This is a genomic window from Neisseria flavescens, assembly GCF_001618065.1.
In the GTDB taxonomy this organism is placed as follows: Bacteria; Pseudomonadota; Gammaproteobacteria; order Burkholderiales; family Neisseriaceae; genus Neisseria; species Neisseria flavescens_A.
In genome coordinates, this window is record NZ_LAEI01000002.1 from 1 (window position 1) to 115,343 (window position 115,343).

102 protein-coding genes, 3 tRNA genes, 1 other RNA gene and 6 pseudogenes (1 of these 112 running past the window's edge) are annotated in these 115,343 nt (G+C 51.2%); 71 read left to right on the forward strand and 41 right to left on the reverse strand.

The features are described from left to right. The 6 genes and pseudogenes from TW89_RS00645 to pilM all read right to left on the reverse strand — a co-directional run. Positions 1–420: pseudogene (locus TW89_RS00645) on the reverse strand (shikimate kinase); the annotation flags it as partial. A 130-nt stretch (positions 421–550) separates the two neighbouring features. Further along, positions 551–2,683, reverse strand: a complete 2,133-nt coding sequence (gene pilQ / locus TW89_RS00650; protein ID WP_128580216.1) for a type IV pilus secretin PilQ — start codon at positions 2,681–2,683, stop codon at positions 551–553. A gap of 20 nt (positions 2,684–2,703) precedes the next feature. Next, the gene (locus tag TW89_RS00655; protein WP_049344277.1) at positions 2,704–3,246 is read right to left on the reverse strand and encodes a pilus assembly protein PilP; all 543 of its coding nucleotides are present in this window, start codon (positions 3,244–3,246) and stop codon (positions 2,704–2,706) included. A gap of 15 nt (positions 3,247–3,261) precedes the next feature. Then, positions 3,262–3,933 carry a type 4a pilus biogenesis protein PilO gene (locus tag TW89_RS00660; protein ID WP_128580217.1) on the reverse strand — a complete coding sequence of 224 codons (672 nt, stop codon included), beginning with the start codon at positions 3,931–3,933 and terminating at the stop codon, positions 3,262–3,264. Beyond that, the gene (locus TW89_RS00665; protein ID WP_128580218.1) at positions 3,933–4,556 is read right to left on the reverse strand and encodes a PilN domain-containing protein; all 624 of its coding nucleotides are present in this window, start codon (positions 4,554–4,556) and stop codon (positions 3,933–3,935) included. The genes TW89_RS00660 and TW89_RS00665 overlap by 1 nt, the downstream gene beginning before the upstream one ends. Positions 4,557–4,560: 4 nt before the next feature. Beyond that, positions 4,561–5,652, reverse strand: a complete 1,092-nt coding sequence (gene pilM / locus TW89_RS00670; protein ID WP_164836676.1) for a type IV pilus assembly protein PilM — start codon at positions 5,650–5,652, stop codon at positions 4,561–4,563. Positions 5,653–5,805: 153 nt separating this feature from the next. On the opposite strand from pilM, the gene TW89_RS00675 reads away from it, so the two are divergent. From TW89_RS00675 to murU, 30 genes and pseudogenes are all read left to right on the forward strand, one after another. Beyond that, positions 5,806–8,199 (forward strand): penicillin-binding protein 1A, encoded by a 2,394-nt coding sequence (locus tag TW89_RS00675; protein ID WP_128580220.1) that lies wholly within the window; start codon positions 5,806–5,808, stop codon positions 8,197–8,199. A gap of 65 nt (positions 8,200–8,264) precedes the next feature. After that, positions 8,265–9,101: a PHP domain-containing protein gene (locus TW89_RS00680; RefSeq protein WP_128580221.1), complete on the forward strand. Its 837-nt coding sequence runs from the start codon at positions 8,265–8,267 to the stop codon at positions 9,099–9,101. 136 nt (positions 9,102–9,237) lie between these two features. Beyond that, entirely contained in the window at positions 9,238–10,080 is an 843-nt protein-coding gene (locus TW89_RS00685) for a class II glutamine amidotransferase (protein ID WP_128580222.1), read from the forward strand. A gap of 198 nt (positions 10,081–10,278) precedes the next feature. Next, entirely contained in the window at positions 10,279–10,731 is a 453-nt protein-coding gene (nrdR, locus tag TW89_RS00690; RefSeq protein ID WP_049333541.1) for a transcriptional regulator NrdR, read from the forward strand. A 14-nt stretch (positions 10,732–10,745) separates the two neighbouring features. After that, on the forward strand, positions 10,746–11,849 hold the full coding sequence (gene ribD / locus TW89_RS00695) for a bifunctional diaminohydroxyphosphoribosylaminopyrimidine deaminase/5-amino-6-(5-phosphoribosylamino)uracil reductase RibD (RefSeq protein WP_128580223.1): 1,104 nt from the start codon (positions 10,746–10,748) through the stop codon (positions 11,847–11,849). Positions 11,850–12,423: 574 nt separating this feature from the next. Then, entirely contained in the window at positions 12,424–13,731 is a 1,308-nt protein-coding gene (locus TW89_RS00700; RefSeq protein WP_128580224.1) for a nucleotide sugar dehydrogenase, read from the forward strand. A 169-nt stretch (positions 13,732–13,900) separates the two neighbouring features. Beyond that, the gene (locus tag TW89_RS00705) at positions 13,901–15,328 is read left to right on the forward strand and encodes an oligosaccharide flippase family protein (protein WP_128580225.1); all 1,428 of its coding nucleotides are present in this window, start codon (positions 13,901–13,903) and stop codon (positions 15,326–15,328) included. 42 nt (positions 15,329–15,370) lie between these two features. Continuing rightward, positions 15,371–16,681, forward strand: coding sequence for an O-antigen ligase family protein (locus TW89_RS00710; protein ID WP_128580226.1), 1,311 nt, complete (start codon positions 15,371–15,373; stop codon positions 16,679–16,681). Then, on the forward strand, positions 16,678–17,748 hold the full coding sequence (locus TW89_RS00715) for a glycosyltransferase family 4 protein (RefSeq protein WP_128580227.1): 1,071 nt from the start codon (positions 16,678–16,680) through the stop codon (positions 17,746–17,748). Before TW89_RS00710 ends, TW89_RS00715 begins: the two co-directional genes overlap by 4 nt. A 13-nt stretch (positions 17,749–17,761) precedes the next feature. Further along, a complete protein-coding gene (locus TW89_RS00720) occupies positions 17,762–18,934 on the forward strand; it encodes a glycosyltransferase (RefSeq protein WP_128580228.1) in 1,173 nt (390 codons plus the stop codon). After that, a complete protein-coding gene (locus TW89_RS00725; RefSeq protein WP_049333552.1) occupies positions 18,927–19,544 on the forward strand; it encodes a sugar transferase in 618 nt (205 codons plus the stop codon). The genes TW89_RS00720 and TW89_RS00725 overlap by 8 nt, the downstream gene beginning before the upstream one ends. Then, positions 19,531–20,504 (forward strand): annotated as a pseudogene (locus tag TW89_RS00730) (ATP-grasp domain-containing protein). The gene TW89_RS00725 and the pseudogene TW89_RS00730 overlap by 14 nt, the downstream one beginning before the upstream one ends. Continuing rightward, positions 20,497–21,189: an HAD family hydrolase gene (locus TW89_RS00735; protein ID WP_049336949.1), complete on the forward strand. Its 693-nt coding sequence runs from the start codon at positions 20,497–20,499 to the stop codon at positions 21,187–21,189. Before TW89_RS00730 ends, TW89_RS00735 begins: the two are co-directional and overlap by 8 nt. Before the next feature lie 13 nt (positions 21,190–21,202). Further along, positions 21,203–21,982, forward strand: a complete 780-nt coding sequence (locus TW89_RS00740; protein WP_128580229.1) for a methionyl-tRNA formyltransferase — start codon at positions 21,203–21,205, stop codon at positions 21,980–21,982. After that, positions 21,975–23,150 carry a DegT/DnrJ/EryC1/StrS family aminotransferase gene (locus tag TW89_RS00745; protein ID WP_128580230.1) on the forward strand — a complete coding sequence of 392 codons (1,176 nt, stop codon included), beginning with the start codon at positions 21,975–21,977 and terminating at the stop codon, positions 23,148–23,150. Before TW89_RS00740 ends, TW89_RS00745 begins: the two co-directional genes overlap by 8 nt. Before the next feature lie 108 nt (positions 23,151–23,258). Beyond that, a complete protein-coding gene (locus TW89_RS00750) occupies positions 23,259–25,160 on the forward strand; it encodes a polysaccharide biosynthesis protein (RefSeq protein WP_128580231.1) in 1,902 nt (633 codons plus the stop codon). 43 nt (positions 25,161–25,203) lie between these two features. Next, entirely contained in the window at positions 25,204–26,331 is a 1,128-nt protein-coding gene (locus tag TW89_RS00755; RefSeq protein ID WP_128580232.1) for a polysaccharide export protein, read from the forward strand. Positions 26,332–26,501: 170 nt separating this feature from the next. Further along, positions 26,502–26,951, forward strand: a complete 450-nt coding sequence (locus TW89_RS00760; protein WP_049333562.1) for a low molecular weight protein-tyrosine-phosphatase — start codon at positions 26,502–26,504, stop codon at positions 26,949–26,951. Between the two features lie 26 nt (positions 26,952–26,977). Next, complete coding sequence (locus tag TW89_RS00765) at positions 26,978–29,137, forward strand: polysaccharide biosynthesis tyrosine autokinase (RefSeq protein WP_128580233.1); 2,160 nt, start codon at positions 26,978–26,980, stop codon at positions 29,135–29,137. Between the two features lie 135 nt (positions 29,138–29,272). Next, on the forward strand, positions 29,273–30,262 hold the full coding sequence (locus TW89_RS00770; RefSeq protein ID WP_070822759.1) for an NAD(P)H-dependent glycerol-3-phosphate dehydrogenase: 990 nt from the start codon (positions 29,273–29,275) through the stop codon (positions 30,260–30,262). Positions 30,263–30,336: 74 nt separating this feature from the next. Then, the gene (locus TW89_RS00775; RefSeq protein ID WP_036494022.1) at positions 30,337–30,660 is read left to right on the forward strand and encodes a hypothetical protein; all 324 of its coding nucleotides are present in this window, start codon (positions 30,337–30,339) and stop codon (positions 30,658–30,660) included. Between the two features lie 11 nt (positions 30,661–30,671). Next, positions 30,672–30,974: a cell division protein ZapA gene (locus TW89_RS00780; RefSeq protein ID WP_003681511.1), complete on the forward strand. Its 303-nt coding sequence runs from the start codon at positions 30,672–30,674 to the stop codon at positions 30,972–30,974. Positions 30,975–30,981: 7 nt separating this feature from the next. Then, positions 30,982–31,162, forward strand: a non-coding RNA gene (gene ssrS, locus TW89_RS00785) — 6S RNA. A gap of 178 nt (positions 31,163–31,340) precedes the next feature. Continuing rightward, positions 31,341–31,772 (forward strand): 50S ribosomal protein L13, encoded by a 432-nt coding sequence (rplM, locus tag TW89_RS00790; protein WP_003684605.1) that lies wholly within the window; start codon positions 31,341–31,343, stop codon positions 31,770–31,772. Positions 31,773–31,784: 12 nt separating this feature from the next. Then, positions 31,785–32,177, forward strand: a complete 393-nt coding sequence (rpsI, locus tag TW89_RS00795; protein ID WP_049347880.1) for a 30S ribosomal protein S9 — start codon at positions 31,785–31,787, stop codon at positions 32,175–32,177. 85 nt (positions 32,178–32,262) lie between these two features. Beyond that, positions 32,263–32,643, forward strand: coding sequence for a redoxin domain-containing protein (locus TW89_RS00800; protein WP_283114173.1), 381 nt, complete (start codon positions 32,263–32,265; stop codon positions 32,641–32,643). A gap of 468 nt (positions 32,644–33,111) precedes the next feature. Continuing rightward, on the forward strand, positions 33,112–33,549 hold the full coding sequence (hpaR, locus tag TW89_RS00805) for a homoprotocatechuate degradation operon regulator HpaR (RefSeq protein ID WP_004520883.1): 438 nt from the start codon (positions 33,112–33,114) through the stop codon (positions 33,547–33,549). A 10-nt stretch (positions 33,550–33,559) separates the two neighbouring features. After that, positions 33,560–34,060: a 4-hydroxyphenylacetate 3-monooxygenase, reductase component gene (hpaC, locus tag TW89_RS00810; protein WP_225522166.1), complete on the forward strand. Its 501-nt coding sequence runs from the start codon at positions 33,560–33,562 to the stop codon at positions 34,058–34,060. A gap of 18 nt (positions 34,061–34,078) precedes the next feature. Beyond that, complete coding sequence (locus tag TW89_RS00815; protein ID WP_128580234.1) at positions 34,079–35,029, forward strand: ketopantoate reductase family protein; 951 nt, start codon at positions 34,079–34,081, stop codon at positions 35,027–35,029. Between the two features lie 92 nt (positions 35,030–35,121). Next, on the forward strand, positions 35,122–35,817 hold the full coding sequence (gene murU, locus TW89_RS00820; RefSeq protein ID WP_128580235.1) for an N-acetylmuramate alpha-1-phosphate uridylyltransferase MurU: 696 nt from the start codon (positions 35,122–35,124) through the stop codon (positions 35,815–35,817). A 94-nt stretch (positions 35,818–35,911) separates the two neighbouring features. Here the strand turns inward: murU and rarD are convergent, their stop codons facing one another. The 5 genes from rarD to TW89_RS00845 all read right to left on the reverse strand — a co-directional run bounded on the left by rarD (position 35,912) and on the right by TW89_RS00845 (position 42,180). Beyond that, a complete protein-coding gene (gene rarD, locus TW89_RS00825; RefSeq protein ID WP_128580236.1) occupies positions 35,912–36,814 on the reverse strand; it encodes an EamA family transporter RarD in 903 nt (300 codons plus the stop codon). A gap of 173 nt (positions 36,815–36,987) precedes the next feature. Then, on the reverse strand, positions 36,988–38,058 hold the full coding sequence (tsaD, locus tag TW89_RS00830; protein WP_128580237.1) for a tRNA (adenosine(37)-N6)-threonylcarbamoyltransferase complex transferase subunit TsaD: 1,071 nt from the start codon (positions 38,056–38,058) through the stop codon (positions 36,988–36,990). A 100-nt stretch (positions 38,059–38,158) separates the two neighbouring features. Next, the gene (gene ccsB / locus TW89_RS00835; protein WP_128580238.1) at positions 38,159–39,346 is read right to left on the reverse strand and encodes a c-type cytochrome biogenesis protein CcsB; all 1,188 of its coding nucleotides are present in this window, start codon (positions 39,344–39,346) and stop codon (positions 38,159–38,161) included. Further along, the gene (locus tag TW89_RS00840) at positions 39,339–41,291 is read right to left on the reverse strand and encodes a cytochrome c biogenesis protein ResB (RefSeq protein ID WP_164836679.1); all 1,953 of its coding nucleotides are present in this window, start codon (positions 41,289–41,291) and stop codon (positions 39,339–39,341) included. The genes ccsB and TW89_RS00840 overlap by 8 nt, the downstream gene beginning before the upstream one ends. A 265-nt stretch (positions 41,292–41,556) precedes the next feature. Continuing rightward, positions 41,557–42,180 (reverse strand): c-type cytochrome, encoded by a 624-nt coding sequence (locus tag TW89_RS00845; protein WP_003684518.1) that lies wholly within the window; start codon positions 42,178–42,180, stop codon positions 41,557–41,559. A gap of 215 nt (positions 42,181–42,395) precedes the next feature. Here TW89_RS00845 and yihA point away from each other — a divergent pair. Further along, positions 42,396–43,036: pseudogene (gene yihA, locus TW89_RS00850) on the forward strand (ribosome biogenesis GTP-binding protein YihA/YsxC). A 212-nt stretch (positions 43,037–43,248) separates the two neighbouring features. Here yihA and TW89_RS00855 read toward each other — a convergent pair. Continuing rightward, positions 43,249–43,467: a hypothetical protein gene (locus TW89_RS00855; protein WP_128580240.1), complete on the reverse strand. Its 219-nt coding sequence runs from the start codon at positions 43,465–43,467 to the stop codon at positions 43,249–43,251. Then, complete coding sequence (locus TW89_RS00860; RefSeq protein ID WP_002221492.1) at positions 43,445–43,678, reverse strand: RNA-binding S4 domain-containing protein; 234 nt, start codon at positions 43,676–43,678, stop codon at positions 43,445–43,447. The genes TW89_RS00855 and TW89_RS00860 overlap by 23 nt, the downstream gene beginning before the upstream one ends. Before the next feature lie 165 nt (positions 43,679–43,843). Between TW89_RS00860 and dnaE the strand changes: the two genes are divergently transcribed. Then, positions 43,844–47,278, forward strand: a complete 3,435-nt coding sequence (gene dnaE / locus TW89_RS00865; RefSeq protein WP_128580241.1) for a DNA polymerase III subunit alpha — start codon at positions 43,844–43,846, stop codon at positions 47,276–47,278. A 127-nt stretch (positions 47,279–47,405) separates the two neighbouring features. On the opposite strand, the gene TW89_RS00870 is transcribed toward dnaE, so the two are convergent. Together TW89_RS00870 and TW89_RS00875 are read right to left on the reverse strand one after the other, a co-directional pair. Next, the gene (locus tag TW89_RS00870; RefSeq protein WP_128580242.1) at positions 47,406–47,762 is read right to left on the reverse strand and encodes a hypothetical protein; all 357 of its coding nucleotides are present in this window, start codon (positions 47,760–47,762) and stop codon (positions 47,406–47,408) included. Positions 47,763–47,871: 109 nt separating this feature from the next. Beyond that, positions 47,872–48,207 (reverse strand): hypothetical protein, encoded by a 336-nt coding sequence (locus TW89_RS00875; RefSeq protein ID WP_128580243.1) that lies wholly within the window; start codon positions 48,205–48,207, stop codon positions 47,872–47,874. Between the two features lie 288 nt (positions 48,208–48,495). On the opposite strand from TW89_RS00875, the gene TW89_RS00880 reads away from it, so the two are divergent. The 4 genes from TW89_RS00880 (at position 48,496) to TW89_RS00895 (ending at position 52,971) form a co-directional block, all read left to right on the forward strand. Next, positions 48,496–48,990, forward strand: a complete 495-nt coding sequence (locus TW89_RS00880; RefSeq protein WP_107724011.1) for a restriction endonuclease — start codon at positions 48,496–48,498, stop codon at positions 48,988–48,990. Positions 48,991–49,011: 21 nt separating this feature from the next. Further along, entirely contained in the window at positions 49,012–49,875 is an 864-nt protein-coding gene (locus tag TW89_RS00885; protein ID WP_107724010.1) for a mechanosensitive ion channel family protein, read from the forward strand. A gap of 71 nt (positions 49,876–49,946) precedes the next feature. Next, the gene (locus TW89_RS00890) at positions 49,947–50,813 is read left to right on the forward strand and encodes a hypothetical protein (protein WP_128580244.1); all 867 of its coding nucleotides are present in this window, start codon (positions 49,947–49,949) and stop codon (positions 50,811–50,813) included. A gap of 121 nt (positions 50,814–50,934) precedes the next feature. Continuing rightward, on the forward strand, positions 50,935–52,971 hold the full coding sequence (locus TW89_RS00895) for a M3 family metallopeptidase (RefSeq protein ID WP_128580245.1): 2,037 nt from the start codon (positions 50,935–50,937) through the stop codon (positions 52,969–52,971). Positions 52,972–53,327: 356 nt separating this feature from the next. On the opposite strand, the gene TW89_RS00900 is transcribed toward TW89_RS00895, so the two are convergent. Beyond that, positions 53,328–53,591: a hypothetical protein gene (locus TW89_RS00900; protein WP_128580246.1), complete on the reverse strand. Its 264-nt coding sequence runs from the start codon at positions 53,589–53,591 to the stop codon at positions 53,328–53,330. Between the two features lie 234 nt (positions 53,592–53,825). On the opposite strand from TW89_RS00900, the gene TW89_RS00905 reads away from it, so the two are divergent. Together TW89_RS00905 and TW89_RS00910 are read left to right on the forward strand one after the other, a co-directional pair. Next, positions 53,826–54,245, forward strand: a complete 420-nt coding sequence (locus tag TW89_RS00905; RefSeq protein WP_128580247.1) for a CopD family protein — start codon at positions 53,826–53,828, stop codon at positions 54,243–54,245. 38 nt (positions 54,246–54,283) lie between these two features. Continuing rightward, positions 54,284–54,754: a CYTH domain-containing protein gene (locus TW89_RS00910; protein ID WP_128580248.1), complete on the forward strand. Its 471-nt coding sequence runs from the start codon at positions 54,284–54,286 to the stop codon at positions 54,752–54,754. A gap of 151 nt (positions 54,755–54,905) precedes the next feature. Here the strand turns inward: TW89_RS00910 and ubiG are convergent, their stop codons facing one another. From ubiG to TW89_RS00930, 4 genes are all read right to left on the reverse strand, one after another. Beyond that, positions 54,906–55,619, reverse strand: coding sequence for a bifunctional 2-polyprenyl-6-hydroxyphenol methylase/3-demethylubiquinol 3-O-methyltransferase UbiG (gene ubiG, locus TW89_RS00915; RefSeq protein WP_225522167.1), 714 nt, complete (start codon positions 55,617–55,619; stop codon positions 54,906–54,908). Between the two features lie 162 nt (positions 55,620–55,781). Then, entirely contained in the window at positions 55,782–56,315 is a 534-nt protein-coding gene (locus tag TW89_RS00920) for a c-type cytochrome (RefSeq protein WP_128580250.1), read from the reverse strand. A gap of 468 nt (positions 56,316–56,783) precedes the next feature. Then, positions 56,784–57,056: a GIY-YIG nuclease family protein gene (locus tag TW89_RS00925; RefSeq protein WP_128580251.1), complete on the reverse strand. Its 273-nt coding sequence runs from the start codon at positions 57,054–57,056 to the stop codon at positions 56,784–56,786. Next, on the reverse strand, positions 57,053–57,943 hold the full coding sequence (locus TW89_RS00930) for a LysR family transcriptional regulator (protein ID WP_070584648.1): 891 nt from the start codon (positions 57,941–57,943) through the stop codon (positions 57,053–57,055). The genes TW89_RS00925 and TW89_RS00930 overlap by 4 nt, the downstream gene beginning before the upstream one ends. A gap of 119 nt (positions 57,944–58,062) precedes the next feature. Between TW89_RS00930 and TW89_RS00935 the strand changes: the two genes are divergently transcribed. From TW89_RS00935 to TW89_RS00955, 5 genes are all read left to right on the forward strand, one after another. Beyond that, positions 58,063–58,719, forward strand: coding sequence for an NAD(P)-dependent oxidoreductase (locus TW89_RS00935; RefSeq protein WP_128580252.1), 657 nt, complete (start codon positions 58,063–58,065; stop codon positions 58,717–58,719). Positions 58,720–59,151: 432 nt separating this feature from the next. Beyond that, positions 59,152–59,691 carry a DUF924 family protein gene (locus TW89_RS00940; RefSeq protein WP_070584642.1) on the forward strand — a complete coding sequence of 180 codons (540 nt, stop codon included), beginning with the start codon at positions 59,152–59,154 and terminating at the stop codon, positions 59,689–59,691. A gap of 112 nt (positions 59,692–59,803) precedes the next feature. Further along, positions 59,804–61,168 (forward strand): tRNA uridine-5-carboxymethylaminomethyl(34) synthesis GTPase MnmE, encoded by a 1,365-nt coding sequence (gene mnmE, locus TW89_RS00945; RefSeq protein ID WP_128580253.1) that lies wholly within the window; start codon positions 59,804–59,806, stop codon positions 61,166–61,168. 1,027 nt (positions 61,169–62,195) lie between these two features. Next, the gene (gene rmuC / locus TW89_RS00950) at positions 62,196–63,998 is read left to right on the forward strand and encodes a DNA recombination protein RmuC (protein WP_128580254.1); all 1,803 of its coding nucleotides are present in this window, start codon (positions 62,196–62,198) and stop codon (positions 63,996–63,998) included. Positions 63,999–64,036: 38 nt separating this feature from the next. Beyond that, entirely contained in the window at positions 64,037–64,831 is a 795-nt protein-coding gene (locus TW89_RS00955; protein WP_128580255.1) for a glycosyltransferase family 8 protein, read from the forward strand. Between the two features lie 190 nt (positions 64,832–65,021). Here TW89_RS00955 and dapD read toward each other — a convergent pair whose 3' ends face one another. The 3 genes from dapD to fur form a co-directional block, all read right to left on the reverse strand. Continuing rightward, positions 65,022–65,843, reverse strand: coding sequence for a 2,3,4,5-tetrahydropyridine-2,6-dicarboxylate N-succinyltransferase (dapD, locus tag TW89_RS00960; protein WP_128580256.1), 822 nt, complete (start codon positions 65,841–65,843; stop codon positions 65,022–65,024). Positions 65,844–66,107: 264 nt separating this feature from the next. Beyond that, complete coding sequence (aat, locus tag TW89_RS00965) at positions 66,108–66,851, reverse strand: leucyl/phenylalanyl-tRNA--protein transferase (RefSeq protein WP_128580257.1); 744 nt, start codon at positions 66,849–66,851, stop codon at positions 66,108–66,110. 77 nt (positions 66,852–66,928) lie between these two features. After that, on the reverse strand, positions 66,929–67,426 hold the full coding sequence (fur, locus tag TW89_RS00970) for a ferric iron uptake transcriptional regulator (protein ID WP_003682812.1): 498 nt from the start codon (positions 67,424–67,426) through the stop codon (positions 66,929–66,931). A 150-nt stretch (positions 67,427–67,576) separates the two neighbouring features. Here fur and TW89_RS00975 point away from each other — a divergent pair, with 150 nt between their 5' ends. From TW89_RS00975 to gyrB, 4 genes are all read left to right on the forward strand, one after another. Then, positions 67,577–67,972, forward strand: a complete 396-nt coding sequence (locus tag TW89_RS00975; protein WP_039862532.1) for an outer membrane protein assembly factor BamE — start codon at positions 67,577–67,579, stop codon at positions 67,970–67,972. Positions 67,973–67,981: 9 nt separating this feature from the next. Then, positions 67,982–68,791 carry a 4-hydroxy-tetrahydrodipicolinate reductase gene (gene dapB / locus TW89_RS00980; RefSeq protein WP_070504004.1) on the forward strand — a complete coding sequence of 270 codons (810 nt, stop codon included), beginning with the start codon at positions 67,982–67,984 and terminating at the stop codon, positions 68,789–68,791. A gap of 90 nt (positions 68,792–68,881) precedes the next feature. After that, the gene (gene prmA, locus TW89_RS00985; RefSeq protein ID WP_128580258.1) at positions 68,882–69,769 is read left to right on the forward strand and encodes a 50S ribosomal protein L11 methyltransferase; all 888 of its coding nucleotides are present in this window, start codon (positions 68,882–68,884) and stop codon (positions 69,767–69,769) included. Positions 69,770–69,963: 194 nt separating this feature from the next. Continuing rightward, positions 69,964–72,354 carry a DNA topoisomerase (ATP-hydrolyzing) subunit B gene (gene gyrB, locus TW89_RS00990; protein WP_128580259.1) on the forward strand — a complete coding sequence of 797 codons (2,391 nt, stop codon included), beginning with the start codon at positions 69,964–69,966 and terminating at the stop codon, positions 72,352–72,354. Positions 72,355–72,432: 78 nt separating this feature from the next. Here gyrB and TW89_RS00995 read toward each other — a convergent pair whose 3' ends face one another. After that, positions 72,433–73,062 (reverse strand): hypothetical protein, encoded by a 630-nt coding sequence (locus tag TW89_RS00995; RefSeq protein WP_128580260.1) that lies wholly within the window; start codon positions 73,060–73,062, stop codon positions 72,433–72,435. 116 nt (positions 73,063–73,178) lie between these two features. Beyond that, positions 73,179–74,207, reverse strand: coding sequence for a tRNA preQ1(34) S-adenosylmethionine ribosyltransferase-isomerase QueA (queA, locus tag TW89_RS01000; protein ID WP_070633218.1), 1,029 nt, complete (start codon positions 74,205–74,207; stop codon positions 73,179–73,181). 355 nt (positions 74,208–74,562) lie between these two features. Between queA and accB the strand changes: the two genes are divergently transcribed. The 9 genes and pseudogenes from accB to katA all read left to right on the forward strand — a co-directional run bounded on the left by accB (position 74,563) and on the right by katA (position 85,702). Next, positions 74,563–75,015, forward strand: a complete 453-nt coding sequence (accB, locus tag TW89_RS01005; RefSeq protein ID WP_101756189.1) for an acetyl-CoA carboxylase biotin carboxyl carrier protein — start codon at positions 74,563–74,565, stop codon at positions 75,013–75,015. A 71-nt stretch (positions 75,016–75,086) separates the two neighbouring features. Next, the gene (locus TW89_RS01010) at positions 75,087–75,278 is read left to right on the forward strand and encodes a YqaE/Pmp3 family membrane protein (RefSeq protein ID WP_003680299.1); all 192 of its coding nucleotides are present in this window, start codon (positions 75,087–75,089) and stop codon (positions 75,276–75,278) included. Positions 75,279–75,307: 29 nt separating this feature from the next. Beyond that, positions 75,308–76,669, forward strand: a complete 1,362-nt coding sequence (gene accC, locus TW89_RS01015; RefSeq protein WP_128580261.1) for an acetyl-CoA carboxylase biotin carboxylase subunit — start codon at positions 75,308–75,310, stop codon at positions 76,667–76,669. A 67-nt stretch (positions 76,670–76,736) separates the two neighbouring features. After that, positions 76,737–77,528 (forward strand): annotated as a pseudogene (locus tag TW89_RS01020) (aminotransferase class I/II-fold pyridoxal phosphate-dependent enzyme); the annotation flags it as partial. A 138-nt stretch (positions 77,529–77,666) separates the two neighbouring features. Further along, on the forward strand, positions 77,667–79,889 hold the full coding sequence (locus tag TW89_RS01025; RefSeq protein WP_128580262.1) for a TonB-dependent receptor: 2,223 nt from the start codon (positions 77,667–77,669) through the stop codon (positions 79,887–79,889). Between the two features lie 215 nt (positions 79,890–80,104). Further along, positions 80,105–80,869, forward strand: coding sequence for an ABC transporter ATP-binding protein (locus tag TW89_RS01030; protein WP_128580263.1), 765 nt, complete (start codon positions 80,105–80,107; stop codon positions 80,867–80,869). Positions 80,870–81,019: 150 nt separating this feature from the next. Further along, positions 81,020–81,931 (forward strand): ABC transporter substrate-binding protein, encoded by a 912-nt coding sequence (locus TW89_RS01035; RefSeq protein ID WP_283114190.1) that lies wholly within the window; start codon positions 81,020–81,022, stop codon positions 81,929–81,931. Continuing rightward, complete coding sequence (gene fhuB / locus TW89_RS01040; protein ID WP_128580265.1) at positions 81,925–83,889, forward strand: Fe(3+)-hydroxamate ABC transporter permease FhuB; 1,965 nt, start codon at positions 81,925–81,927, stop codon at positions 83,887–83,889. Before TW89_RS01035 ends, fhuB begins: the two co-directional genes overlap by 7 nt. Before the next feature lie 298 nt (positions 83,890–84,187). After that, positions 84,188–85,702: a catalase KatA gene (katA, locus tag TW89_RS01045; protein WP_128580266.1), complete on the forward strand. Its 1,515-nt coding sequence runs from the start codon at positions 84,188–84,190 to the stop codon at positions 85,700–85,702. A 294-nt stretch (positions 85,703–85,996) separates the two neighbouring features. On the opposite strand, the gene groL is transcribed toward katA, so the two are convergent. Genes groL through groES form a run of 3 tightly spaced genes read right to left on the reverse strand, consistent with a single transcriptional unit; the run spans position 85,997 to position 88,384 of the window. Beyond that, a complete protein-coding gene (gene groL, locus TW89_RS01050; protein ID WP_128580267.1) occupies positions 85,997–87,631 on the reverse strand; it encodes a chaperonin GroEL in 1,635 nt (544 codons plus the stop codon). 60 nt (positions 87,632–87,691) lie between these two features. Further along, complete coding sequence (locus TW89_RS01055; protein ID WP_128580268.1) at positions 87,692–88,057, reverse strand: Imm51 family immunity protein; 366 nt, start codon at positions 88,055–88,057, stop codon at positions 87,692–87,694. 39 nt (positions 88,058–88,096) lie between these two features. After that, positions 88,097–88,384: a co-chaperone GroES gene (gene groES / locus TW89_RS01060; protein ID WP_003744509.1), complete on the reverse strand. Its 288-nt coding sequence runs from the start codon at positions 88,382–88,384 to the stop codon at positions 88,097–88,099. A gap of 415 nt (positions 88,385–88,799) precedes the next feature. On the opposite strand from groES, the gene TW89_RS01065 reads away from it, so the two are divergent. The 7 genes from TW89_RS01065 (at position 88,800) to TW89_RS01095 (ending at position 97,657) form a co-directional block, all read left to right on the forward strand. Next, positions 88,800–90,815 (forward strand): TonB-dependent receptor domain-containing protein, encoded by a 2,016-nt coding sequence (locus TW89_RS01065; protein WP_128580269.1) that lies wholly within the window; start codon positions 88,800–88,802, stop codon positions 90,813–90,815. A gap of 115 nt (positions 90,816–90,930) precedes the next feature. Continuing rightward, entirely contained in the window at positions 90,931–91,893 is a 963-nt protein-coding gene (locus TW89_RS01070; protein ID WP_128580270.1) for a siderophore ABC transporter substrate-binding protein, read from the forward strand. A gap of 230 nt (positions 91,894–92,123) precedes the next feature. Beyond that, positions 92,124–93,092, forward strand: a complete 969-nt coding sequence (locus TW89_RS01075) for an ABC transporter permease (protein ID WP_128580271.1) — start codon at positions 92,124–92,126, stop codon at positions 93,090–93,092. After that, positions 93,082–94,053 (forward strand): iron chelate uptake ABC transporter family permease subunit, encoded by a 972-nt coding sequence (locus TW89_RS01080; RefSeq protein ID WP_063068312.1) that lies wholly within the window; start codon positions 93,082–93,084, stop codon positions 94,051–94,053. The genes TW89_RS01075 and TW89_RS01080 overlap by 11 nt, the downstream gene beginning before the upstream one ends. A 129-nt stretch (positions 94,054–94,182) precedes the next feature. Further along, complete coding sequence (locus TW89_RS01085; protein WP_128580272.1) at positions 94,183–96,048, forward strand: acyltransferase family protein; 1,866 nt, start codon at positions 94,183–94,185, stop codon at positions 96,046–96,048. Between the two features lie 140 nt (positions 96,049–96,188). After that, a complete protein-coding gene (locus tag TW89_RS01090) occupies positions 96,189–96,815 on the forward strand; it encodes an FmdE family protein (RefSeq protein WP_128580273.1) in 627 nt (208 codons plus the stop codon). Between the two features lie 83 nt (positions 96,816–96,898). Continuing rightward, positions 96,899–97,657 carry an iron ABC transporter ATP-binding protein gene (locus tag TW89_RS01095; RefSeq protein ID WP_049328943.1) on the forward strand — a complete coding sequence of 253 codons (759 nt, stop codon included), beginning with the start codon at positions 96,899–96,901 and terminating at the stop codon, positions 97,655–97,657. 68 nt (positions 97,658–97,725) lie between these two features. Here TW89_RS01095 and TW89_RS01100 read toward each other — a convergent pair whose 3' ends face one another. The 4 genes from TW89_RS01100 to TW89_RS01115 form a co-directional block, all read right to left on the reverse strand. After that, entirely contained in the window at positions 97,726–99,018 is a 1,293-nt protein-coding gene (locus TW89_RS01100) for a valine--pyruvate transaminase (protein WP_128580274.1), read from the reverse strand. Positions 99,019–99,161: 143 nt separating this feature from the next. Continuing rightward, positions 99,162–99,320, reverse strand: a complete 159-nt coding sequence (locus tag TW89_RS01105; RefSeq protein ID WP_039862543.1) for a DUF1328 domain-containing protein — start codon at positions 99,318–99,320, stop codon at positions 99,162–99,164. A gap of 71 nt (positions 99,321–99,391) precedes the next feature. Next, positions 99,392–99,586, reverse strand: a complete 195-nt coding sequence (locus TW89_RS01110) for a CsbD family protein (protein ID WP_063068317.1) — start codon at positions 99,584–99,586, stop codon at positions 99,392–99,394. Positions 99,587–99,888: 302 nt separating this feature from the next. After that, entirely contained in the window at positions 99,889–100,188 is a 300-nt protein-coding gene (locus TW89_RS01115) for a porin (protein ID WP_128580275.1), read from the reverse strand. 93 nt (positions 100,189–100,281) lie between these two features. Here TW89_RS01115 and TW89_RS01120 point away from each other — a divergent pair, with 93 nt between their 5' ends. The 4 genes from TW89_RS01120 to TW89_RS01135 all read left to right on the forward strand — a co-directional run bounded on the left by TW89_RS01120 (position 100,282) and on the right by TW89_RS01135 (position 104,195). Further along, a complete protein-coding gene (locus TW89_RS01120) occupies positions 100,282–101,112 on the forward strand; it encodes a carbon-nitrogen hydrolase family protein (protein ID WP_128580276.1) in 831 nt (276 codons plus the stop codon). Positions 101,113–101,121: 9 nt separating this feature from the next. Next, complete coding sequence (ruvC, locus tag TW89_RS01125; protein ID WP_003684216.1) at positions 101,122–101,667, forward strand: crossover junction endodeoxyribonuclease RuvC; 546 nt, start codon at positions 101,122–101,124, stop codon at positions 101,665–101,667. A 78-nt stretch (positions 101,668–101,745) separates the two neighbouring features. Then, positions 101,746–102,630: a lipid A biosynthesis lauroyl acyltransferase gene (locus TW89_RS01130; RefSeq protein WP_283114208.1), complete on the forward strand. Its 885-nt coding sequence runs from the start codon at positions 101,746–101,748 to the stop codon at positions 102,628–102,630. Positions 102,631–103,400: 770 nt separating this feature from the next. After that, a complete protein-coding gene (locus tag TW89_RS01135; protein WP_039863832.1) occupies positions 103,401–104,195 on the forward strand; it encodes a 3'-5' exonuclease in 795 nt (264 codons plus the stop codon). Between the two features lie 86 nt (positions 104,196–104,281). Here the strand turns inward: TW89_RS01135 and prmC are convergent, their stop codons facing one another. The 3 genes and pseudogenes from prmC to tldD all read right to left on the reverse strand — a co-directional run bounded on the left by prmC (position 104,282) and on the right by tldD (position 107,042). Next, positions 104,282–105,094, reverse strand: a complete 813-nt coding sequence (gene prmC / locus TW89_RS01140; protein WP_128580278.1) for a peptide chain release factor N(5)-glutamine methyltransferase — start codon at positions 105,092–105,094, stop codon at positions 104,282–104,284. After that, positions 105,084–105,545, reverse strand: a complete 462-nt coding sequence (locus tag TW89_RS01145) for a hypothetical protein (RefSeq protein ID WP_128580279.1) — start codon at positions 105,543–105,545, stop codon at positions 105,084–105,086. Before TW89_RS01145 ends, prmC begins: the two co-directional genes overlap by 11 nt. Positions 105,546–105,598: 53 nt before the next feature. Further along, positions 105,599–107,042 (reverse strand): annotated as a pseudogene (gene tldD / locus TW89_RS01150) (metalloprotease TldD). Positions 107,043–107,298: 256 nt separating this feature from the next. On the opposite strand from tldD, the gene TW89_RS01155 reads away from it, so the two are divergent. Further along, positions 107,299–107,826, forward strand: a complete 528-nt coding sequence (locus TW89_RS01155; protein WP_128580280.1) for a DUF4189 domain-containing protein — start codon at positions 107,299–107,301, stop codon at positions 107,824–107,826. Positions 107,827–108,217: 391 nt separating this feature from the next. Here TW89_RS01155 and TW89_RS12205 read toward each other — a convergent pair. The 6 genes and pseudogenes from TW89_RS12205 to TW89_RS01190 form a co-directional block, all read right to left on the reverse strand. Continuing rightward, positions 108,218–109,059: pseudogene (locus tag TW89_RS12205) on the reverse strand (cell division protein). A 15-nt stretch (positions 109,060–109,074) separates the two neighbouring features. Continuing rightward, complete coding sequence (locus TW89_RS01165) at positions 109,075–110,835, reverse strand: bifunctional biotin--[acetyl-CoA-carboxylase] ligase/type III pantothenate kinase (RefSeq protein ID WP_128580281.1); 1,761 nt, start codon at positions 110,833–110,835, stop codon at positions 109,075–109,077. Beyond that, the gene (locus TW89_RS01170; protein ID WP_128580282.1) at positions 110,832–111,338 is read right to left on the reverse strand and encodes an adenylyltransferase/cytidyltransferase family protein; all 507 of its coding nucleotides are present in this window, start codon (positions 111,336–111,338) and stop codon (positions 110,832–110,834) included. The genes TW89_RS01165 and TW89_RS01170 overlap by 4 nt, the downstream gene beginning before the upstream one ends. A 260-nt stretch (positions 111,339–111,598) precedes the next feature. Further along, positions 111,599–111,674 (reverse strand) — tRNA-His (locus TW89_RS01180). A 9-nt stretch (positions 111,675–111,683) separates the two neighbouring features. Then, positions 111,684–111,760: transfer RNA gene (locus TW89_RS01185), tRNA-Arg, on the reverse strand. A 27-nt stretch (positions 111,761–111,787) separates the two neighbouring features. Then, positions 111,788–111,865: transfer RNA gene (locus tag TW89_RS01190), tRNA-Pro, on the reverse strand. A 201-nt stretch (positions 111,866–112,066) separates the two neighbouring features. On the opposite strand from TW89_RS01190, the gene folD reads away from it, so the two are divergent. The 3 genes from folD to TW89_RS01205 all read left to right on the forward strand — a co-directional run. After that, a complete protein-coding gene (gene folD / locus TW89_RS01195; RefSeq protein WP_128580283.1) occupies positions 112,067–112,918 on the forward strand; it encodes a bifunctional methylenetetrahydrofolate dehydrogenase/methenyltetrahydrofolate cyclohydrolase FolD in 852 nt (283 codons plus the stop codon). A gap of 84 nt (positions 112,919–113,002) precedes the next feature. Continuing rightward, the gene (locus TW89_RS01200) at positions 113,003–114,076 is read left to right on the forward strand and encodes an AI-2E family transporter (RefSeq protein WP_128580284.1); all 1,074 of its coding nucleotides are present in this window, start codon (positions 113,003–113,005) and stop codon (positions 114,074–114,076) included. A gap of 129 nt (positions 114,077–114,205) precedes the next feature. After that, positions 114,206–115,343: the 5' portion of an aromatic amino acid transporter gene (locus TW89_RS01205; RefSeq protein ID WP_128580285.1), read on the forward strand. The gene runs 104 nt beyond the window's last position; the window shows 1,138 of its 1,242 coding nt (coding positions 1–1,138); its start codon is at positions 114,206–114,208; its stop codon lies beyond the right edge, outside the window.

The following is a 115,343-nucleotide window of genomic DNA, read 5'->3' on the forward strand; positions in this document are numbered from 1 at the left end:
CGTTGGTCATACAGCTCTTGCAGTTTGGTCAAAAGGGTCGGCAACTTGCAACAGCGGCCGGTTGCTGTCGTAACGGGTACGCTCCAGCAAGGTTTCGGGGATGGCATGCAGATAAACAACCGTGCCGTTTTGGCGCAAAATCTGTCTGTTTTCACTGCGTAATACGGAGCCGCCACCGGTCGATAAAACGATATTGCGCCGGGAAGCGAGCTTCTTCAACATATTGGTTTCGCGGTTTCGGAAGCCTTCCTCCCCTTCCATCTCAAAAATGGTCGGAATGGATACGCCCGAAGAAGTGCAGATTTCGTAGTCGCTGTCGTAAAACGGGCATTCAAACATTTGGGCAAGCTGCTTGCCCAAAGTGGTTTTGCCCGCGCCCATCAGCCCGATTAAAATTAAATTGCCGTTGATTTTTTCCATGAGGGTCATTTTATACGATATGGTGGTTTCGTGGAAAAGTTCGTGGTTTTTCAGACGGCCTGAAACGAAAGGCTGTCTGAAAACGAAAACAGGCATACCTTTGCAGATATGCCTTTTTGTCATTCTAAAATCAATAACGCAGATTGTTACCCACATTATCCATAATGCGCGGCGTGATAAAAATCAACAGCTCACGGCGGTTTTCACGTTTGCCGCGTGATTTGAACAGATTGCCGACAACAGGAATATCGCCCAAAACAGGTACTTTGTTCACCGCATTGGTGCTTTCTTCCTCGTAAATACCGCCGACAATCAGCGTACCGCCATCTTCAACCATGGCTTGGGTATTCAAGTGTTTGGTGTTGATACACTTGGTTGTCAGAGAATCCACGGTACAGTCGATCGGGGTATCGCGATTAATCTTCACAGTCATGATGATTTGACCGTCAGGCGTAATGTTCGGCGTTACGGTCAAGCCCAAAACGGCTTTCTTGAAGGTAATCGAAGTCGCACCGCTGGAAGAAGCCTCTTGGTAAGGAATTTCCGTACCGGATTCAATTTTGGCTTCTTTGCGGTCTTGCGTCAGCACGCGCGGATTGGAAATGGTTTTGCTCTTACCTTGTTCTTCAGACGCGCTGATTTCCAAACCCAATGCGCCGGACGAGAACGCACGCACCAGCGCAATACTGTTGACTGCGGCTGCGGTCGGCAGGCTGACGTTTGGATCCAAAGTCCATGTGCGGTAGCCTACGTCACCACGGTTAAACGAAGCATTGGTATTGTAGTTGGTTTGTGCATTGCTCCAGTTGCTGCCCCATGCGTTACGGCCGCTCGCACCACCGGAACCGAATTTAACGCCCAAATTACGGAAGAAGGTATCTTCTGCTTCGACAATGCGCGCTTCAACCATCACTTGACGGGTTGGAACGTCCAATTCATCAATCAGTTTGCGGAATTTCTCAATCACGCCGCGGTTGTCGGTCACGATCAGCGTATTGGTAGCCGGATCGATTAAGGCGCTGCCTCGGTTGCTCAACAGAGTATTGCGGGTATTGGAATTATTGCTGTCGTATTCTTCCAAGCGCAGAATTTTGCGGAATTCTTCCACGTTTTTGTATTTCAACTGGAAGGTTTGAGAATACAGCGGACCCAGTTCGGCAATCTCTTTTTCAGCCTGCAAGAAGGCTTTGTCTTTTGCCAACAATTCATCGCGAGGTGCGATATTGATGATGTTGCCTTGACGGCGCATATCCAAATTGCGCGCCTGCATAACCAAGTCTAAAGCCTGATCCCAAGGTACATCTTTCAAGGACAGGGTCATGGTGCCTTTGACGGTATCGCTGGCAACAATATTCACACCGGATTCTTTTGCCAAAATCTGCAAGATGGTACGAACTTCTACATCTTGGAAATCCAAAGAAATTTTACGGCCTTTGAACGATTTGTTTGCATTTTGATTCAAACCGCCGGATTCGGTATTGGCGGCTTTAGGCGATACTTCAAATACAAAACGGCCGGAAGAGGCTTTGGTATTGATGTCCCAATTCGCATTATTGTTGCGGATAATGAGCTGGGTAGAATTACCGATACGTTTGAGCGTAACGTTTTGTACAGGCGTATTGAAGTCAGCCACATCCAAACTGCGTTGCGCTTGTGTCGGCAGCGTATGGTTTTTCAATGTCACAACCACGCGGTCGCGCTGCTGTTTAATGTCCGGCTGTCCGCTGAAACCCGGGGCAGACAATTCAATAATGCCGGAATTGCGTGCGCCTTTGCGGAAATCGATATTGGCTGCTGAAACAGCTTGATAAGTCTGAGCAGCACGCGCAGTAGACGGCGTAGCCACACGTTCATTTGCAACGGCCGCATTGGTTTGGTCAGTAGATTCGTTTACAAACACCCAAACTTCGTTGCCGCGAATCTCAGTATTGTATTGGCTGATTTTGTTCAAACCCAAAACCACGCGTGCGCGGTCATTGTTTTGCGCCGCAGTAATTTGATTCAACAATGGGTCGGCATATTCCAAAACAGGCTGAGGCAAACGGATATTAGTGTTGGTAAAATCCAATGCGATACGTGCCGGAGTAGATGTTACAAAACCATGGGGTGTAGTGACGTCTTTGTCGAAACGGATTTTGATAATTTTTTGGTTGTCAGGCAAAGTGGAAACGTTGATATCGGTAATATTGCCTGCAAAGGCCGTCTGAACAGCGAGGGCAACGCTGAAGCCGGCAAATAATTTTGTCATGTGCTTGGTTTTCATAATTGAGTGAGACCCCTAAATTAATTTGAATTCGAACTATCTGAGCTATTGGAAGAATCCGCCTCTTTACTGCTCAATGGCAATTCGGCCTTCCGGTACACCCAGTTGCCGTAGCTGTCTTCAACTTGCTCGGTCAAGATAATTTTATCTTCGGTAATACTTTGGATTCTGCCGTAATTCTGACCGATGTAGTTTCCGGGATAAACGGTATAAACATGGTCGTTGACCTTGATAAATCCGGAAACTTTGCCGCCACTTTGCAGCGTTCCGACAAAGGCCATATTTTCCAAACTGAAGGCTTCCAATGTTTCTTTCGGACGGTTCACATCCGGCGCATTGCCGCCTTTAGGGGCAGTGTCCAAACGGCGTGAATCAAACGCATTCATGCCTTTAAAGTTCGGCGGGTTATACGGCTTAGGCAATGTAACCGTCGGCTCTTCAAACGGAATAATCTTGGATTTTGCTTCCTGACGGGTTTGCGTCATCCATTGAGTCAAATCTTCATAGCTTTGCGTACAGGCTGCCAAGGGAAGAAGACTTAAGAGTAAGATGATTTTTTTCATGATTTCCCTATTCTTTTATTTTTGCTCATTCTCGGCAGGTTTGCCTTCTTCTTGTGCCTGTTGCGCAGCCAATTCGGCAGCAATCTCTTCGGCCGGACGTGCTTTATAAGTCGTCGCAATCGCGCTCAATGTCAATTCGCCTTTATTGCCTTTGCCTTCTTTATCCTCGCTTGCGTTCACGAGTTTCAAAGAATCTAAAGTAATAATGCGCGACAAATCGCCTACATCACGGGTAAATTGGCTGATCTGAGAGTATTTGCCTGTGATGGAAATCTGATACGGCAGTTTTTGAATCGGACCATCGTTTTCAGGTTGGAGCGGTGCAACACTGTCCAAACGCAATCCGTTGGTTGAACCTGCCTGATGCAGCTCTTGAATCAGGTTCGGAATTTCCGCATCGGTCGGTAATTGTTTCAACAAAACATCAAATGCAGAACGGATCGAAGCCAATTCAGCCTTCAAATTGTTCAAGCTTGCCGCCTGAATGCTTTTACGCGTAAAGGTTTCCTTCAGCTCTGCTTCTTTAGCTTCCTGCGTATTCAAGGTTTCAATCTGATCTTTAAATACGCCGACATAGCCCAAAGCCAGCATACCGACAATCAACAAACCTGCCAGCAAAAGTTTTGAAGGCATATTGAGAAGGTACAGGTTTTGCACGTCCAATTGTTTCAGGTTTTTAGATGCCATTATTGAGCCTCCGGAGCAGGTTCTGCCACAGGTTCGGCCGTTTCACCGCTGCTTTGGGCAGTCGGTGCAGGAGCCGGCGTATTCACTTGGTTGATTGAAGATTTCAAAGTAAATTCTTGGTAGTTATCTACTTTTTTAATGCTCAACAATTCAGGCTGCAAGAAAATACCTGTACTTGGCAGGGAGCGCATCATAACGGCGATTTTATTGTCGCTGACGGCATGGCCGCTGATTTTATAGCTGGTCGGGCTTTCTGCTTCCAACGCAGTCAAATAAGTATTATCGGGCGTAAGCGCATTCAAAGAATCAAGGATATAAGCCGCTTGATAGCGTTTTTCCTGCAACTCTTCCACTTTCAGCTTCTTGGCCAAGAAGGCTTCTTTTTCTTGCTGAAGTTTATCGATTTCGCCCAATTCCCTATCAAGTCTGTCGATTTCGGTTTGCAGGAAGTTGTTGCGGCCTTCTTGATTGCTGATGGCGCTGTCAATACCGAGATAGGTAGCGGCCGCCAAGCCCAAACCCACTGCAAAAGCGCCAAGCATCAATACTTTGAATTGCTGCTGCTTGCGCTGTTTAATCTCTTCCCGATACGGAAGAAGGTTGATTCTGGTTAATTCGATCATGTTCTCAAAGTCCCCTTAATGCCAATCCGAACGCCAAAGTCAGTGACGGCGCATCAATTTGAAACTGCGGCAATTCTACTTTTGCACTGCGTTCCACATATGAAATCGGATGCAGATATTCTGTTGCCGTATTGGTTTGCGAGAAAATGCTTTCCGCCAAACCTGCCTGCTGCGCGGTAAAGCCGGTCAGCAGGATGTGTTTGATATTGGCGAAAGAATCAGTGGCCTGCGTGGTATAGTAAAATTGCAAAACACGCTGAACTTCTTGCGCAACCTGTACGTTAAAACGGTCGGCAATCTGAGATTGGTAGTCGGAAGGCTTGTTTTGGGAAGCCATCATTTGCGCGGCTTTTTCTTCAGTTACCTGATAAGTACGCTGAATAAGCTGATTGAGCTGCTCTGTGCTGACCGGCGTTTCTTGTTTGTAAAGGATACGGCCGTTTTGCAGAATCAGGGCATACATTTGCGTCGCATGAATGCCGAACACGGCAACTTTTTCCTCTGCCATTTCGGGAGCATGCGTATTCATCCAATGAACAAAGGCATTGCGTTGCGCCAGCAAGTCTAAATCCAAAGCGGACAAAGGCAGACCGGCATTTTCAAACATTTCAATGCGTGGCTCGACATCGTCTTTTTTGGCGGCAACAGCTAAAACATGCTGGCCTGAACCGACTTCTTCGGCTTGAAAGTCGTAGTTCATTTCTTCAATAGGCGCAAATTGGCCGACTTCCGCTTCGACAAACTCTTCCAAATCCAAATCGGTATCACGCGGGTTGTAAATAATTTGCTCGACTGTCGCCAAATTTTGTGGCACAGCCGCAACAATATTTTTGCAAGAACTGCGTAATTGTGTGTAAGTATGTTGGATGTAAGTAGCAAGCTGATCGTAGTCTTGAATTTTGTTGCCTTTGACAATATTTTTAGGCAATTTGGTAATAACGTATTTTTCCAGCTGAATTTGGTTTAAACTACGGCCTGTCAGTTGTACCATCTTAATGGCATGTTGGCTGATGTCGACGCCGATGGCAGAGCGGTTGTTCAATCCGCTAGAAGCCTTGCCTGTTTTGGTATCTTTCGTGCTTTTAAATAAGCGCATGATTTGACTTCCCTGTATCATTTAGGAGTGAGTAACTGTTTCGTTATCCGTAAAGGACTTCTTATTCTTTACACAGTATTGACTGCGGCTGATAGAAATCGTTTCCCATTTTACTTTATTTATCGCCATTAATGGCAAAATTATTACTTAGTCATGATTAAAAAGATTATAACGACCTGCCTGGGTCTCTTATTGGGACTGGCTCTTTTCGGTGTGGGGCTGATTGCGATTGCAATTTTGGTTACCTATCCGAAGCTGCCGTCTTTGGACACTTTACAACACTACAAACCCAAAATGCCGCTGACGATTTATTCTTCAGATGGCCAAGTGATTGGCGTTTACGGCGAGCAACGGCGTGAATTCACCAAAATCGGTGACTTTCCCAAAGTTTTGAAAAATGCCGTGATTGCCGCCGAAGACAAACGCTTCTACGACCACTGGGGTGTGGACGTTTGGGGTGTGGCGCGCGCCGCGATCGGCAACGTTATGGCCGGCGGCGTCCAATCCGGTGCCAGTACGATTACGCAACAGGTTGCCAAAAACTTCTACCTGAGCAGCGAGCGTTCGTTCACCCGTAAATTCAACGAAGCCCTGTTGGCCTACAAAATCGAGCAGTCTTTAAGCAAAGACAAGATTTTGGAGCTGTACTTCAACCAAATCTATTTGGGTCAACGTGCTTATGGTTTCGCCTCCGCCGCCCAAATTTATTTCAATAAAAATGTTAATGAATTAACATTGGCGGAAGCCGCCATGCTGGCCGGCTTGCCTAAAGCACCTTCTGCCTACAATCCGATTGTGAACCCTGAGCGTGCCAAACTGCGTCAGGCTTATATTCTGAACAATATGCTGGAAGAAGGCATGATTACCCTGCAGCAACGCGATCAGGCTTTGAAAGAAGAGTTGCATTACGAGCGTTTTGTACAAAACATCGATCAAAGCGCCCTGTACGTTGCTGAAATGGTGCGTCAAGAGCTGTTTGAGAAATACGGTGAAGATGCCTACACTCAAGGCTTCAAGGTATATACCACCGTCGACACCGCACACCAGCGCGTGGCCACCGAAGCCCTGCGTAAAGTTCTGCGCAACTTCGACCGCGGCAGCAGCTACCGCGGTGCAGAAAACTACATTGACCTAAGCAAAAGCGACAACGTAGAAGAAACCGTCAGCCAATACCTTTCTACACTTTACACCGTCGATAAAATGATTCCGGCGGTTGTATTAGAAGCCTCCCGCAAAGGTGTACAGATTCAGTTGCCGAGCGGTCGTAAAGTCACGCTGAACAGCCACGCTTTAGGCTTTGCCGCCCGTGCCGTCAACAACGAAAAAATGGGCGAAGACCGCATCCGCCGCGGCTCCGTCATTCGTGTTAAAGGCAGTGGCGATATCTTTACCGTCGTTCAAGAGCCTTTGTTGCAAGGCGCATTGGTGTCTTTAGATGCGAAAACCGGTGCAGTCCGTGCATTGGTCGGTGGCTACGACTACCACAGCAAAACCTTCAACCGCGCAACTCAAGCCATGCGCCAACCCGGCTCGACGTTCAAACCGTTCGTTTATTCCGCCGCTTTGGCAAAAGGCATGACTGCCTCCACCATGATTAACGATGCGCCGATTTCCCTGCCAGGCAAAGGTGCAAACGGCAAAGCGTGGAACCCGAAAAATTCAGACGGCCGATATTCCGGTTACATCACGCTGCGCCAGGCTTTGACCGCTTCGAAAAACATGGTGTCCATCCGCATTCTGATGTCTATCGGTATCGGTTACGCACAACAATACATCCAACGCTTCGGCTTCAAGCCGTCTGAAATTCCTGCCAGCCTGTCTATGGCTTTGGGTACAGGAGAAACCACGCCGTTGCGTATTGCAGAAGGTTACAGCGTCTTTGCCAACGGCGGTTACAAAGTATCTGCCCACGTCATCGACAAAATCTACGACAGCCAAGGCCGTCTGAGAGCGCAAATGCAACCTTTGGTAGCCGGTGAAAACGCACCTCAGGCCATTGACCCGCGCAACGCCTACATCATGTACAAAATCATGCAGGACGTTGTCCGTGTCGGTACCGCACGCGGTGCAGCCGCACTCGGCCGCTCCGACATCGCCGGTAAAACCGGTACCACTAACGACAACAAAGATGCATGGTTTGTCGGCTTCAACCCTAGCGTTGTGACTGCCGTCTATATCGGCTTTGACAAACCGCGCAGCATGGGTCGTGCAGGTTACGGTGGTACAATCGCCGTACCGGTTTGGCTGGAATACATGCGCTTCGCCCTGAAAGGCACCAGCGTCAAACCGATGAAAGCGCCTGAAGGCGTGGTTTCGAACGGCGGCGAAGTGTATATGCGCGAACGCATGACCACCAGCTCCGACCTGGCCTTGGACAACAGCGGCGTTGCACCGCGTCCCGCTCAACCTGCCCGTCGCGCGGTTCCGAATGAAAACCGCCGCACCGAGAGCGGCAATGCGCCAGCCCGTGAAGAATCAGACGAAACCCCAGTTCTACCAAGCAATACCGGCAACAATAACAGACAACAACTGGACTCTCTGTTCTAATGTTCTAAAGCAAGGCCGTCTGAAACGTTCAGACGGCCTTTTTCAAGAAAATTCAAAGCAAAACCATGATTGATTTACACTGCCATTCGACCGTTTCAGACGGCATGCTCTCCCCAACCGAAGTTGTCCGACTCGCCCGTCAAAACGGTTGCACCCTACTCGCCCTGACCGACCACGACCACACCGGCGGACTTGCCGAAGCGCGCGCCGAAGCCAATACCCTCGGCCTCCCCTTCGTCAACGGCGTGGAAATATCCGTCACTTGGCGCGGCCGCACCATCCACGTTGTCGGCTTGGACTTTGACGAACACAACGAAACCCTGCAAAGCCTGCTTGCCGAAGTCCGCAAAGGCCGTCTGAAACGATTGGAAGTCATCGCCGCCAAATTGGAGAAAAAAGGCATAACAGGCACGTATGAAGGCGCGCTGGCATTAGCTGCCAACAAAGAAATGGCCAGCCGCACCCACATTGCCGAATTCCTCATCCGCGAAGGCCATGTCAAAAACAAACAGCAGGCATTTACCAAATATCTGGGCGACGGCAAATCCTGTTCCGTCAGACACGAATGGGCCACACTGGAAGACTGCGTAGCCGCGATTACAGGCGCAGGCGGCATGGCCATTATCGCCCACCCGATGCGCTATGAATTATCCGCCACCGCCAAACGAAACCTGTTTCAAGAATTTAAAAATCTCGGCGGCGCAGGGATTGAAGTACACAGCGGCAACTGCTGCAAAAACGACCGCCTCAACTATGCCCTGCTTGCCGACCGCTTCGACTTTCTCGCCAGTGCAGGCAGCGACTTCCACCGCCCCAACGACTTCAGCGGCGGCATACTCGGCGCCTGCCCCGACTTACCCGAACAATGCCGCCCGGTCTGGGAACACTTTAAGGCCGTCTGAATTTTTGACAGCAATTTTTCAGGACGGCCCGCCAAGTATGAGACAGTTATAAACATATCACACTCTACATATTGAAACTGCCTGCCCGATACACCATAATAACCCTATAAATACCCCAAAAATAAAGGTTAACGCCATGTGCCAACTGCTCGGCATGAATTGCAACACTCCCACAGACATCATGTTTTCTTTTGAAGGCTTCCGCCGTCGTGGCGGCATTACCGACCACCATGCCGACGGCTTCGGTATCGGTTTTTTTGAAGGCAAAGGCGTGCGCTTGTTTCACGACGACAAGCCCAGCGCCAACTCTCCCGTTGCCGACTTGGTGCGCGCCTACCAAATCAAATCTGAAAACGTTATCGCCCATATCCGCAAGGCCTCACAAGGCCAGACCTCATTGGCGAACACTCATCCCTTTATGCGTGAGATGTGGGGCGAATATTGGTTGTTTGCACACAACGGCCATTTGATTGATTTTTTTCCCGAGCAGGGCGAGTACTACCATGCCGTCGGTTCAACCGATTCCGAACGCGCATTCTGCTTTATCCTCAACCGCCTGCGCAGCCGCTTTGCCACCAAACCCGAACCTGAAGTTTTGTTTGATGCCATTGCCGGCCTGACTCATGAAATTCGCCGCTATGGCTTGTTTAATTTCGTGATGTCCAACGGCGACTGCCTGTTTGCCCACGCCAGCACCTTGCTGCACTACATCGTGCGCAAAGCCCCGTTTGGCAAAGCGCGTTTGCTGGACGATGATGTCATGGTCGATTTTTCAGAAGTGACCACCCCGAACGATAAAGTTTCCGTCATCGCCACCCTGCCCCTGACGCGAGATGAAACCTGGTCACAATTGGCAGTCAATGAATTGGTGATGTTTCAAGACGGCGACATTGTCCTCAGTGACCGCCCCGAAAATCCGGTTTATATGAGTACGGAAGAAGGTTTGGAAATCGCCCGTGCCGTCGGCGTATCGGTTTGACGGTTGATTGGCTGAAAAACTCAAGGCCGTCTGAAAAGCCCAACTTCGCCAAAGTTGCCCTTTCAGACGGCCTTTTTATACTTAATCCAGCGAAAAGCCTTTACTATACGAAAATAACGCAATCCGCTACAATAATAGTTCACAAACAATAAATTCAATTGCTTAGCGACCTTGCCGAGCGTATGACAAGGAAACCCGATGAAGTGCCCGTTTTGCCAACACCCCAACACACAAGTAGCCGACTCGCGATGGCTGGAAGACACCAACAGCATCCGTCGCCGTCGCAAATGCTTGGAATGCGGACAACGCTTCAGTACCTTTGAAACCGTTGAAATGCGGATGCCGCAAGTCATCAAATCCAACGGTACACGGGTTCCCTTCAATGCACACAAACTGCAGACCAGCCTTGAGCGCGCGCTGCACAAACGCCCTGTTACACAAGAACAAATCGATGAAACCGTTGCCCTTATCGAGCAACGCCTCTACCGTTTGGGCAAAAAAGAAGTCGCTTCGCGCATCGTCGGCGAAATGGCGATGGAAGAGCTGGCAAAAATCGACCAAGTTGCTTATGTCCGCTTCGCGTCTGTCTATAAAAGCTTTAAAGACGTTTCCGAATTCACCCAAGTCATCGCCGAATGCAAAGCCAAATAAGGCCGTCTGAAACCATGTTTTCCGCACTTGATACCCAAATGATGCAAACCGCCCTCGAGCTGGCCAAGCTTGGGCGGTTTTCTACTTCCCCCAATCCCCGCGTCGGTTGCGTGATTGCACACGGCGCCCAAATCATCGGACAAGGTTTCCACGTCAAAGCAGGCGAGCCGCACGCTGAAGTTCACGCATTAAGGCAGGCCGGAGCGGCGGCCAAAGGCGCAACAGCCTATGTCACGCTGGAACCTTGCAGCCATTACGGCCGCACACCGCCATGCGCCGAAGCGCTGGTTCATTCCGGTGTAACGCGCGTGGTCGCCGCCATGACCGACCCTAATCCATTGGTCGCAGGCAAAGGCTTATCCATGCTGGAAGCCGCCGGAATCCGTACCGAAAGCGGTTTGTTGGAAGCTCAGGCACGCGAGCTCAACCGCGGTTTCCTGTCGCGTATCGAACGTGGCAGACCGTTTATCCGCCTCAAATGCGCCGCCAGTTTGGACGGCAAAACCGCCCTTTCAGACGGCCGCAGCTTTTGGATTACCGGCGAAGCGGCGCGCGAAGACGTACAAATTCTCCGTGCCGAAAGTTGCGCTGTTCTGACCAGTATCGGTACCGTACTTGCCGACAACCCAAAACTCAACGTCCGCAGTTTCCCCACCCTGCGCCAACCTGCGCGTATCGTCTTGGACAGCCAACTGCAAATCCCTTTGGACTGCCACCTCGTTACCAATACCGACAGCCCGACCGTTATCGTTACCCTTTCCTCAGACGAACAACGTTTGCAGGCTCTAAGTGCATTTGAACATATCCGCATCATCAGGCCGTCTGAACACATCAACGGCCGCATCAATCTTCTTTCACTCATGCCGCAACTGGCAGAACTTGGCTTTGGCGAAGTTCTGGTAGAAGCCGGCTCAACACTTGCTTCAGCCTTCCTGAAGGATGACTTGGTGGATGAAATCGTCCTCTACCAAGCGCCAAAACTATTGGGCGCAGGCAAACCTCTTTTCTCCCTCCCTGAAAATCCGGCCGCCCTACTTTCAGACGGCCCTTGGCAAAGTCAATCAGTAGAAATCATCGGACAGGACATTAAATGGGTTCTCCGGAAAAAATCCGTCTAATTGCCTCAACTTAATAATCAAACCACTTTTAATAGTATATATCTATCATTTACATAGCAATAAATGTAATTTTTTCGTCAATATATTATAATGACTTTAGCGTATTCCAATTTAAAACTTTGACTTAAGTTAACTATCCTCAAGCCGATTGTCGACAAATTTTCCTTTTTTTCATCACGAAATAATGGATTATTAAGATAAGTTAAGCCACGAAAATTTATTAAAAGTTTTTATTCTAGAAGGGTTTTAAACGGCATAAACGGTAGTTTCATTTCATGAATCATACATTTGACAAAACAATATCTAAAATCAAAACATGTGGTTGAATGTAATTTCTAAAAATTAAGCATTCAAAAATACCGTTTCCATACCATAGAGGCCGCCTGAACGACCGTTAAACTTTTTTGATTGAGACGAATCAGATAAGTGCTTATGATTTTGTCTAATGTAATTATAAGTATGGTTTTAAGGCTTCACACGATACGGCAGCCGGCTATGGCTATGCGGTTGCAGCAAACAACTCAGGCATCGGGCAAACACTCCCGATTTACTCATTCATTACACGAAAGACATCATGAAAAACATTACGATACAAAAATTTGCCGATAAGACCGCAAAAATCGGCATCGTTGGCTTAGGCTACGTCGGTTTACCACTGATGTTGCGCTATGTGGATATCGGTTACCAAGTTTTGGGTTTCGACATTGACACCAACAAAGTCAACAAGCTCAACAAAGGCGAAAGCTACATTGAGCATATCCCTTCCGACAAAATTGCCGCTGCTTCCAACAGCCTGTTTGAAGCAACGACCGACTTCTCCCGCATCGGCGAAGTAGAAGCCGTCATTTTGTGCGTACCGACTCCGCTGAACAAATACCGCGAGCCGGACATGAGCTTTGTGATCGACACTACCGATGCGGTAAAACCTTACCTGCGCGCCGGTCAAGTGCTGTCTTTGGAATCTACCACCTATCCCGGCACTACCGAAGAAGAATTACTGCCGCGCATGGAAGAAGGCGGCTTGAAAGTCGGTCAAGACGTGTTCTTGGTTTACTCTCCTGAGCGTGAAGACCCGGGTAACCCTAACTTTGAAACCCGTACCATTCCAAAAGTCATCGGCGGCCATACCCCTGCTTGTTTGGAAGTCGGCCTTGCGCTGTACCAACCTGCCATCGATAAAGTTGTTCCAGTAAGCTCCACCAAAGCGGCCGAGCTGACCAAACTTCTGGAAAACATCCACCGCGCCGTAAACATCGGCTTGGTGAACGAGATGAAAATCGTTGCCGACAAAATGGGCATCGATATTCACGAAGTCATCAATGCCGCTGCAACCAAACCGTTCGGCTTCGTTGCTTATTACCCAGGCCCTGGCTTGGGCGGCCACTGTATCCCTATCGACCCGTTCTACCTGACTTGGAAAGCACGCGAATACGGCGTAAACACCCGTTTCATCGAATTGGCCGGTGAAGTAAACTCCCACATGCCCGACTACGTTATCGAAAAAGTCGGCTTGGCTTTGAATGACCACAACCGTTCTATCAAAGACAGCAAAATCTTGGTATTGGGTATCGCCTACAAGAAAAACGTGGACGATATGCGTGAAAGCCCGTCTGTGGAAGTTATGGACCGTCTGCACAAACTGGGCGCAGTGGTTTCCTACTCTGACCCGCACGTTCCAGAGTTTCCGCACATCCCCGGCCACCACTACTTCGACCTGAAGAGCGAAGCGCTGACTCCTGAAACTGTCGCCCAATACGATTGCGTGGTTCTGACCACCGATCACGACAAATTCGACTATGACATGATCACCGAACATGCCAAGCTGATTGTCGATACTCGCGGCAAATTCCCAGTGAAAAATCCTAAAGTCATCAAAGCATAATCTTGATTCAGACGCATCCGGCTGCCTCCGGTTTCTCCGACCGGGACGGCGGCCGGTTTCTCAAGGCCATTTGTTTTTTCAGACGGCCTTGGGAAACCGGCAACGGTAACAACGCATCTCTTACAAAAAACGCTCAGCTCGAACTTCCGGCCGTCTGAAAACAAATAATATGAACGCGAAAAAAATCCTCGGCTACGCATTGGGCCCGGTAGGAAGCGCCGCCTTCGGCCTGCTTTCCCTGCCGCTCATCTCATGGTACTTCCCTGCGGAAGACATCGGCCGTATCGTACTCTTGCAGACCATTGCCGGACTGAGCATCCTGTTGCTGGGCTTGGGGCTGGACCAATCCTATATTCGCGACTATTACGCAGTTAAAGACAAGGCCGCGCTGTTCAAATCCGTTTTTTTATCGCCATTGATTCTGACTGTGGCGATTGTGGTTTTAGTGTTATTGATAAACGCATCATGGCCGTCTGAAATCATTTTCGACATCCCCAGTGCAAATTTGGGGATTCTCTTCCTGATTTTCTTGGCCACCACGCTGATTATCCGTTTTTTAGCCTTGATTTTGCGGATGAAAGAGCAGGCACTGGCTTTTTCCGTCAGTCAGCTTGCGCCGAAATTTTTGATTTTGGTGTTGGTTTTTGCCGTGATCGCTTCCGGCCTGCCCGCCAATACCACTTCGCTGGTTTTTGCCTACACCGCCGCCCAAGTGCTGACCGTTGCGCTGTTGATCTATCAGCTGCGCCGAGACCTGCAAGCTGTTTCCCATGCGAAATGGTCGTCCGAGCTGCATCGAGACGGCCTGCGCTACGGTCTGCCGCTGGCATTCGGCAACTTGGCCTATTGGGGTTTGACTTCGATTGACCGCTTTGTCCTCAAAAACATCTCTGGTTTGGACGAATTGGGCATTTACTCGATGGCGGTCAGTTTCGGCGCCGTCGCCCTAATTTTCCAAAGCGTGTTTTCCACCATTTGGGCGCCTTTGGTGTTCAAATGGGTAGAAGAAAACACCAATCTGGACAAAATCGGCGACATCACGCTTTCCATGACCGTCCTCATCAGCGCAATGATTTGCCTCATCGGGATTTTCTCGCCGATGGCGACTTGGATACTGCCGGAAAAATACACGCAGGTTCAATTTATCCTGCTCTCGTGTATGCTCTTCCCCCTGTTTTACACGCTGACCGAAGTCAGCGGCATCGGTTTGAACGTCGTCCGCTCGACTTGGCTGATTACCGTCATCAACATCGTTGCCTTTATCGCCAATACCGCCCTGCTCTATCTGCTGGTACCGAAATTCGGTGCAAAAGGTGCGGCTATGGCCAGCGCAACGGCTTTTTGGCTGTTTTTCATCTTGAAAACCGAATTCTCTTCACGCCTATGGCAACCTTTGCCGCGCCTGAAGATTTATACCAACTCAACGCTCTGCCTGATGATCTGCCTTGCCTACACTTGGCTGGGTACGCGCGACAACTACATTTGGTTTGCGCTGGCATGGGCAGTCGGACTGGGTTTCCTGTTCCTAAAATACAAACACGCATTATTTGCCGCGACCGAAAAAATCAAAGCCAAATTAAACCGTTCGGCAAAATAGCCAACCTGAGATTCACGTCTCTACGATAACAACAGAACGACTATGAAAATAAAACGTCTGAACTTATACACTTACATCCTATACATCATGCTCGCAGCCTATATGCTGGGGCCCGCGCTGTCCTTTAAGGTCGGCGTGCCGCGTATCGACAACCCGCTGACCCTGATATTTGTACTGCTTGGTTTTGTCGTATTTTTTCTGGAAAGCAAGCATATTCCGCGCAAGATTTTTGCCATGCTCTGCGCCCTGACCGCCATGTGCATCTGGCCTGCCATCCACATGGGCATTACATCGCTGACGCCGACGCAGTACATGGATATTTTGTTTTTTATGGCGGTTCCGGCTTTCTTCTACTTGTTTTACCAAGTATTGAAGCGCGCCGACGACCCTTTGGGAACGATTCAGAAGTTCCTCATCGTATTTACGCTGTTTATCGCCGTGCCGCCGTTTGCAGAACTGGCCACCGGTATTCAGTTTGTGAGTGCCAGCGATGAGTTGGCTATTGATGAAGGCTCGCTCAAAGGCTTGTTCTTTAACCCGAACAACCTTGCCGCCACTGCAGTCTGCCTTGCGCCTGCCATTTTGTTTTTCTTCCAACTCCAAGGACGGAAACACAAAGAAAAACTGCTGGGCTGGGGCTTGTTCCTGCTGTTGGGCATGGCCATTTTCGCCAGCGTATCGCGTACCGCCATCGGCTGTTACCTGTTGATTTTGCTGGTTTATACCGCCTATCGCAAAAACGGTTTTATTACGGTCGGCGTAGCTGGTTTGCTGGCGTTGGTGTTATCGATGATTCCGTCACGCGCTATTGCGGAATTTTTGCTGTCACTCAACGGCAACCAGTTTTTGGAACGCTTTTCCAGCCGCGTGTACCTCTTCCTGTACGACTTGGGCAGCGACAACTCCGTGTCCTACCGTCAGGAGATTTACAACTACTTCTGGAATAATCCGCCCCTGCTGCTGACCGGCTACGGTCCTAAAAACTTCCGCGAATATTTCGGCGGCCATTTGAGCGGCAGCTTAGGCTTTGAAAATCCGCACAGCTTCATCATCGAGCTGTATCTGGGTTTCGGCATGATTTCCTTACTCGGCTTTATTGCCTTTGTGGCGTGTTATTTCCTCTACATCGCCTCAAACCGCGCAGTAACCGGCAAATCACGCGTTTTGGCTTGGGTTGCCTTGGGCATTTTCCTGTTGGCCGGTTTTATTCCGTCCACCATTTTGCGTATGCCGTTTATCTGGCTGCCCTGCCTGCTGATTTTTATTTACAGCGTATTTGTTGCGCCCAAGCTGAAAGATATGGCCGCTTACGCATACAACGAAACACTATACGATACGAAGAAATCATCATGAAAATCATCCTGACTACCTCCATGTCCGGCCTCGGTGGCACTGAAAACGCCACTTTCCGCCTCGGCCGCCTGCTCAAACAACGCGGACACGATATCGTATTGGCCTCTTCAGACGGCCCTTTGATTCAGGAAGCACAAGCATTGGGCATTCGTTGGCAGCCGATTGATTTTTACCAAGGCGGTCTTTTGGGTTACGTCAAAGGCATGTTTGCCTATATGAAACTGCTGAAAAAAGAGAAACCTGATGTGATTCACTGCCAAATGGCGCGTATCGTTCCGGCCTGCGCCATTGCGGCCAAGTTTGCCTCGCCGAAAACCAAAGTGTTCTACCACGCGCGCGGCCTTGATCCGGAAACTTATCCGAAAATTGCCAAGCTTTTCGACAAGCTGGGCGTGTACATCATCGGCAACTGCAAACACGAACGCGAAAAACTCATCCGTTACGGTTTCCCTGCCAACCGCATCACCTACACTTACAACGCCCTGCACAAAGCAGATTTCGTTCCTGAAAAAACGGTTAAGGACTATGTCCAACTGGGTACGCTTTCCCGTTTGGACACCGTCCGCGCCGTGCATCTGATGTTGGATATTTTAAAGAAAATGGTTGACCGCGGCATGCCTGTACGCCTCAACGTTGCAGGTATCGGCGAAGAAATGGACAACCTCAAAGCCCAAGCCAAACGTTTGGGTATTGAAGACAAAGTTACCTTCCTCGGCGGCGTCCGCGACTTGACCGGCTACTTCAAAGAAGTCGATATTTTGGTGAACACGCCGCATTGCGTAGGCGACCACGGCGCAGGTGTCGGTAACAATATTTTGGAAGCCGGCCTTTACGACACACCTGTCGTGACCTACAACATGGCGGGCATTTCCGAAATGGTCATCACCGGCCAAACCGGCTACTGCATTCCTTTCGGCGATGACGAAGCGTTTATCGAAGCCGTCGATACACTCATCAAGCATCCTGAGTTGCGCGGTCAAATGGGCAAAGCCCTGCACAAACACGTTGAGACCTTATGCTCCGACGACGAAATCTACCGCACCACCATGGCTGCGTACGAAATGTAAGGCCGTCTGAAACATGAACATTATCATCGTCGCCCCTTATTGCTCGCTACCGTCCGAGCCGCATTTCAACCGCTTCTGGTATCTTGCCGAACTGTTGTCGCAATCGCATGACGTGTTGCTGATTACCAGCAACTTCAAGCACTACGACAAATCTTTCAGACGGCCTGAAGATGCCGAGGCCGCCTCGCAAGGCCGTCTGAAAGTCATGCTGTTGGAAGAAAGCGGATACAGCAAAAACGTGTCTTTGGGACGCGTGACCAGCCATCACCGCTTCGTCAAACATTTTGAAAAATGGTTGGAAAACTGCCGTCCTGGCGAACAAGACGTCGTCTTTTCCGCCTATCCGCTGATTGCCACCAACCTACTGTTGGGCAAACACAAAACGCGTTTGGGCTACAAACTGATTGTCGATGTACAGGACGTATGGCCGGAGTCTTTCTCCTCAGTCATACCGTTTTTGAAAAAAGTACCGCACAACCTGCTGCCCTTTGCTTCACGTGCCAACCAAGCCTACCGCTACGCCGATGCGCTGGTTGCCGTATCGCAGACTTATCTCGACCGCGCCAAAGAAGCCAATCCGAACGTACCCGGCGAAGTCGTCTATATCGGCGCGGATTTTCCCAAACTTGATGCTGCGCCTGCCAAAGATTTTGGCGACGACAAAACCCGCTTTTTCTACTTGGGCACGCTCAGTTACAGCTATGACGTGGAAACCGTGTGCAAAGGCATTCGTAAGCTGTTGGACGCCGGCGAAAACGTCGAGTTGCACATCATGGGCGGCGGCCCCGATTTGGACAGGCTCAAACAATATGCCTGCGACGGCATCAAGTTTTACGGCTACATTCCTTACGCCGAAATGATGTCGGTCGCCAAAGGCTGCGACATCTCCGTCAACGCCATCCACTCTTACGCCATGCAGTCGATTACCAACAAACTGTCCGACTATATGGCTTTGCAAAAACCGATTCTGAACAGCCAGGTTAACGACGAAGTTGCCGAAGTCCTTACCCTGCTGCCGCATGCGAACTACCGTTCCGGCGATGTGGACGGTTTCGTTCAAGCCGCCAAAGATATTCTGAAGCGCAAAAATGATCCTGTTCAGTCCGAAGAAATCGTCCGCCGTTTCAAGCGCGACGTTGCCTATCAAAAAATCGTCAACCTGATTGAAAGATTAGCTCATGAATAAATTTTTCAAACGCCTGTTTGACATTGTTGCCTCCGCTTCAGGGCTGATTATCCTGTCGCCTGTGTTTTTGATTTTGGTGTACCTCATCCGCAAAAACTTAGGCTCGCCCGTGTTCTTCATCCAAGAGCGGCCGGGCAAGGATGGCAAACCGTTTAAAATGATTAAATTCCGCTCCATGCGCGATGCAATCGATAAAGACGGCAACCCACTACCGGACAGCGAACGCCTGACCGATTTCGGCAAAAAATTACGTGCCACCAGTTTGGACGAACTTCCTGAATTATGGAATGTCTTAAAAGGCGAGATGAGTCTAGTTGGCCCTCGTCCGCTGCTGATGCACTACCTGCCGTTGTACAACGACTTCCAAAACCGCCGCCACGAAATGAAACCGGGCGTAACCGGTTGGGCGCAAGTCAATGGCCGCAACGCCATTTCATGGGACGAAAAGTTCGCCCACGATGTTTGGTACATCGACAACTTCAGCTTTTGGCTGGATATCAAAATTTTGTTCCTGACGGTTAAAAAAGTCTTCGTCAAAGAAGGCATCTCAGCCGAAGGAGAAGCCACCATGCCTTATTTCACGGGTAATAAAACTGATGAAAAAAAATAACATACTGATTCTGTCGGCAGGTCGCCGCGTCGAATTGGTGCAGGACTTCCAAACCGAAGCCGCACGTTTTTCAGACGGCATCGGCGTATTTGCCACTGACCTCAATCCCCACATGTCTTCAGCCTGCCATGTTGCCGACCGCGCTTTCAGCGTGCCGCGCATCGACGCAGCCGAATACATCGACAGCATTTTCGAACTGGCCAAACAAAACAACATCGGCCTGATTGTGCCGACCATCGATACTGAACTGCTCAAGCTGGCCGAAGCACGTGACCGTTTTGAAGCCGAAGGAATACATATCGTCATTTCCGACGCCAAACTGATTACCCTGTGCCGCGACAAGCGCTTGACCGCAGGCTTGTTTGCACAATACGGCATCCGTTCGCCTGAAATTTACGAACGGGACAGCCTAGTCTTCCCATGTTTTGCCAAGCCTTACGACGGCAGCCGCGCCATCGGTGCGAAAAAAATCAACACACAGGCCGATCTGACCGCCAACATTGCCGAAGACCCGAAAATGATGTTCGCCCAATATATCGATATTGAAAATGCTTTTTCCGAGTTTACCGTCGATATGTATTACGACCGTCAAGGCCGTCTGAAATGCGCCATTCCTCGCGAACGTTTGGAAGTGCGCACCGGCGAAGTCAGCAAAGGCGCAACCCGACGCAATGCCCTGTATGAAGAGCTGGTTGAAAAAATGGTCGTATTGGAAGGCGCACGCGGCTGCATTACCGCGCAATTTTTCGTCAGCAAAACCGACAACACGACCTACGGCGTGGAAATCAACCCGCGTTTCGGCGGCGGTTTCCCACTGACTTACGCCGCAGGCGGCAACTATCCCGGCTGGCTGATTCAAGAATATATCAGCGGCCAAGATGTCCCTTTCTCCGACGACTGGGAAAACATTTAATCATGCTTCGTTACGATGCTAAGGTTTTGGTAAGAGAACATGATTAAGCCGGAAGAATCCGTCATCGTCTTCGATCTTGACGATACGCTTTACTCTGAGTACGACTACAAATGCTCCGGAATACAGGCAGTTGTAGGGATAATTACGTCGCTTTACCCACAATACGATGCTGACGTACTAAATGAAATTGCCGACAATAAAAGTAAAGACTGGCTCGACAATTTGTGTCATCATTGCAAATTAAACGAACTAGAGAAACAATCACTTTTGTGGCAATATCGACTACATAGGCCTGTTATCCGACCCTATGTCGAACCGTCTTTTTTACGGAAGCTGATGCGCCCCTTTGCCGCACGCGCCCTGATTACAGACGGCCGCAGTCTGACACAGCGTTTGAAAATACAGGCCTTGGGTTTGACCGATTTGTTTGACGACATTTTGATTTCGGAAGCCATGCAATCGGAAAAACCCGACGACAAGCGTTTTGTCTTCCTGCAAAACAAATATCCGGCTGCAAAACGTTTCATCTACATCGGCGACAACATCAAAAAAGATTTTGTCGCACCCAACAAACTGGGTTGGCTCTCCATAGGCATCATGCCTAAGCCGCACAATATTCATCAAGCCGAGCCCGAGCAATACGGTCGTGAATACCAGCCTACCCTTTGGATAAACACCCTGGAAGAATTGACTACACTGACAACTTCCGCCACCGAAAAAGCAAATGCATAAGGGACATTTCTCCATGAAAATCTTATTTATGGGTCGCAAACAGGTTTCCGCCAACCTGCTTCGTTTTTTGACCAAACAAGACCATATCGAAATCGTCGGTGTCTTGACCGACAGCCATCTGCAAGGCTCGCCGACCATGGCCGCCGCGCAGGAATTGGGCTTGCCCCTGTACACCTTCGATACGGCTTTGGAAGCAATGCGAGAAGGCCGTCTGAAATACGATTTGGGCTTGTCCGTCCTTTACTGGCGCAAGCTGCGTGATGAATTCCTGAGCATTCCGATTTTAGGCACGATAAACTTCCATCCTGCGCTGTTGCCCGAATACAAAGGCACGGGCGGCTACAACCTGGCCATCATGGATGAGCTAAACGAATGGGGCAATACCGCCCACTACGTCGATGCTTCCATCGATACCGGCGAAATCATCGAGGTGGACCGTTTCCCTATCGACGCTGAAACAGAAACCGCCCAATCGCTCGAACGCAAAACCATGCAGGCATTGGAAGATTTCGCACGACGCATCATCACCCGCGCCATCGAGTCGAAAACCAAATTGCCGACCACGCCAAACATCGGTGGCCGCTACGTCAGCCGTGACGAAATGGAAGCCATGAAGCAAATCCGCGACGGCGACGATGTGGAGAAAAAAATCCGCGCCTTCTGGTTCCCTCCTTACGACGGCGCATACGTCGAAATCAACGGTCAGAAATACACCCTGATCAACCGCCAACTGCTGGAAGAAATCGCCCCCAAAGGCTCAACCAGTCTTTTCGCAGGAAAAACAAATGCTTAATACATCACTCTCCCCATGGCCAAGCTTTACTCAAGAAGAAGCCGATGCCGTTTCCAAAGTCCTACTGTCCAACAAAGTCAACTACTGGACAGGTACGGAATGTCGCGAATTTGAAAAAGAATTTGCTGCTTTTGTCGGCACGCAATACGCCGTCGCCCTTTCCAACGGTACGTTGGCTTTGGACGTAGCCCTCAAAGCAATGGGCATCGGCCAAGGCGACGATGTGATTGTCACTTCGCGCACTTTCTTGGCTTCCGCATCCTGCATCGTGACCGCCGGCGCAAATCCGGTTTTCGCCGATGTCGATTTGAACAGCCAAAACATCAGCGCCGAAACCATCAAAGCTGCTTTGACGCCAAACACTAAAGCCATCATCGTGGTTCACCTTGCCGGTATGCCTGCCGAAATGGACGACATCATGGCTTTGGCAAAAGAACATAACTTGTGGGTTATCGAAGACTGCGCCCAAGCGCACGGCGCGAAATACAAAGGCAAATCCGTCGGCTCTATCGGCCATGTCGGCGCATGGTCGTTCTGCCAAGACAAAATCATGACCACCGGCGGCGAAGGCGGCATGGTGACCACCAACGACAAAGAGCTGTGGAGCAAAATGTGGTCGTACAAAGACCACGGCAAAAGCTATGACGCCGTGTACCACCGCGAACACGCACCCGGTTTCCGCTGGCTGCACGAAAGCTTCGGTACCAACTGGCGCATGTTGGAAATGCAGGCGGTCATCGGCCGCATCCAGCTCAAACGTATGCCCGAATGGACGGCGCGCCGCCAAGAAAACGCCGCCAAACTGGCTGAAAGCTTGTGCAAATTCGCCAGCATCCGTTTGGTTGAAGTGGCCGACTACATCGAACACGCGCAATACAAGTTCTACGTTTTCGTCAAACCCGAACACCTGAAAGACGGCTGGACGCGCGACCGCATCGTCAGCGAACTGAACGCGCGCAAAGTCCCCTGCTATCAAGGCAGCTGCTCCGAAGTGTATTTGGAAAAAGCCTTCGACAACACGCCTTGGCGTCCGAAAGAGCGGCTGAAAAACGCTGTCGAGTTGGGCAACACCAGCCTGATGTTCTTGGTGCACCCAACCCTGACCGATGAAGAAATTGCGTTCTGCAAAGAAAACATCGAAGCCGTATTGACTGAAGCCACGGCATAATCATTTTCAGACGGCCTGCAACTTCAGGCCGTCTGAAAAAATAAAACAGCCTGCTTCAAACAATCCGTACCAAGCCACATTACAACACTCAGACACAAGAAATATAAAATGAACTTGGAAACCCTGCTGGCTCTGCCGCGCAATCTAAAAAAAACCTTCTTCGTCATCCACGATATCTTGATGATATTCGTGGCGTTTTGGTTTGCCCAAAGCCTCAAAGTGCAATATTCCGACGAATGGTTGAGTATCGCCAACTGGCTGGCTTTCGGCAGCACCGCTGTGCTGACCATCATCCTTTTCATCCGTATCGGCCTCTATCGCGCTGTCACGCGCTTCGTCAGCATCCGCGTCCTGACTGCCGCCGCATTCGGCAGCATTATTTCAGCGGTCTTGTTCTGCCTGACCACCCTGATTTTTGAACAAAAACTACACCTTGCCCTGCCCATCGTCTATTTCTTAGTCTTGGTGGTCGGCGTAACCAGCTCGCGCATGATCCTGCGTGCGATTCTGACCGACCATCACCGCAAACAGATGACCCCCGTCATCATCTACGGCGCAGGCCAATCCGGCCGCCAGTTGCTGGAAGCCATCAAACAGGTTAACGAATACTCGGCCATTGCCTTTGTCGATGACAACCCGAAAATCCAACGCACCGTCATCTATGACCTTGCCGTCTACAACCCCAACGAAATCCCGATGCTGATCAGCCGCTACGGCGTACGCAAAATTCTGCTGGCGATTCCAAGTTCTACGCCTGAAGAACGCAAAGACATCATCCGCCGCCTCGAAGCATACAAATGCGAAGTCCTGACCATTCCGGGCATGAAAGATTTGGTCGACGGCAAAATCAACGTCAGCTCATTGAAAAAAATCTCTGTGGTCGATTTGCTCGGCCGCGCACCTGTGGCACCGCGCCCTGAATTGATGAGCGCCGACATCAGCGACAAAGTCGTGATGGTAACCGGCGCAGGCGGCTCTATCGGCTCCGAACTTTGCCGTCAGATTCTCAACTGCCGTCCGACCAAACTGCTGTTGTTTGAATTGTCCGAATTTGCCCTGTACAGCATAGACAAAGAATTGCGCGAAACCCAAGCCGCGCAAGGCAGCCAAGTCGAAATCGTACCGCTTTTGGGTTCGGTTCAAAACAAAGAACGCCTTAGCAGCATCATGAAGGCCTATCACGTCGACACCGTTTATCATGCCGCAGCCTATAAACACGTCCCTATGGTAGAGTTCAACACCATCGAAGGCATTCAAAACAACGTGTTCGGCACACTCTGCTGCGCACAGGCTGCCGTAGATGCAGGCGTTTCCACCTTTGTTTTGATTTCCACCGACAAAGCCGTCCGTCCGACCAACACCATGGGCGCCAGCAAACGCATGGCCGAACTCTGCCTGCAAGCGCTTGCCGCCGAACCGGAACAAAAAACACGCTTCTGCATGGTGCGTTTCGGCAATGTATTGGGTTCGTCCGGCTCCGTTGTCCCGGTATTTGAAAAACAAATTGCCGAAGGCGGTCCGATTACCCTGACCCACCAAGACATTACCCGCTACTTCATGACCATTCCCGAAGCAGCGCAACTGGTTATCCAAGCCGGCGCAATGGGTAAAGGTGGCGACGTATTCGTCCTCGACATGGGTGAATCTGTCAAAATCATCGACCTTGCCCGTCAAATGATTGTCCTCAGCGGACTCAAAGTCAAAGACGAGCAACACCCGCACGGCGACATCGAAATCAAGATTACCGGCCTGCGCCCGGGCGAGAAACTTTATGAAGAACTGCTCATCGGTGATGAGGTGCAAAAAACCACTCATCCCCGTATTATGACCGCCAGTGAAGTAATGCTTCCATGGACGCAATTATCTGACATACTGTCGGAACTCCAAACCGCTTGTCTCCAAAGCGACCAAAACAGCCTGCGCCAGCTTTTGTTGCGCGCACCGACAGGCTTTGTACCTAAAGACGGCATCTGCGACTTGGTTTGGCAACAAAACAACAAGGCCGTCTGAACATTTTCAGACGGCCCGGACACCATACTGCAAGGACTACTACATGAAAAAAACGCTCTCCCTGCTTACTCTATTCGCACTGGCTGCCTGTAACAGCACGACAGTCATTCCCGGTTCGACCATCAAAACCCGAACCAAAACCATTGTTTACACCGATACCGACACCGCAGCCGATACCAACCTCGACAGCCGCGTTGCCGTTTACCCCATCACACCCAACCTGATTGAAAAAATGCGCAAGTCGCCTGTACTTTCCCAAAACAACCAAGGTTTGGAGCAAAGAAAAAGTGCTTACCGCTACCGCATCGGCAGCGGCGACGTCCTCAATATCATGGTTTGGGCGCACTCCGACCTCAACTCCCCTATCCAGCAAAGCAACCCGCAAACCAACCAAGTCAGCCGCGGTGCCTGGGTAGATGAGGGCGGTTACATCACTTACCCATTGGCAGGCAAAATTCAAGCCAAAGGCAAAACTTTGGACGAATTGCAAAATACCCTGACCAACCTTCTGAAACGCTACATCAAAAACCCTCAAGTCGCCATCAACGTTACCGAATTCCGTTCGCAACGCATTTCAGTATCCGGTGCCATCAACCAAGCAGGTCAGCTGCCGATTACCAATATCCCGATGACCATTTTGGACGCCATCAACCAGGCTGGCGGCGTTACCCAAAGTGCCGATACCCAGCACATCAAATGGACGCACAACGGCATCGACCGCACCATCTCCCTGCAAAACATGCTGCAATACGGCGATATGTCGCAAAACCACCTCCTCAGCCATGGCGACATCGTTTACGTTCCTAACAGCAGCAACAACAAAATCTACATCATGGGTGAAGTCGGCAAACAAGCCACCCTGCCGATCGGCAATCACGGCCTCAACCTGACCCAAGCGCTCGGCGAAGTGGGCGGCATGAACCAAGCCTATGCGGATGCAACCGGCGTATTCGTGATCCGTCGCGCACCAGAAGATGCGGCCAAACCTATCCACATCTACCAGCTCAACCTGAAAGATGCGACCTCTTACGCACTGGGCAGCGAATTCAAACTGCGCTCCGAAGACACCGTTTACGTTACCGCCGCCCCGGTTACCCGTTGGAACCGCGTAATGTCACAAATTACCAACTCCATCAGCAACGTCAACACCCTCGACAATACGTTTAAATAAGCAGTGGTTCCTGCTGTCAGACCCTTGTTTGACAGCAGGATACAAAATCACGCACAATCCGACCAAATTACATAAACGGCATATAAAAGCCGTACACACCGCACAAACGGAAAAGCAGTACCTTATAGTCTGACTCACGCTTTTTTCAGACCATAAACCGAAACAATATCATGTACCACAACATACTCATCGTCTGCCTAGGCAACATCTGCCGCTCCCCCACCGCAGAGCGGATCATGCAGAAAAAACTACCCGGCCACCGCATCAGCAGCGCCGGCATAAAAGCACTGGCAGGTAAGGATGCCGATTTCCAAGCCATCAAAACCGCACTCAAACACGGCGTTATCGTTGCAGGCCATACGGCACGCCAACTGACCGCCCCGATGTGCGAACAGGCCGATTTGATTCTCGTCATGGAGCCCAGTCAAATCGACATGGTGGCTGACATCCATCCTCCGGCACGCAGCAAAACCATGCTGTTTGCCCAATGGCTGCCTAAAAAAACCGTACCTGACCCATACAAACAAAGCAGCGAAATGTTTGAAGCCGTTTTTGAACAGCTCAATGCTGCCGCAGACACTTGGAAAACCAAACTAAACGGAAAAACTCAACCGGTATAAAACCGGCATGAACAAGAAAGCAAGCAATGAAAAAAACGACCTACACACCTTATAGCGCAGACAACGACGAAATCGACTTCGGCCAACAGTTGCGCGTAATTTGGACAAATAAATACAAAATCCTCGCCGCCCTGCTTGCAGGCGGCATTCTTGGCGCAGCCTTCAGCCTGGCATCCACTCCGCAATACCGTGCCGATGCCATGCTGGAAATTGAAACGCGACAAAACCAAATCCTGACCGAAATCAACAGCATCTTCAACAACCAAACCACGCCGTCTGAAGCAGAAGTCGAGTTGGTTCAATCACGCTTGGTGCTGGGTAAAACCGTTGACGACCTTCAGCTTGACCAAGAAGTCAAAGCCAAATACACACCCGTTATCGGCAGCCTGATGCACAACATCAGCGGCGACCCCGATCCCAAACTGACCGTCGGCAGCTTTACCGTACAAGACGAATGGTTCAACAAAACCTTCACGCTGACCGCTAAGAGCAACAAAGCCTATACCCTTACCCTGCCTGACAAACGCGTTGTCGAAGGTAAGGTCGGCGTACCTCTGAAAATCAACAATCACACCACCCTCAAAATCGATCAAATACTGGCCAATCCGGGTCAAGAATTTGCGTTGACCAAGTTCTCCCGCATCAGCGCCATCGAAAACATCCAAAACAAACTGGCTGTTATCAGCAAAGGTAAAACCAGCCCCATCATCAACCTTGCCTTTACCGGCACCGACCCTAAACGTACCAGCGTCATCCTCAACAGCATTGCCGACAACTACGTTGCGCAAAACCGTGAACGCGACGTCCAAGTTGCATCCAGCGGTTTGGCTTTCATCAGCGAAGAATTACCACGCTTAAAAGAAACCTTGCAAGACGCTGAAAACAAACTCAATGCCTACCGCCAACAATCAGGCTCCCTCGACATTCCGCTCGAGTCTAAAGGCGCATTGGAAAGCCTGACCGGCATCGAAACCCAAATTACCCTGCTCAAAACCGAAGAAGCAGGTTTGGCCGAGCTGTACACGCCGGAACACCCTTCCTATAAAGCCGTATTGGACAAACTTGCCGTCCTCGAGCGCGCTAAAAACAAAATCAACCAACAAATCGCCGAGTTGCCGAACACCCAACAAGAAGTTATCCGCCTGACCCGAGACGTAGAAACCAACCAGGCTACCTACGTCCAACTGTTGAGCAAACAACAAGAACTCAACATCATGAAAGCCAGTGCGCAAGGTAATGTCCGCATCGTCGATTATGCCTATGTCCCTGAAAACCCCGTTGCACCGCGCAAAGCCGTCATCACGCTCCTGAGTGCACTTGCCGCAGGCTCATTGACCGCTTTGTGGCTGATAATTCGCAACCGCATGAAAAACGGCATTACTTCATCCGGAGAAATCGAAAACCTCAATTTAGAAGTCGTCGCTCTTGTTCCGCACTCCAAAACCCAGCAAAAACGCGACTTCTTCAAAAGCAAATTCAAGAAAACCGGCGGCCGTTCCAACTATCTGCTGGCCAGCGAAGACCGTACCGATACGGCCGTCGAAGCCATCCGCGCCCTGCGCACCAATATCTACTTCTCCATGCTGGACGCGCCCAACAACGTCCTCATGATTACCGGCGCCGCGCCTGAAGCAGGCAAGTCCTTTATCTCCGCCAACCTTGCCGCCGTAATGGCGCAGTCGGGCAAACGCGTTCTGCTTATCGATACCGATATGCGCAAAGGCTATCTTGACCGACTCTTCGGCCTTACCCCTGAGTTCGGCCTGTCCGACATCCTAAGCGGCAAGGCGGCTCCGGCCAAAGCCGTACAAGAGACCGGCATTGAAAACCTCCACCTCATCAGCAGCGGCAGCTATCCCAGCAATCCGTCCGAGCTTTTGATGGACAACCGCTTCAACGAGTTGCTCGCCCACGCGCGCCAACGCTACGATTACGTCATCTTGGACACGCCGCCCGTATTGGCCGTGACCGACGCCGTCATCATCGGCCAACATGCCGGCACCGTCCTGATGATCAGCCGTTATGCGCACACCCGTGCACGAGAGCTTGAAGCCAGCGTCGAACGCCTCAAACAAAACCACATCAATATCAAAGGTGTCGTCCTCAATGGCATGAAGCGCGAAGCCAACAACAGCTACGACTACTACGCCTACGATGCCTACCATTCCGGCAACAATAAATCATAAACCGAAGCAGGCCGTCTGAACTTTCAGACGGCCTAAGGCTTTTTAAACGGCACAAAATATTTTTCACAAACGCCGCCCTTGCACCCCAAAGCCGTTTGTTTTAAAGTAAGCCCCGTTCCCATATGGAAGAGAAACATGAATATTACCGTCATCGGCGCAGGTTCGTGGGGTACAGCTCTCGCGTTGCACTTTGCGCACCACAACAATGAAGTTGCCCTTTGGACACGCAATCCCGACCAAATCCGCACCCTGCAAGCAGATCGCGAAAACAAACGCGGCCTGCCCGGCTTCCCTTTCCCTGAGTCCCTGACCGTTCACGCCGATTTGGGCGAAGCGCTGAAAGACAGCCAACTTGCCCTGATCGTTACCTCCGTAGCCGGCCTCAGAAGCAGCGCCGAGCTGCTCAAACAGCATAACGCCGCCGATATTCCCGTTCTCGCCGCCTGCAAAGGTTTTGAACAAGATACTGGCCTCCTGACTTTCCAAGTACTGAAAGAAGTCCTGCCTAACAATAAAAAAATCGGCGTTCTCTCAGGCCCGAGCTTTGCCCAAGAACTTGCAGCCCAACTGCCTTGCGCCGTCGTTCTTGCTTCCGAAAACAAAGACTGGGTGGAAGAAACCACCGCCCAACTGAACACCAACGTAATGCGCCTATACGGCAGCACCGACGTCATCGGCGTTGCTGTGGGCGGTGCCGTTAAAAACGTCATGGCGATTGCCACCGGCCTTTCAGACGGCCTCGAATACGGTCTCAATGCACGTGCAGCCTTAGTAACACGCGGCCTTGCCGAAATCACACGCCTTGCCATCGCCATGGGCGCGCAACCCAAAACCATGATGGGCTTGGCAGGCATCGGCGACCTTATCCTGACCTGTACCGGCGCACTCTCGCGCAACCGCCGCGTCGGCCTCGGCCTCGCAGAAGGCAAAGAGTTGCATCAAGTGCTTGTCGAAATCGGCCACGTTTCCGAAGGCGTCAGCACCATTGAAGAAGTCTTCAACACCGCCGCCAAATACCAAATCGATATGCCCATCACTCAAACCCTGCTGCAACTCATCCGCAAAGAAATGACCCCGCAGCAAGTCGTTGAACGACTGATGGAACGAAGCGCGCGCTTCGAATAAATGGTCGCGCCGTCTGCCATTCAGACGGCCTGACGCACAATATGACGACCATAAGGCCGTCTGAAGGGAAACACATGAACCAATCACTGAACAATCTGGAAATCAACGTTTACCAACTTGTCCAAAAATTTGAAACGCTGGTTTCAGAAAACCGCCGTCTCAACGAAGAAATCGACAGACTCAAACTCGAGCAAGAGCAACAAAAACGCCAACACGACGCGGCCATTGACGAACTCAGCGAAGCCTTGCTGGTTCAAGTCGGCAAACTCAAAGAAGACCTGCAAAGCAAAATTGACAACCTGACTGCCGAAAAAGAAAACTACCGCAACGCGCTGGCCCAAAGTGCAGACCAAATCCGCAGCCTCATTGCCCGATTGCCCCAAGAAACACAACAATAAAAGGACGCCCCGTGAGTATCGAACAAGTCAATCTCGACATCATGAATGTCAACTTCACCATCAACACACCGAGTGAAGAAAAAGCCACCCTTCTGCAAGCCGTTGAAATGCTCAACAAGAAAAGCGATGCGATTAAAGAAAGCGGCCGCATCGTCGGCACGGACAAAATCGTCGTCATGGCAGCCCTCAACGTCGTACACGACCTCTTGAAAACCACCCTCAACGACGATTTGGCAATCGGTGAATTTGAGCGTAAAATAACCGACATGAACAACGCGTGCCAAAAAGCACTGGCGCGCTTGGAGCAAAACTAATTTCCCCTTTTCCCTGCGGTGTTCGCGAAGGCATATATTCCTTTGAACCAATACGTTCGCTTTAGGTTGCCGGGAGTTGTAGTGGGCGCGAGCGTCCGTTTGCCGGACGCACCCGAAACTACCCGAGGTGACCGCCTTGTCAGCAAGGTTCAAGCGGATTCAGCCCAAACGGCACTCGTGGGGATTCCCTAAAAAAGCCATACCGAAAGGTGTGGCTTTCCCCTTTCCGAGCAAAGACTTTCGTAAAGATTTCCGGCCGTCTGAAAAAACCGCATATTCATGTATCAAACACGCTCAATTAAGATTGACAAAAACCAATCTCCTCTTTAAAATCCATAACTTTCTATATATATCTGGATTCCAACCATGAAAACCTTCTCTGCAAAACCCCATGAGGTGAAGCGCGAATGGTTCGTCATTGACGCAGAAGACAAAGTTCTGGGTCGTGTCGCAGCCGAAGTCGCACACCGTCTGCGCGGCAAACACAAACCCGAATACACTCCTCACGTTGATACCGGCGATTACATCATCGTCATCAATGCAGACAAACTGCGCGTGACCGGTGCTAAATTCGAAGACAAAAAATACTTCCGTCACTCTGGTTTCCCAGGTGGCATCTACGAGCGTACTTTCCGCGAAATGCAAGAGCAATTCCCAGGCCGCGCTTTGGAACAAGCCGTAAAAGGCATGTTGCCTAAAGGTCCTCTGGGCTACGCCATGATCAAAAAACTGAAAGTGTACGCCGGCGCCGAACACGGCCACGCTGCACAACAACCTAAAGTTTTGGAACTGAAATAATAAGGACACGACATGAACGGTAAATACTACTACGGCACAGGCCGCCGCAAAAGTTCAGTGGCTCGTGTATTCTTGACTAAAGGTACCGGCCAAATCATCGTAAACGGCCGCCCCGTTGACGAATTCTTCGCACGTGAAACCAGCCGCATGGTTGTACGTCAACCTCTGGTTCTGACTGAAAATGCCGAATCTTTCGACATCAAAGTTAACGTAACCGGTGGCGGCGAAACCGGTCAATCCGGCGCCATCCGTCACGGCATTACCCGCGCCCTGATCGACTTCAACGCAGCCCTGAAACCAGCCCTGTCTCAAGCAGGCTTCGTTACTCGCGATGCTCGTGAAGTTGAACGTAAAAAACCTGGTTTGCGCAAAGCACGTCGCGCAAAACAATTCTCCAAACGTTAATACGTTTTCAGAATCGAATCAAAAAGCCTTGCCCTGCAAGGCTTTTTTCATTTATAAAATAATAATCCAATATCCCCCGCAATATATGATGAAAACCCTGCTCCACTACGCCAAATCATTGCTTCAGGCTGTGATTATCTTCATCTTCTTATCCCTGATTGTCGACTGGGTGCGCAAGCCTGACCAACCCTTACAATCAGCAGCGCAAACCCTCACTCTAACCAATGGCCAAACCACTTCCCTCCAATACTTCAGTCAGAACCGTGTTGCTGTTGTTTACTTTTGGGGTAGCTGGTGCGGTATTTGCTCGTACACATCGCCGACTATAGAAAAGCTGCACCAAGACAATATCCCAACACTGGGCGTAGCCTTGCGCTCCGGAAGCGACGCAGACATCGCCCACCATATGCAACAAAACAATCTATCCTTTCCAAACTTCAATGATTCAGACGGCCTGATGGCTTAAAAATGGAACATAGCCGTCACACCAACCATTATCATATTAAAAGATGGGAAAATGATTCATCACACATCCGGACTTTCCAGCTACATCGGCTTAAAAATCAGAATTTACTTAGCAGACATCTTCGGTTAAATTCATTGAAAATCCACCAAAAATAGAAAATCCAAAGAATCATCTCCGCCGAATATATTTACCCTATTCCACTTCATAAATAAATAAACTATCTCTTTCCCAATAACATATGATTTTGTTGAGATTATAAAGAAAATAGACTAAGATATAACCATAAGAACAATTGGAAACATTATTATCAAAACAAACTGTTAGAGATCTTCATCTAATATTGTGGCAGTGATGCTTTTGTTCCCATGACCCGGCTGCCGACGGCAGCCTTAAAACAGCAATATTCGCCTTTATCAATCTACCTAACGCTTCAACGGTTTGATTTTTGATAACACCGGAGACTTAGTAATGCCCAACCAATCTAAACATGCATCTATCAATATCGGTCTGATTCAGGCACGGGAAGCATTGATGACCCAATTCCGCCCTATTCTGAACCAAGCCAATATTACTGACCAGCAATGGCGTATCATCCGGCTCTTAGCGGAAAACGGCACTCTCGACTTCCAAGACTTGGCCAATCAGGCCTGCATCCTCCGTCCCAGCCTGACCGGCATTCTGACCCGCTTGGAAAAAGCAGGTTTGGCCGTGCGCCTGAAGCCTTCCAACGACCAACGCCGCGTTTATCTGAAACTGACGCCCGAAGGCGAGAAACTCTATGAATCCACCGGCGCATTGGTTGACGAGCGCTATGACGCAATTGAAAAAGTCCTTACCAAAGAAAAAATGGCACAACTCAAAGAACTCTTGGCAGAGCTGGCAAAAATCGAACAGGCATTAAAATAAAGCGAGCCGGATGACAGATTCAACACACACACTCAAGAGATCCTTCCGAGATGCCATGGCCTCCTGTGCCGCCGGCGTGCACGTTATCACGACAGACGGCGAAGCGGGACGCTATGGCATTACCATGACTGCCGTAACTGCCGTTACCGACGAGCCGCCGACGGTCATGCTGTGCATCAACCGCCAATCCACCATCATTCCCATCCTGCAAGGCAACCGTGATTTGTGCATCAACACACTCAACGACAGCCAACAGGATGTTGCTGAACACTTTGCCGGATTGACCGACCTCTCGCCCGAAGAACGCTTTGAATACCATATTTGGCATAGAGGACAAACCGGACAGCTAGAAGTCGAAGGCGCGCTGGCGCACCTGCACGGCAGCATTGTCGATCAACACGAAATCGGCACGCATTACGTCTTTTTCGTTCAGATCAACGAAATCCGCAATACCGACGCGCAAGCACCGGCATTGCTGTATTTCCGTAGGCAATTCAAATCTTTGGCATAAAAAGGAATTAATTTTTAGGTGAAAATAGCAATCCTAGGACTCGGAGTTATCGGAACGACTTATGCCTATGCTTTTCAAAAAGCAGGTCATCAAGTAAAACACATACTTAGAAACAGTAGGCGGAACAATGCTCCAAAATCTATCTCGGTTAATTTGCTAGATGGTCGCTGTAATTCCAAAGGGGAAAGCAAACATGATACCTATGAGGTTCAAGTGGCTGAAGCTCATTCAGAATATGATTTTATTTTTCTGAGTGTGCGTTATGGTTTTGTTAAAGAAGCCGTGAAAACCTTGCGAGAAAATAATATCAAAGGAACTCTAGTTTTCTTCTGCAATTTCTGGAATACTCGAAAAGAGATCCAGGAGTGGGCAGGAGAGTACGACTATATTTTAGCTTTTCCGACAGCTGGTGGGCATATGAACGAGGATCATTTGGACGGTGTTCTGTTCGACCATTTAATGCTAGAAGGTGAGCAAAAAGCAAAAATTCTTAATTATGTCAATCTGACGACTTTACTGACCTCTGTAGATTTGCAGTGGAAAGTTCCTCATGATATGGTCGAGTGGATTTGGATTCATATGGCGATTAATGCGGGTGTTACTTCAACAGCTGCACGTTCGGGAAAACTGGAAAACCCGGAAGAATTAGCCCTAAACTTGATGAATAGTTCTTCGGAATTATCATTAGCTATCAAAGCCATTCGAGAGGCTTTGAAAGTCGTTGAAGCACGTGGCGTAAATTTGAAGCTTTATAAAGCTGAGCTCTTACCTTACAAAATTCCCGCTTGGCTTGCCGGAAAAGCTATGAAAGTCATGTTTGCTAAAAATGAAATGACCCGAAAAATTATGACATTACACAATGACAAACAAGATATCTTCTATTGTTGTCAAAGTGTCTTTCAGACAGGTCAAGAGTTAGGTATTGAGATGCCCATTCTGGAAGCAAATATGAAGGGGATTTCGATCTAGGAGGTTTTAAGGGTCTCAGGCCGTCTGAAACATCGGTTTCATTTTTCAGACGGCCTGAGACTTTTTCTGTTTCACACATTATAGGCACACCCATGAAAGCAATGATATTGGCCGCCGGTCGCGGCGAACGCATGCGCCCGCTGACCGACCACACGCCCAAACCCTTACTCAAAGTGGCAGGCACGCCGCTTATCGGCTGGCACTTACGCCGCCTGCGGAAGGCCGGCTTTACTGAAATCGTCATCAACCATGCCTGGCTTGGCCAGCAAATCGAAGACACCTTGAAAGACGGTTCATCCTACGGCGTACACATTGCCTATTCTCCCGAGCGCGCCGGAGGCCTGGAAACTGCCGGAGGCATTGCCACCGCCCTGCCGCTTTTGGGCAACGAGCCGTTTTTGGTCGTCAATGGCGACGTGTTGACCGACATTGATTTCCAAGCTGCACGACTGGCTGCCCAGCGCATGCAGGAACACAACCTTCTCGCCCATTTGTGGCTGGTGGACAATCCACCCCATCATCCCGAAGGCGACTTCGGCCTGCTTTCAGACAGCCTGGTATCCGCATCATCCTCAGACGGCCAGGCCCTGACTTTCAGCGGCGTGGGCGTTTATCATCCCGCGCTTTTCAAAGATACCCCGGCGCACCAGGCTGCCAAACTTGCCCCTCTGTTGCGTCAGGCCATGAGTAAAAGCCAAATCAGCGGCGAACACCACAACGGCCTTTGGTTGGACGTCGGCACAGTCGAACGCCTGCAAGAAGCTGACCGTATCGCCCAAAGCTGGTAAAACAAAAGGGACGTATCGGATACGTCCCTTTTAATATTCAAGGCCGTCTGAAAATATTGATCAACCCATTTTTCAGACGGCCTTAATCCATCAATCAAGCTTTAGCCAATTTCTTTTCTTTCTTCATTCCCAACAAGCCATTGACAATCATCACGCACAACCCCGACCAAATCAGGCCATAGCCGATCAATGCGCCTTTTTGCACCGGCTCGCCCAGCCATACAATCGACACAATAAAAAGCAATACAGGCTCCAAATAGCTCAACATACCGAACACCGCCACCGGCAGCAACTGATTTGCCTTCAAATTCAAATGCATGGATATTGCACTATTAAAACCCAGCAACACAATAAAAAAGATTAAAACCGGTTTGGCCGCAATCATCGCCGGCGTATCCGTTGCAAATATAATATACGCCAACGCAAACGGCGTAATCATCATTAAATCAAAGGTCAGACCGATTAAAGAAGGCACGCCCAGTTTTCGGCGCAGCAGATAATAAAACGGATAGGTACCGAACACCCATACAGTCGTCCACGAAAACGCGCCCGACCGCACCAATTCACATGCCACGCCTGCACACGCCAAGATTACCGCCACCCTCTGCAACCGGTTCAAACGCTCTTTAAACCAAATCCGTCCACCCAACATCATTGCCAAAGGAAACAGGAAATAACCCATGGCAATGTTTACCCCTTCCCCATTGACCGGCCCCCAGACAAACAGCCACAACTGGCTGGCAAATATCGGCGTCGGCAATACAATCAGCAGCCATCGTTTCCAATCCCGGCCGACGCCATAAGCAAAACGCGTTGCCGCCTGCCAACCGTTGACCATCGTCATCAGCACGCACAAAGCCGACAGCATGGCGACCATGCGCCAGGCAAACACCTCCGTCCCCATCATCGGCCGCATCCACATACCGTACAGAAACAGCATGGAAAACAACAAATTGGACGCTATCGCAGCCAGCAAACCTTTGGATAAATTCGTCATTTCAGACGGCCTTTTGCAATCAAAGTTGATATTGTAGAAAAAACGGATGGAAAAATTACTCATCTTTTTTGAATGAAGTTTTACCGCAAACATCCGTTTCATTAAAGGCCGTCTGAAAACCATGTTTTCAGGTTTTCAGACGGCCTTTCATTGCATCGAAGCGGTCTAATACATCAGCCCTGCTTCACAATATCCGACAACGGCCAACGCGGTTTAACATTGAATGCGCCGACAGCCTGACGCTCGGCAAGACGCATCGCACCGGCAAAGGCAATCATTGCGCCGTTGTCGGTACAGTATGCCATCGGCGGAAAATAAACATTGATTTTTTCTTCCTGAGGTTTGGGTTTGCCTTTTTCAGGCGGCATTTTGACGGTTAAGCGCGAAAATTCATCACGCAGTTTCCAGTTTGCACCTACACCGCCGGCAACCACCAAAGTTCTGAAGCCGGTATCCAACAACGCTTTTTTGGCTTTGGCCGCCAATACGTCAACCACCGCATCTTGGAAAGCGCGGCAAATATCGTTACGCGTCTGTTCGGGAATTTCATCGCTGCCGGTTTCGGTGCGGACTTTTTCGACAGCGGTCAAAACGGCTGTTTTCAAACCGGAAAAGCTCATCTGCAAATCGTGCGAATGGAGCATAGGACGTGGGAATGTGAAGGCATCAGGCGTGCCGAGTTTGGCCAGCTCGGATAATTTGGCACCGCCGGGATAAGGCAAGCCTAAAAGCTTGGCCGTTTTATCGAACGCTTCGCCTGCCGCATCGTCCACACTTTCACCCAGCAAGGTGTAATTGCCGATACCGCGTACAGCCATAAATTGTGTATGTCCGCCCGACACCAGCAAAGCAATAAATGGAAATTCAGGCTTGTCGTCTGCTAACAAGGGCGAGAGCAAATGGCCTTCAAGATGGTGAACGGGGATAACAGGCTTGCCGATGGCAAATGCCAAGGCGTTGGCAAAGCCTGAACCGGCCAGCAATGCGCCGCCCAAGCCCGGACCTTGCGTAAAGGCAACTGCGTCAATATCGGCATAGCCTACGCCTGCTTCCTTCAAGCAACCTTGCGTCAACGGCACGACACGACGGATATGGTCGCGGCTGGCCAATTCGGGGACAACGCCGCCGTATTCGGCGTGCATCGCCATTTGTGTGTGCAAATGATGCGCCAACAGGCCGCGCTCGGTATCGTAGAGCGCAACGCCGGTTTCGTCGCAAGATGATTCAATTCCTAATACCAACATGGTTTGAGGCCGTCTGAAAAAAATGATTAAAAACGATTCAGACGGCGTTTTCTCCGAAAACGGAAAAAGGCCGTCTGAAATAAAGTGCGGGATAAGCTACTTACAAAGTGCCGTAAGAATGCAGGCCGCTCAAGAACATATTCACGCCGATAAAGGCAAAGGCGGTAATGACCAGGCCGATGACCGCCCACCAAGCCAACACTTTGCCGCGCCAGCCTGCCACCAGCCGCAAATGCAACCAGATAGCGTAATTCAACCAAACGATGAATGCCCAAGTTTCTTTCGGGTCCCAGCTCCAATAGCGGCCCCACGCATCGGCCGCCCACAATGCGCCGAGAATGGTGGCAATCGTGAAGAACAGGAAACCGACGGCAATCGCTTTGTACATGACTTCTTCAATGACTTGCGAGTGCGGCAGCCATGATTTTTGGCCCGCATCTTCTTTTCTGAGCACCAGCAGTTCGGCAATACCCAGCATGGCGGCGATACAGAATGCGCCGTAGCCGATAAAGTTGGCCGGAACGTGGATTTTCATCCACCAAGACTGCAAAGCAGGAATCAGCGGCTGAATGGCATGAGCCTCGCGTGAAACGCTGTACCACAAGACAAATCCGACCACAATCGCCATAAAGCTGAAGACAAAGCCACCCAGTTTTTGTACGGCAAAGCGGCCTTCGTAATAGAGGTACATCAGCGCCGTAATGACCAAGAACAAGATGAATACTTCGTAAAGGTTGGAAACCGGAATATGGCCGGCATCGGGACGCAGCAGATAGCTTTCATGCCAGCGCACCAGCAAACCGACAAAGCCCGCCATCGCGGAAACCCACGCAAACACGGTACCCATACCCAAAAGCGTATTGGACGGCACATTTTTGCGCACCGCCGCTATCGCGCCGACGATATAGGCAAACAAGGCAAAGAACACAAACGCGCATTGCCACATAATCGCCGACTGGCTGCTTAACAGGTATTTGAGCAGGAAGCCGTCTGCGCGTTTGATGTCGCCCCCATACAAATCAACGGCCAAATACGCCAAGCACACGCCCAAAGGGATAAACCAGCGCATCGGTTTGAAAAACCAACCCAGAAAAACGGCAATACCGGCACTCACCCACAAAATTACCATTTCGTAGATGTCCATATGCAGACCAGCCTGGGTTTGGGCAATAAACGCACCGACTGCAATCAGCAGCACGAATACCCAGTCGAAAAGGTTGAGGTTTCGGATAAATGATTTGTGTGTCAGAAGCTCATGCTCGGGCAAGGCCTGATGTTTGTTATTCATGGTTCAAATCCTTGGCAAGCTGCTGCAATTGCCGTGTGTGTTGCGGAAATTCTTTCTGCAAGTCGCGTTCGTTGCGGCTGGAAGACATGGCAAAACGGATACGGCCGTCTGAAAACAGCAGCCAAGCACGTTTTTCACGGATATAGAACATAAATACCGTGCCCAACACCAGCAATACCGAACCCAAATACACCAAGAATTCCCCCGGAGAACGGGTCATCTGCAGGCCGGAAGAGCGCACTTCGGAATAGCCGTCCAATTGCAGCAACATCGGCGCAGGATACTCGGTCAAACCGGTGTACGCGTCCATTGCATGCAGCAGGAAGCGGTTGCGCTTTTCGTCTTGCGGCCAAGCCGGCAGATTGTATGTGCTGATCGTATCTTCCAAAGCGGCATTCATCACGCCATAGAGCATCTCGTAGAAATAGCCCTGCATTTTTTCCTGCTGATCTTTGGGAATGTTGGTGGTAACAAACTCGTCCAAAGCTAAATAGCCGCCTTTGGCAAAAATCGACAAAGTGTTTTCCGCCGCTGCCATGAATTGCTCACGGATTTCGGCAGGCGCGCCTTTGACGGCGTTGGCAACGGTTTTACGGCGTGCCGCGTCGTCTTTCAAATATTGGCGCAAAGCCATAAAGGTGTCGATTTGGCCGTTTTTATCCATCGGAATGCGCAACCAGCGGTATTGCTGCGCCAAACCGCTGCGTGTGCCGGTAATGAAGAAATAGTCTTCATCTTGTTTTACCGGCAGCATATAGTTTTTATATTCGACCGCCTGCCCTGCTTTGTCGCGGATGCGGTAAACGATAGACGGGCCGATATTGGTGTATTTTTTGCCTTCCTGACGAACGGAGCGAACATCATTGATGGCGGATTTCAAGTTCTGCTCTTTTTCAGACGGCTCGCTCATGTCTTCGACGTTCATCGAGGTAAACTGGTCGAATTCCAGTTTATAAGAGGTCTTGCCCAAATCCAGCGGAAACTCGCGCATGGAAGTTGCTTTGAGTTTGACCGGAGTGCGGTCGGCATCAGCCAGATTCCACGCTTTAAACGTCAAGTCTGATCCGCCGTCGGCAAAACTTGCCTGATAAACCGTAATACCGTGCAACGTCAAAGGATGATTGACACGGATGGTGTGTTCGCTGACTTTGCCGGTCGCCTTGTCCGTTACTTCCAAGTCGCTGGCGAAATCGCGCGGCATACCGGTATCGTAAAAATCAATATGGAATTTCTTCAATTTGACGGAAAACGGCAAGTCTTGCACGAGCATGCCGTTATCCGCATTCAGAAATACTACGTCCGCGCTCTGACCTTCCGAAATATTGACATTGCCCCTAAACGACAAATTGGACGTACCCAACACGCTTTCGGGCTTAAAGTCTTTGGCGTAAACCGAAGTATTGTCCGGCACGACTTGGCCGGTGAGCATACCGATTTTCAGCAGGATATTGCTGTCTATCAAACCGCCCAAACAAATCACAATCAGCGCGGCATGGGCAAAGATATAGCCCCATTTGTTCATCGCGCCTTTTTTCGCCGCCACCAAAACCGAACCATCTTCACGCGTAACGGTTTTGCAGCCGTAGCCCTGCACTTCCAAATACCGTTGTGCGACTTCGGGCGTCACCTGTCCGTCTAAAACGATGGAATGGCGCATTGCCGCCAGTGATTTTTCCTTGGCGTTTTCACGGAAGGAACGAATCTCGCGCAAAAACGGCGGAACATTGCGAATCAGGCACAATCCGGTGGAAATCACCAAAAACATCATGATGACAACGAACCACGCCGAGGCGTACACGTCGTACAGGCCCAAAAAGCCGAAAATCTGCGACCAAAACGGGCCGAATTTCACCAAATAATCGACTTGTGGCTGGTTTTGCTGCAAGACCGTACCGATAATCGAAGCCACGCCCAACAGGCTAAGCAGGGCGACGGCAAAACGCATGGAGCTGAAAAAGGCAAACCACGGTCTGCGGATGAGTGGGACGGATGATAAAGATTTACTCATGTTTCAACTGTCGGCTTTGAACAACCCAATCAATCGGGCTGCGATGGACGTTATGATGCGAAAGGAAGAATACTGCATATTGTAGTAAAAATCTTGCTGTCGCTATTTGAAAAAAACAATCAGGCTTATCGGCCTATATTGGCTAAGGCCGTCTGAAGGGTTTTCAGACGGCCTGTATCAATAAGCTCGTTTCAAAACGAAATTAGTGCAAACCTTGGATGAAGTTGGCTACTGCGTTCAACTCTTCTTCGCTCAGGCGGTTGGCAATATCGGCCATGATGGCGTTTTTGCGTTGGCCGGATTGGTAAGCTTTCATTTGCTCGACAACGTATGCCTTGTGTTGGCCGCCCAGACGAGGATAGGCTTGGATTTCAGTACCGCCGCCAGGGATACCTGCGCCGCTAGGACCGTGGCAAGACATACATGCCGGCAGTTTTTTAGCGCTCAGGCCGCCGCGATAGATTTTCGCGCCCAGCTCTGGGTTTTCTTTAGGATTGGCTTCGCCCGGTTTGCCTTGCTGTTTGGCGTAGTAGGCGGCAGCGTCGCGGATGTCTTGTTCGGACAAGTTCATCACCATCGGTTTCATCACGCCGGCAGCACCGTGGGTACGGGTACCGTCTTTGATGGCCATGGTTTGACCGTAGGTGTAGGCCGCGGCCTGACCTGCCAGTTTAGGATAAGTTGCGATACCGCTGTTACCATCGGCTGCGTGACACGCCGCACAGATAGTAGTCGCTACCTGTTTGCCTTTTTCAGCATCTGCTTTAGGGGCAGCGGAAACCGCACCGGCAGCCAATACCAAGGCCAATAAAGTCAATCGTTTCATGGAGTGCTCCTGATTACAGCATTGCGTACCGCGTCAATGCCTTTTTTATACTCAAATACCGGGGAATTTTCCCGATTAAAACCGATAATTCTATAAACGTGCTATTCTATACCAAGTTTACATTAAATTACTACTCAAATTACCAAACTGCTGCAACATAAATGCCCGATACAAATTATGATGTTGCAGTTTTGTTTCCATGCAAGGAAATACTGATGAACCTTTTTCAAAACGCCAAATTCTTTACAACGGTCAACCATCTGAAAGACCTGCCCGACACGCCGGCCGAGATTGCCTTTGTCGGCCGAAGCAATGCCGGTAAATCCAGCGCCATCAATACTTTAACCAATCATGTGCGCCTTGCCTACGTTTCCAAAACACCGGGCCGCACCCAACACATCAATTTCTTTGAGCTGGAAAACGGCAATTTCATGGTCGACTTGCCCGGCTACGGCTACGCGCAAGTACCGGAGGCCATTCGTGCGCACTGGGTCAAACTCTTGGGCGACTACCTGCAACAACGCCGCCAACTGATCGGCCTGATTTTGATTATGGACTCGCGCCATCCGCTTAAGGCTTTGGACATTCAAATGCTGGACTTTTTCCACATCACTGGTCGCCCTGTGCATATCCTGCTGTCAAAAGCAGACAAGCTGTCTAAAAACGACCAGATTAAAACTTTGGCGGCGGTAAAAAATCACTCAAACCCTACACCGAGCGTCAAAAAATCAGCGTTCAACTGTTCTCCAGCCTGAAAAAACAAGGCATGGACGAAGTCAATCAAGTGGTCGGTTCATGGTTTGACGCGCATCGCGAAGAAATCGAAAATCTTGCAGGCGAAGCATCGCCTGAGTGATTGTAAAACAAGGCGGAATAAGATGAATTGACCAACCGCAAATCTTATTCCGTCATTTGTTTTTCTATAATGCCGTTTTCTATCTCTCTTCCAAAGGGTATGTATGCACATGCCTTTTTTATTGCGCCTTTTATTTTCTTATCGCAAACTCAAAACAACGGAGTGTCAGTAAAAATTCTTAAAAAGCATGGTTTTATTCGACTAAACCTTTTTCAGACGGCCTTTGCACTATCTTCGCCGTCTACCCAACCTGCTTCTTTCAACTTCCGCTGTTGCGCATCATAGCGTGCTTTTTCCACCCAATACATTGTCTGAATACAGGCATCGCCGCACTCGCTGCCGCAACATTCCCACGACTCGGGGCGGACAGGTTCGTCTAACAACGGCTCGCCCAAGATGGCTTCGGCTTTATTCTTCAGGGTCGTATCCATCGGCGATTTCCAAGCGCGCACCGTCAAACTCAATCACTTCGCCGCCGCGTATTTTGGCGGTTTTACGGGTTTCGGTTTCGCCGTTGCGCAACACCAGCCCTTCGGCGATAAACGCTTTTGCCTGTCCGCCGCTTTCGGCAAGACCGGCCAATTTCAATAAGTCGCACAACGCGATGTATTCGTTGTCTTCAAGATAGACAGTTGCTTCCATCATTTAATCCTTTTCAATAATGGCGATATTTTAACATGGCCGTCTGAAAGAAAGCCCACTTCTGTTTTATTTGCTTTATCCAACCTCATTACATTTGGTTTTCAGACGGCCTTTCGCTGCCAACCCTGCTACAATACGCCTTTTATTGTTCACGCCGATTTTGCCATGACCGAGCCGACCTACATCCCCCTGCGCCTGCATACCGAATTCTCGATTACCGACGGTATGGTGCGGATTAAAAAACTGATTGCCAAAGCGCAGGAATACGGTTTGCCTGCTTTGGGCATCAGCGATTTGATGAACGAATTCGGCTTGGTGAAATTCTATAAAGCCTGCCGCGGCGCAGGGATTAAGCCCATCGGCGCGGCGGATGTGTGGATAGGCAATCCGAATGCGCCTGACAAGCCGTTTCGCGCTATGCTGATTATCCGCAACGATGCGGGCTATCTGCGCTTGAGCGAGCTTTTGACGGAGGCCTATGTCGGCAAAGACCGCAATATCCATCACGCGGAACTCAATCCCGAATGGCTGGAAAACGGCGACAACAGCGGCTTGATTTGTTTGAGTGGCGCGCATTACGGCGAAGTGGGCGTGAATCTCTTAAACGGCAATGAAGACGCGGCGCGTGCGGCGGCGTTGAAATATGCGGAGTGGTTTCCCGATGCGTTTTATTTAGAGCTGCAACGCCTGCCCGAACGCCCTGAATGGGAGGCTTGCGTTTCAGGCAGCGTGAAACTGGCGGAAGAATTGGGCTTGCCGGTGGTGGCAACGCATCCGACCCAGTTTATGAGCAGCGATGATTTCAATGCACATGAGGCACGGGTATGTATCGCTGGCGGCTGGGTATTGACGGACAAAAAACGTCCGCGCGATTTTACGCCGAGCCAGTTTTTCATTCCGCCGGAAACCATGGCCGAACGTTTCTCCGATTTACCTGAAGCCTTGGAAAACACGGTAGAAATTGCCAAACGCTGTAATCTGCACATCACATTGGGCAAAAACTTCCTGCCGCTCTTCCCTACCCCGGACGGCCTGTCGCTGGACGATTATTTGGTGAAGCTGTCCAACGAGGGCTTGCAGGAACGTATGGTTCAGCTTTATCCCGACGAGGCGGAGCGTGCGGCAAAAATGCCGGAATATCAGGAACGTTTGGATTTTGAGCTGAACATCATTATCCAGATGAAATTCCCCGGCTATTTCCTTATCGTACAAGACTTTATCAACTGGGCAAAAACACACGGCTGTCCGGTAGGACCGGGCCGTGGTTCGGGTGCAGGCTCATTGGTGGCGTATTCATTGAAGATTACCGACCTCGACCCGCTGAAATACGCGCTGCTGTTCGAACGTTTCTTGAACCCCGAACGCGTCTCCATGCCTGACTTTGACGTTGACTTCTGTCAGGCAAACCGCGGCCGCGTGATTGAATATGTGCGCGAGAAATACGGCGCGGATGCGGTAAGCCAGATTGTTACCTTCGGCACGATGTCGTCCAAAGCGGTGATTCGCGACGTGGGGCGTGTGCTGGAACTGCCGTTTATGCTGTGCGACAAACTGTCCAAGCTGATTCCGTTGGAAGCCAATAAACCCCTGAGTTTGGAAAAAGCCATGGAGACCGAGCCGCAGATTCAGGAATTGATTGAAGCAGAAGAAGCGGACGAACTGATTACGCTGGCGAAAAAGCTGGAAGACTTGACGCGTGGTTTGGGTATGCACGCAGGCGGCGTATTGATTGCGCCGGGCAAGATTTCCGATTACAGCCCCGTGTATCAGGCGGACGAATCCGCCTCGCCCGTATCTATGTACGACAAGGGCGACGTAGAAGACGTGGGTTTGGTGAAGTTCGACTTTTTGGGTCTGCGCAACCTGACCATTATCGAAATGGCGCAGAACAACATCAAAAACACCACCGGCGATATCGTCGATGTTGGCAAGATTCCGCTTGACGACCAAGCCGCCTACCAAATCTTCCGCGATGCGAACACCACCGCCGTCTTCCAGTTCGAGTCGACCGGCATGAAAAAAATGCTGAAAACGGCGCACACCACCAAGTTTGAAGAACTCATCGCCTTCGTATCGCTCTACCGCCCAGGCCCGATGGACAACATCCCCGACTTCGTCGCGCGCATGAAGGGTCAGGAATTCCAATATATTCACCCGCTGCTCGAAGGCATCCTCGCGCCGACCTACGGCATTATGGTGTATCAGGAACAAGTGATGCAGGCGGCGCAGATTATCGGCGGCTACTCGCTCGGCGGCGCGGACTTGCTGCGGCGCGCCATGGGTAAGAAAAAACCCGAAGAAATGGTAAAACACCGCGAAATCTTCGCCGAAGGCGCGGCAAAACAAGGCATTTCGCGCGAAAAATCCGACGAAATCTTCAACTACATGGAAAAATTCGCCGGCTACGGTTTCAACAAATCCCACGCCGCCGCCTACGCCCTGATTTCCTACCAGACCGCATGGCTCAAAGCCCATTATCCCGCCGAATTTATGGCGGCAACCATGTCGTCTGAATTGGACAATACCGACCAGCTCAAGCATTTCTACGACGACTGCCGCGCCAACGGCATCGAGTTCCTGCCGCCCGACATCAACGAATCCGACTACCGCTTCACGCCGTATCCGAACATGAAAATCCGCTACGCACTCGGCGCGATTAAAGGCACGGGCGAAGCCGCCGTCGAATCCATCATCGCCGCGCGGCAAAGCGGCGGCAAGTTTACCGGCCTCTTGGACTTCTGCGAGCGCGTCGGCAAAGAACACATGAACCGCCGCACCCTCGAAGCTCTAATCCGCGGCGGCGCGTTCGACAGCATCGAACCCAACCGCGCCATGCTCTTGGCGAACATCGACCTTGCCATGAACAACGCCGACCAAAAAGCCGCCAACGCCAATCAGGGCGGACTTTTCGACATGATGGAAGACGCCATCGAACCGGTGCAGCTCGTTGACGCGCCCATGTGGAGCGAGTCGGAAAAACTCGCCGAAGAAAAAACCGTCATCGGCTTTTATCTGTCCGGACACCCGTTCGGCCCATATGCCCAAGAAGTCCGCCAAATCGCCCCGACCAAGTTAGGCCGTCTGAAACCGCAAGACAGCGTGCGCCTCGCCGGGTTCGTGACCGCCGTGCGCACCATGATGGGCAAACGCGGCAAAATCGCCTTCGTCAGCCTCGAAGATTTGAGCGGGCAGATTGAAATCATGGTCAGCGGCCACACGCTGGAAAACTGCGCCGACTACCTCAAATCCGACCAAGTGCTGATTATCGAGTCCAAAGTCAGCCGTGACGACTACGGAGGCGGCGACGGGCTGCGCATCATGGCCAACCAAGTCATGACCCTGCAAATGGCGCGCGAACGCTACGCCCGCAGCCTCAGCCTCGCCCTAGCTCCCGGCCACGACATCACGCGCCTTGCCACCATCCTCACCGCCCACCACCTGCCCGACACGTCACACATCCCACTGCAACTGTCGTACAGCAACGGCAAAGCATCAGGCAAATTGAAAATTGCACCCAAATGGATGGTAACGCCAAGCACCGCCTTGTTTGACGAACTGGAAACATTGCTCGGCAGCAGGGCTGTCCGCGTGAATTGGTAAAACTAAAGGCCGTCTGAAACCATACGTTCAGACGGCCTTTAATTTAAAAAGCGCTTTTAAAACATAAGTCGGATAAAGATTTAGGCTTTCAGACGACCTTATTGGATAGAGTGGTTATCTGAAAAGTTTATTGTACAAAGCCTTTGGCCAATAGGGAAAGGTAGCCCACAATAAAGGGGAACGACAATGCCGAAACAATACCCAGCACCCAGTAAATACATTGGTTCAGTACAGTTTTTGAGGTGGTAAGCCGCAACAGTTTGAAATACAGAGAGAACCAGGCGGATGACAAGGCAATAATCAGCAAAAAGCTGACTAGGGAGAAGGAACCGGAGAAAGCGTATCCCAGCATTGTCCCTATCGCGGCATAAAGCATGCCTGCGCCTAGCGCCCATTTCCAGATGGGATAAAGCCTATCGGGGAAATTCAGTGTTCCGGAGGCTTGGAGCCTGCCGAATACCAATACAAATATGATGTCAAACATAATAATGGCTGTTTTAGTGTAGGGTACGACAATATATATGAAAAGGGGGTGAAAATACACCCCCTTTCCCTACAGATGCCCCATATTAAAGGCCGTCTGAAAAACAGTTTTATTTAACGATTTCAACCGGACCGTGGTCGTCGCAGTGGTCGCCGTGTTGGTGATGCAGACGGCCGTTGACGATGTAGTCGACGTGATCGCCGTGCGGTACGGCTTCGTGGCCGCAACCTTCGCCGTGAACGTGGCCGTGGCAGGTGTCAACCGGATGGCAGCCGTCAGGGTTGGTTTCATTGACGTTCAGGGCATGCTCGTCGTAGTGGCCGTTGTGCTCATGGTGCAGGTGGCCGTCGTGCAGATAATCGACGTGGCCTTCGTGTTTGATGGCAGTGTGGCCGCAGTTTGCGCCGTGGACGTGGTCATGATGTTCGTGGGTTTTACAGGTCATTTTTTCTCTCCTAATGTTCAGTGAATAGCAATCTTTCGCGATTGATTTTTTATCTTATCTTTTTTTGATGCAAACGTAAAAAATTTTACAGTTATTAATATATTGTTACGATATATCATCTATTGATATATCAGACTATTTTGTTTTTCAGACGGCCTTTTATTCATCATTCATTTATTTTCAGCGAGAACTTAAAACCCTTCCGATAATTCAAAATATCGAATTTTTCAGCCGTAACGGGTAACATGGAAACAAAGGGATGGGTTCTTCAAACAAACAGGTACTGCAATGGGAAAACAAGCTAGACTTTATATGGTTCGCAGCACGCAAGGTGCGCTTTATGATGTATTTTTTGAACGCGGTGTGGCGGCGTTGGCCTGGCCTATGCTGGCCGAAGCGGCGGCCAAGGGTTTTGGCCGTGAGGAACTGACGGATATTTACCGTTCAGCCGTGCCGGATGTGAAATTGAGAACGGCGCAATCGGGTGCGGCTCAGATGTGGCGGTTTGTCAACGAGTTGGCCGATGGAGATGCCGTATTGACCTACTCGCCTACCCTGCGCCGTTATCGGGTTGGCAGGATTACGGGCGGTGCGGTACATTGTCCGCAATGGGACGATGAAAAAATGTCGCTGGTGCGGCCGGTTGAGTGGCTGGGCGAAGTGTGCCGCGATGATTTGAGCGTGGTAGCGCAACGGGCTTTGGGCAGCGTGGCAACTTTGTTTGCGGTATCGGAAGCGTGTGCGGCAGAAATTTTTGAACGCGTGGGTTTTCAGACGGCCTAAGAAGGGAAAGGAAACAGGATTATGTGGAACACCATGCATGAATGGCTGAACGCTTTGCCTGTCAGTGAAGAAATTATTAAATCGGCGTTGATGTCGATGTTGATGATTGTGGCCGTCATTGCCGGGCGCAGCATTTTGCTCTCGGCGCATTTTCGCAGCCATCCGGATTTGAGCATTGAAAACAAACGCCGCTCGCTGGTGTTCAGCCGCAACGTGACCATGTTGCTGATCCTGCTCGGGCTGGCGATGATTTGGGCGGCGCAGATTCAAACTTTGGCGTTGTCGATGTTTGCGGTAGCCGCAGCGATTGTGGTGGCGACCAAAGAGCTGATTATGTGTTTGTCCGGCAGCATCCTGCGCTCAGTAACCAAACAATATTCCATCGGCGACTACATCGAAATCAACGGCCTGCGCGGACGGGTGGTCGATATCAATATGCTGAACACGCTGATGATGCAAATCGGCCCTAATCCGTTGATCGGCCAACTTTCCGGCAAAACGCTCTCGTTTCCCAACAGCCTGCTTTTGAGCCATACCGTACGCCGCGACAATATTTTGGGCAATTATGTGATTCATACGGTGGAAATCCCCGTGCCGATTCATTTGGATTCGGACGAAATCATAGGCTGTCTGAAAGCCGTTCTTGAGCCGTCGTGCGCAGCCTATGTTCCCGTTATCCAACAATATTTGGAAAACGTTCAAGCGCAAAAACTCTTTATTACCCCCGCCGCCCAGCCGCGCGTGTCCCGCGTGCCGCATGATGACAAGGTGTACCACATCATCGTACGCTTCGCCTCCCCCGTTTCCAAACGGCTGGAAATACAACAGGCCGTCTTAGACGAATTTTTGCGCACGCAATACCGACTGATCAACCAAACAAAATAGTACGGTTTGTTTATTGATACAATCAAATCCCTTACAATAATAAAGTTCACAATCAACAATAAGGAAAAGTCATGTTGCCCGAATCAGCCCTTGCCGAAATGTACCCCGTCATTATGACCCCCAGCCATGACGGCAAATATTTCCACAACTACACCCTCTCGCTTCTGAACATCGTCCACACCAACGCCTCCCTCGGCCTGCCGCTGCAAGTAATGATGCAGCGCGGCGAAAGCCTGATTACGCGCGCGCGCAACAACTGCGTGGCCAGATTTTTGGAAAACAAAGAATGGACGCATTTATTTTGGATTGACTCCGACATCGGCTTCTCTCCCGATTCATTCTACCGCCTGCTCTTGGCCGATAAAGACGTTGTGGCCGGCGTTTATCCGCTCAAACGCGAAAACTGGCCCCAAGCAGGCCTTCCTGCCGGCATGACCCAAGCCGATTTCGAACGTATGTACACTTCTTACACCGTCAACACCAACGACAAAAATGAAAACGGCGAAATCGTCCTGAAAGTCGATGAAGAAGGCTTTATGAAGGTTCATGACGCGCCAACCGGCTTCATGGTCATCAAGCGCAGCGTATTTGAAAAAATGATAGAGGCCTATCCCGAGTTGAACTACGTCTCCGACAGCGACTACAGCCCGGAAAACAAAGGCCTGCACTACCGTTTCTTCGACTGCATGGTCGATCCCGAAAGCAAACGCTACCTGTCCGAAGACTACACCTTCTGCCACCTCTGGCGACAAATCGGCGGCGAAGTGTACGTCGATGTACAATCCAACCTGACCCACCAAGGCGCAAAAGTGTATCACGGCTCGTTTGCCGAATCCTTGCAAACCAATGTTGCCAATGCGGTTTACGCCCCCGAAGGCACCACCATGCGCCTCGAACTGGCCGCCCCGTTGCACGCCAATCCGCGCGGTCCGGAATAAGGCTGACCGACAGGCAGGCAAAACACTTTAATTCTGCCTGTCTGCCACCATATAACGCCTATCGTTTTCTTTTCAGACGGCCCAAAGGCCGTCTGAAACCATCTTATTCAGGAGAAACCATATGAGCGACAACGTCCTGCTCCACTTGGGCGAAGAACCCCATTTCGACCAAATCAAAACCGAAGACATCAAACCCGCCCTGCAAACTGCCATTGCCGAAGCGCGCGAACAAATCGCCGCCATCAAAGCACAAACGCACACCGACTGGGCCAACACTGTCGAAAAACTGACCGACATTACCGAACGCGTCGGCCGCATTTGGAGCGTGGTTTCCCATCTCAACTCCGTGGTCGATACGCCCGAATTGCGTGCCGTATACAACGAATTGATGCCAGAAATCACCATCTTCTTCACCGAAATCGGTCAAGACATCGAGTTGTACAACCGCTTCAAAATCATCAAAAACTCTGCCGAATTCAACACACTCTCCCCGGCGCAGCAAACCAAGCTCAACCACGACTTGCGCGATTTCGTCCTCAGCGGTGCCGAATTACCGCCCGAACAACAGGCAGAATTGGCGCAACTGCAAACCGAAGGTGCGCAACTGGGTGCCAAATTCGCACAAAACATCCAAGACGCGACCGACGCTTTCGGCATTTACTTTGACGATGCCGCGCCACTTGCCGGCATCCCCGAAGACTCCATCGCCATGTTTGCCGCCGCCGCGCAAAGCGAAGGCAAAACAGGCTACAAAATCGGCCTGCAAATTCCGCACTACCTCGCCGTTATCCAATACGCCGACAACCGCGAACTGCGCGAACAAATCTACCGCGCCTACGTTACCCGTGCCAGCGAATTGTCTGACGAAGGCAAATTCGACAACACGGCCAACGTCGAACAAACGCTTGCAAACGCGCTGAAAACCGCCAAACTGCTCGGCTTCAAAAACTACGCCGAGCTGTCGCTGGCAACCAAAATGGCGGATACGCCCGAACAGGTTCTAAACTTCCTGCACGACCTTGCCCGCCGCGCCAAACCGTTTGCCGAAAAAGACTTTGCCGAAATCAAAGCCTTTGCACGGGAAACCCTGAATATCGAAGATCCGCAATCTTGGGATTTGAGCTACGCCGCCGAAAAACTGCGCCAAGCCAAATACGCCTTCAGCGAAACTGAAGTAAAAAAATACTTCCCTATCAGCAAAGTATTGGCAGGCCTGTTTGCCCAAATCAAAAAACTCTACGGCATCGAGCTGGCTGAAAAAACCGTCCCCGTTTGGCACAAAGACGTGCGCTATTTCGAGCTGAAACAAGACGGCCAAACCATCGGCGGCGTTTACATGGACTTGTACGCACGCGAAGGCAAACGTGGCGGCGCATGGATGGACGGCTACAAAAGCCGCCGTCGTTTCGCCGACGGTACGCTGCAACTGCCGACCGCCTACCTCGTCTGCAACTTCACCCCGCCTGTTGGCGACAAAGAAGCGCGTTTGAGCCACGACGAAATCATCACCCTCTTCCACGAAACTGGCCACGGCCTGCACCACTTGTTGACCCAAGTTGACGAAGTGGGCGTATCCGGCATCAACGGCGTCGAATGGGACGCGGTCGAGCTGCCTAGCCAATTCATGGAAAACTTCGTTTGGGAATACGACGTATTGGCGCAAATGTCCTCGCACGAAGAAACCGGCGCGGTATTGCCGAAAGAGCTGTTCGACAAAATGCACGCGGCTAAAAACTTCCAACGCGGTATGTTCCTCGTCCGTCAAATGGAATTTGCCCTCTTCGACATGGAAATCTACCATCAGGAAGATGAAGGCCGTCTGAAAGAATGGCCGCAAATCTTGGACAAAGTGCGTCAAGAAGTCGCCGTGACCCAACCGCCGGCATACAACCGCTTTGCCTTGAGCTTCAGCCACATCTTCGCCGGCGGCTACTCCGCAGGCTATTACAGCTACGCATGGGCGGAAGTTTTGAGTGCAGACGCTTACGCCGCTTTTGAAGAAAGCGACGATGTGGCCGAAACCGGCCGCCGCTTCTGGGAAGAAATACTGGCCGTCGGCGGTTCACGCAGCGCAGCCGAATCCTTCAAAGCCTTCCGCGGCCGTGAACCAAGCCTGGAAGCCCTGCTCCGCCACAGCGGTTTCGACAACGCAGCTTGATTTGAAAATCCGCCGTTTTAATTGCTGATTCAACGCTAAAGGCCGTCTGAAATGTTTCAGACGGCCTTTTTATAATCCATTCAATATGTTCAGCAAAACAAATATAAAACCATTCAGCCGATAAAACCACCCGGCGCAGAACGCCGTAACGGTTGCCAAGCTCAATATTTTCCCAATGCGGACAAGCAGCCCATAAAACAGGGCATGTTCCCATGCCCTATCATTTGAATTTCAGACGACCTTTCGGTTGTCAAAACTTATTAGGAACAATGAGCAAGCACTGTCCCTAACAAGACTTCGAGAAAAATAGAAGTCCGTATTTCAAACTCCTATCTTCCTCCTACCCATCGCTAAAATTAGTTTTTGCCCTTTTTATCGCCGGCATTCAAGCGCATATTGATAAACTCCATCATCAAATCTTTTTTCGTCCAGAAAAAGGTTTTCATTTTTTCCAAAGAATAGATTTTCCGAATCATCGCCGGCAATCCTGCGTGAACGATGGCCGCGACTTCGCCATTGGTTGTTTCATTGTCCATGGCGGCTTTGAGGTTTAGATTGCGCGTATTCAGGTAGTCGCAAAGCGCTTTCCTGACGCTGTTGCTGATTTCAAATTGTTTCATGTTTTCCGTCCATAATGATTTTATAGTTAAATAGCATAGGATTCTAGCAAGTTTTTTGCATTGTGCATATCTCAACTTGCATATTATTTCGGAATTTACAATTTGGCTTTTGGGTAAAATCATGCCTACAACACATTGTTGCGGCGCACCCTGTCGGATTGTTTTGACTATTTTGTTTCGGCTTGGGTCGCATTGCGGATAAAATAACGGTTTTAGGTGTTGAGGCTGTCTGAAATGTATTTGTGGTTTAAGCTGTTACACATATTTTTTGTGATTTCTTGGTTTGCCGGACTGTTTTATCTGCCGCGGATTTATGTGAATCTGGCGCAATTGGAACCCGGCAGCGTGGAATATGTACGGCTGACGGATATGTCGCGGCGGCTGTACCGCTTTATGTCGCCTTTGGGCTGGGGAACGCTGATATTTGGCGCGGCCATCGGATTTATAAACAATTGGTGGGGCAACGGCTGGCTGGCGGTTAAATTATTGTGCGGCCTGCTACTCTTGGCCTACCAGCTTTATTGCGGCCTGCTGCTGCGCCGTTTTCAAAACGGCAGCAATGTGTATTCGCACCGCTGGTATCGGGTATTCAACGAACTTCCCGTTTTGATGATGGTGGCCGCGCTTTATATGGTGGTTTTCAAGCCGTTTTAATCTTCAGACGGCCTGTTTGGTAAATAAGGAAAAAATTCATGACGGTCGAAATCGAACGCCGCTTTTTGCTGGCGGATGACAGTTGGCGCAAAGCGGCAGGTGAGCCGCTGGTGTTGCAACAGGGCTATTTGAGCGTGGAAAAAGAGCGCACCATCCGTGTGCGGATTATCGGTTCGCAAGCATGGCTGACCCTGAAAGGCTATATTTCCGACATGACGCGCAGCGAGTTTGAATACGAAATTCCGTTGGCTCACGCGCAGGCGATGATGGCGGATATGTGCCCGTTTAAAATGGAAAAATACCGCTATCGGGTCGAATTTGAAGGCTTTGTGTATGAAATCGACGAATATTTCGGCGACAATGCGCCATTGATTGTGGCGGAAATCGAATTGCCGTCTGAAGATACTGAGTTCCCCAAACCGTCTTGGCTGGGCAAGGAAATCACGGCAGACGGTAAATTCACCAATGCGTATTTGAGCAAACATCCGTATTCATCTTGGACGGAATAACGAGTACAACCCACATACAAAAAAGGCATGTATCGCACATGCCTTTTTTCTTTTCAGACGGCCTGATTTGCTTTACCGATATTTGTATCAAGCTGCTTTTGACATACTGTTTCAAATATCGGGCAAGCCCGTGTGTTTTATCCGTGGAACCTTACGCCGGACGGCAGGCAACCATGTAGTTGACCTCGGTCGAGTCGCACAAAGAATAACGGCCGCTCAACAAATTGTAGGTCATGCCCTTGCTGCCGACGGTATCCAATCCGGCTTGGCGACACATACGCGCGAGTTCTGCCGGTGTGATGAATTTTTTCCAGTCGTGCGTGCCTTTGGGGACGAATTTCAACAGATATTCTGCGCCGACAATCAGATGCAGATAAGATTTGGGATTGCGGTTGATGGTGGAGAAAAACACCATGCCGTCGGGTTTGACCAGTTTCGCACAGGCTTGAACGATGGCAGACGGATCAGGAACGTGTTCCATCATTTCCATACACGTTACCACGTCAAAGCTGTGCGGCTGCTCGGCGGCTAGGTCTTCGACGCGGATGCAGCGGTAATCGATATTGGCAACGTGTTGAGCGGCCGCATGGGCTGTGGCGGTTTGCAGGGATTTTTCCGCCATATCGATGCCGGTCACGTGTTCTGCGCTGCGTTTGGCCATGCTTTCCGACAAAATACCGCCGCCGCAGCCTACATCCAGCACGCGTTTGCCTGCCAATCCGGCATAGCCGTCGATATAGTCGAGGCGCAAGGGGTTGATGTCATGCAGGGGCTTGAATTCGCCGTTTTTATCCCACCATTTGTCGGCGATTTGGCTGAACTTGGCGATTTCGCCGGCATCTACGTTATCGTGTTGATTGCTCATGGTTTGCTCCTGCATAAAATAATTCGCCTGATTTTAGCCGATTGTGCTTCAAAATAAAATGTTTCAGACGGCCTTTGCCCGTTTATCGGCCCTATTTCAACTTTCATCCGCCTGCCCATAAAAAACGCACCTTGTGGCAAGGTGCGTTTCAATCGGTGCGATTTAGAATTTAGCGCCGGATTCGTTGGCCATGTAGTCAACTGCGGCTTTCACTTCATCGTCGCTTAAGCTGCCGTTGCCGCCTTTGGCAGGCATGGAATTGAAGCCTTCGAGGGCGTGTTTGTGCAAGGTGTCTTTACCTTGTTTAATGCGAGGCGCCCAGTCTTCTTTTTTGCCTACGGCCGGAGCGCCGGGAATCAAGCCGCTGTGGCATGCTTTACAGTTCGCTTCAAAAACAGCTTTGCCGTCCACTTTGGCGGATTCGGCAGGCTTGGCTTCAGCGGCAGGCGCTTCGGCTTTCTCTTCAGGCTTGGCAGCTTCTTCAGGTTTAGCGGCTTCCTCTGCTTTGCTGGCAGCAGCTTCGGCTTTATCGGCAGCTTCTTGAGCAGCAGACACAGCAGCATCGGCAGCAGAAGCAACTTCGTTTTTAACTTCAGATGCAACGGCTTGAGCAGCCTCTTGAGTCTCCTGTTTAGCCTCTTGGGAACAAGCTGTCAAACCAGCCATCATCATTACGGCAATCAGTAATTTGTTCATGTTCTGTCTTTCCTTAGTTTTAGTTTAAATCACTGTTTTATATAAACAGCTTAAAAATTTTAGCATAGAAACTAATACCTTAGACCTAGACTATAATAAATATTGGCATAAATCAGATTTTGTCACAAAAACAGGAAAAACATATTGACACCACCTCTCTACTCGGATAGAAATTCACCCCATTTGTCATGAATCGCGATAACTTTCATTTTATTGTTCAAGCAGTTACTTATTTTATTTTCAAAGTTTCTTTTAGAATTCAACTTTTTACCGATTTCTCCATGAGTAGTTTCAACCTGAAAGCCATCCCCATCCCAAACAGGCCGTCTGAATCCCAATCAGGTTTCAGACGGCCTTTTTGAATCATGTTAATAAACATTTGCCGCTTGGCTATGCAAAAGATACCAGCAGACTTACCTATTTATGTGGTTATTCATATCCCGACTACAATTTAATCCATTGCCGCCATTAGTCTTTTACCATTGTTTCAGCTTCAGCCCACAATCCCCGCTTCTGCTCTGCCGTCAATTTCTTAATCCCAATTTCCCGTTTCAGCGCTTCACTTTTGCTCAGGCCGTCTGAAACAATGCGCATCTCAACAGGCTTGTTCAAACGCGTGTATTTCGCGCCTTTTCCTAACAAATGCGCCGCAAACCGCTCTTGCGGACGGTTGCTGATGCCGCAATAAAACGCGCCGTTTTCGCACAAAATCAGATAAACGATCCAATTTTCCGCGTTCATAAATCCCCTTCCTTGGCAAAACTCTCAGTAAAAATGCGCACGGCAGCCTCAGTTTTGGCAGACTGCACACGATAAGGCGTCACCAAATAAAGGCTGAGCGGCGGCAATGTCCATTCGGGCAAAACCGCTTTCAGACGGCCTTGGGCGATTTTCTCCCTCACTTCGCCGCCCACTTGCAAAGACAAACCGAAACCGCTTTCGGTCAGGCTGCACACGGCGGCAAGATGCGTGCAGGCAATGCTGTCGGCAACGTCGAGGAAATAGCTTTCTTCACCATTTTGCAAGGTGGTGCGGACAGGTAAAAAATGCAGCCAGCGGTGCGCATGAAGCTGAGAGGGATGGGTAATGGGCGGATGCCGGTCGAGATAATCGGGCGCGGCACAAATGATGTACGGCCAGGTAACGAGATGGCGCGCAACCAGATTAGCATCGTCCAAAGCACGGTCGCCGCCGCGTATGGCAATGTCGGTCTGATTGTGTTGCAGGTCGTCCAAAGTATCGCTGAAATTAAGGATAGGGCGGATTTTCGGGAACTCGGTTTGCAATCTTGCAAACGCCGTCTGAAAAGCGCGGGATTCAATAACTGTAGAAGTCAGGGAAATCCGCAATTCGCCGACGGGTTCGGTTTTCAGATTGTCGATAACGGTACGCGTATCGGACAAGGTAGCGGCGAGGCGGCGGCAGTATTCGCCCAAGGCACGGCCGGCATCGGTCGGCGCAAGGCTGCGCGTGCTGCGGTTTAACAGCTTGATGCCGTGCAGGGTTTCGAGGCGGTTGATGTGCTGGCTGATCGCCGACGGGGTCATGCCCAGCACGGCAGCAGCGGCGTTCATGCTGCCGTGTTCGAGGACGGCGGCGAAAACGAGCAGGGGTTTGATGTCTTGCATTTTGACTGATTATGTAGTTTAACTTCACAATCATAACAGCAAAACAGGGATTATCAAGCGTTTCAGACGGCCTTACAATGCACTCATCTAATCAATCACATCCCCACAAGGAGTCAAACATGAAAATCGCAGTTATCGGTGCAACTGGTTATGTCGGCAACGCAGTCGTGCAAGAATTGGCAGGCCGCGGTCATGAAGTAACCGCTTTCGCCCGCAATACAGACAAAGTGTTCCAAGCGCAAAATGTTACCGCAGTCTCCGCAGATGTCAATGCAGCCGATTTTGCCGACAAACTGGCCGGTTTTGATGCCGTGGTCAGCGCCTTCAACCCGGGCTGGACCAATCCCAACATCGGCGCGGATTTCACACGCGGCGCAAACAGCATCGTCGAAGCGGCAAAAGCAGCACAGGTGCCTTATTTGTTGGTCGTCGGCGGCGCGGGCAGCCTGTATGTGGCACCCGGTTTGCAAGTTATCGATACGCCCGACTTCCCGAAAGAAATTTTCGACGGCGCCAATGCCGCACGCCATTTCTTGGCAGAACTCCTGCCGCGCCGCGACGTGAACTGGTCTTTCGTTTCCCCTCCGGCACGACTGGGCGCAGACGGCGGTTTCAGCGAAGACAAAACCGGCAAATACCACTTGGGCAAAGACGATTTGCTGATGGACGGTGAAATTCCGGCAGGCATCAGCGTGGCCGATTTGGCAGTCGCCATCGCCGACGATGCGGAAAACAAAGCGCATTTGTTTGAACGTTTTACCGTCGCCGCTGTTTAATCATCTTAATTTAAAGGCCGTCTGAAACTAAAAGTTTCAGACGGCCTTTGCATGCGCTCATCTCATCAATCGAATCTCAACAAGAAGTCACACATGAAAATCGCAGTGATTGGTGCAACAGCTTATGTCGGCAACGCAAGTAAAGTTTTCCAAGTGCAAAATATTGTCGTCGTCTCCACATACGAATAAAATCTGTCGGCAATTTATATCAAAATTACAAAAATATTTTGAACAAAGTGAAGGAACTGTACCAGAGTAGTACGGAGCCCATCCTGAAAAGATGTAGATCATAAATTGCATATTGTGAGCAACAATCCGCTCCGCTACCGATCTTTTCTCACGCAAGCGCTGATGGTTAAGATGATCTGAAAGCATCTCTCTAATTTTTCAGACGGCCTCAATTTTCCCTGTACTCTATTTCAAGGAGTTTTCATGACACCTCAAACTGTCTTAGATTTCTGGTTTACCGAAGAAAACCACCCTTTCCAATTTGCCCGCAACGATGGATTCGATGCCCAAATTCGCGCTCAATTTTTCGATATCTGGCAGCAGGCAGCTCGCGGCGAACTTTCACACTGGCGCGATACCCTGCAAGGCAGGCTCGCCGAAATCATTATTCTTGACCAATTCTCGCGCAATCTGTTCCGCGACAGCCCTCAAGCGTTTGCCCAAGATACTGCTGCACTCATTCTTGCCCAAGAAGCCGTTCGCCGACCTGGCTTCGCCGATCTCCTCCCGCATGAACGCCATTTCATGCTGATGCCGTTGATGCACAGCGAAAGCCAAGTTATCCATGAACAAGCCGTACCGCTGTTTGAACGCTATACCAATGAAAACGCATTGGCCTTTGAAATCAAACACAAAGTCATCATCGACCGCTTCGGACGCTATCCGCACCGTAACGCCGTATTGGGGCGTAAAACCACGGAAGAAGAAGCAGAATTTCTGAAGCAGGAAGGTTCATCATTTTAATTCCATCAAAGTCAAAGGCCGTCTGAAACCGAAATCAAGGTTTTCAGACGGCCTGCATCATCGTGAAATCACTATATAATACCGTCCATTAAGTTCCCGATACGAGCCAGCCATGTCCGCATCCCAACCCACCATCGCCGCTATCGCCACCGCCCCCGGACGCGGCGGCGTCGGCGTTATCCGCCTTTCCGGCAAAAACCTGCTGCCTTTGGCGCAAACCCTCAGCGGCGGCAAAACGCCCAAACCGCGCACCGCGCTTTACACCGACTTTCTCGGCGGCGACGGGCAGCCGATAGACAACGGCATCCTGCTCTACTTCGCCGCACCCGCCAGCTTTACCGGCGAAGACGTGATTGAATTGCAGGGGCACGGCGGTCCTGTGGTAATGGACATGCTGCTTTCGCGCTGCCTCGAACTGGGCGCGCGCATGGCGGAGCCGGGCGAATTTACCAAACGCGCCTTCCTCAACAACAAACTCGACCTTGCCCAAGCCGAAAGCGTCGCCGACCTCATCGACGCCTCCAGCAAATCCGCCGCACGCATGGCGTTGCGTTCGCTCAAAGGCGCGTTCTCCCAACACATACACGAGTTGGTGGACGACCTTATTACCCTGCGGATGTTGGTCGAAGCCACGCTGGACTTCCCCGAAGAAGACATCGACTTTCTCGAAGCCGCCGACGCGCGCGGCAAGCTCCAAGCCCTGCAAGGTCGTCTGAAAACCGTGCTCGCCAGCGCGGAACAAGGCGCGATTTTGCGCGAAGGCATGAACGTCGTCCTCGTCGGCGCGCCCAACGTCGGCAAATCCAGCCTGCTCAACGCCTTGGCGGGCGACGACATCGCCATCGTAACCGACATCGCCGGCACCACCCGCGACACCGTGCGCGAACAAATCACCCTCGACGGCGTACCCGTCCACATCATCGACACCGCCGGTCTGCGCGAAACCGACGACGTGGTCGAACAAATCGGCATTGAGCGCAGCCGCAAAGCCGTCTCCGAAGCCGATGTCGCCCTGATTCTGATTGACCCGCGCGAAGGCGTGAACGCCAAAACCCAAGCCATTTTGAACAGCCTGCCCGCAGGTTTGAAAAAAATCGAAATCCACAACAAAGCCGACCTGACTGGCGAACCCGTCGCCGTCCGTTCAGACAGCCTCGCGCAAACCGGCGCAGACACCGTCATCAGCCTGTCCGCCAAAACCGGCACAGGTCTCGATTTGCTCAAACACGCGCTGTTGCAGGAAGTCGGCTGGCAGGGCGAAAGCGAAAGCCTGTTCCTCGCCCGCAGCCGCCACCTCAACGCCTTGCACGAAGCCGAAGCTGAGCTGGAAAACTCCGCCCTCTGCGACAACAACCAAATCGAGCTTTTCGCCGAACACCTGCGCCTCGCCCAAAACGCGTGCAGCGAAATCACCGGCGAATTCACCGCCGACGATTTGCTGGGCGTGATTTTCTCGCGCTTCTGTATCGGCAAATAAAACGGTTTGCCATCAAATACAAAGGCCGTCTGAATGTTCAGACGGCCTTTTTTATCACCAAAACAAGCTTAATTTCACTTGCGTTTATTTATTGGCAGCTTCTGCCATATTTTTTGCGATTTTGGTTGCGCCAACTGTCAAACCGGACATGCCGATCAAAGAAGCTGCAGCCAATTTGATTAATGTTTTCATTTTAACTCTTTTCTGTGTATTTAAGGGTGTGTTGTGTATTTTTTTATTTATCGGCATCAGCCATATTGTGGGCGATATTGGTTGCACCGACGGTCAGGCCGGACATACCGATTAAAGAGGCGGCTGCCAGTTTGATTAAAGTTTTCATTGTTTGTCTCACTTTCTTGTCTGTCGGCCGAAAAACGGCCTAAGTTGCGTTTTCTGAAGTATTGTAATTAATTCGTTTATGATTGAATTATTTGTGTACTACCGTTTCGATATTGTAGGCGACGCCGAGGGCGGAGGCCGGTATCCCGACATGCCGATTAAAGAAGCGGTGGCAAGCGTTATTAAATATCCCATTTTAAGTAGTCCTTTTTCATAGATACAAAATGTTATTTAACAACATACACATTTTTTCGCCGGCATCTGCGCTGCCGACAGGACGAATCATACCGTGTTAATCGTTAATTAATACAACTTTTCCGTAAAGATAAAATACTAAAAATATACATAATGAAGATTTTAGTTAATTTATATTTTGTTTTGAAAATGACACCGATGTCTTTCTCAATGACACCGATGTCTTAATTACATACACACTACAAACGTATCTTTCTGCGCCCATAAAATCCCTCCTTTTTTGTTGCAAAATTGCACTCTAAATTAAATATATTTTTAAATTCAAAATGTTACAAATTTATTTTTTTCACAACCTAAATATTCAATTAGTCAAAACCAATACCTTTGATAGCTTCTTTTAAAGAACACACACGTTTCTAGCGCATATCCGACCATAAAATGCGCTGCAAATATATGATATAGTGAAACATTCTGCGTATTGACTATTTCCAGCATGAACAACACCCTAATCCTAACCGGCGCGGCTGCATTTTTTATCGGCGCGCTGTTTGCTTGGCTGATAACACGCTACCAAGCCCAAAGCCGACACTTTATTGTTTTGCAAGAATTGGCCGAAAGCCGCCGCCTGCATGAGTTTGCCGAGCAGGTACAAGCTCAGACTGCGGCAGACTTGGCGCAAAGCCGCCATACCGTGCAGGAATTACAAGACGAATTGCAGGAGACGGGCAACCGCTTTGCCGCAGCCGAAAAACAAATTGCCTATCTGCAAGATTGCGAGGCCGAAGCCAAAGCTTTCAAACACGAATGTGCAAAATGGCAGCAAAGCACGCAAAACCTGCAAATCAACAATGAGCGCCTAAACACTCAGCTGGTTCAAGAGCAGGCATTGAGTGCGGATAAAAATACGCTTTTGCAACAACAAGAAGCAGAAAAAGGCCGTCTGAAACAAGAATACGACACGCTGTTAGAGCAAAACCATGCGCTGCAAGTCCAAAATGAACGCCTCTCCACACAACTGATCCAAGAAAAAGCCAATATCGACGACAAAAACAGCCTTTTACAGCAACAGGAAGCCGAAAAAGGCCGTCTGAAACAAGAATACGCCGCCCTTTTGGAGCAAAACCACGCGCTTCAAGTCCAAAATGAGCGCCTCAACACCCAATCGGAAAAAGACCGTCAGGCTACCGAAGAAAAACTGACCCTGCTGGCAGATGCGCGTAAAAACCTGAGCGACCAGTTCCAAAACCTCGCCAACACTATTCTAGAAGAGAAAAGCCGCCGCTTTACCGAACAAAACCACGACCATCTCCAACAACTGCTCAATCCGCTCAACGAGCGCATACACGGCTTCAGCGAGCTGGTTCAGCAAACTTATGAAAAAGAAGCCAAAGAACGCCTGACCATCGAAAACGAGCTCAAACGCCTGCAAACACTCAACACCCAGCTCCACCACGATGCCAAAGCGCTGACCACCGCGCTGACCGGCACGCAAAACAAAACCCAAGGCAACTGGGGCGAGATGATTTTGGAAAGCGTATTGGAAAATTCCGGCCTGCAAAAAGGCCGCGAATACATCGTCCAAGCTTCCAGCGTCCGCCACGAAGCAGACGGCACCCAACGCCGCCTCCAGCCCGACGTCCTCATCAATCTGCCCGACAACAAACAAATCGTCATCGACTCCAAAGTATCGCTGACCGCCTACGTCCGCTATACGCAAAGCACCGGCGCAGAAGCAGAACGCGAGCTTGCCAACCACGTCGCCAGCATCCGCGCCCACATCAAAAGCTTGGCAGCGAAGGATTACACCGACCTTGAGGGCGTCAAAACGCTGGACTTCGTCTTTATGTTCGTCCCTGTCGAACCGGCCTACCTCCTCGCCCTGCAACATGATCCAAACCTCTTCCAAGAGTGTTTCGACAAACGCATCATGCTGACCGGCCCCAGCACCCTGCTCGCTACCCTGCGCACCGTTGCCAACATCTGGCGCAACGAGCAGCAAAACCAAAACGCGCTGGCGATTGCCGAGGCAGGCAGCAAACTCTATGACAAATTTGTCGGCTTTGTCGAAAGCATGGACGGCATCAATAAAGCGCTTGGTCAGGCTCAATCCCAATTTCAGACGGCCTATGGCCGCTTGGTTTCCGGCAGGGGCAATCTCATCAGCAGCACCGAAAAACTGCGCAAATTGGGCATCAAAGCCGGCAAACAGCTGCAACGCGATTTATTAGAAAAAGCCATGTCGGAAAACGAAGACCACGCCACCTTGCCGACCGCGCAAGACCAAGAAAATGACTGATAAAACTTAAGACATTGCAAATAAAGGGAATTTAACCAATGAGCAACATCACCATCGTCCTTGCCGCCGATACCGGCTATGCCGAGCAAGTTCATACCCTGATGAAATCCATCTGTACTCACAACACAAATGTCAATTTCTACCTCATGCACAATACCTTCAGGCGGGAATGGATCGACTATACCAACCAAAAGCTCGCAGCCAGCGGCAGCCGTCTGAATGATGTCAAAATCGAAGTCGACTTCAGCCAATATCGCCGCCTGCCCCATATTTCGGATGCCGCATTTTTCCGTCTGATGATGCAGCACCTGCCTGTCGATCGCGCCCTTTATCTCGACAGCGATATGGTGATTACCCAATCCCTACACGATTTATTCAACCTCGATATGCGCGGCTATCCCGTTGCAGCGGTACAAGACTCCTTTCTTGCCCGTACCGAATGGAATCACCCAACCGGCCTGCACACTACGCCCTATTTCAATTCCGGTATGTTGTTGGTCGACCTGGCGCAATGGCGGGAACACAATATCGCGGCGCAACTGCTGCAAACTGCTGCCACCATTGACAAATCCGTTCCCTACGGCGACCAATGCTTTCTAAACACCGTATTTCAAAAAAATTGGCTGCAATTGGAAGAATCTTGGAATTTCCAAACCGGCGCAGTCCAATATTTCCAAAAACGAAATCTCAGCGAAGTATTCCCCAAACCCGACACTGTTCCGCCCGTTATCCACTACACCACACGCGCCAAACCGTGGTTGTGCGATTACGGCGAGATTCCTTTTATCGAAGTCTATTGGCAATACTATTGCGCCGACTGGCCGAAAGCGTAATTTCAGGCAAAGAACCCCTCTCCTTCGATTATCTTAAACAACCCGTCATCAAAAACAAAAGGCCGTCTAAAATCTTTTCAGACGGCCTTTAAGCCATAAAAAACAGGCAGAACATTCTGCCTGTTTTGTGTTCAAACCCGACCGTAAAGCAGGCTTTGCCCTACCCTCAGTCGGCGTTATCGTTATCCGATTAGATACCGCGCAACAATTCGTTCACGCTGGTTTTCGCACGGGTTTGCGCATCCACGCGTTTGACGATAACCGCACAGTAGAGGCTGTGGCTGCCGTCTTTGGAAGGCATGCTGCCGGATACGACAACCGAACCAGCCGGTACGCGGCCTTGATAGATTTCGCCGGTCGTACGGTCAAGGATTTTGGTGGATTGACCGATGAATACGCCCATAGAAATCACGCTGCCTTCTTCGACAATCACGCCTTCGACGATTTCAGAACGCGCACCGATGAAGCAGTTGTCTTCAATAATGGTCGGGCTGGCTTGCAGAGGCTCGAGTACGCCGCCGATGCCGACGCCGCCGCTCAAGTGCACGTTTTTACCGATTTGCGCGCAAGAGCCGACAGTCGCCCAAGTATCGACCATCGCACCTTCGTCAACGTATGCGCCGATATTGACATAAGAAGGCATCAACACGACATTTTTCGCCACAAAGCTGCCGCGGCGGGCAACGGCACCCGGAACTGCGCGGAAACCTGCGTTGCGGAATTCGTCTTCCGACCAGTCGGCAAATTTAGTCGGCACTTTGTCGAAGTATTTGTTCACGCCGTCGTTGAGGATTTCATTGTCCTGAATGCGGAAAGACAGCAATACGGCTTTTTTCGCCCATTCGTTGACTTTCCATTCGCCCACGCCCAAGCGTTCGGCAACGCGCAGTTTGCCGGAGTCGAGTTGATGAATGGTTTCCAAAACCGCTTCACGCACTTCCGGGGTAACGGTATTCGGATTGATTTCGGCACGGTTTTCAAAAGCCGTTTCAATGATGTTTTGCAAAGACATGTTGATTCCTTCAAGAGATCAGGGCCGTCTGAAACCTATTCAGGCCACCCTATTACAAATTTTTAACTCGTTATTTTGCCATGTAAAAGCGATTTCGTCAGCTATTAACATGATGAGCGCCGCGCGTTACACGGTCGGATTTCGGCTAAGCCAAGATTTTCAGACGGCCTGTTCAAGTGAATGGAATAGCATTTATTTTCTAACTGATTTTCCAGCTACGATATGCAAGCTGTCGATTCTGCCGACACACGCCGTGCCGATAAATCAATTACCGCCAATCTTTTGCAACAGATTTTCAGCCACCGTGCCGCATTCGATATTCCGCTTTAACGGTTTCGCGTTCCAATCTTTCAAGGCCGTCTGAAAGTCGGCAAAATCCATCAATCGCGAACCGAAACGGCGCATATGTTCCGTATCCTGCTGACAGTCTATCAGCGCAACGCCCAAATCCGCCAAAAATGGGACGGCGCAGGCAAACGCAATCTTTGACGCATCGGGACGCAAGGCAAACATCGACTCGCCATAAAACACGCAGCCGATTTGCACGCCGTAAAACCCGCCCGCCAACTGCATTTCGCCTCGCTCATCCGGCAGCCAGCATTCAAACGAATGTGCATGCCCCTGATGGTGCAGCTTCAAATAGGCCGTCTGAAACGCAGGTTCTATCCACGTTCCATCCTGTTCCGGACGCGGCACATTGGCGCAATGGGCAATTACTTTTTCAAAACAGCGGTTGACCGTTACCCGATACGGCTTGTGGCGCAAAGTTTTGGCGATCGATCGGCCGATATGCAGGTTTTCCGGCACAATCACGGCTCGCGGCGCAACCGCATACCAGAAAAACCAACCGTCGCGGCTAAACCACGGAAAAATCCCCTGCCGATACGCCGACAACAGCCGCCCCGTATCCAAATCGCCACTGACGCCGACCAAGCCGTCGCATTCATCTAATGCGTAAGACGGGTCGGGGAAACGATAATCCCGTGGAACAAGAAAAGGAATCTTCATCGTAAAGCCCATAAAGTTTCAGACGGCCTCAGGCTGAAAATGCCCAAGGCCGTCTGAAAAATCAACATACAAACTGATTAACGTTTGGTTTTGGTTTGGCATTCGCCGCATACGCCGTACATATACAGCGCGTGATCGACGATGCGGTAGCCGTTTTCTTCGGCGATTTTGTCTTGCAGCGCTTCGATTTCCGGATTGTGGAATTCGGTTACTTCGCCGCATTTCACGCAGACGATGTGGTCGTGGTGATCGCCTTTGTCCAATTCGTAAACCGCTTTGCCGGTTTCAAAATGGTGGCGTTGCAAAATGCCGGCCTGTTCAAACTGGGTCAGCACACGGTAAATCGTCGCCACGCCGATTTCCACGCCCTCTTCCAACAGGATACGGTACACATCTTCCGCGCTCAAATGCTCCTCGGCATGAGTCTCGAACAAGTCCAAAATTTTCAAACGTGGACCAGTAACTTTCAAACCGCTGTCTTTCAATTGCGCAATGTTGCTGAATTTTTCCATAATATTCAATATCCCTGTAAGGTAATAACCGTTATAATACGCACTTTCCGCCCGTTTGCCCACTATTGGGCCGTTAAAGGGCGGCAATCTGCCGCCGGTCTTGCAATTGAAAATCGGCGAAAAGAAAATTAAGAAGATGATTATCGTTTGCTTTTTAAAAATATTCAAGCGATGATAAACATCTTTCCCGAAATGACACAGAAAGGTAAGCCCGTGAATAAAGCCTTATGCCTTGCCATCGCCGCTATTTTAGGTCTGGCCTCATGCAGTGCCGAGCGCGTATCCAACTTTCCATCCTACAAACTCAAAATCATTCAAGGTAACGAGCTCAATCCCCGCGCCGTGGTTTCCCTGCGCCAAGGTATGACCCGCGACCAAGTCCAACTGCTGCTCGGTACGCCGCTCCTGCGCGACGCCTTCCATGCCGACCGCTGGGATTACACTTTCAACACCAGCCGCAACGGCATCATCAAAGAACAAAGCAACCTGACCCTGTACTTTGAAAACGACGTCCTCGCACGCGCCGAAGGCGATGCCATTCAAAAATCCATCGAAGCCGTTCAAGCCGGACAAAACGTCGTTCCGACCACCGAAACCAACGCGAAATAAGGAAGCCCCATGAGCGCATTGAAAATCGCCATTGCCGGCGTCAACGGCCGCATGGGTCGCGTTTTGGTTGAAGCGGTCAACAACCATCCCGATGCCGTCCTTTCCGGCGCACTCGAGCATTCCGGTTCGGAAGTATTGGGTTTGGATGCAGGCTTCGCCTCCGGCCTCAAAACCGGCGTCGCCATTTCAGACGACGTAGATGCGGTTTTGGCTCAAAGCGATGTCCTCATCGACTTTACCCGTCCCGAGCCAACCCTGAAACACCTGCAAAAATGCGTGGAAAAAGGCGTCAACATCATCATCGGCACGACCGGTTTTGATGATGCAGGCAAAGCCGCCATCCAAGCCGCAGGCGAAAAAACAGGCGTTGTCTTTGCAGCCAACTTCAGCGTCGGCGTCAACCTGACCTTCCATATCCTCGACACCGTCGCCCGCGTGTTAAACGAAGGCTACGACATCGAAATCATCGAAGGCCACCACCGCCACAAAGTCGATGCCCCAAGCGGCACTGCGTTGCGCATGGGTGAAGTCATTGCCGATGCACTCGGCCGCGACCTCAAAGAATGCGCCGTTTACGGCCGCGAAGGCCACACCGGCCCGCGTGATCCGTCCACCATCGGTTTTGCCACCGTCCGCGCAGGCGACATCGTCGGCGACCACACCGCCCTCTTCGCCACTGACGGCGAGCGCGTGGAAATTACCCACAAGGCCAGCAGCCGCATGACCTTTGCCGCCGGTGCCGTACGCGCCGCAGTTTGGGCAAACGGCAAAAAAGGCCTGTACGATATGCAAGACGTACTGGGTTTGAAAAACCGATAAACCCGCATCATCAGGTTTCATACCTTACAAGGCCGTCTGAAAGCACAACGTCGATTTTCAGACGGCCTTATTAACAAAGAAAGCCCCACCATGTCCTATCAACAAATCACCATCAACGTCAACGATGCCGTTGCCGAACGCCTTGCTGACGCGCTGATGGAACACGGCGCATTGTCCGCCGCCATTGAAGATGCCTACGCCGGTACAGAAAACGAGCAGGCCATTTTCGGCGAACCGGGCATGCCGACCGAGCAAATCTGGCAACAAAGCAAAGTCATCGCCCTTTTCGGCGAAAGCGACGACGCCGCTTCCATTATCGAAACTGCCGCGCAGGAATGCGGTTTGAACGATTTGAAATACACCGGCGAAATCCTTGAAGATCAAGACTGGGTACGCCTGACCCAAGCGCAATTCGATCCGATTCAAATTTCCGAGCGCTTGTGGATTACCCCGTCTTGGCACGAAGCGCCCAACGGCAACGCCGTCAACCTGCAACTTGACCCGGGCCTTGCCTTCGGCACCGGCAGCCATCCGACCACCCGCCTCTGCCTCAAATGGCTCGACACGCAACTCAAAGGTGGCGAAAGCGTATTGGACTACGGTTGCGGCTCAGGCATTTTGGCCATTGCCGCTCTCAAACTCGGTGCAGGCTCAGCCGTCGGAGTAGATATTGACGAACAGGCCATCCGCGCCAGCAAAGACAATGCCGCGCAAAACAACGTTGACGCGCAGTTCTACCTGCCGGACGGCCTGCCGCAAGGCCAATTTGATGTCGTTGTCGCCAACATTCTGGCCAACCCGTTGCGTATGCTCGGCGAAATGCTTGCCGCGCGTACCAAACAAGGCGGCCGCATTGTTTTGTCCGGTCTTTTGGACGAACAAGTCGAAGAACTCAGCGGCATTTACAGCCAATGGTTCGACATCGAACCTGCCGAAATCGAAGAAGGCTGGGCGCGATTGAGCGGCGTCAAACGCTAAACCTGTTTTCCGATACAAAGGCCGTCTGAAATTTAATCTTTCAGACGGCCTTTTTGCACTTAAAACGCTGAATATTCCAGCAAAATCAGGTATAATTACCTATTATTTTGACCTTTCGGAACACATCCGCCGCGCCCGTTTGACATTTCATCGCGCGCACGGAAAATTTCCTTGAAATTCAGCAAGAAAAGACCATGACTGACCAAAAACACGAAGAATACGGCGCCGACAGCATACAAGTGCTGGAAGGCTTGGAAGCGGTACGCAAACGCCCCGGTATGTATATCGGCGACACGCAGGACGGCAGCGGCCTGCACCACATGGTGTTCGAGGTGCTCGACAACGCCATTGACGAAGCGCTCGCCGGCCATTGCGACAAAATCACCGTAACCATCCATGCCGACAATTCCGTCAGCGTGGCCGACAACGGGCGCGGTATGCCGACCGGCATCCACCCGAAAGAAGGACGCTCTGCCGCCGAAGTCATCATGACCGTATTGCACGCGGGCGGCAAGTTCGACAACAACAGCTACAAAATCTCCGGCGGCCTGCACGGCGTGGGCGTATCCGTCGTCAACGCGCTGTCCGACTGGGTAACGCTGACCATCTACCGCGACGGCAAAGAACACTTCGTCCGCTTCGTACGCGGCGAAGCCGAAGAGCCGTTGAAGGTTGTCGGCGATTCCGACAAAAAAGGCACGACCGTACGCTTCCTCGCCAGCAGCGAAACCTTCGGCAATGTCGAATACAGCTTCGACACCCTCGCCAAACGCATCCGCGAACTCTCCTTCCTGAATAACGGCGTAGACATCGAGCTGACCGACGAACGTGACGGCAGACACGAAAGCTTCGCCCTCTCCGGCGGCGTGGCCGGCTTCGTGCAATACATGAACCGCAAAAAAACGCCGTTGCACGAAAAAATCTTCTACGCGTTCGGCGAAAAAGACGGCATGAGCGTCGAATGCGCAATGCAGTGGAACGACAGCTACCAAGAAAGCGTACAATGTTTCACCAACAACATTCCGCAACGTGATGGCGGCACCCACTTGACCGCACTGCGCCAAGTGATGACCCGCACCATCAACAACTATATCGAAGCCAACGAAGTAGCCAAAAAAGCCAAAGTCGAAACCGCCGGCGACGATATGCGCGAAGGTCTGACCTGCGTTTTGTCCGTCAAACTGCCCGATCCGAAATTCTCATCGCAAACCAAAGACAAACTGGTTTCCAGCGAAATCGGCCCCGTTGTCAATGAAGTCATCAACCAAGCCCTGACCGACTTCCTTGAAGAAAACCCGACCGAAGCCAAAATTATCACCAGCAAAATCGTCGATGCCGCCCGCGCGCGCGAAGCCGCACGAAAAGCCCGCGAAATTACCCGCCGCAAAGGCGTGATGGACGGCTTGGGCCTGCCGGGTAAACTTGCCGACTGCCAAGAAAAAGACCCTGCCCTGTCCGAACTCTACCTCGTCGAGGGCGACTCCGCAGGCGGTTCCGCCATGCAGGGCCGCGACCGCAAATTCCAAGCGATTTTGCCGCTCAAAGGTAAGATTTTGAACGTCGAAAAAGCACGTTTTGAAAAAATGCTGGCCAGCCAAGAAGTCGCCACGCTGATTACCGCTTTGGGCGCAGGCATCGGCAAAGAAGAATTCAATGCCGAAAAACTGCGCTACCACCGCATCATCATCATGACCGATGCCGACGTGGACGGCGCGCACATCCGCACCCTGCTCCTGACCTTCTTCTACCGCCAAATGCCCGAGCTGGTCGAACGCGGCTACATCTACATCGCCCAGCCGCCTTTGTACAAAGCCAAATACGGCAAACAAGAGCGCTATCTCAAAGACGAATTGGAAAAAGACCAATGGCTGCTCGGTTTGGCCTTGGAAAAAGCCAAAATCGTTTCAGACGGCCGCACCATCGAAGGCGAAGAGCTTGCCAATACCGCCAAACAATTCCTGTTGGCCAAAACCGTCATCGAGCAAGAAAGCCGCATCATTGACGAACTCGTTCTGCACGCCATGCTGCACGCTTCGCCGGTCGACCTCAGTACAGCAGAAAGCGCAGACCGGGCCGTTGCCGAATTGAGCGGCCTCTTGGACGAAAAAGAAGTCGCACTCGAACGCATCGAAGGCCACGAAGGACACCAGTTCATCAAAATCACACGCAAGCTGCACGGCAATGTGATGGTAAGCTACCTCGAGCCTAAGTTCCTCAACAGCAAAGCCTATCAAACCCTTACCCAAACCGCCGCCGCACTCAAAGGCATGGTCGGCAAAGGGGCGAAGCTCTACAAAGGCGACAACGAATACGACATCGACAGCTTTGAAGCCGCTTTGGACATCTTGATGAGCGTTGCCCAAAAAGGCATGTCCATCCAACGATACAAAGGCTTGGGCGAGATGAATCCGGAACAACTTTGGGAAACCACGATGGATCCTACCGTCCGCCGCCTCCTGAAAGTCCGCATCGAAGACGCCATCGCCGCCGACGAAGTGTTCGTAACCCTGATGGGCGACGAAGTCGAACCACGCCGTGCTTTCATCGAAAACAACGCCCTGCTGGCACAAAACATCGACGCCTAAGCATGGAAAGATAAAAGGCCGTCTGAAAAACTATTTTCAGACGGCCTTTTTGTTTTCATTTTATTCACAATATTCTTTTTATAATCCAAAGTCCGATAACTTTTTGTGTTTACTTTCAAGTAAATCATGAATAAATTGCGGTTCTATTTCTAATAATGATTTTACAGTATCATGGATTTCCCAATACCGTTTACTTGGATAGTCAATAATATGCCGTAGATACTCCTTAACGAGCGGCACATACTCCATAAACTGCATTTTCGTAACCAGCCAAAACAACTCACTGATAGAAAAATCTGCCGATGATGCTTTACGAATAATTCTAGCCACAGAAGGAAAGATTTTCTGACGTGCATCATCACCTTTTTGCTGACTCTGATCTGCTTTAGATGCCCAGTAACTGATAAAAGCAGACAAGATATGCCGATCTGTATCATCATAACCATGTAAACGATGATCAATCATTCCCTCTGTCTCCCCTTTCTCAAACATCAAAACCAAAGTATCAAAACCTTCATCAATACCCCAGTGAACAAGCAGGCGTGCTGAATCAAATTGCAATACCTCATTTTCATTGGATAGCAATTTGATTAATCCATCTATCCTCTCTTGCGGCACATCCTCCAAGTCAAGCTCTTCTGGAATCGTCGTATAGTCCACATTTTCAGGTACGCTATACAGCAAAAAATCTATTTTTTTCTCATCCATTAATTTGACCCTTAGATAACTTGCTTCAGCTGCATATTTTAATAGGGCGTTTCAACTGATTTGGATTCTGGACAATCCCAAATAACCAGTTTGAAACGCTCCAATCCGTTTCCGATTTATTCCGCTTTCCCCAAAATCATCGCATCGCCATAGCTGAAAAAGCGGTATTCCTGTTCCACCGCATGACGGTAAACGCTGCGGATATGTTCCATGCCCGAAAACGCGCTGACGAGCATTAGCAAGGTTGATTTGGGCAGGTGGAAGTTGGTAATCAAGCGGTCGGCAACATTGAAGCGGTAGCCCGGCGTAATGAAAATATCGGTATCGCCGCGACCTGCTTTCAGACGGCCTGTTTCGCGTGCGGCGGATTCCAAGGCGCGCATGGAGGTTGTGCCCACCGCCCACACTTTATTGCCGCGCGCTTTGGCGGCTTCAACGGCGGCAACGGTCTCGGCCGGTACGTCAAACCACTCGCTGTGCATTTTGTGTTCTTCAATTTTATCGACGCGTACGGGTTGGAATGTGCCGGCACCGACGTGCAAGGTTACTTCTGCGGTTTCTACGCCTTTGGCTTTCAGACGGCCCAACAACTCATCGGTAAAGTGCAAACCTGCCGTCGGCGCGGCCACTGCGCCTTGATATTTGGCGTACACGGTCTGATAGCGGCTGTCGTCTTCATCATCGGCCGCGCGTTCGATATAAGGCGGCAAGGGCAAATGGCCGTTTTGCTCTAAAAGTTCGTAAACGGTTTGCTCGCCTTCAAATTTCAGGCAAAACAATTCTTCCGCACGTTCCATCATGACGGCACGGATATCGCCTTCAAAAATCAATTCTGTACCCGGCTTCGGCGATTTGGACGAGCGGATATGCGCCAATGCGGTATGCGCGTCCAATACCCGTTCAATCAGGGCTTCGATTTTGCCGCCGCTGGCTTTTTGGCCGAACAGGCGCGCCTTCATCACTTTGGTATTGTTAAACACCAGCACATCGCCCGGTGCGACATAATCGGGTAAATCGCCGAAATGTTTGTCTTCAATCGGCAATGTAGGCAAGGCAACCAGAAGCCTGCTGCTGCCGCGCACTTCCGGAGGATGCTGGGCAATCAGTTTTTCGGGCAATTCAAAATCAAAATCGGAAATATCCATTGTCGCGCATACTTTAAAAAAACAGGCGCCATTATACGCGCAAAGTTGGTTTTCAGACGGCATGTTTTATCGAAAAACCAATAAATTAGAATAAACGCTCTTGAAAAAATTACTTTTTAACGAAAATCAGCGTTCCTTTCTTTTTTCGCCGAAAAACGCCTTTTTTCTATCTTTTACTGGACATTTACCGACAAGTTCGGGAAAATAACCAGATTCATTTCTCAGGCTCCGCCCTGTTCCGACATTATTTAAACGCCGGATGGCAAACCTACCTTCCGACGTCTCAGGAAATCATCTAAAACCACAGCGGCGCATACCCAATATGCACTTTATGCCGCGCTAAAAAGGAAAAGCAATGGATTTGCGTAAATTAAAAAAACTGATTGATTTGGTCGAAGAATCAGGCATTGCAGAAATTGAAGTTACCGAAGGCGAAGAAAAAGTCCGCATTACGCGTACCACTGCCGCCGCAGCTCCTATTTATGCTGCTCCGGCACCTGCCGCAGCCGCTCCGGTTGCCGCCCCTGCTGCTCCGGCAGCCGCTCCAGCAGCCGCCCCTGCCGCTCGCGATTTGTCCAACGCGCAAAAATCGCCTATGGTCGGTACTTTCTATCGCGCTCCCGGCCCTAACGCCGCTGCTTTCGTCGAAGTCGGCCAACAAGTCAAAGCCGGCGATACTTTGTGCATCATCGAAGCCATGAAGCTGATGAACGAAATCGAAGCCGAGAAATCCGGTGTCGTTAAAGAAATTCTGGTTGAAAACGGTACTCCGGTCGAATACGGCGAGCCGCTCTTCATCATTGAATAATCCGTTTTTTCAGACGGCCTTTATCTTTAAGGCCGTCTGAAATTCCTTTTTCTGTTCATTAAGGACAAACCATGCGTCTGATTTTGGCTATTTTCTTGCCATGGCTTCAGTTTTTCACCATCGGCCGTCCATTTGCAGGCATCATCTGTCTGATTCTGCAATGTACGCTGGTTGGCTGGATACCGGCAGCCATGTGGTCGGTTTACGCCTTGAGCCAATACAAAACCGACCAAAAAATCCGCAACGCATTAGGCGGCCGATGAGGCCGTCTGAACCATCCGGAAAGATTATCATGCTGAAAAAAGTATTGATCGCCAACCGGGGCGAAATCGCCCTGCGCGTCCTGCGTGCCTGCCGTGAAATGGGCATCGCCACCGTCGCCGTCCATTCCGAAGCCGACAAAGACAGCCTGCACGTCAAACTCGCCGACGAATCCGTGTGCATCGGCCCTGCCGCATCCGCACAAAGCTACCTCAACATTCCCGCCCTCATCGCAGCCGCCGAAGTCACCGAAGCCGACGGTATCCACCCCGGCTACGGCTTTCTCGCCGAAAACGCCAATTTTGCCGAACAAGTCGAACAATCCGGCTTTGTCTTCATCGGCCCGAAAGCCGACACCATCCGTCTGATGGGCGACAAAGTATCCGCCAAACACGCCATGATCGAAGCCGGCGTACCTTGTGTTCCCGGCTCTGAAGGCGCATTGCCAGACGACGGCGACGAAATCCTGAAAATTGCCGATAAAGTCGGTTATCCCGTCATTATCAAAGCCTCCGGCGGCGGCGGCGGTCGCGGTATGCGCGTCGTCGAGAAAAAAGAAGACCTCCTTCAGTCTGTCGAAATGACCAAAGCCGAAGCAGGCGCGGCATTCGGCAACCCGATGGTTTACATGGAACGCTATCTGCAACGTCCGCGCCACGTCGAAATCCAAGTGATTGCCGACGAACACGGCAACGCCATCTACCTCGCCGAGCGCGACTGCTCCATGCAGCGCCGCCACCAAAAAGTCATCGAAGAAGCACCGGCTCCGTTCATCACTGAAGAAGAACGCGCCAAAATCGGCAACGCCTGTGCCGACGCTTGCAAACGCATCGGCTATCGTGGCGCAGGTACGTTTGAATTCCTGTACGAAGACGGTGAATTCTTCTTTATCGAGATGAACACACGCGTTCAGGTTGAGCATCCGGTTACCGAGCTCATCACCGGCGTAGACATCGTCCAAGAGCAATTACGCATCGCATCCGGCCTGCCTTTGCAATACAAACAGGAAGACATTCAAGTCGAAGGCCACGCGTTTGAGTGCCGTATCAATGCCGAAGACCCGTACAACTTCATTCCAAGCCCAGGCCTGATTGAAAGCTGCCACCTACCCGGCGGCTTCGGCGTCCGCGTCGACAGCCATATTTACCAAGGCTACCGCATCCCTCCTTACTACGACAGCCTAATCGGCAAAGTCTGTGTCGTCGGTAAAGACCGCGACCAAGCCATGGCCAAAATGCGTGTTGCCCTCGATGAGCTGGCGATTACCGGCATCAAAACCAATACGCCGCTGCACCGTGACTTGTTCAGCGATCCGGGTTTCCAAAAAGGTGGTGTCAGCATCCACTACTTGGAACATTGGTTGGAAGAACGCAAAGCCAAACAGGATAAATAATTCCTTGTTTTGACTAAAAATCAGGCCGTCTGAAACGCAAAATAAAGTTTCAGACGGCCTTTTTTAAGGCGAAGCAGGCTTCTTCAAATACCGCGTGGACTTTGACGCGCTGGAAAGCCTGCCCGAACTCAAAGCAGGCAAAATCGGCGCGATTTGCTGTTCGCGCCCGACCAATCCGACCGGCAATGTGCTGACCGACGGCGAAATGGCGCAGCTGGACGCTTTGGTGCAAGAACACGGCATTCCGCTGATTATCGACAACGCCTACGGAATGCCGTTCCCCAACATCATTTACAGCAACGTGACGCTGAATTGGCACGAAAACATCATCCTCTGCTTCAGCCTTTCTAAAATCGGCCTGCCCGGTGTGCGCACCGGCATTATTGTCGCTGCACCGGAAGTGGTCAAAGCCGTCAGCAGTTTGAATGCGATTGTGAACCTGTCGCCAACCCGTTTCGGCGCGGCGATTGCGGCTCCGCTGTTGAACGACGGCCGTCTGAAACAGCTGGCCGATGAAGTGATTCAGCCGTTTTACCGTCAGCAGGCACAAACGGCGGTTTCCCTGCTCAAACGCGAATTGGGCGCGTATCCGTTGAAAATCCACAAGCCTGAAGGTGCGATTTTCTTGTGGCTTTGGTTTGAAAACCTGCCCGTTTCGTCGCAAACCTTGTACGAAATGCTCAAGGCTGAAGGTACGCTGATTATTCCGGGCGAGCATTTCTTTGTCGGCATCGATACGCAAGATTATCCGCACGCGCACGAGTGCATCCGCATGAGCATTGCGCAGGACGCGGAAACGCTGGAAAAAGGTATTGCTGCGATCGGTCGCGTGGTCCGCGGTTTGTACGATGCGGCGTAAACGGTAAAGTTGACAGCCATTCAGTCAAAAGGTCGTCTGAAAACAGTTTCAGACGACCTTTTATCATTTATTTTTTGAAATGAAATTAATTTTCTTTTAAAATTAACCGTTACGACCGACTTTTGAAAGAAAATACAAATGATTAAGCCTGCTTCCAGACTCAGCATCCTCAGCCTCTCCCTTCTTGCCGTTTCGGCGGCATTTGCCTCAGACGAACCCCAAGTCCGAGAAACCGCCGAACTTGAAGCCATCACCGTAACCGCCAGCGCGGACGCATCCAAGGGCGGTTTGATTCCTGCATTTAAAGGCGGACAGGTGGCGCGCGGCAGCCGCGTGGGTATTTTGGGCAATAAAAAAAACCTAGAATCGCCGTTCTCCAATACTGCTTACACCAATAGGCTGATTCAGGACAAACATGCGCGCAGCGTCGGCGACGTACTGCAAAACGACCCGACCGTCCGCGTTGCGCGCGGTTACGGCAATTTTCAGGAAGCGTATTTCATACGCGGCTTTGCCGCCGAATCGGACGATACCATGTACAACGGCCTTTACGGCATCCTGCCGCGCCAATACATCGCCACCGAACTTTTCGAACGCGTGGAAGTCCAGCGCGGCGCATCCGCCTTCTTAAACGGCATGGCGCCGGGCGGCAACAATATCGGCGGCACGGTATCCGTATTGCCCAAACGCGCGTCCAATGAAGGATTGAACCGGCTGACTGCCAATTACGGCGCGGGAAAACGCGGTGGTTTGGCGGCGGACGTGGCGCGCCGTTTCGGACAAAATCAGGAATTCGGCGTGCGCGTCAATGCGGCGCACCATAACGGCAAAACCGCAATAGACGACGAAAAGTCCAAACTCAGCCTGGTCAATGTCGGCCTAGACTGGCGCAATGAAAATGCCCGCCTGTCCGCCGATTTGGGCTGGCAGGACAACAAGCTCAAAGCCACGCGTACCAATGTTACCCTGTCAGGCCTGACCGCCGTGCCGGCCGCGCCTGATGCCTCGTCCAACTGGGCGCAGCCGTGGACGTATTCCAACGAGCGCGACTGGTTCGGCACAATGCGCGGCGAATACGATTTCAACGACAACCTGACTGCCTACGCCGCCTACGGCTTCCGCCGCAGCAAGGAAAACAATTCTCTGGCAAACCTGACTGTCGGCAATGTCAACGGCGACGGATCGATTTACCGCTTCGACAACGCGCGTAAGGATAAAATCGACACAGGCGAAATCGGCTTGCGCGGCAAATTCAATACGGGCGCGGTAGGGCACGAATGGACCGCCGCCGCCAACCGTTTCCAATCCTCGCGCAAAAACGCTTACATCATGGATTGGGGCAACCAATATACGACCAACCTCTACAACCCGTCCCGCTATCCGCAACCCGCAGCCGCCAACCCGCTGTATTCGGGCAACGACATGGGCAATCCTGCTGTTACCGGCAAAACACGCCTGACCAGCTTCGCCTTGGGCGACACCTTCAGCCTTTGGGACAAACGCCTGCAATTCATGCTCGGTGCGCGCTGGCAGCAGGTGCATAACAAGGCTTACGCCTATAATACGGGCGCGCAAACCGAAAATTACAAAAAATCGCGCCTCAGTCCCTCCGTCGGCGCGGTGTACCGCATCACGCCGAATTGGTCGGTGTACGGCAACTACATCGAAAGCCTGGGACAAGGCGCGACCGCAGGCTCGACTGCCTCCATCAACGGCCGGGCCTACGCCGTCAGCAATGCTGGCGAATCGCTCAAACCCTATGTTTCCAAACAAAAAGAAATCGGCACGAAATTTGAAGCTAACGGCTTCGGCGCGGGATTGGCCCTGTTCCACACCGACAAACCGCGTTCGCTTTACGTTGCCGAAAGCAACAACACCGCCCGCTTCACCTCCGAAGGCAAAGACCGCCACCGGGGCGCGGAAATCACCGTTTACGGGGAAGTCGCACAAGGTGTGAGGCTCTTGGGCGGCATTACCCTGCTCGATGCCAAGCAGAAATCTACCGGCTCATCTTTAACTGACGGCAAACGCACCATCGGCGTGGCTAAAACCCAAGCCAACATTGGCTTGGAATGGGAAGTGCCGAAAGTGCAGGGTTTGGTATTTGACGGACGCATGGTTTACACCGGTTCTTCCTACGCCGATGCGGCCAATACGCTTAAAGTCGGCGGCTGGACGCGCTTCGACATCGGCGCGCGCTACCACACCCAAATCGGCAGGCACGAAGCCACCTTCCGCGCCCGCCTCGATAATGTTGCCAACAAGAAATACTGGGCATCCGTCGGCGGATACCCTAACAGCGGCTACCTGAACGCCGGCGCACCGCGCAGCTTCACCCTGTCGGCTTCGGTCGATTTTTAAGGGACGGGCGGCAAACGGCCTCCAACGGTCCAAAGGTCGTCTGAAACGTTTTCAGACGACCTTGGAGCCTGGGGCGTCCGACTTTGCCCTACGCTTTCGGACAACTGCCGTAAAACTCCGCCTTTGCGGCATCGGCACCGACAACGGGCAATGGATTTTGCTGCGCCGCCGCTTTCTCCGAATAACGTCAAACCCACTAAAAGGTCGTCTGAAACGTGTTCCAAATCCAAAACGCCACCTTCGCCATACCCGGCCGCTCGCTGCTGCACGACATCAGCGTCAACTTTTCCCCTAACCGCGTGTACGGCCTCATCGGTCATAACGGCTCAGGCAAGTCCACGCTGTTGAAACTGCTCACCCGCCAGCATGAACCCGCAGGCGGCAGGATATTGCTGAACGACAAAGAAATACGCGCCTATTCCGCCCGCGCATACGCCAAAGAAGTCGCCTATCTTCCGCAGCAACTGCCCGCCGCTACCGCGCTGACCGCGCGCGAGCTGGTTATGATGGGGCGTTATGCCTGGAGCGGGCTTTTAGGGCGCACGAACGATGCGGACAGACAGGCGGTGGAACAGGCGTTGCGGCTGACGCATACGGAAAAATTTGCCGATCAAATCGTCGATACGCTGTCGGGCGGCGAACGTTCGCGCGTCTGGCTGGCGATGTGCCTGGCGCAGCAAAGCCGCTTTTTGCTGCTGGACGAACCGCTTGCCGCTTTGGACATCGCCCACCAAATCGACGTGATGGCACTGGTGCGCAAGCTGTCTCGCAATTTGGGGTTGGGCGTCATCATCGTCATCCACGACATTAATCTGGCGGCGCAGTATTGCGATGAACTGGTCGCGCTCAAACAGGGACGGCTATTAAAAACGGGCAAACCCGCCAACATTATGACCGCAGAAGTGTTGAAAGACATTTACAGCGTCGATATGAACATCATCGCCCATCCTGAAAACGGCTGCCCCGTGGCATTGCCTTGACGCAGGCAAACCATCCCGCCGTATAAGTTCCGACCATAAAATCCGCCGCCCGAATCCAAACCGGATGACATCACAGACCATTGTGAAATACCTGTATCCGATATGTTTCAGACGACCCTTTATTCAAAAACCGAAAGACCTTCCAAGCTCATGTCCCACCGCTTTTCAGGCGACATTCCCCGCCTTGCTGCACGGCTGTTTTTTACCGCTGCCCTCCTGTTTTCCCTGCCTGCACCCGCCGCACCGCGCGTGGCGACTTCGGACTGGACGGTCGCCGAAACACTGACGGCGATGGGGCATCCGCCCGTCAGCGTTGCCGACCGCCGCGTGTACGATACCTGGGTGAACCATCCGCCACTGCCCGCTGCCGTCAAGGAAGCGGGGCTGCGCTTCCAGCCGAATTTGGAGCGGCTGTATCAGATAAAGCCTGATTTTTTCGTGCAATCTTCCTGGTATGCCGCCGCCAAGTCCCAGTTTGAAAAAATCGCCCCGGTACGCGAAGTGGATTTCGGCACAGCAAAAGGCATCGAATATGCCCACACGGTCGAAGCCACGCGCAGGCTGGGTAAAATCATCGGCGACCCTACCGCTGCCGAAAAGCTGATTGCCGGTACGGAAAACCTGTTTGCCCGCGCCAAACCCGCGCTTTCGGCATATCGCGGCCGCCCGTTTGCGGTGGTGCAGTTTGTCGACGGGCGGCATTTGCGAATTTACGGCAAGACTTCGCTGTTTCAGGCCGTGTTCGACAAATTGGGGCTGAACAATGCCTGGACGGGCAAAAGCAACGAATGGGGTTTCGAAAACATCACGCTTTTAGATTTGGCAAAGCTGCCGCCGGACACGCTGCTAATCATCGTCAAACCGCATCCTCAAAATACACGTGCAACGCTCGAAAAAAGCGCGCTTTGGCAACGCCTGCCGTTCTGCCGCCCTGCAAACCGCCGCATCTTCGAGCCGTCGTGGAGCTACGGCGCACTGCCGTCCATGCAGCGTTTCACTTTGCAACTGATGCGTTCGATGTCGTCTGAAAACCCGTCCGCACAAAAGGAAGCCGCATGGTAAAGATTTTCAGACGACCCCTGCCTATCCTTGCCGCCTCGTTGGCAATATCGTGCGCGCTGACGGCGTTTTGGATATTGAAGCTGGAATGGACGCTGCCGTGGCTGCGGCTGTTTGACCGTCCCGACAGCCTGCCTTTGGATGCACTGATGGTGCAGAACAACACCCTGCCCCGCATGGCGATGGCGCTGCTCGCAGGCGGCAGTACGGCGATGGCGACCATGCTGATGCAGCAGTTGATGCACAATCCGCTCGCATCCGACAGTACACTGGCAGTCAGCAGCGGCGCGCAGGCGGCTTTGGTGGCGGCGACCGTGTTCGCCCCTTCCTTCCTTGCCTACGGCACGTCCGCCGTGGCGTTTGCCGGCGCAGCGGCAGCTTTGGGCGCGGTATTGCGGCTGTCGGCACGGCGCGCCCTGCAACCGCTCAGCGTCGTGCTGGCGGGTTTGGTGGTCAGCCTGTATCTGGGTTCCCTCACCGGTATCGTGATGCTGTTTTTCAGCGAAGAGACGCGCGGCGTGATGCAGTGGGGCAGCGGCTCCCTGGTGCAGGACAGTTGGCGCGATACGTTGGGGCTTTTGTGGCGGATTGCCGTTGCCGCCATACTTACCGCCTTTTTAATCAAACCGTTAAACATCATGAGCCTGGGCGACACACAGGCGGAATCGGCAGGCATACCGGTGAAGAAAATCCGTCTGCTGTCTTTGGCGGTTGCTGCATTTTTGAGTGCGGGCGTGGTCGGCTTTGTCGGCATGATGGGCTTTGTCGGATTGGCGGCGGCGACGCTGGTGCGACAAATGGGCGTACGCACCCTGTCCATGCGCCTGATTTGTTCCTTCATCGTCGGCGCACTGCTTTTGATGCTGACGGACAACGGCCTGATGCTGCTGAAACACTACCGCGGCACCGATCTGCCCGCCGGCGCTGTAACTGCCCTCGTCGGCGCGCCGCTTTTGTTGTGGCTGACGGCGAAAGCACCTCCGCGTCCTTCGTTTCAGACGACCTCCGATATTTCAACCGCCGCGCCGCACGTCCCGCGCCTCTTGCATTTTCTGCTGCTTATCACCGTCGCCGTATCGGTATTGGCGTTTACGGTCGGACGCTATGACGAAACCCTGCGCCTGACTATAGACCCGGAATATTTCGTATTCCGCTACCCGCGCGTGCTGCTCGCCGCCGCCACCGGCACCATGCTCGCGTTGACCGGCGTCATACTGCAAAGGCTGACGCAAAACCCGATGGCGGGACCCGAACTCTTGGGCATCAGCTCTGGAACGGCATTCGGCGCGATGTCGGTAGTGATGCTGTTCGGCATTACCTCGGGCAGCGGCTGGTTTTGGCTGACAGGTATCGTTTCCGCTCTCGTATCCTTGGGGCTGTTGATGCTGTTCAACCGCAAAAACGGATTTACTCCCGAAAAAATCCTGCTTACCGGCATGGCGCTGGCCGCACTCGCCGATACCGCCATCCGCATTTGGATGGCAACCGGCGATTTCCGCGTACAACTGCTTTTATTGTGGATGTCAGGTTCGACCTATCAGGCAACGCCCGAATCCGCCCTTACCGTCAGCCTACTCGCCGCCGCCTCGCTCCTCCTCATCCTCACGCTGCAACGCTGGCTCGGACTGCTCAGCCTGAACGCAACAATCGCCCGCTCCGTCGGCATCAACGTCTCCCTCGCACGGCTGGTGCTGATCGTCTCAAGCGCAACGTTAACCGCCTTATCCACACTGCTCATCGGCCCCTTGAGCTTCGTCGGACTGCTTGCGCCGCATCTGGCCCGTATGCTCGGCGCACGCCTGCCCAAACAGCAACTTGCCGCCGCACTCATCGGCGCATCGGTTATGATGACGGCCGACTGGCTGGGCAGGCAGGTAATGTTCCCTTACGAAGTCCCCGCCGGAATGATGGCCACGCTCATAGGCGGCGCATATTTCATGATGATGATGCGCAAGCTTTAATGCGAACGGAGATACAAAAAGGTCGTCTGAAAACAGTTTCAGACGACCTTTTTGTTTAACATGTTTATTCGATAATAAAAATCTAACAAAAATAAAATCTCAATTGATAATAACAATATTAAATTGAAGTCATAGTTTCAATAGTCAAAACCTTTCTGTATAGTTCTTTTCATAGCTTAAACAAAAGGAAAAACAAATGTCGATACAAGAAATTTATGAATGCCAAGAAACCGGCTACGAATATGCCTTCCGGCAAATCGTTTTATAAACCACTGACCATTTTGCAAAGGAAACCATCATGACTACCTCCAAATGCCCTGTTACCCACCTGACCATGAACAACGGCGCGCCCGTTGCCGACAATCAAAACAGCCTGACTGCCGGTCCGCGCGGCCCTCTGCTGGCGCAGGATTTGTGGCTGAATGAAAAACTCGCCGACTTCGTGCGCGAAGTCATCCCTGAACGCCGTATGCACGCCAAAGGTTCAGGCGCGTTCGGTACGTTTACCGTGACACACGACATCACAAAATACACCCGCGCCAAAATCTTCAGCGAAGTCGGTAAGAAAACCGAGATGTTCGCCCGTTTCACCACCGTGGCAGGCGAGCGCGGCGCAGCAGATGCGGAACGCGACATCCGTGGCTTTGCATTGAAGTTCTATACCGAAGAAGGCAACTGGGATATGGTCGGCAACAACACGCCCGTATTCTTCCTGCGCGACCCGCGCAAATTCCCCGACTTGAACAAAGCCGTCAAACGCGACCCGCGCACCAATATGCGCTCCGCCACGAACAACTGGGACTTCTGGACGCTGCTGCCCGAAGCCCTGCACCAAGTCACCATCGTCATGAGCGACCGCGGCATCCCTGCCAGCTACCGCCATATGCACGGCTTCGGTTCGCATACATACAGCTTCTGGAACGAAGCGGGCGAGCGTTTTTGGGTGAAATTCCATTTCCGCAGCCAGCAAGGCATTAAAAACCTGACCAACGAAGAAGCCGCCAAAATCATTGCAGATGACCGCGAAAGCCACCAGCGCGACCTGTACGAAGCCATCGAACGCGGCGAGTTTCCGAAATGGACGATGTACATCCAGGTCATGCCTGAAGCCGATGCAGAAAAAGTGCCTTATCATCCGTTTGACTTGACCAAAGTTTGGCCGAAAAAAGACTATCCGCTGATTGAAGTGGGCGAATTTGAGTTAAACCGCAATCCCGAAAACTTCTTCGCCGATGTGGAACAATCCGCCTTCGCACCGAGCAACCTCGTTCCCGGTATCGGCGCTAGCCCCGACAAAATGCTGCAAGCGCGTTTGTTCAATTACGCTGATGCGCAGCGCTACCGCCTGGGCGTAAACTTCCGCCAAATTCCCGTCAACCGCCCGCGCTGCCCTGTTCACAGCAACCGGCGCGACGGGCAAGGTCGCGCCGACGGCAACTACGGCAGCCTGCCGCACTACGAACCCAACAGCTTCGGCCAATGGCAGCAACAACCCGACTTCGCCGAGCCCCCTTTGAAAATCAACGGTGACGCGGCGCACTGGGACTACCGCCAAGACGATGACGACTATTTCAGCCAACCGCGTGCCTTGTTCAAGCTGATGAACAATGAGCAACAACAAGCTTTGTTTAACAACACCGCCGCAGCCATGGGCGATGCACCAGACTTCATCAAATATCGCCATATCCGCAACTGCTACCGTTGCGATCCGGCATACGGCGAAGGCGTAGCCAAAGCCCTTGGACTGACTGTCGAAGATGCCCAAGCTGCCCGTGCGACCGACCCGGCTTTAGGTCAACCTGGTTTACTGTAAGGAGGCATTATGTGGATAGAAATTGAAGAAATCTTGTCTCAAGCTGTCCGATACAGCCGTTCGGGCAAAAAGTAACGGTTTAGATCATTAAGCAGGCCATCTGAAACGCAAAATAAAGTTTCAGACGGCCTTTTTTGATGATGAAGTTTATTTGATTGCTTCTGATTCAATGGAACTGGCTACCCTTTCTCTACAACTCCTCATGCACCCTCTCACGCTTCCCACTGGCAAATAAAAACCGCACGGCTGATTGCCGTGCGGTTTTGCTTTTTTGTCTGAAGGTTTCAGACGGCCTTACATCATGCCGCCCATACCACCCATGCCGCCCATATCAGGCATAGCAGGTTTTTCTTCAGGAATTTCAGCAATCATGCAGTCTGTGGTCAACATCAGGCCGGCGATAGATGCGGCGTGTTGCAGCGCAGAACGGGTTACTTTGGCAGGGTCGAGTACGCCCATTTCGATCATGTCGCCGTATTCGCCGGAGCCTGCGTTGTAACCGTAGTTGCCTTTGCCTTCCAATACTTTGTTCACCACCACGCTAGGTTCGCCGCCTGCGTTGGCAACGATTTGGCGCAGAGGAGACTCAACGGCGCGCAATACGATTTGTACGCCTGCGTCTTGGTCGGCATTGCCGGTGTGCAGGTTTTCCAAAGCAGCACGGGCACGCAACAGGGCTACGCCACCGCCTGCAACCACGCCTTCTTCAACGGCTGCGCGGGTAGCGTGCAGCGCGTCTTCCACGCGGTCTTTTTTCTCTTTCATTTCAACTTCGGTAGCAGCACCGACTTTGATCACTGCCACACCGCCTGCCAATTTGGCAACGCGCTCTTGCAGTTTTTCTTTGTCGTATTCGCTGGTTGCGGTTTCGATTTGTTGGCGGATTTCGGCAACACGCGCTTCGATTTGGGCTGCGTCGCCGAAGCCGTCGATGATGGTGGTGTTTTCTTTACCGATTTCGATGCGTTTGGCTTGACCCAAGTCGTCCAAAGTCGCTTTTTCCAAAGACAGGCCGACTTCTTCGGCAATCACAGTGCCGCCGGTCAGGATGGCGATGTCTTGCAACATGGCTTTGCGACGGTCGCCGAAGCCCGGAGCTTTAACGGCAACGGTTTTCAGAATGCCGCGGATGTTGTTCACGACCAAAGTCGCCAAGGCTTCGCCTTCTACGTCTTCAGCGATAATCAAGAGCGGACGGCTGGCTTTGGCCACTTGTTCCAAAACAGGCAACAAGTCGCGGATGTTGCTGATTTTTTTGTCGAACAACAATACAAACGGATTGTCCAAAGCAGCGATTTGTTTTTCAGCGTCGTTGATGAAGTAAGGAGACAGATAGCCGCGGTCGAACTGCATACCTTCAACCACGTCCAGCTCGTTTTCTAAAGATTTGCCGTCTTCAACGGTAATCACGCCTTCTTTGCCGACTTTTTCCATCGCTTCGGCGATAATCGCGCCGACTTGTTCGTCAGAGTTGGCGGAAATAGAGCCGACTTGGGCGATTTCTTTAGAAGTGTCGCAAGGTTTGGCGATGTTTTTCAGCTCGTCAACCAAAGCGGCAACGGCTTTATCGATACCGCGTTTCAGGTCGGTCGGATTCATGCCGGCGGTCACGTATTTCATGCCTTCGGCAACGATGGATTGCGCCAATACGGTTGCAGTAGTGGTACCGTCACCGGCTACGTCGTTGGTTTTAGACGCCACCTCTTTCACCATCTGCGCACCCATGTTTTCGAATTTGTCTTTCAATTCGATTTCTTTTGCAACAGACACACCGTCTTTAGTGATGTGCGGGCCGCCGAAAGCGCGGTCAAGTACCACGTTGCGGCCTTTAGGGCCCAAAGTTACGCGTACGGCGTTTGCCAATACGTTGACGCCGTTTACCATTTTTTGGCGAACTTCATTGCCGAATTGTACGTCTTTTGCTGCCATGTTTTTAATCCTTAAAAATCTGTTTTACTGTAAAAATAAAGATGATGCCGTCTGGAAAGGTCAATCCCATTCCACACTGTCGCCGTAGCTTTCCAGAAATTCGAAAATCTTGCTTTCGTTTTCAACCAAATCAACAGCAATCTGTTTGAATTTCTCAGCTTTTCCCCAATTTTCCGGTGTCAGCGAATAATAGGCGAAATATGAACCGCCTTCAGGGTCAGAATCCAAGTTCTCAAGCAGTTCAGGCGCGTAAACGCCCAAATAGGCATTGAAGAAGGCATCCCAGTTGTAGCCGTTCATATAGGCTTCTTCACAAGCCTCATTCATCCTTTCGCCCAAAGTGAACACAGAATCTTGTCCACAATCGAATTGGATACTGATCTGTTTGAGATCTTCAGACTTTGAAATACGGATGTAGTCTGCCATTGCTTACCCTTTTTCAGACGGCCTTAATATTTAAAAATCTTATTCAACGATACCGAAGATGTCTTCTTCACGCATTACCAACAGCTCTTCGCCGTCGGCTTTTACAGTTTGGCCGCTGTATTTGCCGAAGATCACTTTGTCGCCGACTTTGACATCCAGCGGACGGCGCGCACCGTCTTTACCGATTTTGCCCGCACCCACGGCGATTACTTCGCCCATGTCGGGTTTTTCAGCAGCCGCACCCGGCAAAACGATGCCGGAGGCGGTTTTTTCTTCAGCTTCTAAGCGTTTGACGACTACACGGTCGTGTAAAGGGCGGATGGTCATGTCTTAATGCTCCGATAAATAAATAGATTGAAAACAATTGTCTGTCGGACATGACAGACACGGTTTGCTTGGAAATAGCGACACGCTTATAGAAAGCCTGCCGTAATGGCGGGTAGATTTGGGTTGTTTGCGACAAATTCAAGGGAAAAAGTAAAAATTTCTATGCAGTCTTTCCAAATATTTTCATACGCAAAAATGCCCGATCACATATTTTTCAGACGGCCTGATATACCAACTGCAAAGTTCGTTTAAAAACAACCCGCTTCCTTAACAAATTCAATACAACTCTTTACAACCGTTTTTTTTATATGCATTATTATAAATGATGATTATTCTTAATTGCATATTTTAAAGATAATTTCTCTTTATTTGCTTTTATTTTTTATTGCTGTCATTTTATTAAGGACATTTCCCAATGAATACGCCCCTGTTTCGACTGAGCCTGCTGTCACTAACACTGGCGGCCGGTTTTGCACACGCAGAAAATGAAGCCAAAGACAATGTTGTACTTGATACCGTTACCGTCAAAGGTCAGGCCACAAGCGCCACACACCGTGTAACGACGAAACGTATGGAAGAAACGACTTCCACTGATTTAAAAGACGTATTGTTCAACGAACCCTCTATCAGTTTCGGCGGCGGCAACGGTCAGTCGCAATGGGTAACCATCCGAGGCATGGGACAAGACCAAATAGACTATAAAGTTGACGATACTTACACTGACAGCCAGATTTTCCACCACAACGGTCGCTTTATGCTTGACCCCGCATTGGTAAAAGTCGTTGCCGTGCAAAAAGGTACGGGTTCGGCCTCTGCAGGTATCGGTGCAACCAGCGGCGCAATTGTTGCCGAAACGGTTGAAGCCAAAGATTTGCTGAGGGAAGGTCAAAACGTCGGTTTCAAAGTCAATGCCGGCATCAGCAGCAATAAAGGCTATTCACGCGGCGCAAGCGTTTACGGTCAGGCAGGCGGTTTTGACGCATTGGTTTCAGGCAATTTCGTGCGCGACAAAGAATACACGGCAGGCAAAGGTTACCGTAATCTGCTCGGAAGCGATAAGGTTTTAAACAGTGGATTGGGTTCTCGCGGCTTATTGGGCAAAATCGGCTATCGTTTCAACGAGGACAACCGTATTGAATTAAGCCACCGCCAAGAGAAACAATATGGCGAACGCGCCCTGCGCGAAGAGTTCGATTTCTCGCAAGTCTTCCAAACCGACCGCCGTACGGGTCAATACGTTTTGGATGCCAACGGCAACCGTATTCCGAATGTCGCCACCAACTCGCCGCGTTACCGCACACTGACCCAAGACACCACCAACTTGGAATTCAAAGGCGGAAACTTGGGCTTTATCGACAAAATCAAAGCCAATGTTTACCGTTTGAATACCAAACGTGATGAAGTCCCCAGTCCAGATTATGAATTGGACGGCGAAGTACGGACATACGGAGCCAACCTCAATCTCGACAGCCGTCTATTTGACCGCCATACCTTGAAATACGGAGTAAACTGGCGCACTCAAAAAAGCAGCTCAAACGGAGAAAACAACGAGAAGAAAAGCGATGCCGGCGTATATGTAGAAGGTATTTGGGATTTGTCTCCGGTTACGCTGACCACAGGTTTGCGCTATGACCGTTGGAAAATGAAAACCAGCAGTAATACAGAAAATTCAGACGGCAACCTCAATCCAAGCATCGGGTTGGTTTATGACATTACCCCTGATTTTTCCATCAACACCAGCCTGAACTATGCAACCCGCAGCCCCCGCCTGTACGAAGCGGCTTTAATGAGCATCAGATCGATTAAAGCATCGCCTGATTTGAAAGCGGAACGCTCACGAAATGCGGAAATCGGCTTCAACTACCACTGGAATTCTGCCCTTACATTGTCCGGCAGCTATTTCCATCAACAAATCAAAGATGTACAGGCCATCGGCCAAGAGGGGAAATACCATGTTTGGTATAACGGCGGCAAGCTGAAAAACACAGGTTACGAACTGAACGCAGCCTACCGCTGGAAAGGTCTGACCGCACGTGCAGGCGTAGCCTACAGCAAACCGAAGCTGAACGGCGATACCGCCGACAAAGTAACGACCGCCATCCCGATGGGACGCACATGGACAACAGGTCTGTCTTACCAATTCGACAATCCGAATCTGGAAATCGGCTGGCGCGGACGTTATGTCCAAAATGCAGGCTACGCCCCAACCTCGCGCGGCTCTGATGTGGCTCTGAATGTTGTCCGTGCAGGCTACGGCGTCAACGATATCTTCGCCAACTGGAAACCGACAGGCAAAGACGACTTGAACGTCAACTTCTCCGTCAACAATGTCTTTGATAAAAACTACAAGCCGCACAGCCAACGCGCAGGTGCCAACTCCCTGCCTGAACCAGGCCGCGATGTCCGCCTAAGCGTGAACTACCGCTTCTAAGCAATCAGCTTGAAAAAGCCGTCTGAAAACAAAAGTTTTCAGACGGCATCTAGCTTTATAATCCGATACAAGTTATCATTTCGATTTACTTTATTTCCGACTACGGAGAAACCCTATGTTACGTTTGACTGCTTTAGCCGTATGCTGCACCCTCGCTTTGGGTGCGTGTTCACCGAAAGATTCTGCGTCCAACCAAGCCCAAACTGCTTCCGCTTCTGCCGCCCAAACCGAAGGCGCAAGCCTGACGGTGAAAACCACGCGCGGCGATGCGAAAGTGCCGCAAAATCCAGAGCGTATCGCCGTTTACGATTTGGGCATGCTCGATACTTTAAACAAATTGGGCGTGAAAACCGGTTTGTCCATCGACAAAAACCGCCTGCCCTACTTGGACGAATATTTCAAAACCACGAAACCTGCCGGCACGCTGTTTGAGCCTGACTACGAAGCCTTAAACGCTTACAAACCGCAGCTCATCATCATCGGCAGCCGTGCAGCCAAAGCATTTGACAAGTTGAACGAGATTGCGCCGACTATCGAAATGACCGCCGAAACCGCCAATCTGAAAGAAAGTTCCAAAGAGCGCATCGATGCGCTGGCGCAAATCTTCGGCAAACAGGCCGAAGCAGACAAACTGAAAGCGGAAATCGATGCTTCGTTTGAAGCGGCGAAAACTGCTGCGCAAGGCAAAGGCAAGGGTTTGGTGGTATTGGTCAACGGCGGTAAGATGTCGGCTTTCGGCCCTTCCTCACGTTTGGGCGGTTGGTTGCATAAAGACATCGGCGTTCCCGCTGTTGATGAATCGATTAAAGAAGGCAGCCACGGCCAGCCTATCAGCTTTGAATACCTGAAAGAGAAAAACCCTGATTGGCTGTTTGTTTTGGACCGCGGCGCGGCCATCGGTGAAGAAGGCCAGGCGGCAAAAGATGTGTTGAACAATCCGCTGGTTGCCGAAACAACCGCTTGGAAAAAAGGACAGGTGGTTTACCTTGTTCCTGAAACTTATCTGGCGGCCGGCGGCGCGCAAGAATTGCTGAATGCTTCCAAACAGGTAAGCGATGCGTTTAATGCCGCCAAGTAATTCGGCACGGGCATAGCCGCCCGTTTCTTTCAGACGGCCTGAAGGATTTGATGACTCACATGGTCAAGTTGCTTGATCTGAAGTCATTGGATTTAGGCCGTCTGAAAATACATGGTGCAAATGGACAAGTTTTGCCTGTTTGCATCTGTTTTTATGATGGGCAAACCTGCCTTTTTTGCCAAATACCTTAACCCTTCTTTCAGACGGCCTTATTTTTTCCGAACCATTTTATGTTTCACAAACCTTCATTTTTAAATGCGGTCAACGGCATGGCGCTGCTGATATTGTTTGCCGTCAGCCTGTCGGTCGGCGTGGCCGAATTCAAATGGTCCACCCTGTTTTCCCTATCCGACAGCCAGCAGGTCATGTTCATCAGCCGCCTGCCGCGCACGTTTGCGATTGTGCTGACGGGTGCGTCGATGGCGGTGGCCGGCATGATTATGCAGATTTTGATGCGCAACCGTTTTGTCGAACCGTCGATGGTGGGCGCAAGCCAAGGCGCGGCTTTGGGTTTGCTGCTGATGACCCTGCTGCTGCCGGCTGCGCCGCTGCTGGCAAAAATGTCGGTTGCCGCCGTTGCCGCGCTGATCGGGATGCTGGTCTTTATGCTGCTGATCCGCCGCCTGCCGCCGACCGCGCAACTGATGGTGCCTTTGGTCGGGATTATTTTCGGCGGTGTGATTGAGGCGGTGGCCACCTTTATCGCGTATGAAAACGAAATGCTGCAAATGCTGGGCGTGTGGCAACAGGGCGATTTTTCCGGCGTGTTGCTCGGGCGGTATGAATTGTTGTGGGCAACGGGGATTTTGGCTTTGTTTGCCTATTTAATTGCCGACCAGCTGACGATTTTGGGTTTGGGCGAAACAGTAAGCGTGAATTTGGGGCTGAACCGGACGGCGATTCTGTGGTCGGGGCTGATTATTGTGGCGCTGATTACGTCTTTGGTGGTCGTAACGGTCGGCAATATTCCGTTTATCGGCCTAGTCGTGCCGAACATCATCAGCCGCCTGATGGGCGACAAGCTGCGCCAGAGCCTGCCGGCGGTGGCCTTGCTGGGCGCGTCTTTGGTGTTGCTGTGCGATATTGTCGGACGCGTGATTGTGTTTCCGTTTGAAATTCCGGTCTCTACGGTTTTTGGTGTAATGGGGACGGCTTTGTTTTTATGGCTTTTATTAAGGAAACCTGCTCATGCCGTCTGAAAAAAATATCGGTTTTATGGCAGGAAGCAGCCGTCCGTTGTGGGTCGCCTTTGCGCTGTTGCTGGTTTCCTGCGTCCTGTTTATGACGCTCAACGTCAAAGGCGATTGGGACTTTGTCTTGCACCTGCGCCTGACCAAGCTTGCCGCGTTGCTGATGGTCGCCTATGCAGTCGGCGTGTCCACTCAACTCTTCCAAACGCTGACCAACAATCCGATTCTGACCCCTTCGATTTTGGGTTTCGATTCGCTGTATGTGTTTTTACAGACCTTGCTGGTGTTTACGCTCGGCGGCGTGGGCTATGCTTCCCTGCCGTTGACGGGCAAATTCGGCTTTGAACTGGTCGTCATGATGGGCGGCTCGCTGCTGCTGTTTTACACGCTCATCAAACAGGGCGGACGCGATTTGTCGCGCATGATTTTAATCGGCGTGATTTTCGGGATTTTGTTCCGCAGCCTGTCATCGCTGCTTTCGCGCATGATTGACCCCGAAGAATTTACCGCCGCGCAGGCGAATATGTTTGCCACCTTCAATACCGTCCACTCGGAATTGTTGGGTATCGGCGCAATCGTGTTGCTCATCAGCGCCGCCGTGATCTGGCGCGAACGCCACCGCCTCGATGTTTACCTGCTCGGCCGCAATCAAGCCATCAATTTGGGCATCAACTACACGCGCAATACCTTATGGCTGCTGTTGTGGATCGCCGCACTGGTTGCAACCGCCACCGCCGTTGTCGGCCCGGTAAGCTTTTTCGGCCTGCTGGTTGCCGCGCTAGCCAACCATTTTTCTCCGTCGGTCAAACATTCCGTCCGCCTACCCATGACTTTTTGTGTCGGTGGCATCCTATTGGTCGGCGGGCAAACCATCTTCGAACACTTCCTCGGCATGCAGGCTGTATTGAGCGTGGTCGTCGAATTTGCAGGCGGATTGGTATTTTTATATTTGGTGTTGAAAAAGAAATAAATTAAACAAGCCCAAACAGCTTCAGGCCGTCTGAAGCCTGTGTTAAAAAATATTTAACTATTGAAATGAAACTAAATTTCTGACATGTACTCATAGTAAACATCACTAAATTTACTAAAATTACAAAAAATGAGTACGACATTAAAATACCGTCCCGACTTGGACGGCATCCGGGCTTTGGCCGTCTTGGCCGTTATTATTTTCCACATCAACGCCGCTTGGCTGCCCGGCGGTTTCCTCGGTGTGGATATGTTTTTCGTTTTGTCCGGCTACCTGATCACCACCATCATCAGCCGCGAAATGCAAAACAGCAGTTTTTCGTTTTTAGAATTCTACAAACGCCGCGCGAAGCGCATTTTGCCTGTTTTTTCCTGCGTATTGCTGTGTACGAGTTTGGCCGCCGCAATCTTTTTCTTGTCGTTTGACCTGCGCCAATACGTCAAATCGGCAGTGTTTGCGTTGCTGTTTTCGGCCAACCTGTTTTTTGCACGGCGCGGCGGTTATTTTGATGCCGATGCGGTGGAAAAACCTTTGCAACACATTTGGTCTTTATCGCTGGAAGAGCAGTTTTACTTTGTTTTTCCGGTTTTGCTGATTGCCTTTTTCCGATTCAGCAAAGGGCGCAACATCCGCCAATTCATCCTTTTGCTGATTGTATTGAGCCTGCTGTCCGTCTTTTTGCCCACCTTCGGCATGGACCCTTATTTCCTGCCTTATGTGCGCGCATATGAGCTGCTGATCGGCGCGCTTTTTGCCTTTATTCCGCCCTCCCAAACCAACGACCGTTTCAGCACACCTTTGGTCGGCTGGGCGATGATGGCGGTTATTGCCGCCATGCTGCTGCTTCCTTACGGCGTGTTGCCCGGCGAAGGCAATATCGAACGGCTGCTGTGCTGTACGGCGGTTGGCGGCTTGATTTACTCGGGCAAAACCCTGCAAACGCAAAGCGGCTTCAATACCGCCAAACTGTTGAGCCTCAAGCCCGTTGTGTTTATCGGTTTGATTTCCTATTCACTGTATCTCTGGCATTGGGTGGTCTTGGCCGTCATGCGCTATGTTTACATGGACAACGCTTTGCCGATGTCCGCGATTGTATTGGCCGTCGTACTGATGTCGGGCTTGTCCGTTTTGTCCTATTACTTTGTCGAAACACCAGTGCGACGGATAAAGAATTTCACCACCAAGAAATTCATCGGGGTAATCGCCGCCTATTTCGCTCTGCTGATTCCTGCCGCCGGCTACCTGCTGACTGCCAAACCGGCCGCATACGAGGCAAACCTATATACGGTTGACGAAAGTAAAATCTGCGCGGATACCTTGACCAAAACCGACTGCGCTGTCGGCGCGGAAAATCAAAGCAGCAAAGTCCTGCTGATGGGTGACTCCCACGCCGCCCACCTGACGCCCTTTATTGATATAGTGGGCAAACAGGAAGGCTTTGCCGCCGACATTATCTCGTCCAACAGTTGCGGCGTTGCCTTCGGCTTCCTCCTGCCGCAAAGTGACCGCCGTGCCAAACGCTGCAACTCTTACAACCGCTTTATCGCACAAAAGGTTGAAAACTATCCGGTGGTCTTTATCTCGCAACGTTGGTTCCTGCATACCGACAAGCCCGGTTTTACGGATCATTTCGGCAAAATGCTCGACACCCTGATTCAACAGGGCAAACAGGTTTACGTCTTTGCCGACACGCCGATGAGCGCGCAACTGCCCCTGCGCCATTACTACCTGAAACAGCGTCTCGGCATCGATATGCAATACGTTTCCGAGCATAAAAAAGCGGAAATTGCCCGCTCCGCCGAAGCCGACAAAACCATAGAAAACATCGTCAAACAGCGGCCTGCCGTGCACTGGGTCAACATCATGGAGCCTATTCCGGCAGACAAAACCATAGACGACCTGCCGATATATTTTGACACCAACCACCTCAATACCCACGGTGTGACAAAACTGGCGGAAAAATTTATACAGGACAAAAAAATACTCCTAAAATAACACCGCAGTTTCAGTCCGAAACCTTTGCCGCAATACTGAATGCAAATGCCGCTCAAAGCGCAGCAAACAGTATGCCGCAAAGGTTTCAGGCCGTCTGAAACCTTCAGACGGCCTAAGCAAACCCATAAAGGATAACCCTCATGACACAAGAACGCCTCCCTTCATTCTTCGATGACGCCCCGACCATTACCGTCCAAGACGCATTGGCCGACTTCCTCGGCGCGGCCGAAAACGGCATCCTCACTTACCACTACGCCGATGCCGTGCGCCTGTGCGGCCACTCCTGCCCGACCGTCGCCGGTGCCTACCTGATGGTGGTCAAAGGCCTTAAAGCCCTTTACGGCGAAGAACTGCCGCAACGCGGCGACATCGAAGCATTTATGCAGGGCGAACGTGACGAAGGTACAACCGGCGTTACCGCTTCCGTCGTCCAACTCCTTACCGGCGCAGCACCCGAAACCGGCTTTGGCGGCGTAGGCCCAGCCGGACGCTTTGCCCGCCGCCATTTATTGTCCTTTGGTGCAGACGAAATCAACGGCACACTCGCGCTCCGCCGCCGCGATACCGGCAAAACCGTTGCCGTCAGCCTCAACGCCGCGCTTCAACCCTTTGCACCGAAAATGCGCGACATTATGCCCAAAGCCGTCAGCGGCAGCGCAAGTGCCAACGAACTCAAACAATTCGGCGAGCTTTGGCAAGAACGCGTCCGCGCCTTCCTGATTGACCAAGCCGACAATCCCGAATTTGTTACCGTCAGCGAAATCTAACCACACCATACAGGAATAAAATTCAGACGGCCTCATGCTGAAAGGCCGTCTGAAACCCCAACTTCCCATTTTCGGACCCGCCTATGATTACCATCCGCAACGTCAGCCACACCATCGGCAGCAACCCCATCCTCAACGACGTCAGCCTCGACATCCCCGAAGGCGGCATTACCGCACTGATCGGCCCGAACGGCGCAGGCAAGTCCACCCTCCTCTCCTTTATGGCGCGCCTGCAGCCCTTGGTACACGGTGACATCAGCTACGCAGGCAAAGACATCAAAACCACCCCCACCGCCGAACTTGCCCGCACGCTCTCCATCCTCACCCAAGAAAACAGCATCATGAGCCGCATTACCGTACGCGACCTGCTCATGTTCGGCCGTTATCCCTACCACCAAGGCAGGCCGTCTGAAACGGATAAAACCATCGTCGAAGAAGCACTTGCCGAGTTCCACCTGCAAGACTTTGCCGACCGCTACCTGACCGAGCTTTCCGGCGGCCAACGCCAACGCGCCATGATTGCCATGGTGTTCTGTCAGCGCACCGACTACGTTTTGCTGGACGAACCGCTGAACAACCTCGACATGTATCATGCCCGCTCCCTCATGCAGATCCTGCGCCGGCTGACCGACGAACACAAACGCACCACCGTCGTCGTCCTGCACGATATCAACCAGGCAGCAGCCTACGCAGATTACGTCGTCGCCATGAAAAACGGCCAAGTCGCCATGCAGGGCAAGCCCAACGATATTTTCACCGCCGAAAACATCAAAACCTTATTCGATATGGACGTCAACGTCCTCGATTACGAAGGCAAAAAACTGGTTATCCACCATATCTAAATCCGACAAAAAGGCCGTCTGAAACCCGATTGCTCATGTTTCAGACGGCCTTTGCCTATTCAAAGCATTTATTTTTTATCGTACAAACCACGCACCACGCGACCGATCGCGGCAATGCCTTTTTCCAGCGTTTCCGCGTCCTGCGCAATGCTCATGCGGATGCACTCGTGCGCGTGCGGATAGTCTTGCGTATCGATGCCGACAAAGAAATGCTCGCCCGGAATAATCAGCGTGCCTTCGGCCTTGAGCATTTCGTACAAGGTTTGCGACGAAACAGGCAGGTTTTCAAACCAAAGCCATAAGAAAATCGCACCTTCAGGCTTATGGATTTTCAACGGATACGCACCCAATTCGCGTTTGAGCAGGGAAACCGCCGTTTGCGCCTGCTGACGGTAAAACGGCTGAATCACTTCATCGGCCAGCTGTTTCAGACGGCCGTCGTTTAACAGCGGAGCCGCAATCGCCGCGCCAAAACGGGTTGGCGACAAATTCACAATCGCATTCAAACTGCTGACGGCTTTGACCACTTCCGGCGCGGCGACAATAATGCCGGTACGCACGCCGGGCAGGCCGATTTTAGAAAGGCTGAAGCAGAGGATGATGTTTTCGTGCCAGTTGAGCGTCACATCGCTGTAAATAATATTCGGGAACGGCATTCCGTAGGCGTTGTCGATAATCAGCGGAATCCCGTGTTCCTGCGCCAACGCGTCCAAACGCGCCATCTCGCCGTCGGTCAACACATTGCCGGTCGGGTTGGTCGGGCGTGAACAGCAAATCGCACCGATTTTGCCCTCTTTCAATTCAGGCAGGCTCTCCAGCGCGTCAAAGTCCACGCGGTATTTGAAAAATCCCGCTTCGCCTTCGTGTTCGACATTTTCGATTTTCGGTTTTACCGAAATAAAATGCTGCCCTTCGACATGCACGTCGGCATAACCGATATATTCAGGCGCAAGCGGCAACAAAATGGCTTTCTCAGCCGTTTGGCCGTCTGAAAGATTGAATTTGCCGCCAAACAGGTTGAACAAATAGAAAAACGCGTTTTGCGAACCATTGGTCAGCGCGATATTGTCCGCCGTCAGGTTCCAGCCGTATTCGCGGTTGAGAAACTCAGTCAAAGCCGCAATCAGCGCCGCATCGCCCTGCGGATTGGAATAATTGCCGATATTCTCAACAGCGTGTTCCGCCGCCAGTTTAGAAAACACATCGGCGAACACCGCATTGACTTCAGCAATCTTCGCCGGATTGCCGCCGCCAAGCATGTTGACGGGCTTGTCACTTTTGAGCGCATCGCCCAAATCGTCCATCAACTGCAAAATACCGCTGTGTTGTGTGAATTTTTCGCCGAATGCTGAAAACTGCATGGAAACTCCGTTGCTAGGTGTGTGTGGAAACAATAAACCGCTATTATAAGAACAAAGGCCGTCTGAAAACCAGTTATCCTGATTGTTCAGACGGCCTATTTGACGGAATGGTGGCTTGATACAACCTTATTGGTTTACAGGTATTATTTCTTCCTGCCAAAAATCAGTGATATCACCGACAAGATCAAGAAACCGGCAAATAAAATTTTGGCTATGCCTGCCGCACTACCTGCAATACCACCGAAACCTAATACAGCTGCAATAATAGCGATTATAAAGAAAACGATCGAATAATGAAGCATGATTTTTTCCTTTCGGTTTAATATAAAACGGTCGAGGGGGATACGACCGTTTATGGTGAAATTCAACGGTCTTAGCTGTTCAGCCAATCATCAATTTCTTTTTCAGCTTCATCTTTAGTGCGACCGTAACGCTCTTGGAGCTTACCAGCCAACTGATCGCGCTTGCCTTCGATGATTTCTAAATCGTCGTTTGTCAACTCGCCCCATTTTTCTTTGGCTTTACCTTTGAGTTGCTCCCATTTTCCTTTGATAATATCTTCATTCATGATTATACCATCCTATCTTATTGATTAATATTTAACTAACGGATAAAACCGCTTGCATTTAACCTTACTTGATAATTTATTAATTTTCAAGCAAAGACAATGCTGATTTTTTAATCAATCAACTAATATCTTATTAATCTCTCAATTAATCAATAAGTTATACAAAGCTGTTAAATTTTGAAAATATTAAGATATTATTGATTACCACCCTTATAAGCGTATTCTTTAAATCAAACGGCCTTACTATAAAAACAGGCCGTCTGAAAATCTTTCAGACGGCCTTTTACTATCCAATCTTTCCTTTAACGGCCAAAATTGTCTCGACGTTCACGCCAGTCTTGGCGGATGGAGCCGCTTTTGCCGACCGGTGTGTCTTGTTCGACTTCCCAAATAAAATTCGTTCCGCCGCCAATCGGATGTGAGCCGCGCAAGCCGATGTGGCTGCCTTGGTCGGCAACGGCAGTTCGGCTGTATGTTTGGCTGCCGAAACGGGTTTGCGAGGTTTCGATGCCGCTTTTGATGCTGCCGTAAAGCTGTACGTCGGCATGTGCGGCGAGTACGGCGGTAGAAAGTGCGGCAGTGAGGAGAAGTTTTAAGTTCATGGTTTATCCTTTTTGGAGAGGAATTGTGTGACGATTGTATCGGCCTTGCGCGTAAACAAGTTACAATTCTTGCAAAATCTGACAGGAGTTTTGATGATGCGCTCTTTACGCGCCGCCGCTGTGCAAATGGTGTCGTCCACCGACCCAGAAACCAATATTGTCACCATGAAGCGCCTTGTCCGTGAGGCGGCCGAACAAGGGGCGGATTGGGTGTTGCTGCCCGAATATTGGCCGCTGATGGGCAAAAACGATACGGACAAGCTGGCATTTGCCGAGCCTTTGGACGATGGACGAGTTGGCGAAACCTGCCACACCCGTTTTCAGACGGCCTTAAGCGAAACGGCAAGGGAATGCGGCGTGGTGTTGTTTGGCGGTACGGTTCCGCTGCAAAGCCCAGACGCTGGCAAGGTGATGAACACGATGCTGGTGTATGACCGCGACGGCAACCGAATCGGGCTTTACCACAAAATGCACCTTTTCGGCTTTTCCGGTTTGGGCGAACGCTACGCCGAAGCCGATACAATACTGGCAGGCAGTGATGTGCCGAAGCTGAGCGTGGACGATGTTCCGCTGGCGGCCGGGGTCTGCTACGATTTGCGCTTTCCTGAGTTTTTCCGCGCCCAGCAGCCGTTTGATGTTTTATTGTTGCCGGCCGCGTTTACCTACACGACCGGCAAGGCGCATTGGGAATTGCTGCTTCGCGCCCGTGCAGTGGAAAACCAATGCTACGTCATCGCATCGGCACAAGGCGGACTGCATGAAAGCGGCCGCCGCACATTCGGCCACAGTATGATTATCGACCCTTGGGGCGATGTGTTGGCGACGTTGCCGGAAGGCGAAGGTGTGATTTGTGCCGATTTGGATACCGCGCGCCTGCAAAGCGTGCGCACACGCCTGCCTGCCCTGAAACACCGATTACTTTAAACACGCACTATGTCCCAGTTCCAACCCACACGCATTCTCGGCATCGACCCCGGCAGCCGCGTGACCGGCTTCGGCGTGATTGATGTCCACGGCCGCGAACATCATTATGTTGCTTCCGGCTGTATCAAAACGCCGACAGGTGCGTCGCTTTCCGAACGTATCGCCGTGATTGTCCGCCATATCGACGAAATCATCCGCCACTATCAGCCGCATCAGGCGGCCATCGAGCAAGTGTTCGTCAACGTCAATCCGGCCGCAACTTTGATGCTTGGTCAGGCGCGCGGTGCGGCGATTGCCGCTTTGGTCATGCACGACTTGCCCGTGTTTGAGTACACCGCGCTTCAAGTCAAGCAGGCGGTGGTCGGCAAGGGCAAGGCCGCCAAAGAGCAGGTGCAGCATATGGTGGTCCAAATGCTCGCACTTTCAGGCACGCCGCAAGCCGATGCCGCCGACGGACTCGCCGTCGCCCTCACCCACGCCCTGCGCAATCACGGATTGGCTTCGCAACTCAACCCCGACGGCCTGCAGGTCAAACGCGGCCGTTTCCAATGGTAAGCCGACATTCAGGCCATCTGAAATAGTGTTCCAGCCCTTTTTCAGACGGCCTTTCGGTTATAATAGCCCTTTGCCCACATACAGCGAGCCTTCATGAAAGCCGCCTTCCTTTTTCTCTACCTCATCCGCCTGCTGCCTTTTTGCGTGTTGCACAAGATTGCCGACGCGATCGGCATTCTTGCCTATTACGCAGTCAAACCGCGCCGCAAAGTCGGCGAGGTAAACCTCAAAAAATGCTTTCCCGAGCTGAACGACAGCCAGCGCACCGTCCTGCTCAAACGCCATTTTCAGCACATGGCGAAGCTGATGCTCGAATACGGCCTCTACTGGTACGCACCTGCGGACAAGCTGCGCTCGTTGGTGCGTTATCAAGACAAACACCATCTTGACGAAGCCCTCGCCGTCGGCGAAAAAGTCATCATCCTCTATCCGCACTTTACCGCATTTGAAATGGCGGTTTACACGCTCAATCAGGATGTGCCGCTGACCAGCATGTATTCGCATCAAAAAAACAAAGCCCTGGACGAGCAGATCCTGAAAGGCCGCCACCGCTACAACAATGTTTTCCTGATCGGCCGTACAGAAGGCCTGCGCGCCATCATCAAACACCTGCGCAAAAGCGATGCGCCCTTTCTTTATCTGCCCGACCAAGACTTCGGCCGCAACGAGTCCATTTTCGTCAATTTCTTCGGCATTCAGACGGCCACGATTACCGGCCTCAGCCGTATCGCCGGCATGACCAAAGCCAAAATCATTCCCGCCATCCCCACGCGTGAAGCCGACAATACCGTAACCCTGCGCTTCTATCCTGCTTGGGACAATTTCCCGACCGAAAATGTCGAAGCCGACACCCAGCGCATGAACGACTTCATCGAAGAGCGGGTACGCGAGCATCCCGAACAATATTTCTGGCTGCACAAACGCTTCAAAACCCGTCCCGAAGGCGAAAACAGCTTTTATTGACTACATCAAATTACAATTTAAATATGCAAAAAGCGGCGAAATCCTTCTTTCGCCGCTTTTTCATTTTAATCGAATCAAACCAAAATTCATGTTCGAATCCAAACAATCAAATAATATTCCGCTTTAAATGCTTTAAAAACAACTTTTTTCATCGTGATTGAAACTTTCAAATAACCCTATATTTTTTCTCAAATGAAAAACATCAGGCCCAATACACTTTTTTCATTTACATATTAAATTTAATTTCTTTTAAAAACAATACATTACAAAAAGTTCATCTAAAAAAATGCATTTTAATCATTCAAAATATGAAATTAAATTAAATTAAAAATTTAAAAAAACAAATAAATATCTAAATTTAAAATAATTATGAAATATAATTGCAAAAATATGACAATACCTGAAATTTACACTGAAATAAGCCTTCGGAAAAAAATACTTGGCAAACTGTAAAAATTCGCGTAAATTTCACTACATCAAATTACAAAACGTTCAGACGACCTCGCTGGTTTTAGATACTTTTGTAAGCAGTTTTCTGATATTGCAAGAAATTGCGGTATTTTATAGGATTTCGGTGCAATGCCCGAAATGAAAGTTTACTGATGCAGAGTTGAGCTGCATCTGTAAAGCCGCAGGTGAAAGCCTGTATTGTTTGTGAAGCGTAAATCTCTGATTTGAGGTATTGGGGCAATCCTGTGGGGGATTGCCTCTTTTTTTATCTGCGCCGTCATGCCACAATGACATCATCCCTTATCCAACCCGATCACGCCATGACTCCGATACTCGCCTTCGACATCGAAACCATCCCCGACGTAAACGGCATCCGCCAGCTCTACGATTTGCCTGCCGATTTGCCCGACAACGAAGTCGTCCTGTTTGCCCAGCAGCAACGCCGTGCCAAAACCGGCAGCGACTTTATGCAACACCATCTGCACCAAGTCGTCGCCATCTCCTGCTGTATGCGCTGGGGGCAAGACAAAATCCGCGTCAGCACCATCGGCGATCCCGAAGACAGCGAAGAAGTCATGATTGCCAAGTTCTTCGAGGTCATTGAAAACTATACGCCGCAACTCGTCAGCTGGAACGGCGGCGGTTTCGACCTGCCCGTCCTCCACTACCGCGCCCTGATACACGGCATCAGCGCCGCCCGTTATTGGGACATGGGCGACGGCGACTTTGGCGACAGTCGCGACTTTAAGTGGAACAACTACATCAGCCGCTACCACACCCGCCATTGCGACCTGATGGATTTGCTCGCCCTCTACCAACCGCGTGCCAGCGTGCCTTTGGACGATATGGCCAAACTCTGCGGCTTCCCCGGCAAACTGGGCATGGACGGCAGCAAGGTTTGGGACGCTTATCATGCAGGCCGTCTGAAAGACATCCGCGACTATTGCGAAACCGATGCCGCCAATACCTACCTGATGTATATGCGCTTTCGCATGATGAGCGGCGCGCTCGATGCCGACGAATACGAAGTCGAAATCAAACGCATCAAACATTATCTGGCTGCACAAGCCGAAGAAAAACAACACTGGGCGGAGTTCGTCGCTGCTTGGCGTTAAACCAGGCCGTCTGAACAGATAAACCAGAAAACCAAAAGGGCGTGATCGACACGCCCTTTTTTTATATATTCGACAAACCATGCCCACTAAGCAGGCAAACGCCCCAGCGTGACCCTGTCCAATCCTGCCAAATCCTGTTCGGTTGCCACTTCGGCAAAACCGTTCTCAAGCATAATGTTCCGCACCGCTTCGCCTTGGTCATAGCCGTGTTCAAACAGCAGCCAGCCGTTGGCTTTCAGATATTTAGGTGCTTCCTGGGTAATGTGGCGGATATGGCTGAGGCCGTCTGAAAAGTCGGTCAACGCGTTTTGCGGTTCAAACCTCAAATCGCCTTGCGACAAATGTTCATCGCCATCCTCGATATACGGCGGATTGGAAACAATCACATCGTATCGGCCTTCAGACAGCCTGTCGGTATCAAACCACGAACCCTGCGCAAACTCGACTTTTGCGCCCAATTCGGCCGCATTTTGACGGGCAGTATCCAAAGCACCGACGCTGATGTCGGATGCGTGAACATCGGCATCACCGCGTTCAAGCGCGACGGTCACGGCAATGGCGCCGCTGCCTGTCCCCAAGTCCCACATACGGCCTTGCGGCGGCAAGCGTTTGAGTACGGCTTCCACCAAATGCTCGGTTTCAGGACGGGGAATCAGCACATGGGGATTGACGGCAAAGCGTCGTCCGTAAAACTCGCGTTCGCCCAACAGATAGGCCATCGGCTCGCCTTTCAGACGGCGTTGTACCAAAGCCTCCAAGGTTTGCAGGGCGGAGTCTGCCAAATCGTCCGTACCGCGTGTCACCAGCTGCGCGCGCGTGTAACCCAGCGCATATTGCAACAACATCCGCGCTTCATTTTTGGGCAGTGCCGATTGGCGCAACCATTCATCAAGCGTCATTTTTCGTCCCATCTGCCAGCGTTGTGGCTTTTCTTTCCTTAATCTTTCCGGCAAACGTGCCGATGGTGGCAACCGCAAATGCGGCATACCACAAATAAAATCCGGCGCCGTAGCGCACGATATCCGATGTATTCCCTGCTTCATCGACGTGTACGGCTTTCACACTGAAAGCCACCAGCGCCAAGCCCCAAAGCGCCGCATGGACAGGCACAACCTTCCTCCGCAACGCCAGCAAAACAATGGCCGCCAACCAAACATAATTGGCATAGGCCGCACAATATCTGATGTCCAAAGAAGCAAATATCGACCCCAAAATCAAAACGGTCAAACCCTTCATGCTTTCATGATTGCCCAAATAAAATGCAACATTGGACAAAGACGCTATCCACAGGGCAACCGACACCAGCAACATCACGATGGGAAAACTTGATTTCCGATTCTGTTCCTGCATGGTTTTATCCTAATGTAAAAGGCCGTCTGAAAACCTTTCAGACGGCCTGCCGTTTAAATTTCGCTACCACCGACGGTCAGTCCGGCATCAATTCTCAGGGTCGGTTGTCCGACGCCGACAGGAACGCTCTGCCCTTCTTTGCCGCAGACGCCGATGCCGCTGTCGAGCGCAGTGTCGTTGCCAATCATGGAAACATGTTTCAGCACTTCGGGGCCGCTGCCGATGATGGTTGCGCCTTTGACGGGGTATTGCAGCTTGCCGCCTTCCACCCACCACGCTTCGGATGCGCTGAACACGAACTTGCCGCTGGTAATGTCCACCTGTCCGCCGCCGAAATTGACGGCGTAAATGCCCTTGTCGATGGACGTGATGATTTCTTCCGGCTCATAGCCGCCGTTTTCCATAAAGGTATTGGTCATGCGCGGCATAGGCGCAGAAGCGTAACTTTCGCGGCGGCCGTTGCCGGTCGATTGCGTACCCATCAGGCGGGCGTTGGTTTCGTCCTGCATATAGCCGACCAAAATCCCGTCTTCAATCAATACAGTGCGGCGAGTTTCGTTGCCTTCGTCGTCGATATTGAGCGAACCGCGTCTGTCGGCAATATCGCCTTGATCCACAACGGTAACGCCTTTGGCGGCCACGCGCTCGCCGATACGGCCGGAGAAAAACGCTGGTTTCTTTGCGGTTGAAATCGCCTTCCAAACCATGTCCGACCGCTTCGTGCAGCAACACGCCCGGCCAGCCGTTGCCCAAAACGACGGTCATCTCGCCGGCAGGCGCAGGACGGGATTCAAGATTGGTCAGGGCTTGTTTGACGGCGGCATCGACAAACCAATGCACCAAGTTTTCATCGAAATACGCCAAATCATAACGCCCGCCGCCACCCGCGCTGCCCTGCTCGCGACGCTCGCCCTGCTTGGCGATGACGGTGACGTTCATGCGCACCATCGGGCGGATGTCGGCAGCGTGTTTGCCGTCCAGACGGGCGATGTACACCATGTCGTATTCGCAGGTCAAACCAGCCATCACTTGCACGATACGCGGATCGGCAGCTTTGGCCAGCGTTTCGACTTTGTTCAACAGCGCGACTTTGGCGGCAGAATCGAGGCTGGCAATAGGGTCAATCGCCATATGGACAGGCTTGCCGTAGGCAGGTGTCGGCACTTTGACGCTGGCCTCGCCACCGGCCGCACCAATCACGCGCACGGCTTTGGCAGAGCGGTTGATCGAATCGATACACAGGCTGTCGGCGTAGGCAAAAGCGGTTTTATCACCCGAAACAGCACGCACGCCTACGCCCTGATCGATTTGGAAGCTGCCCGATTTGACGATGCCCTCTTCCAAATGCCAGCTTTCATAAGCAGTACGCTGACAATAGATGTCGGCATAATCGACATGGTTGGCGCCGATAATGCTCAGGCTTTGGGCGAGCAAATCGGGGGAAAGATGGTTGGCTTCGAGCAAATCTCGCTGTACCGCGGCGTAGGTTTGTTGCATAATTTTTCAGACGGCCCGACAAGCAGGCAAAGTTAATTTGGCCTTGATTATACGGTATTTTATATGGCTTTGGATATGTTGATTGCTTGGGTTTATGAGTGATTAAAACAAATCAAAAGGCCGTCTGAAATATAGGGTTGAAATGTTTGCCTTACCCTAGTTCAACGTCAGCCGCGTAGAGAAGATAACAAATCATCGTATGATTGATGCAGCGCAGGCTGATAAAGATTCAAATAATAAATAGATTGGAATTGAAATGAAAAAGTTACTTGTTGTATTGCTAGGACTGGCAAGTCTTAATGTTTATGCCAACGGCTGTGGCGGTGAATACCAACCTGCAACTGGAACATGCCGTATTATCGACAGCTCGGGCCGACAAATTTTATATAATGTTCCATCTCAATCAAATACTCATACACAACCTAAGAAAATTATTTATTATGATGTAAAAGTTCCTTCCAAATTTGGAGCTTTAGCTTTTGATGCAAGGTCTGGGAATATAGGTGGAGCATTAAATCAAAATTCAAAAGCTGAGGCACAGAGAGCTGCGATTAAACAATGCGGTGCAGGAAATAAAAATATTCATTGTAAAGTACTCAGTTGGGTTCGAAACGGATGCATAGCTGCCGCTACTGGAAAACTGAATAAACAAACTAGAGTCATAGGAGGTGCTGCAGAACAAGGAGCTGCAGAAAAGACTGCTTTATTAAATTGTAAGAATGAAGGAATGACTGAATGCAAAATTGTTATGCCTGAAGGTTGTTCTCTGCCTAAATTCGAATAGACCCAAAGCCGTCTGTTGTTCAGACGGCCTTTTCAATCACGGCAAAGCCGATACCGAAATTTAATTCCCATACAAAACAAATCATTACAACAAAACCCATTATTTTTTCAATTTTGCTATTGATAATAGTTATTATTAGCGTATAATCAAAACCACTCGGAAGACGTCCTGATCCGAGCCATTAAACAACAGATTTTATCCCCCTCTTCCCCATTATCTCTTGATACTCGGAGTGCGCATATACGAAACATACCTGTTCCCCTTTATATCAGATACTCAAAACCGAAAAACATGAAACCCACTGCCGATACAGTGGGTTTCGTGTTTTGTGGTATTCAGTTTATCAGGCTTGGGACTGCTGATCAGGCCGTCTGAAACCGAATAGGCCTGATTATCGGCAGGTTTTCATGTTCAACTTGCCATAACGGCCGACAATGTTTCTGATGTCTTGGGCATCGCGCTCGTCGACTGCCATAAAGACCACGGTCATTCGCGCCACGCTCAAACCGGTATCGGGTGCGCTTCTGTCTTCCTGTTCGACAATGCGCGCGCCGCCAAAACCTGCGCTGGACAAGCGTGAAATCAAAACTTGGGCGGAAGAACGGCTGCGTGTTACGTCAATGCTGATTTCGCCGTTGTGAATGCTGCCACTAAAGCCGCGGCTGCCCAAGGCATCAAGCTGGGCGGAAGTGTCGCCGTCGGCAGGCAAGACCACGCGGAAGGTTTTAGAAGCAGTCTCGCCACCGGATGCGCCGTTGCGTTTTTCGATACTGCGGCTGGCCGCATGAGGCCATTTGCCCAACAGGCCTTTGATGCGGTGGTAATCGTCTTCATCCATCACCACGGTGGCGCTGCTGGTACACAAGCGTTCCACGCCGGCCGCGCCCATCTCTTCTTCAGCGGCGCGACGCTCTTGCGCCTCTTTCTCACGGCGCATTTTTTCTTTTTCTCTTTCAACTGTTGCGCTTCTTGCTTTTTACGCAAGGCTTCCGCTTCTTCGGATTCCGGTTCGGCCATAATCAGGCCGTCTGATTCGACCACCACCCAATCGGGTTGCGATGCCTGCCGAGGCTCGGCTTTGGGCGCGTCCAAAGAAGACGGGAGCAATAATTCGTGCGTACCGCCTTCCAAAGCAGATTCGGGTTTGGCGGTTTTATGTTGTGTCCGATAGGCAACCATGCTGCCAAAAACAATGATGTTGAGTGCGACCAAGACCGCAAACAGCCATTTCATGATGCGTTTTCCTTTTTATTGTCCGTTGCGATGGGCAATCCAATGCAATAGCCCGTGAATCACGAGATTATCGACGATTTTCACTTGATTGTCATGAACGAATGACTCCGGCAGCGCCTGCATGACTCTGGCCGCGCCGCCGCCGGTGATAATGATATCGACTGGTTTGCCCTCACCCGTTTTGTCTTTCAGACGGCCATGCATCATCATCAACGCGCCGCAAACGGCATCCATCATGCCGCTGGCAATGGCGTTCGGCGTTGTGGTTGGGAACGGATATACCTTGCCGATGGGGCGGTTGAGGTTGGCGGTTTTGAGCGCCATCGCCTCTTTCATCAAGTGAAAACCGGGCATGATGGTGCCGCCGAGATAATGATTGTCTTCCGTCAGCGCATCGGTGGTTACGGCAGTACCGCAGCTGACGACGACGCAGGCGTTTTGCGTAAAGCGGCGGCTGCCCAGCGCATTAAACCAGCGGTCGGAGCCATGTTCTTCAGGGCGGCGGTAATGGTTGCGGATACCCAAAGCCTGCGGCATGGAAGACAGCCATTCGACCGGACGGGTTAATTGTTCTTCAACCATCGCTTTTTTGACCGAACCGCACACAGCGCAACCGACAATCTTCACATCTTCATCGGCAAATTGCAGCCATTCTTCACCCAGCTGGGTCAAATCACGATACGGCGCGCGGCCGACTTCGGAAAATGTGCCGTTCTCTACCCACGCCCATTTCAACTGACTGTTGCCGCCGTCCAGCAGCAAAAAGCGTTCCGGCTTAGTCGCGGCAGGTTGTGCCGGGCGGTTATCCGGACGTAAACTGATCTCGCCGCTGACGATGGTTTTCTCGCCCTTGTCTGTCAGCAAACGCAACGCGCCTTGCGCATCCACGCCTTTGACTACGCCTTCGTGTACAATGCGTCCTTCCTGAAGCAGCAAGACCGGCCTGCCTGTGTCGCGGTTGGCAGCATTATATTCGCCGACACATGACGCGAATCCGTTTGGCGCGTATTCGTTCAACAGCGCATCAAGTTGCACCAATACCGCATTCAATAAAGTTTTGGCGCTTACACCCTGCTTAGAGGCCGTCTGAAACAAGGCCTGCACGGAAGTGGCGTTTTCAACTTCTTTCGGCAATACAAAATTAATGCCAATGCCAATGACGGCGACAGTCTTATTCTCTACCCGCGCCGTTTCAATCAAAATACCGGCCAATTTCTCATTGGCCACGACCAAATCGTTCGGCCACTTGATATTTACGTCCAAACCGATATCGGCAAGCGCACGGCGGCAAGCCAATGCCACCACCAACGCCAGCGAACCCAGCTCATACTGCGGCTTGTCAAATGCCCAGCCCAAGCTGAACATCAGGCATTCGCCCTGTCGGTTGACCCAATTTCGCCCTTGCCGTCCGCGGCCTTTGGTTTGAAAATGCGCCACACACAAGGCCTTATGCGCCAAATCTGCCGACTGGCGCGCCAATGCCATGATTTCATCGTTACTGGACGAACATTCGTGTTTCAACTGCGCACGAAAACCCTGTTTTCCGGCCATTTGTTGCAGAGATTCTTCGGCAAACACAGCCAAAGGGCGCACCAAGCGCCATTGCCCGTCATGCTGGCGCAGCAAACCGCGGATATGGCCCGGCATCTGCTGCCAGAATCCGTTTAATTGTTGCGGCTTCATCCCGACCACTCGCGCCAACTGAGAAACGTGTTGCGGCAGGCCGTCTGAAAGCGCGGCGAGCAAAGCCCAATGGCGGCTGTTCAAATCCGTCATTCGCCTCCTCCGGCTTCGCGGATTTTCGCCAAAGTTTTGGTGGTCGAAGTCTGGTGTAAAAACGGAATCGAAAATACTTTGCCGCCACGCGCAAACGTCTCGGCCGCACCGACAATCTTATCCACAGGCCAATCGCCGCCTTTAATCAATACATCGGGTTTGATCATTTCAATCAACGCGGCAGGCGTATCGTCATCAAACCATGTGACCAAATCCACGCTCGCCAATGCAGCTGCCACTGCCGCGCGGTTTTCCAAAGGATTAATCGGGCGGTCGTCCCCTTTGCCCTGACGGTGCACCGAAGCATCGGTATTCAACGCCAGCACCAAAGCCGCACCGGCCGATCGCGCCTGCGCCAGATACGTTACATGGCCCCTATGGAGAATATCGAAACAGCCGTTAGTAAACACCAGCGGACGGGGCAATGCCGCCAAACGCTCCGCCAGCTTTTCGGGCGGACAGATTTTGGATTCAAATTCTGGAGCTGACCATTCGGACATGATGCGGTTCCTTTGGGAATGAAACAGAAAATAATCGGGGTATTATAAATGATAACGGCGAAACGCCATAAAAAGATACCGAACGGTACAATATTCGGGCTTGACTGCGTATTCATTGACATTTGATAACACAGCAAACGCCATTTTTGCCGATGCCATGATGAAACGGTTTGATAAATACTATTTTTGAAACCCAATTAAATCTGAAGTGAAATTCGGGCATAAACGGAAAAAAGCCTGCATACAATATGCAGGCTTTCATCTGGGGTGGCTGATGGGGCTCGAACCCACGACAACTGGAATCACAATCCAGGGCTCTACCAACTGAGCTACAGCCACCGTAAAAATTGGCACGCCCGACAGGAATCGAACCTGTAACCCCCGACTTAGAAGGTCGGTGCTCTATCCGGTTGAGCTACGGGCGCTCATGCCGATTCGTGCTAAGAATTTTGTGGTCGGGGCGGTGGGATTCGAACTCACGACCCTCTGCTCCCAAAGCAGATGCGCTAACCGGGCTGCGCTACGCCCCGACTGAAGACCTGAACTATACAGACCCTTTTTAACCCGGTCAACATCTACTTTGCTTTATTTTTTCATTTTTTGATTATCTTATTATTTTTAATCGTTATTTATTTTTATGTTTCACAATCAGGGCTACTCTTTTGTGTCAGGCCGTCTGAAAAATGCGATAATTTAAACGCAATATTTATCCCTATTGAGGAGGAAAAATCATGGCTGCACAACTTATAGACGGAAAAAAAATCTCCCAGCAACGCATCGAGGCGGTCGCGCAGGCGGTAAAAGCGCGTCAGGAAAAAGGTTTGCACACGCCTTGCTTGGCGGTGGTATTGGTTGGCGACGACCCTGCCAGCGCGGTTTATGTACGCAATAAAAAACTGGCCTGCCAAAAAAGCGGCATCGAATCGCGCTCTTATGAGCTGCCGTCTGAAACCATGCAAGACGATTTGCTGAAACTGGTGGACGAATTAAACGGCGACCCTGCCGTCGACGGTATTTTGGTGCAACTGCCGCTGCCGGCACACATCGACAGCCAAGCGGTTTTGGAGCGTATCGAGCCGCATAAAGATGTGGACGGCTTCCACCCTTACAACGTTGGCCGCCTGGTCGTCAAAATGCCGCTGATGCGCCCTTGCACACCCAAAGGTGTGATGACTTTGTTGGAAGCCTACGGCATCGACCCGAAAGGCAAAAAAGCGGTCGTCGTCGGCGCGTCCAATATTGTCGGCCGCCCGCAGGCGTTGGAATTGCTGCTGTCCCGCGCGACGGTAACCATTTGCCACAGCGCCACGCAAAACCTTGCCGATGAAGTTGCCGCCGCAGATATTTTGGTGGTCGGCGTAGGCATTCCGAATTTCGTTAAAGGCGAATGGGTCAAACCCGGCGCAGTCGTTATCGATGTGGGCATCAACCGCTTGGATGACGGCAGCCTGTGCGGCGACGTCGAGTTTGATGTCGCCAAAGAACGTGCGTCCATGATTACGCCCGTTCCCGGCGGCGTCGGCCCGATGACGATTGCCACTTTGTTGGAAAACACGGTACACGCGGCCTCATTGCACGATTAATCGCTGTCATTAAGTTAGGCCGTCTGAACATGGTTTTTCAGACGGCCTTACCTGTTTTTTTGCTTTTTACCTTATTGGCTTCACATGTCCTTATTCTCTTCCCACACCGACAACCCGACTTTCCGCAATGCTTCCTATATCCTGATGGGTTTGGCTTTGCTGATTGTCTTGCACTACCATTTTCTGCCGCTACTGCTGTCGGTTATCCTGACCTATATCTTTATTACGCGCACCAACGGCGTCATCCTCAAGCTCCGCCGCCGTGTTTTGCCGCGCAACACGCGGCTGCATAAATCGCTCAATGCGCACAATATCAACCTGATCTCCACCACGCTGACTCTGGCCATCGTGTTCAGCATCATCACGATGATGTCTTTGGGCATTTACCACCTGATACACGGCGGCCATGTCGGCTTTATGTTGGCCAAGCTGGCGGCGATTTTGGAAGACACCAAAAACAGCCAAGACCTGCCTGCAGCCATTCTCAATATGCTGCCCAACAATATGGCCGAAATCAAAGCCTCGGCAATCAAACTGATTGAAGAGTACCGCGCCGCGCTGACCCGTATCAGTAAAAACAGCATCACGTCCTTCGTGTACATCCTCATCGGCATCATCATCGGCGCCATGCTCAGTTTCCACCGCCTGAAAATGCGCAAAAACCGCCGCAAAATGCCATTGTTTAAAGCCGAATTGGTGCACCGCATCGTTAATTTTGAAACCAGCTTTGAACGCGTGTTCCTCGCCCAAGTCAAAATCTCGCTGATCGACACCTTCCTGACCGGCCTATACCTTTACTTGGTTTTGCCGCTGTTCGGCGTTGACCTGCCGTTTAAAATGACCGTCCTGATCGTCGCCTTTATCGTCGGCCTGATTCCGGTGGCGGGCAATCTGATTTCCAACACCATCATCATTATTTTGAGCCTCGGCGCATCGCTTTACGTCGCACTCGCCTCGCTGGTGTTCCTTGTTGTCATCCACAAGCTCGAATACTTCCTCAACGCCAAAATCATCGGCTCGGAAATCGAATCCAGCGCATGGGAATTGCTGGTGGCGATGGTCGTTTTTGAACGCATTTTCGGCATCGGCGGCATCATCGTCGCACCGGTTTATTACGCGTATCTGAAAAACGAATTGAAACTGCGAAAATTGATTTAATCAGTTGCGTTTATACACATCAAAGGCCGTCTGAAAACGACAATCGGGTTTTCAGACGGCCTTTGCTTTACCTTTTCTTACACTTTACGGCATAATGGCAGCCACGCATTTCTAGAAGAAAGATAAACAATGTCAACCAAAAACCCTTCCCTATTCGGCGGCGCGATGATTATCGCCGGTACGGTTATCGGCGCAGGCATGCTTGCCAACCCGACTGCCACGTCCGGCGTATGGTTTGCCGGCTCGCTGGCCGTATTGCTGTACACCTGGTTTTCCATGCTCTCCAGCGGCCTGATGATTTTGGAAGTCAACACCCATTATCCGCACGGCGCCAGCTTCGACACCATGGTCAAAGACCTGCTCGGCCCGGCTTGGAACGTCATCAACGGCGTTGCCGTCGCCTTCGTTTTATACCTGCTCACCTACGCCTACATCTTCGTCGGCGGCGACCTGACCGCCAAAGGCATCGGCAGCGCGGTAGGCGGCGAAATTTCGCTGACCGTCGGCCAACTCGTCTTTTTCGGCATTCTCGCCTTTTGCGTTTGGGCATCCGCACGCTTGGTTGACCGCTTCACCAGCATCCTCATCGGCGGCATGGTATTGACCTTTATTTGGGCAACCGGCGGCCTGATTGCCGATGCCAAAATGCCTGTCCTGTTTGACACCCAAGCCCCTGCCGGCACCAGCTACTGGATTTATGTCGCTACCGCCCTGCCCGTTTGCCTTGCCTCATTCGGTTTCCACGGCAACGTTTCCAGCCTGCTCAAATACTTTAAAGGCGACGCGCCCAAAGTAGCCAAATCCCTGTGGTCGGGTACGCTGATTGCCTTGGTGATTTACGTCCTCTGGCAAATCGCCATCCAAGGCAACCTGCCGCGCAGCGAGTTCGCACCGGTTATCGCCGCTGATGGCCAAGTGTCTATCCTCATCGAAACACTATCAAAATTTGTTCCTACCGGTAACATGGCATTAATACTGTCTTTCTTTTCCTACATGGCAATTGCTACGTCCTTTTTGGGCGTAACTCTCGGACTATTTGATTACATTGCTGATATATTCAAATGGAACGATAGCACCTCAGGACGCACCAAAACTGCAGCTGTTACTTTCCTCCCCCCCTTGATTTCCTGCTTGCTTTTTCCTACTGGCTTTGTCACGGCCATTGGCTATGTTGGACTCGTTGCTACCGTATGGACCTGCTCTACACCAATCTTATTACTGTTTCATTCCCGTCAGAAATTTGGCAAAAGCAAAACTTACACTGTTT

Bases quoted from the DNA above. Each gene is read 5' to 3' on its own strand.
- pilQ (WP_128580216.1), bottom strand. From the start codon at position 2,683: ATGAAAACCAAGCACATGACAAAATTATTTGCCGGCTTCAGCGTTGCC.
- TW89_RS00655 (WP_049344277.1), bottom strand. From the start codon at position 3,246: ATGAAAAAAATCATCTTACTCTTAAGTCTTCTTCCCTTGGCAGCCTGT.
- TW89_RS00660 (WP_128580217.1), bottom strand. From the start codon at position 3,933: ATGGCATCTAAAAACCTGAAACAATTGGACGTGCAAAACCTGTACCTT.
- TW89_RS00665 (WP_128580218.1), bottom strand. From the start codon at position 4,556: ATGATCGAATTAACCAGAATCAACCTTCTTCCGTATCGGGAAGAGATT.
- pilM (WP_164836676.1), bottom strand. From the start codon at position 5,652: ATGCGCTTATTTAAAAGCACGAAAGATACCAAAACAGGCAAGGCTTCT.
- TW89_RS00675 (WP_128580220.1), top strand. From the start codon at position 5,806: ATGATTAAAAAGATTATAACGACCTGCCTGGGTCTCTTATTGGGACTG.
- TW89_RS00680 (WP_128580221.1), top strand. From the start codon at position 8,265: ATGATTGATTTACACTGCCATTCGACCGTTTCAGACGGCATGCTCTCC.
- TW89_RS00685 (WP_128580222.1), top strand. From the start codon at position 9,238: ATGTGCCAACTGCTCGGCATGAATTGCAACACTCCCACAGACATCATG.
- nrdR (WP_049333541.1), top strand. From the start codon at position 10,279: ATGAAGTGCCCGTTTTGCCAACACCCCAACACACAAGTAGCCGACTCG.
- ribD (WP_128580223.1), top strand. From the start codon at position 10,746: ATGTTTTCCGCACTTGATACCCAAATGATGCAAACCGCCCTCGAGCTG.
- TW89_RS00700 (WP_128580224.1), top strand. From the start codon at position 12,424: ATGAAAAACATTACGATACAAAAATTTGCCGATAAGACCGCAAAAATC.
- TW89_RS00705 (WP_128580225.1), top strand. From the start codon at position 13,901: ATGAACGCGAAAAAAATCCTCGGCTACGCATTGGGCCCGGTAGGAAGC.
- TW89_RS00710 (WP_128580226.1), top strand. From the start codon at position 15,371: ATGAAAATAAAACGTCTGAACTTATACACTTACATCCTATACATCATG.
- TW89_RS00715 (WP_128580227.1), top strand. From the start codon at position 16,678: ATGAAAATCATCCTGACTACCTCCATGTCCGGCCTCGGTGGCACTGAA.
- TW89_RS00720 (WP_128580228.1), top strand. From the start codon at position 17,762: ATGAACATTATCATCGTCGCCCCTTATTGCTCGCTACCGTCCGAGCCG.
- TW89_RS00725 (WP_049333552.1), top strand. From the start codon at position 18,927: ATGAATAAATTTTTCAAACGCCTGTTTGACATTGTTGCCTCCGCTTCA.
- TW89_RS00735 (WP_049336949.1), top strand. From the start codon at position 20,497: ATGATTAAGCCGGAAGAATCCGTCATCGTCTTCGATCTTGACGATACG.
- TW89_RS00740 (WP_128580229.1), top strand. From the start codon at position 21,203: ATGAAAATCTTATTTATGGGTCGCAAACAGGTTTCCGCCAACCTGCTT.
- TW89_RS00745 (WP_128580230.1), top strand. From the start codon at position 21,975: ATGCTTAATACATCACTCTCCCCATGGCCAAGCTTTACTCAAGAAGAA.
- TW89_RS00750 (WP_128580231.1), top strand. From the start codon at position 23,259: ATGAACTTGGAAACCCTGCTGGCTCTGCCGCGCAATCTAAAAAAAACC.
- TW89_RS00755 (WP_128580232.1), top strand. From the start codon at position 25,204: ATGAAAAAAACGCTCTCCCTGCTTACTCTATTCGCACTGGCTGCCTGT.
- TW89_RS00760 (WP_049333562.1), top strand. From the start codon at position 26,502: ATGTACCACAACATACTCATCGTCTGCCTAGGCAACATCTGCCGCTCC.
- TW89_RS00765 (WP_128580233.1), top strand. From the start codon at position 26,978: ATGAAAAAAACGACCTACACACCTTATAGCGCAGACAACGACGAAATC.
- TW89_RS00770 (WP_070822759.1), top strand. From the start codon at position 29,273: ATGAATATTACCGTCATCGGCGCAGGTTCGTGGGGTACAGCTCTCGCG.
- TW89_RS00775 (WP_036494022.1), top strand. From the start codon at position 30,337: ATGAACCAATCACTGAACAATCTGGAAATCAACGTTTACCAACTTGTC.
- rplM (WP_003684605.1), top strand. From the start codon at position 31,341: ATGAAAACCTTCTCTGCAAAACCCCATGAGGTGAAGCGCGAATGGTTC.
- rpsI (WP_049347880.1), top strand. From the start codon at position 31,785: ATGAACGGTAAATACTACTACGGCACAGGCCGCCGCAAAAGTTCAGTG.
- TW89_RS00800 (WP_283114173.1), top strand. From the start codon at position 32,263: ATGATGAAAACCCTGCTCCACTACGCCAAATCATTGCTTCAGGCTGTG.
- hpaR (WP_004520883.1), top strand. From the start codon at position 33,112: ATGCCCAACCAATCTAAACATGCATCTATCAATATCGGTCTGATTCAG.
- hpaC (WP_225522166.1), top strand. From the start codon at position 33,560: ATGACAGATTCAACACACACACTCAAGAGATCCTTCCGAGATGCCATG.
- murU (WP_128580235.1), top strand. From the start codon at position 35,122: ATGAAAGCAATGATATTGGCCGCCGGTCGCGGCGAACGCATGCGCCCG.
- rarD (WP_128580236.1), bottom strand. From the start codon at position 36,814: ATGACGAATTTATCCAAAGGTTTGCTGGCTGCGATAGCGTCCAATTTG.
- tsaD (WP_128580237.1), bottom strand. From the start codon at position 38,058: ATGTTGGTATTAGGAATTGAATCATCTTGCGACGAAACCGGCGTTGCG.
- ccsB (WP_128580238.1), bottom strand. From the start codon at position 39,346: ATGAATAACAAACATCAGGCCTTGCCCGAGCATGAGCTTCTGACACAC.
- TW89_RS00840 (WP_164836679.1), bottom strand. From the start codon at position 41,291: ATGCGTTTTGCCGTCGCCCTGCTTAGCCTGTTGGGCGTGGCTTCGATT.
- TW89_RS00845 (WP_003684518.1), bottom strand. From the start codon at position 42,180: ATGAAACGATTGACTTTATTGGCCTTGGTATTGGCTGCCGGTGCGGTT.
- TW89_RS00855 (WP_128580240.1), bottom strand. From the start codon at position 43,467: ATGGATACGACCCTGAAGAATAAAGCCGAAGCCATCTTGGGCGAGCCG.
- TW89_RS00860 (WP_002221492.1), bottom strand. From the start codon at position 43,678: ATGGAAGCAACTGTCTATCTTGAAGACAACGAATACATCGCGTTGTGC.
- dnaE (WP_128580241.1), top strand. From the start codon at position 43,844: ATGACCGAGCCGACCTACATCCCCCTGCGCCTGCATACCGAATTCTCG.
- TW89_RS00870 (WP_128580242.1), bottom strand. From the start codon at position 47,762: ATGTTTGACATCATATTTGTATTGGTATTCGGCAGGCTCCAAGCCTCC.
- TW89_RS00875 (WP_128580243.1), bottom strand. From the start codon at position 48,207: ATGACCTGTAAAACCCACGAACATCATGACCACGTCCACGGCGCAAAC.
- TW89_RS00880 (WP_107724011.1), top strand. From the start codon at position 48,496: ATGGGAAAACAAGCTAGACTTTATATGGTTCGCAGCACGCAAGGTGCG.
- TW89_RS00885 (WP_107724010.1), top strand. From the start codon at position 49,012: ATGTGGAACACCATGCATGAATGGCTGAACGCTTTGCCTGTCAGTGAA.
- TW89_RS00890 (WP_128580244.1), top strand. From the start codon at position 49,947: ATGTTGCCCGAATCAGCCCTTGCCGAAATGTACCCCGTCATTATGACC.
- TW89_RS00895 (WP_128580245.1), top strand. From the start codon at position 50,935: ATGAGCGACAACGTCCTGCTCCACTTGGGCGAAGAACCCCATTTCGAC.
- TW89_RS00900 (WP_128580246.1), bottom strand. From the start codon at position 53,591: ATGAAACAATTTGAAATCAGCAACAGCGTCAGGAAAGCGCTTTGCGAC.
- TW89_RS00905 (WP_128580247.1), top strand. From the start codon at position 53,826: ATGTATTTGTGGTTTAAGCTGTTACACATATTTTTTGTGATTTCTTGG.
- TW89_RS00910 (WP_128580248.1), top strand. From the start codon at position 54,284: ATGACGGTCGAAATCGAACGCCGCTTTTTGCTGGCGGATGACAGTTGG.
- ubiG (WP_225522167.1), bottom strand. From the start codon at position 55,619: ATGAGCAATCAACACGATAACGTAGATGCCGGCGAAATCGCCAAGTTC.
- TW89_RS00920 (WP_128580250.1), bottom strand. From the start codon at position 56,315: ATGAACAAATTACTGATTGCCGTAATGATGATGGCTGGTTTGACAGCT.
- TW89_RS00925 (WP_128580251.1), bottom strand. From the start codon at position 57,056: ATGAACGCGGAAAATTGGATCGTTTATCTGATTTTGTGCGAAAACGGC.
- TW89_RS00930 (WP_070584648.1), bottom strand. From the start codon at position 57,943: ATGCAAGACATCAAACCCCTGCTCGTTTTCGCCGCCGTCCTCGAACAC.
- TW89_RS00935 (WP_128580252.1), top strand. From the start codon at position 58,063: ATGAAAATCGCAGTTATCGGTGCAACTGGTTATGTCGGCAACGCAGTC.
- TW89_RS00940 (WP_070584642.1), top strand. From the start codon at position 59,152: ATGACACCTCAAACTGTCTTAGATTTCTGGTTTACCGAAGAAAACCAC.
- mnmE (WP_128580253.1), top strand. From the start codon at position 59,804: ATGTCCGCATCCCAACCCACCATCGCCGCTATCGCCACCGCCCCCGGA.
- rmuC (WP_128580254.1), top strand. From the start codon at position 62,196: ATGAACAACACCCTAATCCTAACCGGCGCGGCTGCATTTTTTATCGGC.
- TW89_RS00955 (WP_128580255.1), top strand. From the start codon at position 64,037: ATGAGCAACATCACCATCGTCCTTGCCGCCGATACCGGCTATGCCGAG.
- dapD (WP_128580256.1), bottom strand. From the start codon at position 65,843: ATGTCTTTGCAAAACATCATTGAAACGGCTTTTGAAAACCGTGCCGAA.
- aat (WP_128580257.1), bottom strand. From the start codon at position 66,851: ATGAAGATTCCTTTTCTTGTTCCACGGGATTATCGTTTCCCCGACCCG.
- dapB (WP_070504004.1), top strand. From the start codon at position 67,982: ATGAGCGCATTGAAAATCGCCATTGCCGGCGTCAACGGCCGCATGGGT.
- prmA (WP_128580258.1), top strand. From the start codon at position 68,882: ATGTCCTATCAACAAATCACCATCAACGTCAACGATGCCGTTGCCGAA.
- gyrB (WP_128580259.1), top strand. From the start codon at position 69,964: ATGACTGACCAAAAACACGAAGAATACGGCGCCGACAGCATACAAGTG.
- TW89_RS00995 (WP_128580260.1), bottom strand. From the start codon at position 73,062: ATGGATGAGAAAAAAATAGATTTTTTGCTGTATAGCGTACCTGAAAAT.
- queA (WP_070633218.1), bottom strand. From the start codon at position 74,207: ATGGATATTTCCGATTTTGATTTTGAATTGCCCGAAAAACTGATTGCC.
- accB (WP_101756189.1), top strand. From the start codon at position 74,563: ATGGATTTGCGTAAATTAAAAAAACTGATTGATTTGGTCGAAGAATCA.
- TW89_RS01010 (WP_003680299.1), top strand. From the start codon at position 75,087: ATGCGTCTGATTTTGGCTATTTTCTTGCCATGGCTTCAGTTTTTCACC.
- accC (WP_128580261.1), top strand. From the start codon at position 75,308: ATGCTGAAAAAAGTATTGATCGCCAACCGGGGCGAAATCGCCCTGCGC.
- TW89_RS01025 (WP_128580262.1), top strand. From the start codon at position 77,667: ATGATTAAGCCTGCTTCCAGACTCAGCATCCTCAGCCTCTCCCTTCTT.
- TW89_RS01035 (WP_283114190.1), top strand. From the start codon at position 81,020: ATGTCCCACCGCTTTTCAGGCGACATTCCCCGCCTTGCTGCACGGCTG.
- fhuB (WP_128580265.1), top strand. From the start codon at position 81,925: ATGGTAAAGATTTTCAGACGACCCCTGCCTATCCTTGCCGCCTCGTTG.
- katA (WP_128580266.1), top strand. From the start codon at position 84,188: ATGACTACCTCCAAATGCCCTGTTACCCACCTGACCATGAACAACGGC.
- groL (WP_128580267.1), bottom strand. From the start codon at position 87,631: ATGGCAGCAAAAGACGTACAATTCGGCAATGAAGTTCGCCAAAAAATG.
- TW89_RS01055 (WP_128580268.1), bottom strand. From the start codon at position 88,057: ATGGCAGACTACATCCGTATTTCAAAGTCTGAAGATCTCAAACAGATC.
- groES (WP_003744509.1), bottom strand. From the start codon at position 88,384: ATGACCATCCGCCCTTTACACGACCGTGTAGTCGTCAAACGCTTAGAA.
- TW89_RS01065 (WP_128580269.1), top strand. From the start codon at position 88,800: ATGAATACGCCCCTGTTTCGACTGAGCCTGCTGTCACTAACACTGGCG.
- TW89_RS01070 (WP_128580270.1), top strand. From the start codon at position 90,931: ATGTTACGTTTGACTGCTTTAGCCGTATGCTGCACCCTCGCTTTGGGT.
- TW89_RS01075 (WP_128580271.1), top strand. From the start codon at position 92,124: ATGTTTCACAAACCTTCATTTTTAAATGCGGTCAACGGCATGGCGCTG.
- TW89_RS01080 (WP_063068312.1), top strand. From the start codon at position 93,082: ATGCCGTCTGAAAAAAATATCGGTTTTATGGCAGGAAGCAGCCGTCCG.
- TW89_RS01085 (WP_128580272.1), top strand. From the start codon at position 94,183: ATGAGTACGACATTAAAATACCGTCCCGACTTGGACGGCATCCGGGCT.
- TW89_RS01090 (WP_128580273.1), top strand. From the start codon at position 96,189: ATGACACAAGAACGCCTCCCTTCATTCTTCGATGACGCCCCGACCATT.
- TW89_RS01095 (WP_049328943.1), top strand. From the start codon at position 96,899: ATGATTACCATCCGCAACGTCAGCCACACCATCGGCAGCAACCCCATC.
- TW89_RS01100 (WP_128580274.1), bottom strand. From the start codon at position 99,018: ATGCAGTTTTCAGCATTCGGCGAAAAATTCACACAACACAGCGGTATT.
- TW89_RS01105 (WP_039862543.1), bottom strand. From the start codon at position 99,320: ATGCTTCATTATTCGATCGTTTTCTTTATAATCGCTATTATTGCAGCT.
- TW89_RS01110 (WP_063068317.1), bottom strand. From the start codon at position 99,586: ATGAATGAAGATATTATCAAAGGAAAATGGGAGCAACTCAAAGGTAAA.
- TW89_RS01115 (WP_128580275.1), bottom strand. From the start codon at position 100,188: ATGAACTTAAAACTTCTCCTCACTGCCGCACTTTCTACCGCCGTACTC.
- TW89_RS01120 (WP_128580276.1), top strand. From the start codon at position 100,282: ATGATGCGCTCTTTACGCGCCGCCGCTGTGCAAATGGTGTCGTCCACC.
- ruvC (WP_003684216.1), top strand. From the start codon at position 101,122: ATGTCCCAGTTCCAACCCACACGCATTCTCGGCATCGACCCCGGCAGC.
- TW89_RS01135 (WP_039863832.1), top strand. From the start codon at position 103,401: ATGACTCCGATACTCGCCTTCGACATCGAAACCATCCCCGACGTAAAC.
- prmC (WP_128580278.1), bottom strand. From the start codon at position 105,094: ATGACGCTTGATGAATGGTTGCGCCAATCGGCACTGCCCAAAAATGAA.
- TW89_RS01145 (WP_128580279.1), bottom strand. From the start codon at position 105,545: ATGCAGGAACAGAATCGGAAATCAAGTTTTCCCATCGTGATGTTGCTG.
- TW89_RS01155 (WP_128580280.1), top strand. From the start codon at position 107,299: ATGAAAAAGTTACTTGTTGTATTGCTAGGACTGGCAAGTCTTAATGTT.
- TW89_RS01165 (WP_128580281.1), bottom strand. From the start codon at position 110,835: ATGACGGATTTGAACAGCCGCCATTGGGCTTTGCTCGCCGCGCTTTCA.
- folD (WP_128580283.1), top strand. From the start codon at position 112,067: ATGGCTGCACAACTTATAGACGGAAAAAAAATCTCCCAGCAACGCATC.
- TW89_RS01200 (WP_128580284.1), top strand. From the start codon at position 113,003: ATGTCCTTATTCTCTTCCCACACCGACAACCCGACTTTCCGCAATGCT.